The 115,343-nt window shown below is 43.7% G+C and carries 95 protein-coding genes, 3 tRNA genes, 1 other RNA gene and 2 pseudogenes (1 of these 101 cut by a window edge); 46 read left to right on the forward strand and 55 right to left on the reverse strand.

The features are described from left to right. From L5M29_RS02015 to L5M29_RS02030, 4 genes are all read left to right on the forward strand, one after another. Positions 1-1,659, forward strand: the 3' portion of a protein-coding gene (locus L5M29_RS02015; RefSeq protein WP_263165911.1) for a phospho-sugar mutase. 63 nt of this gene lie to the left of the window's left edge; 1,659 of the gene's 1,722 nt are visible here — the last part of the coding sequence; its start codon lies off the left edge, out of view; it ends in the stop codon at positions 1,657-1,659. Between the two features lie 169 nt (positions 1,660-1,828). After that, positions 1,829-2,212, forward strand: a complete 384-nt coding sequence (locus L5M29_RS02020; protein ID WP_006081088.1) for a VOC family protein — start codon at positions 1,829-1,831, stop codon at positions 2,210-2,212. Positions 2,213-2,313: 101 nt separating this feature from the next. Then, on the forward strand, positions 2,314-2,763 hold the full coding sequence (locus tag L5M29_RS02025) for a GyrI-like domain-containing protein (protein ID WP_263166102.1): 450 nt from the start codon (positions 2,314-2,316) through the stop codon (positions 2,761-2,763). A 109-nt stretch (positions 2,764-2,872) separates the two neighbouring features. After that, entirely contained in the window at positions 2,873-3,586 is a 714-nt protein-coding gene (locus L5M29_RS02030) for a helix-turn-helix transcriptional regulator (protein ID WP_028760503.1), read from the forward strand. 105 nt (positions 3,587-3,691) lie between these two features. Here L5M29_RS02030 and L5M29_RS02035 read toward each other — a convergent pair whose 3' ends face one another. From L5M29_RS02035 to L5M29_RS02075, 9 genes are all read right to left on the reverse strand, one after another. Beyond that, on the reverse strand, positions 3,692-4,984 hold the full coding sequence (locus L5M29_RS02035; RefSeq protein ID WP_263165912.1) for an aerolysin family beta-barrel pore-forming toxin: 1,293 nt from the start codon (positions 4,982-4,984) through the stop codon (positions 3,692-3,694). 715 nt (positions 4,985-5,699) lie between these two features. Then, positions 5,700-6,002 carry an AzlD domain-containing protein gene (locus L5M29_RS02040; protein ID WP_263165913.1) on the reverse strand — a complete coding sequence of 101 codons (303 nt, stop codon included), beginning with the start codon at positions 6,000-6,002 and terminating at the stop codon, positions 5,700-5,702. Continuing rightward, positions 5,999-6,838 (reverse strand): AzlC family ABC transporter permease, encoded by an 840-nt coding sequence (locus L5M29_RS02045; RefSeq protein WP_263165914.1) that lies wholly within the window; start codon positions 6,836-6,838, stop codon positions 5,999-6,001. The genes L5M29_RS02040 and L5M29_RS02045 overlap by 4 nt, the downstream gene beginning before the upstream one ends. A 125-nt stretch (positions 6,839-6,963) precedes the next feature. After that, positions 6,964-7,800 (reverse strand): AraC family transcriptional regulator, encoded by an 837-nt coding sequence (locus tag L5M29_RS02050; protein WP_263165915.1) that lies wholly within the window; start codon positions 7,798-7,800, stop codon positions 6,964-6,966. 189 nt (positions 7,801-7,989) lie between these two features. After that, positions 7,990-8,646, reverse strand: coding sequence for a Vat family streptogramin A O-acetyltransferase (locus tag L5M29_RS02055; protein ID WP_263165916.1), 657 nt, complete (start codon positions 8,644-8,646; stop codon positions 7,990-7,992). 30 nt (positions 8,647-8,676) lie between these two features. Beyond that, positions 8,677-9,192, reverse strand: a complete 516-nt coding sequence (locus L5M29_RS02060; protein ID WP_263165917.1) for a ClbS/DfsB family four-helix bundle protein — start codon at positions 9,190-9,192, stop codon at positions 8,677-8,679. Positions 9,193-9,249: 57 nt separating this feature from the next. Further along, complete coding sequence (locus L5M29_RS02065) at positions 9,250-9,558, reverse strand: hypothetical protein (RefSeq protein ID WP_263165918.1); 309 nt, start codon at positions 9,556-9,558, stop codon at positions 9,250-9,252. Positions 9,559-9,912: 354 nt separating this feature from the next. After that, complete coding sequence (locus tag L5M29_RS02070; RefSeq protein ID WP_263165920.1) at positions 9,913-10,365, reverse strand: hypothetical protein; 453 nt, start codon at positions 10,363-10,365, stop codon at positions 9,913-9,915. A gap of 164 nt (positions 10,366-10,529) precedes the next feature. Beyond that, positions 10,530-10,826, reverse strand: a complete 297-nt coding sequence (locus tag L5M29_RS02075) for a DUF2938 domain-containing protein (protein ID WP_263165922.1) — start codon at positions 10,824-10,826, stop codon at positions 10,530-10,532. Between the two features lie 257 nt (positions 10,827-11,083). Between L5M29_RS02075 and L5M29_RS02080 the strand changes: the two genes are divergently transcribed. Further along, entirely contained in the window at positions 11,084-11,221 is a 138-nt protein-coding gene (locus L5M29_RS02080) for a MerR family DNA-binding transcriptional regulator (RefSeq protein ID WP_263165924.1), read from the forward strand. Further along, entirely contained in the window at positions 11,218-11,472 is a 255-nt protein-coding gene (locus L5M29_RS02085) for a MerR family DNA-binding protein (protein WP_411569025.1), read from the forward strand. Before L5M29_RS02080 ends, L5M29_RS02085 begins: the two co-directional genes overlap by 4 nt. Positions 11,473-11,843: 371 nt before the next feature. Here the strand turns inward: L5M29_RS02085 and L5M29_RS02090 are convergent, their stop codons facing one another. Next, the gene (locus L5M29_RS02090) at positions 11,844-12,047 is read right to left on the reverse strand and encodes a hypothetical protein (protein ID WP_263165926.1); all 204 of its coding nucleotides are present in this window, start codon (positions 12,045-12,047) and stop codon (positions 11,844-11,846) included. A 349-nt stretch (positions 12,048-12,396) separates the two neighbouring features. Here L5M29_RS02090 and L5M29_RS02095 point away from each other — a divergent pair, with 349 nt between their 5' ends. After that, positions 12,397-12,567: a hypothetical protein gene (locus L5M29_RS02095; protein ID WP_263165927.1), complete on the forward strand. Its 171-nt coding sequence runs from the start codon at positions 12,397-12,399 to the stop codon at positions 12,565-12,567. Between the two features lie 116 nt (positions 12,568-12,683). Here the strand turns inward: L5M29_RS02095 and panP are convergent, their stop codons facing one another. From panP to L5M29_RS02145, 10 genes are all read right to left on the reverse strand, one after another. Next, entirely contained in the window at positions 12,684-14,333 is a 1,650-nt protein-coding gene (gene panP, locus L5M29_RS02100; RefSeq protein WP_263165930.1) for a pyridoxal-dependent aspartate 1-decarboxylase PanP, read from the reverse strand. A 546-nt stretch (positions 14,334-14,879) separates the two neighbouring features. Continuing rightward, entirely contained in the window at positions 14,880-16,094 is a 1,215-nt protein-coding gene (locus L5M29_RS02105) for a glycerate kinase (RefSeq protein ID WP_263165933.1), read from the reverse strand. A 232-nt stretch (positions 16,095-16,326) separates the two neighbouring features. Next, positions 16,327-17,685, reverse strand: coding sequence for a GntP family permease (locus L5M29_RS02110; RefSeq protein ID WP_263165936.1), 1,359 nt, complete (start codon positions 17,683-17,685; stop codon positions 16,327-16,329). A 326-nt stretch (positions 17,686-18,011) separates the two neighbouring features. Further along, a complete protein-coding gene (locus L5M29_RS02115; RefSeq protein WP_263165938.1) occupies positions 18,012-19,019 on the reverse strand; it encodes a catalase family peroxidase in 1,008 nt (335 codons plus the stop codon). Between the two features lie 209 nt (positions 19,020-19,228). Further along, entirely contained in the window at positions 19,229-20,467 is a 1,239-nt protein-coding gene (locus L5M29_RS02120; RefSeq protein ID WP_263165941.1) for a sugar diacid recognition domain-containing protein, read from the reverse strand. A gap of 8 nt (positions 20,468-20,475) precedes the next feature. Beyond that, positions 20,476-21,174: a uracil-DNA glycosylase family protein gene (locus L5M29_RS02125; RefSeq protein WP_263166107.1), complete on the reverse strand. Its 699-nt coding sequence runs from the start codon at positions 21,172-21,174 to the stop codon at positions 20,476-20,478. A 110-nt stretch (positions 21,175-21,284) separates the two neighbouring features. After that, entirely contained in the window at positions 21,285-21,890 is a 606-nt protein-coding gene (locus L5M29_RS02130) for a hypothetical protein (RefSeq protein ID WP_263165943.1), read from the reverse strand. A 215-nt stretch (positions 21,891-22,105) separates the two neighbouring features. Beyond that, a complete protein-coding gene (locus L5M29_RS02135; RefSeq protein WP_263165945.1) occupies positions 22,106-24,193 on the reverse strand; it encodes an MtrB/PioB family decaheme-associated outer membrane protein in 2,088 nt (695 codons plus the stop codon). Positions 24,194-24,205: 12 nt separating this feature from the next. Beyond that, complete coding sequence (gene mtrA / locus L5M29_RS02140; protein ID WP_028760483.1) at positions 24,206-25,207, reverse strand: decaheme c-type cytochrome MtrA; 1,002 nt, start codon at positions 25,205-25,207, stop codon at positions 24,206-24,208. A 68-nt stretch (positions 25,208-25,275) separates the two neighbouring features. Continuing rightward, positions 25,276-27,228: an OmcA/MtrC family decaheme c-type cytochrome gene (locus L5M29_RS02145; RefSeq protein ID WP_263165948.1), complete on the reverse strand. Its 1,953-nt coding sequence runs from the start codon at positions 27,226-27,228 to the stop codon at positions 25,276-25,278. 138 nt (positions 27,229-27,366) lie between these two features. Between L5M29_RS02145 and L5M29_RS02150 the strand changes: the two genes are divergently transcribed. Further along, positions 27,367-27,528 (forward strand): hypothetical protein, encoded by a 162-nt coding sequence (locus L5M29_RS02150; RefSeq protein WP_263165949.1) that lies wholly within the window; start codon positions 27,367-27,369, stop codon positions 27,526-27,528. A 42-nt stretch (positions 27,529-27,570) separates the two neighbouring features. Here L5M29_RS02150 and L5M29_RS02155 read toward each other — a convergent pair whose 3' ends face one another. From L5M29_RS02155 to L5M29_RS02170, 4 genes are all read right to left on the reverse strand, one after another. Further along, on the reverse strand, positions 27,571-29,757 hold the full coding sequence (locus L5M29_RS02155; protein ID WP_263165951.1) for an OmcA/MtrC family decaheme c-type cytochrome: 2,187 nt from the start codon (positions 29,755-29,757) through the stop codon (positions 27,571-27,573). Between the two features lie 248 nt (positions 29,758-30,005). After that, on the reverse strand, positions 30,006-31,925 hold the full coding sequence (locus L5M29_RS02160) for an OmcA/MtrC family decaheme c-type cytochrome (RefSeq protein WP_263165953.1): 1,920 nt from the start codon (positions 31,923-31,925) through the stop codon (positions 30,006-30,008). 35 nt (positions 31,926-31,960) lie between these two features. After that, the gene (locus tag L5M29_RS02165) at positions 31,961-34,111 is read right to left on the reverse strand and encodes an MtrB/PioB family decaheme-associated outer membrane protein (protein WP_263165954.1); all 2,151 of its coding nucleotides are present in this window, start codon (positions 34,109-34,111) and stop codon (positions 31,961-31,963) included. Between the two features lie 13 nt (positions 34,112-34,124). After that, complete coding sequence (locus L5M29_RS02170; protein ID WP_263165956.1) at positions 34,125-35,084, reverse strand: DmsE family decaheme c-type cytochrome; 960 nt, start codon at positions 35,082-35,084, stop codon at positions 34,125-34,127. Positions 35,085-35,524: 440 nt separating this feature from the next. Here L5M29_RS02170 and L5M29_RS02175 point away from each other — a divergent pair, with 440 nt between their 5' ends. From L5M29_RS02175 to glnS, 3 genes are all read left to right on the forward strand, one after another. Next, positions 35,525-35,764 (forward strand): ferrous iron transport protein A, encoded by a 240-nt coding sequence (locus L5M29_RS02175; protein ID WP_028760477.1) that lies wholly within the window; start codon positions 35,525-35,527, stop codon positions 35,762-35,764. Beyond that, on the forward strand, positions 35,757-38,051 hold the full coding sequence (gene feoB / locus L5M29_RS02180; protein WP_105252942.1) for a Fe(2+) transporter permease subunit FeoB: 2,295 nt from the start codon (positions 35,757-35,759) through the stop codon (positions 38,049-38,051). Before L5M29_RS02175 ends, feoB begins: the two co-directional genes overlap by 8 nt. A gap of 216 nt (positions 38,052-38,267) precedes the next feature. Then, on the forward strand, positions 38,268-39,938 hold the full coding sequence (gene glnS / locus L5M29_RS02185) for a glutamine--tRNA ligase (protein WP_263165957.1): 1,671 nt from the start codon (positions 38,268-38,270) through the stop codon (positions 39,936-39,938). Between the two features lie 180 nt (positions 39,939-40,118). Here the strand turns inward: glnS and L5M29_RS02190 are convergent, their stop codons facing one another. Beyond that, positions 40,119-40,715 carry a Yip1 family protein gene (locus L5M29_RS02190; protein ID WP_105252940.1) on the reverse strand — a complete coding sequence of 199 codons (597 nt, stop codon included), beginning with the start codon at positions 40,713-40,715 and terminating at the stop codon, positions 40,119-40,121. Between the two features lie 283 nt (positions 40,716-40,998). Here L5M29_RS02190 and miaE (L5M29_RS02195) point away from each other — a divergent pair. From miaE (L5M29_RS02195) to L5M29_RS02240, 10 genes and pseudogenes are all read left to right on the forward strand, one after another. Next, positions 40,999-41,121 (forward strand): annotated as a pseudogene (miaE, locus tag L5M29_RS02195) (tRNA isopentenyl-2-thiomethyl-A-37 hydroxylase MiaE); the annotation flags it as partial. 46 nt (positions 41,122-41,167) lie between these two features. Further along, entirely contained in the window at positions 41,168-42,808 is a 1,641-nt protein-coding gene (locus tag L5M29_RS02200; protein ID WP_263165959.1) for a recombinase family protein, read from the forward strand. 207 nt (positions 42,809-43,015) lie between these two features. Continuing rightward, a complete protein-coding gene (locus tag L5M29_RS02205) occupies positions 43,016-45,067 on the forward strand; it encodes a class I SAM-dependent DNA methyltransferase (RefSeq protein WP_263165960.1) in 2,052 nt (683 codons plus the stop codon). Further along, the gene (locus L5M29_RS02210) at positions 45,067-46,383 is read left to right on the forward strand and encodes a restriction endonuclease subunit S (RefSeq protein WP_263165961.1); all 1,317 of its coding nucleotides are present in this window, start codon (positions 45,067-45,069) and stop codon (positions 46,381-46,383) included. The genes L5M29_RS02205 and L5M29_RS02210 overlap by 1 nt, the downstream gene beginning before the upstream one ends. Next, positions 46,383-47,225 (forward strand): FRG domain-containing protein, encoded by an 843-nt coding sequence (locus L5M29_RS02215; protein WP_263165963.1) that lies wholly within the window; start codon positions 46,383-46,385, stop codon positions 47,223-47,225. The genes L5M29_RS02210 and L5M29_RS02215 overlap by 1 nt, the downstream gene beginning before the upstream one ends. Positions 47,226-47,229: 4 nt before the next feature. Further along, entirely contained in the window at positions 47,230-49,086 is a 1,857-nt protein-coding gene (locus L5M29_RS02220) for a DUF262 domain-containing protein (protein WP_263165965.1), read from the forward strand. A 28-nt stretch (positions 49,087-49,114) separates the two neighbouring features. After that, entirely contained in the window at positions 49,115-49,684 is a 570-nt protein-coding gene (locus tag L5M29_RS02225; protein WP_263165966.1) for a DUF2971 domain-containing protein, read from the forward strand. A 5-nt stretch (positions 49,685-49,689) separates the two neighbouring features. Continuing rightward, a complete protein-coding gene (locus tag L5M29_RS02230) occupies positions 49,690-50,394 on the forward strand; it encodes a hypothetical protein (RefSeq protein ID WP_263165968.1) in 705 nt (234 codons plus the stop codon). Positions 50,395-50,414: 20 nt separating this feature from the next. Beyond that, positions 50,415-53,666 (forward strand): type I restriction endonuclease subunit R, encoded by a 3,252-nt coding sequence (locus tag L5M29_RS02235; protein ID WP_263165970.1) that lies wholly within the window; start codon positions 50,415-50,417, stop codon positions 53,664-53,666. Between the two features lie 40 nt (positions 53,667-53,706). Then, positions 53,707-54,294, forward strand: coding sequence for a hypothetical protein (locus tag L5M29_RS02240; RefSeq protein ID WP_263165972.1), 588 nt, complete (start codon positions 53,707-53,709; stop codon positions 54,292-54,294). A 284-nt stretch (positions 54,295-54,578) separates the two neighbouring features. Here the strand turns inward: L5M29_RS02240 and L5M29_RS02245 are convergent, their stop codons facing one another. Next, positions 54,579-54,977, reverse strand: a complete 399-nt coding sequence (locus tag L5M29_RS02245; RefSeq protein ID WP_107402176.1) for a hypothetical protein — start codon at positions 54,975-54,977, stop codon at positions 54,579-54,581. A 441-nt stretch (positions 54,978-55,418) separates the two neighbouring features. Beyond that, complete coding sequence (locus L5M29_RS02250) at positions 55,419-56,348, reverse strand: hypothetical protein (protein ID WP_263165975.1); 930 nt, start codon at positions 56,346-56,348, stop codon at positions 55,419-55,421. A gap of 656 nt (positions 56,349-57,004) precedes the next feature. On the opposite strand from L5M29_RS02250, the gene L5M29_RS02255 reads away from it, so the two are divergent. Further along, entirely contained in the window at positions 57,005-58,870 is a 1,866-nt protein-coding gene (locus L5M29_RS02255) for a zincin-like metallopeptidase domain-containing protein (RefSeq protein ID WP_263165977.1), read from the forward strand. 126 nt (positions 58,871-58,996) lie between these two features. Further along, on the forward strand, positions 58,997-60,631 hold the full coding sequence (locus L5M29_RS02260; RefSeq protein WP_263165979.1) for a tetratricopeptide repeat protein: 1,635 nt from the start codon (positions 58,997-58,999) through the stop codon (positions 60,629-60,631). 385 nt (positions 60,632-61,016) lie between these two features. Here L5M29_RS02260 and L5M29_RS02265 read toward each other — a convergent pair whose 3' ends face one another. From L5M29_RS02265 to L5M29_RS02275, 3 genes are all read right to left on the reverse strand, one after another. Continuing rightward, positions 61,017-61,307: a hypothetical protein gene (locus tag L5M29_RS02265; RefSeq protein WP_263165982.1), complete on the reverse strand. Its 291-nt coding sequence runs from the start codon at positions 61,305-61,307 to the stop codon at positions 61,017-61,019. Continuing rightward, positions 61,297-61,464, reverse strand: a complete 168-nt coding sequence (locus L5M29_RS02270; protein ID WP_263165983.1) for a hypothetical protein — start codon at positions 61,462-61,464, stop codon at positions 61,297-61,299. The genes L5M29_RS02265 and L5M29_RS02270 overlap by 11 nt, the downstream gene beginning before the upstream one ends. Before the next feature lie 65 nt (positions 61,465-61,529). Further along, positions 61,530-63,242, reverse strand: a complete 1,713-nt coding sequence (locus tag L5M29_RS02275; RefSeq protein WP_263165985.1) for a hypothetical protein — start codon at positions 63,240-63,242, stop codon at positions 61,530-61,532. A 1,004-nt stretch (positions 63,243-64,246) separates the two neighbouring features. On the opposite strand from L5M29_RS02275, the gene L5M29_RS02280 reads away from it, so the two are divergent. The 3 genes and pseudogenes from L5M29_RS02280 to miaE (L5M29_RS02290) all read left to right on the forward strand — a co-directional run. Next, on the forward strand, positions 64,247-65,230 hold the full coding sequence (locus tag L5M29_RS02280) for a hypothetical protein (RefSeq protein ID WP_263165988.1): 984 nt from the start codon (positions 64,247-64,249) through the stop codon (positions 65,228-65,230). Between the two features lie 110 nt (positions 65,231-65,340). After that, complete coding sequence (gene miaE / locus L5M29_RS02285) at positions 65,341-66,102, forward strand: tRNA isopentenyl-2-thiomethyl-A-37 hydroxylase MiaE (RefSeq protein ID WP_107402168.1); 762 nt, start codon at positions 65,341-65,343, stop codon at positions 66,100-66,102. Between the two features lie 63 nt (positions 66,103-66,165). After that, positions 66,166-66,816 (forward strand): annotated as a pseudogene (gene miaE, locus L5M29_RS02290) (tRNA isopentenyl-2-thiomethyl-A-37 hydroxylase MiaE); the annotation flags it as partial. A 167-nt stretch (positions 66,817-66,983) separates the two neighbouring features. Here miaE (L5M29_RS02290) and L5M29_RS02295 read toward each other — a convergent pair. Next, entirely contained in the window at positions 66,984-67,709 is a 726-nt protein-coding gene (locus tag L5M29_RS02295; protein ID WP_198572191.1) for a UDP-2,3-diacylglucosamine diphosphatase, read from the reverse strand. 8 nt (positions 67,710-67,717) lie between these two features. Next, positions 67,718-68,212, reverse strand: coding sequence for a peptidylprolyl isomerase (locus L5M29_RS02300; RefSeq protein ID WP_263165993.1), 495 nt, complete (start codon positions 68,210-68,212; stop codon positions 67,718-67,720). 140 nt (positions 68,213-68,352) lie between these two features. Between L5M29_RS02300 and cysS the strand changes: the two genes are divergently transcribed. Beyond that, positions 68,353-69,732: a cysteine--tRNA ligase gene (gene cysS / locus L5M29_RS02305; RefSeq protein WP_263138180.1), complete on the forward strand. Its 1,380-nt coding sequence runs from the start codon at positions 68,353-68,355 to the stop codon at positions 69,730-69,732. 148 nt (positions 69,733-69,880) lie between these two features. Here the strand turns inward: cysS and folD are convergent, their stop codons facing one another. Continuing rightward, entirely contained in the window at positions 69,881-70,735 is an 855-nt protein-coding gene (gene folD / locus L5M29_RS02310; RefSeq protein ID WP_198572194.1) for a bifunctional methylenetetrahydrofolate dehydrogenase/methenyltetrahydrofolate cyclohydrolase FolD, read from the reverse strand. Positions 70,736-71,195: 460 nt separating this feature from the next. Between folD and L5M29_RS02315 the strand changes: the two genes are divergently transcribed. From L5M29_RS02315 to L5M29_RS02355, 9 genes are all read left to right on the forward strand, one after another. Beyond that, a tRNA-Pro gene (locus L5M29_RS02315) sits at positions 71,196-71,272 on the forward strand. A gap of 116 nt (positions 71,273-71,388) precedes the next feature. After that, positions 71,389-71,465, forward strand: a tRNA-Arg gene (locus L5M29_RS02320). 9 nt (positions 71,466-71,474) lie between these two features. Next, positions 71,475-71,550: transfer RNA gene (locus L5M29_RS02325), tRNA-His, on the forward strand. A gap of 261 nt (positions 71,551-71,811) precedes the next feature. Further along, positions 71,812-73,116: a trigger factor gene (gene tig, locus L5M29_RS02330; RefSeq protein ID WP_263165995.1), complete on the forward strand. Its 1,305-nt coding sequence runs from the start codon at positions 71,812-71,814 to the stop codon at positions 73,114-73,116. 89 nt (positions 73,117-73,205) lie between these two features. Continuing rightward, a complete protein-coding gene (clpP, locus tag L5M29_RS02335; RefSeq protein WP_063883148.1) occupies positions 73,206-73,814 on the forward strand; it encodes an ATP-dependent Clp endopeptidase proteolytic subunit ClpP in 609 nt (202 codons plus the stop codon). Between the two features lie 84 nt (positions 73,815-73,898). Then, positions 73,899-75,179, forward strand: coding sequence for an ATP-dependent protease ATP-binding subunit ClpX (gene clpX / locus L5M29_RS02340; protein ID WP_028760467.1), 1,281 nt, complete (start codon positions 73,899-73,901; stop codon positions 75,177-75,179). Positions 75,180-75,311: 132 nt separating this feature from the next. Next, positions 75,312-77,669 (forward strand): endopeptidase La, encoded by a 2,358-nt coding sequence (gene lon / locus L5M29_RS02345; protein WP_105252934.1) that lies wholly within the window; start codon positions 75,312-75,314, stop codon positions 77,667-77,669. A 259-nt stretch (positions 77,670-77,928) separates the two neighbouring features. Next, entirely contained in the window at positions 77,929-78,201 is a 273-nt protein-coding gene (gene hupB, locus L5M29_RS02350; RefSeq protein ID WP_006081127.1) for a nucleoid-associated protein HU-beta, read from the forward strand. A 225-nt stretch (positions 78,202-78,426) separates the two neighbouring features. Beyond that, on the forward strand, positions 78,427-80,292 hold the full coding sequence (locus tag L5M29_RS02355; protein WP_263165997.1) for a SurA N-terminal domain-containing protein: 1,866 nt from the start codon (positions 78,427-78,429) through the stop codon (positions 80,290-80,292). Positions 80,293-80,485: 193 nt separating this feature from the next. Here L5M29_RS02355 and L5M29_RS02360 read toward each other — a convergent pair whose 3' ends face one another. From L5M29_RS02360 to pspF, 8 genes are all read right to left on the reverse strand, one after another. After that, positions 80,486-80,698, reverse strand: coding sequence for a molybdopterin-binding protein (locus tag L5M29_RS02360; RefSeq protein ID WP_006085368.1), 213 nt, complete (start codon positions 80,696-80,698; stop codon positions 80,486-80,488). 138 nt (positions 80,699-80,836) lie between these two features. Then, entirely contained in the window at positions 80,837-82,039 is a 1,203-nt protein-coding gene (gene fabV / locus L5M29_RS02365) for an enoyl-ACP reductase FabV (protein ID WP_263166000.1), read from the reverse strand. Between the two features lie 105 nt (positions 82,040-82,144). Then, entirely contained in the window at positions 82,145-82,930 is a 786-nt protein-coding gene (locus L5M29_RS02370; RefSeq protein WP_105252932.1) for an ATP-binding cassette domain-containing protein, read from the reverse strand. After that, positions 82,911-83,918 (reverse strand): oligopeptide/dipeptide ABC transporter ATP-binding protein, encoded by a 1,008-nt coding sequence (locus tag L5M29_RS02375; protein WP_028760462.1) that lies wholly within the window; start codon positions 83,916-83,918, stop codon positions 82,911-82,913. The genes L5M29_RS02370 and L5M29_RS02375 overlap by 20 nt, the downstream gene beginning before the upstream one ends. A gap of 3 nt (positions 83,919-83,921) precedes the next feature. After that, on the reverse strand, positions 83,922-84,812 hold the full coding sequence (locus L5M29_RS02380) for an ABC transporter permease subunit (protein ID WP_263166002.1): 891 nt from the start codon (positions 84,810-84,812) through the stop codon (positions 83,922-83,924). Then, the gene (locus L5M29_RS02385; RefSeq protein ID WP_028760461.1) at positions 84,799-85,830 is read right to left on the reverse strand and encodes an ABC transporter permease; all 1,032 of its coding nucleotides are present in this window, start codon (positions 85,828-85,830) and stop codon (positions 84,799-84,801) included. The genes L5M29_RS02380 and L5M29_RS02385 overlap by 14 nt, the downstream gene beginning before the upstream one ends. Then, entirely contained in the window at positions 85,830-87,455 is a 1,626-nt protein-coding gene (locus L5M29_RS02390; RefSeq protein ID WP_028760460.1) for an ABC transporter substrate-binding protein, read from the reverse strand. The genes L5M29_RS02385 and L5M29_RS02390 overlap by 1 nt, the downstream gene beginning before the upstream one ends. A gap of 69 nt (positions 87,456-87,524) precedes the next feature. After that, positions 87,525-88,616 carry a phage shock protein operon transcriptional activator gene (gene pspF / locus L5M29_RS02395; RefSeq protein ID WP_173245615.1) on the reverse strand — a complete coding sequence of 364 codons (1,092 nt, stop codon included), beginning with the start codon at positions 88,614-88,616 and terminating at the stop codon, positions 87,525-87,527. Positions 88,617-88,793: 177 nt separating this feature from the next. On the opposite strand from pspF, the gene pspA reads away from it, so the two are divergent. The 8 genes from pspA (at position 88,794) to ffs (ending at position 95,421) form a co-directional block, all read left to right on the forward strand. Next, positions 88,794-89,477, forward strand: a complete 684-nt coding sequence (gene pspA, locus L5M29_RS02400; RefSeq protein WP_006081137.1) for a phage shock protein PspA — start codon at positions 88,794-88,796, stop codon at positions 89,475-89,477. 17 nt (positions 89,478-89,494) lie between these two features. Next, positions 89,495-89,734, forward strand: coding sequence for an envelope stress response membrane protein PspB (pspB, locus tag L5M29_RS02405; RefSeq protein ID WP_006081138.1), 240 nt, complete (start codon positions 89,495-89,497; stop codon positions 89,732-89,734). Continuing rightward, on the forward strand, positions 89,721-90,107 hold the full coding sequence (gene pspC / locus L5M29_RS02410) for an envelope stress response membrane protein PspC (RefSeq protein ID WP_028760457.1): 387 nt from the start codon (positions 89,721-89,723) through the stop codon (positions 90,105-90,107). The genes pspB and pspC overlap by 14 nt, the downstream gene beginning before the upstream one ends. Before the next feature lie 113 nt (positions 90,108-90,220). Then, positions 90,221-91,681 carry a YcjX family protein gene (locus tag L5M29_RS02415; protein WP_263166005.1) on the forward strand — a complete coding sequence of 487 codons (1,461 nt, stop codon included), beginning with the start codon at positions 90,221-90,223 and terminating at the stop codon, positions 91,679-91,681. Beyond that, positions 91,678-92,937 carry a YcjF family protein gene (locus L5M29_RS02420; RefSeq protein WP_263166006.1) on the forward strand — a complete coding sequence of 420 codons (1,260 nt, stop codon included), beginning with the start codon at positions 91,678-91,680 and terminating at the stop codon, positions 92,935-92,937. Before L5M29_RS02415 ends, L5M29_RS02420 begins: the two co-directional genes overlap by 4 nt. A gap of 344 nt (positions 92,938-93,281) precedes the next feature. Next, complete coding sequence (gene megL, locus L5M29_RS02425; RefSeq protein ID WP_263163245.1) at positions 93,282-94,475, forward strand: methionine gamma-lyase; 1,194 nt, start codon at positions 93,282-93,284, stop codon at positions 94,473-94,475. 226 nt (positions 94,476-94,701) lie between these two features. Then, a complete protein-coding gene (locus L5M29_RS02430) occupies positions 94,702-95,064 on the forward strand; it encodes a ComEA family DNA-binding protein (protein WP_028760453.1) in 363 nt (120 codons plus the stop codon). A gap of 259 nt (positions 95,065-95,323) precedes the next feature. Continuing rightward, positions 95,324-95,421: signal recognition particle sRNA small type (gene ffs / locus L5M29_RS02435), an RNA gene on the forward strand. Positions 95,422-95,639: 218 nt separating this feature from the next. On the opposite strand, the gene L5M29_RS02440 is transcribed toward ffs, so the two are convergent. Genes L5M29_RS02440 through dinG form a run of 6 tightly spaced genes read right to left on the reverse strand, consistent with a single transcriptional unit; the run spans position 95,640 to position 101,115 of the window. After that, positions 95,640-95,930: a late competence development ComFB family protein gene (locus tag L5M29_RS02440; RefSeq protein WP_028760452.1), complete on the reverse strand. Its 291-nt coding sequence runs from the start codon at positions 95,928-95,930 to the stop codon at positions 95,640-95,642. 33 nt (positions 95,931-95,963) lie between these two features. Then, positions 95,964-96,872: a histone deacetylase gene (locus tag L5M29_RS02445; RefSeq protein ID WP_173245603.1), complete on the reverse strand. Its 909-nt coding sequence runs from the start codon at positions 96,870-96,872 to the stop codon at positions 95,964-95,966. Between the two features lie 29 nt (positions 96,873-96,901). After that, positions 96,902-97,591, reverse strand: a complete 690-nt coding sequence (locus L5M29_RS02450; RefSeq protein ID WP_028760450.1) for a DUF2057 domain-containing protein — start codon at positions 97,589-97,591, stop codon at positions 96,902-96,904. A gap of 9 nt (positions 97,592-97,600) precedes the next feature. Further along, positions 97,601-98,269 carry a primosomal replication protein gene (locus L5M29_RS02455; protein ID WP_206765984.1) on the reverse strand — a complete coding sequence of 223 codons (669 nt, stop codon included), beginning with the start codon at positions 98,267-98,269 and terminating at the stop codon, positions 97,601-97,603. Next, on the reverse strand, positions 98,260-99,033 hold the full coding sequence (locus tag L5M29_RS02460; RefSeq protein ID WP_028760448.1) for a sulfite exporter TauE/SafE family protein: 774 nt from the start codon (positions 99,031-99,033) through the stop codon (positions 98,260-98,262). Before L5M29_RS02460 ends, L5M29_RS02455 begins: the two co-directional genes overlap by 10 nt. Positions 99,034-99,042: 9 nt before the next feature. Further along, complete coding sequence (gene dinG, locus L5M29_RS02465; RefSeq protein WP_263166010.1) at positions 99,043-101,115, reverse strand: ATP-dependent DNA helicase DinG; 2,073 nt, start codon at positions 101,113-101,115, stop codon at positions 99,043-99,045. A gap of 137 nt (positions 101,116-101,252) precedes the next feature. Between dinG and L5M29_RS02470 the strand changes: the two genes are divergently transcribed. Together L5M29_RS02470 and L5M29_RS02475 are read left to right on the forward strand one after the other, a co-directional pair. Beyond that, a complete protein-coding gene (locus tag L5M29_RS02470) occupies positions 101,253-103,700 on the forward strand; it encodes a DNA polymerase II (protein ID WP_263166011.1) in 2,448 nt (815 codons plus the stop codon). Between the two features lie 222 nt (positions 103,701-103,922). Continuing rightward, entirely contained in the window at positions 103,923-105,134 is a 1,212-nt protein-coding gene (locus L5M29_RS02475; RefSeq protein WP_263166013.1) for a porin, read from the forward strand. A 227-nt stretch (positions 105,135-105,361) separates the two neighbouring features. Here the strand turns inward: L5M29_RS02475 and xthA are convergent, their stop codons facing one another. The 8 genes from xthA to L5M29_RS02515 all read right to left on the reverse strand — a co-directional run bounded on the left by xthA (position 105,362) and on the right by L5M29_RS02515 (position 114,855). Continuing rightward, positions 105,362-106,174, reverse strand: coding sequence for an exodeoxyribonuclease III (gene xthA, locus L5M29_RS02480; RefSeq protein ID WP_263166015.1), 813 nt, complete (start codon positions 106,172-106,174; stop codon positions 105,362-105,364). After that, the gene (locus L5M29_RS02485; protein WP_028761008.1) at positions 106,174-106,473 is read right to left on the reverse strand and encodes a YciI family protein; all 300 of its coding nucleotides are present in this window, start codon (positions 106,471-106,473) and stop codon (positions 106,174-106,176) included. The genes xthA and L5M29_RS02485 overlap by 1 nt, the downstream gene beginning before the upstream one ends. After that, entirely contained in the window at positions 106,473-107,018 is a 546-nt protein-coding gene (locus tag L5M29_RS02490) for a septation protein A (protein ID WP_263166017.1), read from the reverse strand. Before L5M29_RS02490 ends, L5M29_RS02485 begins: the two co-directional genes overlap by 1 nt. A 113-nt stretch (positions 107,019-107,131) precedes the next feature. Continuing rightward, the gene (gene fhuF / locus L5M29_RS02495; protein ID WP_263166018.1) at positions 107,132-108,220 is read right to left on the reverse strand and encodes a siderophore-iron reductase FhuF; all 1,089 of its coding nucleotides are present in this window, start codon (positions 108,218-108,220) and stop codon (positions 107,132-107,134) included. A gap of 123 nt (positions 108,221-108,343) precedes the next feature. Further along, positions 108,344-110,548 (reverse strand): TonB-dependent siderophore receptor, encoded by a 2,205-nt coding sequence (locus L5M29_RS02500; RefSeq protein WP_263166020.1) that lies wholly within the window; start codon positions 110,546-110,548, stop codon positions 108,344-108,346. A 96-nt stretch (positions 110,549-110,644) separates the two neighbouring features. Beyond that, on the reverse strand, positions 110,645-112,573 hold the full coding sequence (locus L5M29_RS02505) for an IucA/IucC family protein (RefSeq protein WP_263166022.1): 1,929 nt from the start codon (positions 112,571-112,573) through the stop codon (positions 110,645-110,647). Then, positions 112,574-113,338, reverse strand: coding sequence for a GNAT family N-acetyltransferase (locus L5M29_RS02510; RefSeq protein ID WP_263166024.1), 765 nt, complete (start codon positions 113,336-113,338; stop codon positions 112,574-112,576). It abuts the gene before it with no gap. A 2-nt stretch (positions 113,339-113,340) separates the two neighbouring features. Further along, positions 113,341-114,855: a lysine N(6)-hydroxylase/L-ornithine N(5)-oxygenase family protein gene (locus tag L5M29_RS02515; protein WP_263166026.1), complete on the reverse strand. Its 1,515-nt coding sequence runs from the start codon at positions 114,853-114,855 to the stop codon at positions 113,341-113,343. Between the last annotated feature and the right edge of the window lie 488 nt (positions 114,856-115,343).

The following is a 115,343-nucleotide window of genomic DNA, read 5'->3' on the forward strand; positions in this document are numbered from 1 at the left end:
CAAGCCCAGTTACAAACCCTAATTGATAGTGGCAATGATGCCGAACTCGCAGCGCGCTTTGCGGGTCGCTTGGAGTTTGGCACAGCAGGATTACGCGGTGTCGTCGGTGCTGGGCCTATGGGGATGAACCGTTTGGTGATCCGCCAAACCTCTGCTGGTCTTGGTGCATATCTACTTGATCAGATTAAAGATGCCGCCGAGCGTGGCGTGGTGATTGGTTATGATGGCCGCCACGACTCATTCAATTTTGCCCATGATGCGGCGAGTGTGCTCACCGCTATGGGCATTAAGGTGCGCTTAACGTCCAAAGTAGCGCCAACGCCGTTGGTGGCCTTTGGGGTAAAACATTTTAATGCGGCAGCGGGCATTGTGGTGACCGCGAGTCATAACCCGCCGCAATACAATGGCTATAAAGTCTATTGGGAGAATGGCGCGCAGATTATTCCGCCCCACGACTCTGACATTGCCGCGCAAATTGAGCGCGCCGCAAATCAAGCGATTCCGTTTTTAGAGCATGATGACGCGGTAAAACAAGGTAAGTTGACACTCCTGCAGGACGATTTTTACCAAAGCTATCGCCATGGCGTGCAGCAAGCTGAGGTGCTGCAAAACCATACCGCTCCTGAAAAGGTCAGTTTAGCCTATACCGCCATGCACGGTGTGGGTGCCGAAATGGCTGAAACGGTATTGAAAGATGCAGGTTTCACCCAAGTGTATTCGGTTGCCTCCCAGCGTGAACCCGATGGCGATTTCCCGACGGTGAACTTCCCAAACCCTGAAGAAAAGGGGGCGATGGATTTAGTGATTGCCGAGGCGAAAAAACACGGCGCTATGCTCGCCTGTGCTAACGATCCCGATGCCGACCGTTTTGCGGTTGCAGTGCGTAAAGAGGATGGCGAGTATCAGATGCTGACGGGCGATCAAGTCGGTGTGCTCTTTGGACATTACTTGCTATCTCACGCTAAAGATAATCAACGACTTACGGGCACAACGATAGTGTCATCGAGCCTGTTATCTAAAATTGCTCAAGGGTTTGGCACGCAAAGCTTTACCACGCTCACCGGCTTTAAGTGGCTGATGAATGTGGGGATTGCAAAAACTTCGCCTGAGGATCAATTCCTGTTTGCCTATGAAGAAGCCCTTGGCTACACAGTTGGCAGTATGGTGTGGGATAAAGATGGCTTGTCGGCGCTGGTGGCATTTGCCCAATTAACTGCCGAGCTGGTGGCGAAGGGGCAAACGATTTGGGACAGACTCGAGCAAATTTACCGTGAGCATGGCTTCCATCTCAATGCGCAGGTGAGCATTGCGCTAAAACCTGACACGCCCAATATTGGCGCCTATTTGCGCGAGCATCCACCGGTTAAGATTGGTGAGTTAGATGTGCTCTCAACCGATGATTTAAAGGCACTTGAGCGTCGTTTTGCCGATGGAAATGTTGAGAAAATCGACTTACCACCGAGCGATGTATTGACTTACTGCTTAGCGGGCGGGGCTCGGGTGATCGTCAGACCATCTGGCACAGAACCTAAAATTAAGTGCTACTACGAAGTGGTAGAAACTATGGTTGATACAGATACCTTAGCCAGTGCCCAAGCGAGGGCGAGCAAAGCCATGGATGATTTTATTCAGGCACATCAAGCCAGTTTGCCAAAGTAACGTTTTAACTAGGCCAAAACCCTCAACATTCACTTTTATTAAAAGGCTACTGACATCATGCTGTCAGTAGCCTTGTTTTATTCTTGTTGTCGCCCGTTAATGATTCAGTTCTGAATTTTATAAATAAGATTTTGAATCATTGATATTTTTCAACAAGGAGAAAGTGAAAATGTTATCTATTGCACCGTTAGTTTGGGGTGAAATTCCTGTCAGTGATATGAACCGTGCCGTTGCCTTTTATCAGCAGCATTTTGGGGTTGAGTTTAAACGTGACGATATGGAAGACATGGAATATGCGACCATAGTCACCGAAGATGCGAGTGCGGCGAGCATAGGGCTAGTCAAATGCAGCATGAGCCAACCATCGATGCAAGGCAGCACTGTGTATCTGCATTTCAGCGCACAATTGCAACCTTTAGTGGATAAACTGATCGCAGCAGAAGTGACGATTATCCTGCCAGTCACACCGATAAAAGACGGTGAGTGTGGTTATATCGCCTTATTTGCCGATAGCGAAGGTAACAAAGTCGGTCTGTGGTCTAAGGATAAGTAGTCGTAAGTGATTAATGTATTAGCGTCGTGGCCTTAAGGCACGACGCTAAAATCACGCAATTAACTAAAGCATGGGTTTAGATTTCTATGGAAGAAACAAAGATGGATGTGGTTTATATTGATGCTCTACCGTTACTTGGACTAAGCACCCGCACGAATAATCGGGCAGAAATGTCTGTCGATAGCGCGAGAATAGGTAGTCTGTGGCAAGCCTTTTTTGAATCATCCCAGCTCACCGCTATGCTCAATTCGCCCATGTATGGCGTGTATTATGACTATGAGTCAGACATGAATGGCGATTTTTCTGTGCTAGTGGGCAAGGCAATTGATGCCCCTGTTGAGGCAAACCACTTCACATCGCTGGAGCTTGAAGCCGGTAAGTACCTTAAATTTACCGGTCAAGGTGACATGCCCCAATGTGTTATCGATCTTTGGGGACAAGTGTGGGGCTATTTTAGTGCTAACGATTGTCCGCATCAGCGACGTTATCAAACTGATTTTGAAGTCTATCTCAGCGCCACTGAGGTTGAGATTTATATCGGGATTTTATGATTTAAATCGTAAACTATCACTCAAGTGAGTATCGGGATATGTCAGTGATTTATGTAAACTCACAATGCTTAATCAACTGATAGGCAGATAAAGGATTAAATCAGAGCCAATGCGCCGCGCCGACCGCCTATTTCAAATAGTGCAAATTCTTAAACATAAACGCCTGACCACAGCCCAAGAGTTGGCTGAACGGTTAGAGGTGTCCACGCGCACGATTTACCGTGACGTGCAGGACTTGTGTTTAAGTGGCATTCCCATTGAAGGGGAGGCGGGTGTCGGCTATTTGTTGCGCCACGAGGTTAATGTTCCTCCCTTGATGTTTAACGAAGCCGAACTCGAAGCGATTCAAGTTGGCATGCGAATGGTACAAACTTGGGGTGGTAAGGAGCTTGGTAGCGCCGCGAGGCAGGCGATGATTAAAGTCGAAGCTGTGTTGCCTAAACGATTACAAGCCTATCAATCCCTAATGTTTTCACCGGATTTTTACCTCGATTCCAATGAGTTTCAATTCCTCGATCCCTTGCGTAATGCGGCTCAGCGCCGCGAATACGTCAAACTCTTCTACCAAGATGTCAAACTGGATGTCACCGAGCGGGAAGTTAGGCCGCTCGCCATCTATTTTTGGCGTGGTACTTGGACCTTACTGACATGGTGTGAGCTACGTGCTGATTTTCGTAATTTCAGGGTCGATCGCATCACAGGTCTTGTGCGGTTAAACCGTCATTTTGATCTCACTCTTGGGCAAGAGCTTGAAGATTATATTTGCCTGATGGATGAGCAATCGAAGGCGCGAGCAGAAGCGAAAGAAAAGCCACTCGAATGAGTGGCTTTATATTACATTTTTAATTTGCTAGTAACGGGCTAGTTGTATCGAGAGATCTCTGAGACGATTGTCATAGCTGTTATTGAGAGTCTAATCTCACCGTTTTTAATTGTTTAACATGACTTCGCTTGATTGCGAAATTTTCAGTTTTTTGATTAAACCATCTTCATCATTGTTTTGGAGTTCGCCGACGGCAACTTGAATATTACGACTCAGTCCTAATTTTTGAGCGCTTTTAGGACGATTAGCAATATCTTCATCCGTTAGCGGATAGGATTCACTGGCATCGATATTAAATTGACTCGAATCTATTGCGGTAAATTTACCGCTGATAGGTGCGCCATGTTGTCTAACAATATTCGCCAATTGCCACTCAAAGCCACTTTTTGACTGTGCCGAATTAATCGCTGCTGGCCAATCCCATACACCATAACCGTTTATATCTTGATGAAGATATTGATCGGCTAAGGCTTCTGGTCCATTCAGATTATTCGCATTCGCTCCGCCAAAGGTGTAAGGGAAGTTAGGTCTATTTGTCGGATGATTAATATGCGCATTACCCCCCCATTTTAAGAAGTTCTCATATTTTATATCGTACATCATATATAAACTTGAGGTGTATGGAACATCCGCCTTTTGTTTAAACAGAGTGATTGAGATATAACGTTTGCTGCGAGGCGGCATAATTGCTCGGTACTGTGCTTGACTCGAAATCGTTGTACTTTTGCCGTCGGTTTCACTCCAACCTTGGCTGGCGGAAAATTCGGCACTGATTTCAGAACTCGCTCCACCTATTCCTGGAATACCCACTTCATATTTATTGGTTACGCCAATTTTCTCGGAGAAAGAGAAATTATCGGTTTTGGCCCAGCTAGTGGTGTAATCATAGTTTAGGGTGGCTACACCGGTATCTTCGGTATCGCCCCAGTTATAGATAACCACAGGAGCAGTATAAATAGCCTCACGATCATAAACTTGAGGTGAACCTAACTTTAGACTTTGAGGATTAGTGACGAAATGAATATTTTGTAAATTTACCTTCAAACGTTCATTCGCTCTGTAGCCGCTTGCATAAGGATCATTGCCGTTATAGCGGGCTTTAAGACTATATTCGTTGCTCGATTCTCTTCTGACTTCGATGTCTTCACCAACATACTGGGATGCTGTACCGCCAGCCCATGCATATCCAAGATGGTGCCCTAAGGAGAATAACGAGCTGATAAACGAGGGGTCGTTAATTGCATCATTTTTAAGCGAATCAAGATCAGGGGCTGCGTGTTCTACCATTGACAGTTTTGGAATAGTATTCGGAATAGCAGCTTCGGCCAACAAAGAAACAGTTCCAAGTGCGGTTAAACAGGATAACGTTAATATACCCAGGCTAGATTTTTTTCTCATGATTGTTCCTTTATTTTAATAAAATACGTCCTTTCATTGAGAGCGCCGATGGCAATTATATGTAGTTCTAAATCATATAAATAATCATTACTGCTAGGCACATCTAAAAACTAGCACTTTTATTTTTATTAAACAAAATAAAAATGAATTAATTTAAGGTGTGTTTTAATTTGGTTAAAAATGTTAATTACTTTATTTTTAAACGGTATTTATAACTTTATAATATAGTGTATTTACTTTAATTTTTAGTGGGTTGGTTTTTGAATGTGGATTAATATTTATGCGGCATTTTATTATGTAAAAATTTTAAATGGACTCTTCATTCCGAGAACTATACCTAGAAAAATACTGAGATTAGTGCCGTAATAGATGCAGTAAATAACATTTCTGAATGGACGTTTTTAGAGACTAAATAGTTTGAATATGGTTAGGTTAAGTATTTTGTTTTTATTGTTTGAGCCTTTGTTATTGCTGATAAATATCATCACCCTTCCATTATCGTCGATGTGTGAAATACCGTTAAAGCCGATACTGTTAGTTGCACAGACATAAGAATCTAAGTACATGAAGATTGTGGAAAATCAAGATAACGTGTCAGTAATTTTCTAGGGGGGATGTCTCAGAGAGGATTAGGCTGTGTAAAAGAGTGGTAGGGGCGGTGTAAATGATTGATGCAAGAGTCAGTGCCGTTGCTGAGCACTGACTCTTTGTTGACTTAGTGGATAAAGAAAAACAGTCCCATACTCAGTACTGTGGTCAGCAAGGTATTACGGGTGACGAGCGCCAACACTGTAGCGACTACGGCGCAGATGAGATAGCTGTTGTCTAGGCTCAGACCGAGCTGACCTTCCTGCACAAATACTATGGGCGCAAAGATCGCAGTGAGTACCGCAGGGGCCGAGTAACTTAAAAAGGTTTGGGTGCCCTTACTTAATCGCAGCGGTAGTTTAGGCTCAAGTAGTAAATGACGACTGATAAACACAACCGCCGCCATTGAAAAGATCATTAACCAAATCATGCTTTCTCTCCTGACAATGTTTTTGTCTTAATGTCAGTCCCTGTTCCTGTATCCACTTCTGTTTTGGTCTGTGCGCTTGCTAACTGATTTGCGGATTGTTCTGCGCGTTCCGCTTCCTTGGTCACTTTGGCGTAAAGTACACCTGCCGTCATTCCCGCAATGGCGGCAATGAGCAGTCCCGCTTGAATTTTAAAAACGGCGCATATCACTGCTAGGGTAAGCGAGACTAATACACAGACGAGAATCGATGGTTTTTTTATGGTAGGAACGACCAGAGCGATAAAGGTGGCTGCGATTGCAAAATCTAATCCCATCTCATCTAAATTCTCGATCGCATTGCCCGCCACTATGCCAAGTAGTGTGGCTATATTCCAACCGATATAGAAACTCAAACCGCCGCCAAGGGCGTACCAAGGGTCGAACTTATATAACTTGCCTTGATTGGCGATGGCAAACAGTTCATCTGTGAGCAAAAAGCCCAATGTTAGGCGCCACTTTAATGGCAACGGACTGATTTGACTGCGCATCGCCATTGCATATAACAGATGGCGTGAGGTGATGAGTAACGTCGTAATTAAGATACTCCACAGACCAATACCGGCTTTCACCATGCCGAGCGCCACTAATTGAGCCGCGCCCGCAAAGATAATCGCCGACATGGCTTGGCTCTCAATGGGCGTTAGCCCAACCTCAATGGCGAAGGAGCCCGCTAAAACTCCCCAAGGTACAACAGCTATCGTCAACGGCATCATGGCTAATGTACCTTTTAAAAATGCCTTGGATTTCGATGGATGCACAGGATAAACATCAGGTTCTATAAGCTTGTCAGTGGTCACTTTGGCTCCTAAAAATAGCGGCGACGGGGTTGCTGTTAAACAATGAATGCTTGGATAAGCTTGCTTGCTTAGTCAATCGAGGAGAAAGCAAGAATGAGCATGGCAGATTAACTTAAAGTGATTGTTTAGGCTTGGATAATATTGCGGCCTATTTCTTTGGCAAATTGCCCCGGCGTAACACCGACTGTCTTCTTAAAATGTCGATTCAAGTGACTTTGATCGTGAAAACCACAATCGAGGGCGACATCAAGCAGCCGTGTGCCTTGTTTGATTTTTCCTTTGGCGAGTCTCACTCTTGCTTGAATTTGGTAAGCGTGGGGCGGTAAGCCGTAATAACGCTGAAATTGCTTCAGCAAATAATAGGGGCTTAATCCCGCGAGTGTTGCCAGCTCTTCAAGGGAGATGTCGGCAGCAGGATGATCGTCGATAAAGGATTTCACCAGTGCTAACGCAGGCTTAGCGATTACAGTGAGGTCATCGCTCGGGCGATTCTTGCTATGGCGTGTCATCAACTGTGTCAAGCTTGAATAGACCAAGCTTTCGCGCAGTAAGCGATTGTCCGATGTATCTAAAGTCGTAAAGGTGAAGCGCAGTAATTCGGCTAATTCAGGATCGTACACGACGGGCTCAGGGAAATAGGGCGCACCGCGGTTTGATGCTAGCTCACTGTTAATATTGGCAAACTGCGCGGGTACTGGATACATAGCACGATAGGACCAACCGCCCTCGGTGGCGCTACAGCCATTATGGACTTCATCGGCGTTGACGAGAATGATGCTGTGCTTTGGCGCCACATGGTTGCCACCCGTGCGATAAAAACGCTGCGCCCCCGTTTCAATGACGCCGACTGTGTAACCTTCGTGGGTGTGCCGACTAAAGTTTTGTTTATGGTAGTGGGCATTGAGTAACTCGAGGCCACCTAATTCATCGGCAATCTGGTAGGCCGCATGTTCTGTGTTCACACTAGGCCTCCGTGTTTAGTGTATGAATGGGCGGGTTGTGCCTGATAGTAACCCAGAAACCCTCAGTGCTTTTGTACAAAATTGCGCATATAGGATTTTGTTTGCGTTTAATGGCATTTTTTTAATGTTTGTTGCTTAATGCTTGTCGCTTGAGATTTTTCGTTCAGTCTTGCTCGCGACAGGCGTTATTTAGGTTGCCTGCTGTAATGTTGTGAGTTCTGCCCCCGCGATAGCCTCAAGGTGTTGAGTTATTTTCTCTATCGGCCAATCCCACCAAGCGATGGTCACAAGCTCATCTATCACAGTTTGCTCGAATCTCAGCTTGATCACTGTGGCAGGATTACCACCAACCACAGCGTAGGGTGGCACATCTTTTGTTACTACGGATTGACTGGCAACAATGGCGCCGTGGCCAATTTTCACCCCAGGCATGATAGTGGCGTTATAACCAATCCATACGTCGTTACCGATACAGGTGTCGCCCTTAAAAGGTAAATCTTCGGGCTTGGGCGCCGCTTTCTCCCAGCCATTGCCGAAGATATAAAAAGGATAAGTCGAGAAGCCAGATACTTGATGATTGGCGCCATTCATAATGAATTTCACGTCTTTCGCAATGGCACAGAATTTACCGATATTCAGTTTATCGCCAATAAAGTCAAAGTGATAAAGTACATTCGACTCGAACCTCTCAGGACCTGCTGGATCGTCATAATAAGTGTAATCACCGACAATAATGTTCTCGCGGGAAATAAAATTTTTAAGAAAGCCAACCTGAGGAAAGCCTTTCATCGGCGCTTTATCGTTGGGATTTGGACCTAACTGCGGGTGAGTGTGGGTACTTGGCATGAATACCTCCGTGCTTAAAAGAGTTGTTTACTAGGGTAATGCATTGTCTTTTTTGAATCGTCGTACTTTGGTACGCATATTCTTCATCGGGGAGTAAGTATTGAACTGGATCATACGGCCCAGAGTCCATTTATCGTACCAAGTTATGCCGTATAGTTGCTGATCACTGAGACTCGCAATCAGCGTTGACAATTTTTCCATTGTCATTTCATATTCATCAAGTAAATCAGTATATTGCCATTGGCTATATTCATGATGAAATCGCTCTGCTAATAATCCCAGTTGATTCCATTTATAGCCCGTATCGGGAAAATCAACGGGGAGTGCTTGCGATGTTAACTCGTACCATTTGAGCACTAATTTACCCCAGCCAATAAGGTAAGCGACTGTATCACTTACACTAATTTGTGTACCTTTGATGTTTCCTTCTATGCTGCACACACGGGACACTTGGGCTGGGATTGAACGATAGTCAGCCATCAATTTGGGGAAAACTGAGTAAATAGCCAATTCAAGTTCTTGTTTTGATTGGGGTACAGATGACATCACTACCTCGTTTACATTAGATGCTTAGGCTGAGTTTAACATCATCTATTGGGCTATTTAGTATTCACCTGTCACAATAAGCTCTTGTTCAATAGATTCAACAACTAAGGCAAGCGTACTATTGTCTCGCTTAAAGCCGACAGAGCAAATTGCCATCGCGCCGTTACCACAGGTTATTTCGGGGTAATCTGCTGTTATTGGCGTTTCATCTTCTGCTACAGGCGCTAATACCCAGCCAGCAGCTAATAAACTTGATTTCACCTCAGCGTATTTTTTACCCCATAACGCGCTGCTGTCCTGTGCTGGAGCATATAGAGGCAATGCGCCAAGACTTAGCATGATCAGTGGGAGAATTATCTTTTGCATATAAAGCTTTCTAGTTCCTATGTGGTTTCTGTTGGTCGCTTAGCGCTTGTGAGCGTGTTAACAGCATATATTATTCATGGTCCCTCTGCGCATTATCCCTATGTGCATTAGTTGGGGGAATTATGTCTGTTCTTGTTTATTCGTTTTTCCCAATATTTTTCATACAGTATCTGTGTTGATATAAAAATAACAACGAACACCCCCGTATCAATAATAAATTTCAATGGATCAAAAGGGTCGCTAAAAATTTCGTAGTGAAAATCGAAGTATTTGAATAATAATTTTGAGCCAATAAAAGCAAAGATAAAAGAGATAAAGAACTTCAATGGTTTTTCCTTAAAATATGTTGATAAATTAACCATTCTTTTTGGCACGTTTGTACTCTTGTTGGGATTGATAAATTCCCAGAATGATCAGGCCAAATACGAAATAGAACATTTTTTGCGCTGAAAACTCGATTGTCAACGTAGGATGTTCTAGGTGGCGGTATAGAATACTGTGAGAAATTGCCTCTGTTATCGTCAGAATAAATGGATAGCTAATTAATGCGATAGACGATATTTTCGCGAATTTGTACGTTTGAGGTTGTTTAATGAATTTTGCAATAAATAGTAACGCAAATGATAGCGTCAGATTGCTTATCCATAAAATAGCCGCCGTAATTCGTACTTGAGTATGACTGGCTTGTTCCGCATCGGGATAAACCTCTAATATCTCCTGCAAGTAGCTTGCTGGGCTCACTAATCCCCAAACAGGGTAAAGGCATAGCAGCACGGCAGTGAGCATTAAAATATATCTGATAAACATCCTTTTTCTCCGACAGATTCTGCTTAGAAAGCTATACTTGTTATACTAATCATTACCTTAACATTGTTTTTTACAAGTTGCGATTGCTTTAGCTAAACTAAATTATTGTGACAAAAGTTTTTTAATGGACAGCTAAATTTAAACATGAACTAAATATTTCAGGCTTAAAGCAGTAAAAATAGCCCTAGGCCATAGACGCTATGTGTCAGTAAACTTAGCCTCCGAGCTTTCCATGGTGAAGGTGTTTTATTTGCTGCAATCCTAAATCCAAGACAAGGTTGAATTACATAGAAAGGAAACACTACGGTAACAACACCAGTCATTAGTGCAGGTATCAACGTTGGCTCAAATAACCACATTTCCCCAAAGATTAATACATGAATTAAAGCAATAATAATACCGATAAAATAATGCAGAAACCAACCCAGAAAGGTTTCTCCTTTAACAGATGGGGTTGCCATAATAGGCTGATGAACCAGCTGACCTCTGTAAATAAACTAACGTCCCACAAATGTATAGTCAAGAGTTGGATTATGAAGTACGTTTTTTGCCACCATGACCATGAATCCATTATTAATGTGGCACCAATACCCACTAATATTGACTGTAGCCAAATAGAAATTTCCATTCAGTTTTCCCTCTTGGTATTCTTTCCTGATATTGATATAGTTCAGGCATGGTACAACTTGAAGTCGACTTTAAGTCAAGAGTGAATATTATGGATATTGCAGAGGTATCACGCGAATCAGGATTAGTTCCTTCAACATTGAGATATTATGAAAAAATTGGACTTATCCAATCCATTGGCAGAAAAGGACTTAGACGCCAATATCCCCTAAAATCATTAATAAATTGAATATTATCTCACTTGGACGTATTGCAGGTTTATCATTAAACGAAATCACTACGATGTTTAATGAATCGAATCAATTGACCATTGATCGTAATTTACTGGCGCAAAAAGCATCTAATATTGATCTCAACATTAAGCGGCTAAAAGCAATACGAGATAGTCTTAACCATGTAGCAAGTTGCCCACAATCAGATCACTTAGAATGTCCATCATTCCAAAAAATAATGAAATCGGTAAAGTCTTTTGAATCTTAATCAGTGATAGAAATCAATCACTCGCTATGCGTATAAGGAATATTGTGGTCACTTAAATTTAGCAATTGAATTTGACACACAAAGGAGTGAATGATAAGTACTTAATCTTGGCAATAACGTTTAACTTATTTCGTGCTAATCAAACTTATTTAAAATAGATAGAGCTGTAAAACAATGGGTGCTACAAGATCTGATGTGCTTATCGTTGAACACCCACCATGTCAACCTTGTGTGATGGAAAACAAATTTATTCTGAAAAGTATTTAACCCAAATCCAACCAGATACTGCCCAATAAATGGATAAGTTTCATATTAAGTCTAAGCTAATTAATTTTAGCCTTAGTCCATCATATATAGATAGTATTAGATTGTTAATTCTTTCTCGAAGAAAAATAAGCCATCACAGCTATCATACTCCCAATTACAATACCTGTAATTCCAAAAAATAAGCCAGCTTCTTGTCCATATATAGCACCTGATTGTAGCAGTGAATAGACAGGTGAAAGACCGAAGTATCCCCCAATCACACAACCAGTTACAGAAAGTAAAAGACCAACCTTAGTTCCAATGTTCATTTTATAAAATCCTTTTTTGGTAAAAATTTACTTGTACATAGACATTACTATTCTCGGTGCAAATGTCTGCCTCCGTGTTTTTCGTGGATTAGTTAAACTAAAGTCTGAACTTCCCGTCAAGCCGCAAACAAGCACTGGAGCAACGTAACATATATAAAAATAAAATAAAACTAACAAACTTTGGTTTGATTTGTTCAAAGGGAAAGACCATAGACACTTAACCTTAGTGGCGCGTAAGCTAATCTCACTAAAGAGTGAGACACCTACACCCTTGGTGTTTTTCAAGCTAGTTTTCACTCTTATGTGTGGAGCATGACTGCCTATGTGATAGTGGTATGTATTTTTCCATATGCAGCAGATTACGCAGAAATTAGCCAAGGCGAATTCAGCTGTTGACGTGACCTTCGATGACATGGATGTCATCGCAGAGCCGCCATGGATGGCTTCATGGCGTGTCACGGAAGCAGTTGAATTCGGCGTACAAATGACAATGAATAAGCGCTTAATTTTGTCTCTTTAACGTTCAGCTAATTTAGTACCATAAATAAAAACAGCCGCAAAGATCTTTGCGGCTGTTTTGCTATTAGAAAATTTATATCTGAAAACCGCTATTTGAAACTCATCATCCCAAACTTGCTATTCAGCAACCATCGCCATGAGTGCGGGTAAAAACTCGTTATCTAGTGCGGCGATTTCGCTTTGTTCGATTAGTACTTGATTGAGAATGTCATGGCTGGTGAGAGGGTTGGCGAGTACTACGCGAAACACTACGGTCGCTTGTCTAAAATAGCGGGCTGGCTGAATGCGGGTGCGAGAGACGAAGGATTTACCCTGTTCGCGTTGGTGCTTTTGAATAAACTGGGTGAGGCCATCGAGCAGCTCATTAAAGCGGGCGACTCTTACCGTGTCTGCTTGCTCACAGGCAAGCTGTATGGCGGCTTGGACGCAGGCGGGGACATAACGATAAGTCAGCAGACACAGTTCTGGCTCAGTGACCAGCTCAAAATCCTCATGGGCTTTGATTTGTTCGGCAAAATAGCGCGCTTTTTCAAGGCTGTTATTGATTAAGATTTCATAACCATCGCGGCCGATGATCTGCAAGCAAGCGTGCACTAACATCGCCATGCCGGGGCGTGAACCTTCCAGCGTTTGGCTGCCTAAGTCCTTTGAACCACGGCGCAGAATGTATTCGGCGTGATGGGCAATGGCGTGGGCGAACTCTGGGTCTTTAAATAACACCATGCCTGCGCCCATAGGCACGTACATTTGTTTGTGGGCATCGATGGTAACTGAGTCTGCAAGTTCGATACCTGCGAGTAAGTGGCGGTATTTATTGGATAATAAACTTGCGCCTCCCCACGCCGCATCCACATGGAAATGGCAATTTAACTCTTTTGCCAGCGCCGCTAATTCTGTCAATGGGTCAACATTACCGGTTTCTGTGGTGCCAGCTACGCCAACAATCGCCAACACTTTGATATTTTTACGGGCAAGTTCAAGGGCGGCTTGGCGCATTTTCGCGACATCGACCTTGTTATCGCTGCCCGTGGGTATGCTGATGATGTTGTCGCGGCCGATACCAAGCAGATCGACGGCTTTGCCAAGCGAATAGTGACCGCGCTCCGAGACTAAAATCGCTAAATCATCATAGCCGTAGTGACGCAGTGCCTTGAGTAAGCCTTCGCGGCTGACGCCTTTAAACTCGCCATCGGCTTTCAATAATTGGTTGCGGGCAATCCACAGTGCGGTGATGTTGGCCACTGTGCCGCCGGAGCAAAATGCGCCGAGGGAATGATTGGCACTGTGCATCCAGCTTTGATAAAAATCCGTATCTTGGTCGTAAATCAAATGGTGCATCATGCCGAGCACTTGGCGCTCAAGCGGCGTAAATGCCTTTGAGGTTTCGATTTTGACCAGATTTTGATTGAGTCCCACCATCATTTTCGACAGCGGCAACACAAAGTAGGGCAGTGCCGACGTCATGTGGCCGATAAAACTCGGTGCCGCTGTGTGTACCGAATGCGCCACCAAATTTTGCATAATCTCGTCGGTGTAATCGGAGACGAAACGCGGCTGAGTTGGGATCTCAAAGGCTTGAAAATCGGTTTCGATTTCAGACAAGGGTTTTTCGAGCGCGGCGATACTGTCACCCAAAAAGCCTGCTAAGTCCTCGGAGAGCTTTTGCTCAATAATACTCAGCGTTGAGCTTGCATCTTCCGGTGCAGTAAAAATGCGGAGCAAACTTGCTTCGGATGCGGTGGCTTGGCGAGGGAGTTTCTGGGTCATGGGGCTTGCCGTCTATTAATTTTTATAGTGAAACCGCAAATTGGCTCGAAGAGTATAACGGACCAGTGATGCTCGATCAGTGACGCTCAAATGTTCAATCAGCGGAATACCAAAAAGGGAGCTCACTTTACTGCAAGGCCTTTTAGGCATCAAGCACTAAAATTTCATGTATACCAATCACGTTAAATATCTAATCAGTTCAGAGCCTCACAGGCATCTCAATCCAAGGCGCATTGACGCAGAAATGGTTATTCCCTTTTAAGGCAATGCAACACGGGAGTGGGATGGCTGTGAGGCTCCCGAAGGGCGGCTGATGTTCACTACATGGCAACGCGCTTTATACTGCGTTCAAGGCTTTCGACAGAACACCACTATGCCTTCAAGCCTTCGCCTTGTCTAAAGCGCGTTGAACTCCCGCTGAATGAACAGATATTTAATACGATTGGTATTGCCAAAGCGTTGCGGCCTAAATAAGCAAAGGCGCCGTTATGGCGCCTTTCTTCAAATCATTAAACAGAGGGAATTACTTAAGCATTAGTTCCAGTACTAGCGCTGGCCTAACATGAGTACCGCGCCGATATTTCGGGCGGTATTGCAAAGGTTTAGTTTGGCATTGGCCAGCACATCATCAAGCGGACTTAAGTGCGGGATGATAGGGAAGATAGCCGCCATACCGTGATCCAATATGGCATTAGCGTTTTCACCGAGGCAGCCCGCGATACCGATAGTGGGAATGCCCTGCAGTTTGGCTTGCTTTAACACGCCCATTGGGGTTTTACCAAACACGGTTTGACCATCGATGCGGCCTTCACCTGTGATCACTAAATCGGCGCCACGGATTTTATCCGCAAGGCCAACGGTTTGCATTACAATCTCAACCCCAGGTTTAAGCTCGGCATTTAAAAAAGCCATCACGCCAAGACCCATACCGCCAGCCGCGCCAGCCCCGGCATGATCGCGGTGATCGCTAATGCCATTGCGGGCAATCACATCGGCATAATGGGCAAGAGCGGCATCTAGCTGCTTAACCATCTCGGGCGTCGCACCTTTTTGCGGACCAAAAATTGCCGATGCACCGCGTTCACCGCACAGTGGATTATCAACATCGCAGGCAACTTCGAAGCTGCACTCACGTAAAAGTGGATGAGCGTTTGATACATCGATTTGGGCAAGGTTCGCCAGCGCTGCGCCGCCAGAAGGTAAGGTTTTACCTTGGCTATCGAGCAATAAAATGTCCAGCGCTTGGGCCATACCCGCGCCGCCATCGTTGGTGGCACTGCCGCCCAGCCCCAAAATGATGTGCTTTATCCCCCGATTAAGCGCATCACAAATCAGCTCGCCTGTTCCATAACTTGTGGTAAGCAGCGGATTACGTTGCTCCCTCGGCACATGGTGCAGACCTGAGGCTGAGGCCATTTCAATCACGGCAATCGCGCCTCGATGTGGCGATTTGTTCGTTGGATCTGCACGTGAAACTGAAGCAGAACTTGTATTGATCGCAGCGCCGAGAATGCCTTCACCAAGGATGCCATAGTGTGCTTGCACTCTATGCCCCAGTGGCCCCATGACCTCTAAGCTGACAATACTGCCGCCCGTGGCGTCCACCATAGATTGCACTGTGCCTTCGCCACCATCGGCAACGGGTATTTTGATTATGTCGCAGTCGGGTATCACTTGTTTTAAGCCTTGTTCGATGGCGTTGGCCACTTCGAGCGCGCTTAAGCTTTCTTTAAATGAGTCGGGGGCGATAACTATTTTCATTAAAAATCCTACAGCTAAATGGGATAAAACAGGGCTCAATATTGAACACTAAACCCAATGCCACTTACGTTGGGCGCAACAACATCCCTGTGCTAAAACTGAGGTGATATAAAGGCATTTATATCCATCACTGGCACATTAATCTGTTGCAATTATTAGGGCGTATAACAGAGATATATCTTGGGCACGGTATGTGCCCAAGGGACAATATTGAATCAAGAACTCATTAATATTAGAGCAACACTAGGCTTAGCACATACACAGTTACCATGGACGTTACACCTTGGATTAGGGTCGCCATAGTTTGGGCTTTATAGGCTTGTTTGACACTCATGCGGCTAAATTGGGTGACGACCCAAAAGAAGCTGTCATTGGCGTGGGAAACGGTCATCGCACCTGCGCCAATCGCCATTACTGTTAACACTCGGCCCATATCGCTACCAAGACCAATATCGCCAAGCATAGGCGCAACCAGTGCAGAGGTTGCGACTAACGCTACCGTCGATGAACCCTGCGCCGATTTAAGCGCGGCAGCAACGATAAATGGCATGAAGATACCGATACCCAGTGCCGACAGTGATGTACCCAAAAAGTCACCTATAGGCGTGGCTTTTAATACCGCACCAAAAGCACCACCTGCACCTGTGATTAAAATAATCGGCGCGGCAGTGACGAGCCCTTGGCTGATGCGTTCGCTAAATTCGCTGATCTTATTCTCACCCTTTAACAGCAGCAGGGATAAAAACAGGCCAATCATCAGGGCATTAACGGGCTGACCGAGGAACACGAGCGCATCAAACACAGCTTCTTTACCCAAAGGCGCTGAAGGGAAGTTAGCGATAGAACCTAAACAAATTAATACGATAGGCACAAAAATCGGTGCGAAAGCTTTTACTGGGCTTGGTAGTGTGCCATAGCTTTTTTTCAGCGTTTCATAGTCACTGGCCTGCGCTTTAAGTTCTTCTGCGCCTTCACCATCGGGCTCAACATCGGCAAAGCGGTTTGCCCATAACATACCTGCGAGTGCCGCAACAGCTGCCACAAAGAGACCCACACCGATCACTAAGCCTAAGTTGGACTCTAAGCCTAAGTTGCCTGCGGCGGCGATAGGGCCTGGCGTTGGCGGTACAAAGGTGTGAGTGGCGTACAGACCTGTGGCTAAGGCAACGCTCATGGAGACACTAGAGACCTTCATGCGGTTCGCCATCGATTGTTTCAGTGAGTTTAAGATCACAAAACCCGAGTCACAAAAGACCGGAATAGACACGAGATAACCGATAATTGACATAGTGAGTGTCGGGAAGCGTTTACCTAATATCTTGATCACCACATCGGCCATGGTGATGGCGGCGCCACTTTTTTCCAGAATAATCCCTATGATAGTGCCTAAGGCGATCACTAAGCCGATATAGCCTAAAATATTGCCAAACCCTGTGGTAATGGTTTTAGCGATTTCCCCGCTCGGCAAGCCATAGGCGAAGGCCGCGATAAAGGCGGCCAGAATTAAGGTTAAAAAGGGGTGGAGTTTAAATTTTGAGGTCGCGATAACAATAAATGCAATCACGCCGATGAGAATAAGCACTAAGTTCATAGTTTGTCCCGTTCAGTTCTTGGCTGAAGTTTTTGAGTAAGTTATTTGACTTATAGTGTAGGGCGCAGTGCTTATTTGGGCCTGAGTCCAAATGAGGGCTGCTTTAAGGTCATCCTATTATTGTGCAGGTATGTTTGAATAGCTTTGGCTAAATCCACGGAATTACCGCGTTATGTTTCGCCATTTTTGTGCTCATGCACAAAAATGCTTAGGTGAATTCGAATGCAGGAGGAGGCGTTTTGTCGGTAAGGGAGGCGCTTGTCGATAAGGATTGGCAAATAGGGCTATTTGCCAATCCTAAACAGGAGGGACTTAACTCGACATCTTTATTGACGACGAATAAAGGATTCTACATAGGCTGCGGTGCGGGCATTGAGTATCGGATCGGCAGATGCAGTAATGCCCTTAGGCAATAACAGTGGGTTAAATATGCCTTTATCACACTGCTGTATTTGGGGATCGCTATCTCGCTCGCCGTTAATCATCACTTGGCCTACCAGTAAACGCTGGCGAGTTTCAGGCCAGATCACGGTTGGGTCATTAATCTCATCACCCATTTCGGCGAGTTGAATATAGAGGTTCCATTGTGCTGGCTGGATTTTAATGCGCTCGAGTAATTCCGCCTTTAAAAAATCATCACTGAGATTGGCAAGTTCACTGGCTGACAGCGCGGCAGTACCTGCGACAGGTTCAAAAATCCATTTACCCGCGACCGTTTCACCTTGTTGAACACTGTTTTTTTGCGTGCTGAACAGGAAACTATTTACACCGAAGTAGCGGCTGTTGGCAAAACTTGGGCTGGGAGGCAACTGTCTAACATGGTCGAAAAAAGCTTTGGCGCTGGGTTGATTATCAATAAGCCACTGTTTACCTTCAGGGCCTTGTTTCACTTTGGTCTGAAAGTTAAAAAATTCTTCGAGATTTTTGGCAAAGAAAACGGGAACGTTAGTGGTGACAAAGTTAAGGTTTTCTTTATCGCCGTCAATTTTGAGTGACATAAAGCGCCCAGCGGTTTTATCTGAGATCTGCGGATTTGTACCACCAAGGGAAAAACGGGCCGTGACTTTAATGGCATCTTGATTAAAAAACGGAATCGCCAGTGTTTGTTGTAATTGCGGATCCGGTTTAAAACTACCTGAGGTGCAAAATCCTTTTGTATGGTTACGCAGTTTGACTTTTTTACCCGCCTCGCGACTTGCCGCATCGGGAGTGCCGTTCACGGCATCGACCAGTTCGGGAATGGTTTTCTCGGCCGCGATTAACGAAGGTGAAGTCAGCGCTAAGCCGCTAATGAGACAAGCTTTGGCGAGTAAAGTCAGTTTGATTGAGGTCATTATCATTCCTTTCAATGGACTAAGTCGAGAGCGCTAGCATATCGACGCGATACTATATGAAAGGATAGGAAAGGGGATACGGTATAAATCTTTCAATTAATTTTTTAGTGCAGGCCAAGTTTTACTCAATTGATCTGGCCATCAGGTCGGCGCCGTCATCTGCGGGCTTTTTTCTGGCTAATCTGTTGAGTTGCTAAGTCATTTGAGCGTTAAGTTAAGCGAGTCGAAGTATCAATTAATTGCCCAAGATACAGGCTTAATAATCCATGTAGGGATTGAATGTCGGCTTGGGTGATTTGCTGAATTTTATCAAGGCGATATCTCAGTGTATTGCGATGAATAAACAGGGCATTCGCGCATTGCTGTGCATCGCCAAAGTGGGTGATATAAGCCGCTAAGGTTTTGCGTAATTGGCCGTTTTTGTCCGCCTTGGCGAGTTGCTGGTAGGGCGTTGCCAGCGCCTGACCGCGCCAGTCATGTTTTAGCCCTGCAAGTAACACTTGTAGGGAATAATCTTCAAACAGGTATTTATTCCCTTCTGCATTGAGCTGCTTACCGAGTGCTAAGGTTTCTTGAGCCGTGTGATAGGAGCGCGCTATCCCACCTTTTTCCGGGAAGAAATGGCCTAGGGCAATTTTAAAGTTTAAATCCATTTGGGCGGGTAAGCGCTGCAACAGCTTATCGATACGCTGATTTTCAAGCTCAGGATCCCATTGTTTTCCATCTAAAAAAGCAGGCTTTAGGATCACCAACTGCGACATTGAGGTCATGGCAATCAAGTTACCACGGTCAGGATATTGCAATAGATGCAGCACTTGCTTGAGGGTTTCACTGACTCTGGGGCTACGTTCATCGGCGGGCTGAGTGGATACCTCAGCTAAGTACAAGGCCGATGGGGTGGTGTCGGTCTTTAAGTGGTGTTTCTGGATGTTTTTCTCGCTGATCTCAATAATGGCCGCGACTCTTGGCTGGCTGATATCAATGTCGAGCTGTTTTGCCCAGCGGTGCAACTGTGCATCATCGGTTTCAGCTTTGATCAGTTGCAGAATAAACTCTTCACGCTGGCGATTCTCCCATTGCAATTTATCCTGCAGGTTGGCTTGTTCAACAATCATTTCGGCGGTCATTTTGAGTAACTCACCATAATGGGTGAGCTCACGTGGATCACCGGTAATGCCGACAACGCCGATAATTTGTCCTTGATAATGTAAGGGTAAATTGATGCCTGGCTTAACGCCATGCAGCCCTGAGGCGACTTCTTGACTGATCTCAACATTGCGATTTTGGGCAATCGCCAGCAGCGCGCCTTCGTGGGTTGACCCTATACGCTTAGGGTCGCCTGAGCCTAAAATCACCCCTTGGCCGTTCATCACATTGATATTGTGGCCAATGATTTTCATTGTGCGACTCACAATTTGCTTAGCAATGGCAGAATCAAGCAGATACATACAGGCGCCTAGTGGGGTTGAAGGTTTAACAGGGATGCAATACGCATTCTTAATCTGGGTAGCATATCGCGTTCAAACTCAGGATGCTGCTTAAGCCAAAGATTATTACGCGGGCTTGGGTGCGGCAAGACAAGATACTTAGGCCAATATTGCTGCCATTGCGCGCATGCTTGGGTCACTGTTATTGGTTTCAGTTTGGGGATGGCTGTTACTTTAGCGCTGGTCGAAATTTTACTGCTGGTTGTTTGAGGCTCAGTGATCGGCGAAGTGAGGTTTACGGCCTCGGACGATTCGCGCGGTAGATGATAGTCGATGGCATATTGGCCGAGGATCACAATTAGCTCTATTTGCGGCATTAGGGCGAGCAAGGCCTGATGCCAAGTGGCAGCACATTCGGGGCGCGGTGGTTTATCACCCTGCTTTTTACCGTTTTTTTCGATACTGCCCGGAAAACAAAATCCCATAGGGATAATGGCAAAAAGATTGGGGTCGTAGAATTGCTCCCGCGTGACATTCAACCAAGTGCGCAGCCGTTCACCGCTGGCATCGTCAAAAGGTATGCCTTTATGGTGGGTTTTTACGCCCGGAGCTTGGCCTGCAATCAAAATCCGCGCTTGGGTACTGGCCTGCAATATCGGCTTGGGCGCTAAGGGTAAATGGGCCTTACATAAAGTACAGGCGCTGATTTTTGCCAGCAGTTTAGCCATTGATGCCGAGCATGATGGCGATACAGTTACGCAAAGTGGCGATGGCGCTTTAGTGAGATTCGTCTTTGTCAATTTAATCGCTAATTTTATCGTTGTTCATTCATTTTCAATCAGGATTGGAGCATCATCACTGTTTGATATACCCAGTAGCCAAAAAGAGAATAGCCAAGGATTAAACTGATATAACTTAATATCTTAGGAATTTGATTTGTGCTTGAAGCCAAACAAATGTGGGCCAGCACAATCGTAAAGAGGGCTAAGGGCGCAATCACATAGCTCAGAGCTAAGATGAATAATGCCCCTAGGCTGATGATCCAATCTGCATTGCGATTGGTGGGTTTATCGATTTGGCAAAGCTGTAGTGGCAATAAAATCAGTCCAATACTGACACAGATAATGCCTAAGTTAAGGGCGAAATCACTCCAACCTCTATGATCATAAATGGCTAACGCAATGGCAATTAATGGCACTATTAGTGCGCTTAATACATGGCGTTTGGCAAAAGTGGCGCTACGATACTGACCCGCAAAAAAGAATAAGCCCTGTAGAAACAGATTGATTAAGGTAAAACCACCTAGGCCTAAAATGATAAATAGGCTCGCTGTGCCACCCGAAGGGTCGAACGCCATAGCGGGTAAGGGTAATAGGCTTAGCCCCAATAGTACGGGAATTGATAACAGCCACTGAGATTGGGAGATTGAAGAATAAATACGCATGGGCTCAGAGGATTAACTAAAAGATTGAATTAAGATCCGCTAAAGTGAGCCAAAACTCAAGGATTAAGGTTTTTATGGGCGGACTTTCGCGCCAGAGTCTGATCTTATTCAAGATTTTTACTGTTATCTGCCATGATGTTATCGCTTTAAAAGATCCTGCTTCGCTTAAACAAAAGCCCGCATTTGCGGGCTTTTCGTGTTATGAACAGTATCGATTAGAGTTTGTAACTCATGCTCAGCATGATCATTTGCGCTGTGTAGTCATGGCTATTGCTGCCAAAGCCTACGACGTTCCAGATCCCATCGACGGCGATATCATTGGCGGTATCATTGTCTTTATAATTCTCAATTTTATAATCCAAGCGCAGCGCCATTTTCTCGGTGGCTTGATATTGAGCATATAAGTTAATGTTGTGCACTTTGGCAAAATAATCGCCATAGTCGCCTGTGATACCTTGTCTGACTTGAGTGTTACTGTCGGAGTTTGAATAAGTGTAATCCAATCCCATGCGTAACTTGTTCTCAAGCAAGTTGTTGTAGCTAAGGCCTGCCCCGACCACATCTACATTGTCTTCAATGAATCCTGTCCATGTTGGGGTGCTGTAATTACTGCTTCCCGCTTGTTCAGACTCAATGATTTGATAGTTGTAGAAGGCTGTCGCCAGTAAATCATCGGTGATCATGTAGCTGATGTTGGCATCATAACTGGTGTCTTTTGACTCAGTTAAGCCAATAACTGTGTCAGAGTAGTCATCTAATGCGTAACGGGCACCGAAATCTATGGTCAAGCTGTCGATTGGCGAGTGGGTGACTCGAGCTTCAATCTGGGTTCTGTCGCGGTTAGCCAGATTGTACTTACGTAACAGGCTGTTGGTTTCAGAAGATGTCCATTCAGAAGCTTGATATTGCGAGCCATCACGCTGACCGTAACTGCCCTTAACCCACATATCCCAAGTTTCAAAGCTGTTAACGCGCAAACGTGCCCAAACGGTATTTTCATCCGTGGTTTCACGGTCTTGATAATTACGGTCGTCACGTTTGAAGTCATAGCCGCCATCAAGCTTCAGTCCATGGGTAATACGATAATCCGCCGCCACTTTGAAGCGTTGGGTAGTGTTATCGTAAGGGGTGTTATAGGCCACCTTACCATTGACATTGTTGATGCTGACTTGGGTCCACTCTTCAATTTGAGTATTGTTATCACGGTCGCTATAGTCGTAGCTACCACTTAAGCGCAGTGAGTTAGTTACTTTACTGACGATTTTTAAGTTCAACCCTGTGAGGTCAACTTTGGCATCAACGGCCTCTGTTGGCACTTGATAGCCATAGCCTGAAGTGACTAATGCTTGGTCTTGACTCATTTGTCCCGCAAGCACACGACCTGTTAACACATTGGTATTGTCGTTGTATTGACCCATGAGCGACACTGTGTGTGACTGGTTGTCAGGGTCAAGGGCGAGTGTGCCAGAGGTTTGAGCACCAAAGGTCGGATTGAAGGCACTGTCAAAGTTTAACTGGTTGTACTCGTTCTTAAAAATTGAGCCATTGTAGTTAAGTGCAGTGAACCAACGATCGCCTTTTAGTTTAATGCCGGCTTCAATGGAGTCAGTGGTGTAATCAACTGGCTCAGCTAACATCATGGATTGGTTAAAGAATCCACCTGATGTTTTTTTCAAGCCAGTTTTTTCTTCACGCATGTAGCTCACATGCGTACTCCACAGCGATTCACCTTGATAGTCAAAACCTAACCCTGTGCGTTCACGTTTGAGCGACAGTTCTAAGGCATTTAGGTTGTCCATCAGTAACGGCATCTGGCTGCTTGAACCCGCAGTTACCCAGTTGTCTGGCAAGGTTAAATTATCGCTGCCGACACCAGAGTAGGGCGTTAAGGCGCTATTACTGTTGTAAGTGGCGATTTGGCGATAGTTTACATTGACATTATACTGGCCCTGTTTGCCCGCATTGACATCTAAACGGCCACCATCCATGCCCAGTTGATAAGCTTCAACGCTGGCTTGATAGCCTTTCTCACCACGGAAGGTGACATCGGCATCAAATTTACCCGCAACTTCGTTTGAAGTCCCAAAGGCATTCGCCGAGCGAATATCCTCTTCGCTGTTGTAACCCACGCCCACACCCACAGTGCCAGACGTACCCGTTTCAACAACGCAGCCTTTACAGCTCCAAGCGGACATTTTGACTTTTTCTGTATTGGCATTGGCTAAGCCATACCCGTCGGCCGCTATTGCAAAACCTGTGTTTGCTAGTAACGCCAGAGTGATCAAATTGAGTTTAAATTTCATTTTCTCGTCTCCTTAGCGCTGTAATAGCTTGCCAGATGGATGGTTTGAACCATGGACCTGACTGTGGCAATTTAAACAGCTTCTTCCACCCGTAAAGGCATTGTCGCCGACGTTTGAACCTAAACCAGTGTTACCTAAGTAAGCATTGCTGGCGTGGCCATCGCTGGCGTGACATTGCTGACACAGCTGCGGTGCGCGGGTTTTCAACATGGCATCATTCACACTGCCGTGAGGATTGTGGCAAGTCACACAGTTCTCAGTGACGGGTGCATGTTCCCACAGTTTTGGGCCGCGTTTCTCGGCGTGGCAGGAGTAACAGGTTTCGTTAATGCTAGGCTTGTTTAGATCGGAATCTGTCATGCTCCCATGGGGATTATGACAATCGCTACAGGTCATTTGAGCCCATTTTAGTGGGTGACTCGAGCGTTTATTCATGTCTGCTTTTTGCTTAGTGTGGCAGCTAGTACAGACTTCCATTTCGGTGTTTTTTGATAACACAGGATCTTTTGCGACATGCACTTGGTGGCATGAGGCACAAGCGACATCGGCATTGTCATGGTGACTACCGTTCCAAGATACGCGTTTATCATCTTGGTGACAGCTCATACAGACACTGTTTTGTTTTTCTGCACTTAAGGTCGATTGCTTACCAAAAGTGATCATCGGCTCGTTGCCGCCTTTATTGTGTTGACCCATAGGACCATGACAGGCTTCACATTGCAGGCCAGCCATTGGGCTCTTTGATGAATCAATGGCGCCATGGACACCCTTGAAGAGGTCCATCACTTTTTCAGATTTTTTGTGGCACATCAAACAAGAATCGGCACCTTTAGGGGAGTAGCTGCCTTCGGCAAACTTCTTATCTAAGGTGGCTTCGACTTGTTCTGGCGTCATTTTGTCATCCCACTTTGAGGCGTGTGCACTCGGTGTGATGCATAAAGACATCACTGCAGACATTGCCATGGAGATGACAAGTGCCGGCAGTAGGTTTTTCATTTTTAGGCTGTTCTTCATAATAGGCTTCCCAATTTGTCCCAACAAAATTCAAGAAAGGGGGAGCGAACTCCCCCTGCTTGGGCAAATTACATCTTCACCTGAGTGTGATCTGTTGGTGTGGGTTTGTGACAGTAGAAACAGGTTTCTGACTGCGCCGCTTGATTGGCTTGAACATAATCACCGTTCACAATCGCGCCCATATTTTCTAAGCCGTGGCCAATAGATTCTGGCGCGTGGCATGAAGTACAAGTGGCAGTGATTGGCGTGGTGTATTTACCCGCAGTTGTTGCCAGAGCGCCTTTGACCTTGAATGCATCTAGGTTGAAGTCGTTATGACATTGGGTACATTCTTTGATGACACCTTGTTTACCATGAACAACGTGTAACTTCATCTCCAACGCACCTTTGTTAGCACCATTTGCATAGGTACCATCTGGGGTATGACAAGCGACACACGCATCCACACCTACGATTGGCTTACCGCTGGCATCTTTTGCATGTGATAGCTGTTCTGTCATCACAAAACCCGCATGGTGGCCTTTGTGAATTTCGAAGCTATCACCGTGACAACCTTGACAGGTACCAAACTCAACTGAGTTAACATGACGCATGCTCGGTGCTTTACCAGACTTAGTGCCAAAAGCTAGCTCGGCTTTCATGCTCGTTGTTGCGCTGTCTGCGGTACATGCGGTTAAGCTTGTACCAGTGCTACACACTTCTAAACCGATAATGGTAAAGGCGGTATCAGTATCGCCTGCACCGAAAGGTAGAGCGGGTGTTGTAAAGACCAATTTACCGTCAACTAAGGTTACACCTTCTTGCAGTGCGCCATCTTTGACTAAGTCTTTCGCTATTTTCGCTTTACCGCTACCTGGACTTGGGTTGTAGCCCATGATCGGGAAGTTAGGGCCAACGTTGGTAACGGACTCTAAACGTTTAATTTTATCTTGAACGGTTGCCGCATCAATTGCGTTACCATCTTTGTCTAAGATAGACACGGTTAATACTGCAGTATCATCAGCTTGACCAGCAAGTGCTGCTGACATACCTAACTGAGCGATAACGGCTTTTTTGTCTGCAGTCTTACCTGTGTGCAGTTCTGCAGTCCAATCGCTGTTATGACAGGCGATACAGTTAGAGTTATCTAGCTGTTGTGAGTGACCTTTACCGGCAGCAAAGTCCACTGCGCTATGGCAGCTTCCACATGAGGCAGCAGTTGGGATACGTGACCAATTACTCCAATCAGGCGTAGCCTCATTTGCAGCGTGACAGCTTTGACAGCTTTCTAATGAGCCTAAGGTGAGGTCTTTGTGTTTAGCGTGAACGAGAACATTGAACTCTTTACCTACACCGACTTTTCCGGCTGTGTGGCAAGTTGCACAGTAATTAACGTCAGAATACGCGCCGCCATGTTTAACATTGGCTAAATCTTGGTGACAAGTATTACAGCTTTCTGTGGCGACAATTTTGCGACTGTATGTTGGCAGTGCGCCAGTATCGGCAGTGAAGTCGACAAAGGCGTTACTGTTTGGTACTTGAGTACCATCGGGAAGCGGAGTGTTATAAGCGCGGATTAATACTCGTTGAGCTAACTGTTCGTTATAGGTGACTTTAGTGTTAGCGGTCAGGTTCATACTAAAAGTATAACTGTAGTGACCGTTTTTCTTGTCAACGAAAGTCCCTGGGCATGTTGCAGCGACATCACAGGTTTCATCACCAAAGTATTGCCATTGTGACGCATTACCTGCACTAGTTGCACCTTGTGGGATTAATTGTGCTGCGGCAAAACGCATTTTTTGTAGGCCAACAACGGGTAAATCATTTTCGTTAGTGACGGTAAACTCAACACTCGGAATACCGTTAGTGACGACAGATTTGTCAAAGGCGAAATTAAGGGTTTGAATCGCTGGAGCAGGTTCGCCACCAGGTTCACCGGGATTACCATCATTACCATCGCTGCCACCACAGCCCGCTAAGGCCATAGTGACTGCACTTGCTGCTAACAGCAGTGCGATTTTAGTTGTTTGTGCGTTCATCATTTTTTTCCCTGCATAGGTTTGGCATTGCTTAAACGCTATGTTCTAGAGCCAACAGATTCTATGTCTGTGTTTTTGGTCACTAGAAGCGACTTAAGTGGATGCTGGAAATAGAATTCCCCAAGGAAAGGCTAACCTAACATGACCTTAAAATCTCCAAGGCCTTTGCTAATGTGTGACTTGGATCTTTCTATTTCTAAAGAGGTATTTAAAGCGAGAGGTAAAAATGATTTTAGAACAAAAAAACAGCGGATTTTTGAAAGGGAAGAATATAAAGAGAGAGGTAACAACCTCTCTCTTTAATAACAATAAAAACATTGCTCTGAATGAGAGCGTTACATCTGTTTAGTTACCGTGGACTTCACTCAATTGAGCTGGTGTATGGCAAGTCGCACAACTTTCAGATGCACGGGTTTGCACATCGGCTGCACTAGTACCGTTTAAGATACCACCGTTAGCTTCAATATGAGATTTAGCGGCATCAGAGAGATATTTCTGGTGACAGCTTAAACATGCGCCAGCATCAGAAGAGACCCAAATATCGGTACCGTTATTGTTGATGTCACCAAAACGCCATGCACGTTCAGGTGCACGGCCTAAGGTAATACCTGTAATGACGTTTGATTTATCTACAGTATGACATGAAGCACAATCGGTTTTAAGTACAGTGCCTGATTGTACGCCTGCATATTTTAGATAATGGCCTTCACGTTCGTGAGCTTTCCAAGCAAAGCTAGTTGGGATTTTGCCACCTGGATAGCTTGAATCGGTTTTAAGGGTTTTGTCAGATGTATGACAGGCTTGGCAGTTTACACCATTGTCATAATGATGGATTTGTTGATTGTGACAGCCTTGGCATTTAGCTGTGTCAATAATTCCACGACGCACACCTGGTTTGGTACTTTGATCTGCAGCTGTGCCGTTCCAAACAAAATTGAATGGCGCTTCTTTTATCATAATTTTGCGCACATTTTCTGTCGTACAATCTGTCATTACAACATCAGCAACGCCGTAACCACCATTGTTGAAACAAGCTTCAAGAGTTGACCATAGTTCGAAAGTTTTTCCTACTGCGTCTGCAGGAAATACCATTTTACTAGCAGTTAACGAATAAATTTTGCTAGCAGGATCAAATGTACCTTCCGACAATGCAACTCGACGAGAAGAGGCTGAAGCATATTCGGGGTAGTTCTTATCACTATCCCATGCAATAAGCACTCTACTGGACTGATTTATTAAGGTTTTATCTACAGCACTACCAGAGCCATCTAATATTTGAACTTTGAATGTTAGTTTGCCATTGATATCAGCAGTAATGTCAGTGAATTTCACGCTCATTGCTTCTGCGTCTTTATATGCTTTCAACACATCGCCATGACGTTTAGCCGCACTGCCTGTTCCACCGTAGGGTTGAGTTGCATTATGACAGGCAACACAGTCATTGCTGCTGTGGTGAGCAGATGGTTTTTCAGTGTGACAACCAATACAGGCTTGATTACTTAAATCAGCCTTAAATAGATCGGCATTAGCTGGCGCGTTCGTTCCTTCTACGTGACAGGCTGCACAATCCGCGGCAGGTTTTAATGGGAAACCAACCTTGCCATAGTCAATGACTTTACCGCCATACCCCACAATTTTATATGGTGCAGGAACTTCCGCTCCAGTTTCATCATAGGTATGACGTTCGCCACCTTTATGGATAGCATGAATCATGTAAGTAAATTCAATGCTATTGCCTGATTCAGGGTCACCAGATGTTGCCGTATGGCAAGATGCACAGTTCTCAATATCAACTCTGCGGCCGCCGTGTAACTCTAAACTTTCTGGTTGGTGACAGGTGTAACAGGCTGTTATTGAAACAACGTTACGTGTTTGGATTCCTTCTGTTTTACCTGTTGAAGGCTGCCAGTCAAAATGTGCGTTTGCTGAAAGTTGTGGTAACTCAAGCTCTAAGGTTGCACGTTGAGTCGCTTCAGCGCTGTAAGTGATGGCTAAGGGCTCAGTGACATTGACGATATTGGCTTGATAGGTATAACTGTAGTTGCCATCACCATGATCGACTAAACATGTATCACACTTGGCTGCAGCTTCAACGTTGGCTTGATATTGAGCGGATGGATTGAGGTTATCCACGCCAGAAGGCACTGTGCCAGGTTCTTTTTTCGTATTGATATAGGCTTGCCATTGGTAACCGCGGTCAGCGGGTTTTGCTGGATCTTCTGTTGCTACTGTTACGTGGCTAAGTTGCGCAATACCAAAGCGAATGTCGTGATCTTTATTCAAGCCAAGTACAGCCACACCATTCGCATTTTCTAATGTGAAATTAACAGTCACTTTACCTGCATCGACTGTGGCGTTAGTGAAACTTGCTTTCAGTGTAGGAGTTGAATCGATATTAACACCGACAACGCCAGGTTTTCCGTCTTCACCATCTTTACCGTCACTACCACCGCAACCGGCGAGTAGTAGAGAGAGTAAACCGGCACCCAACATCGCTTTTGTTGCGGTATTGAAATTGAACCGTTTCATCATGATATTTCCCTGCAATAGTTGTAATCATCATCAAACGCTTAGCAAATAAGAATAAATCTCATTACCCGCATAAGATGTGTGGAATTAGTTTTCCATCTGTAAGGCTAACTAAGTCACTGGTATTTATCAGTCACTTTAGGCGGGTAATGTGACTGAGATCTGACTATTTCTTTAGGAGTAGATGGCTGCATCGTATGAGTTCCTTTTATATCTGCAGTTGCTGGCCTTTTTAGGCCAGCATCATAGGGTTAGTCTATTGGATGCACTTTCAACACGTCCGCGACTCCGCCCTGCCCATGACAGAAAGCACAGGTTTCAGTTCCAGCGGTTGCATCGGATTTTGTACCTGCAAAAACAGCACCTTGCTGCGCCATGTGGTTATGAGTGCTGGTATCTGAATGGCAGTTGCTACACACAGCGGCAATTGGGCTGGTAAAAGTGCCGTTATTGAGGGCAAGGGGTTGCACCGCTGAATTTAAGGGGAGGGCGACGGTAGAAATTCCCGCAGTATCGTTAACATGGCATTGGGCACAGTTACCGATTTTTCCTGGGTAGTTTAGGCTTTCAAACCCTGTGAATTGACTGGTGTGAATACCGTGGATCAGCTGCTTAAAGTCAAATGACGTGATTGAAGGATTGGCTGCCGTCGCATCGGCCAGCATATTGGCGTTATGGCATAGCTGGCATTGACCATCGAGATCGTTACGTGAGCCGTGAATATTCAGTTTTTGATCACCATGGCAATTACCGCAGCTTGTATTACTGACAACAGTGCGGCGACCCGTACTGCTTAATGCTGCCATATCAAAATAACTGTGGCTGGATTTAATCACTAACACTTCCGCCAGTTCAGTCGTGCAATCAACCAGTACTTTATCTTTGGCACAGACTCTGCCTTGAATCGCAAGTCCACCATGATCCGTTTCAGTGCCTGCTGGCACGGTAAGGCCCGCTATCGTATAGGTATAAATGCCATTAGAGCCTGATATGGGTGTGGATTCCGGCAGTTTAATCGAGCGAGCTGAACGGGTCGCATAATCAAAACTGGTTCCCCAGTTGGCATATATCCTTAAATCATTGATAAATTTTAGCTTATTGGCACTTTCGCTATACACAGTTCCTGTGGCTGGATTCATTAGTTTAACCGCAACAGTGACCGTGCCATTGGCATCCATACTGGCGCTGGTGATACTTGGGCTAAATTGCATCAATGCCGCGTTTTTAGCTTCATCACTGTGTACGCTTGCGGTCCAGTCGGCATTATGACACGCCACGCAGTTACTGTTATCTGTTTGCACTGGGTGTCCTTCGCCTGCGGGGAAATTGATCTGTGTATGACAGGCACCACAGGCTTGTATGGTCGGGATTCTGCGCCAGTTTTGCTGTTCGGTTAACTCAGCCTTATCGACGTGACAGGTTTGGCAGTCACTAATGGGTTGCGGGAAGCCGGTTAAATGTTTGCTGTGGATCATTTGTGGGAAAATATCCGCAGGGTTACTGACTTTTTTGCTGTTATGGCAGGTGACGCAGGTTTCGATTTGATTATATCTACTGCCATGGAAAGCTAGATTACTGTGGCAACTATTACAGGTCTCTATTGTGACTAAGTTGCGGGTGTAAGCGACATTACTACCTGAAGATTGCCAGTCATAATGCTGATTGGTTATAGGTAAGGGCGTGTTATCGGCAAGTTTATCGCCGCCAATTTTGACCACCATTCTTTGGGTCGCTTCGGGCATAAACGTCACTCCATTCATGCCATTAAATGCGGCGCTGAAGGTATAACTGTAGTGACCGTTTTTATGATCTGTGAGACTGCCTGGGCAAGTTGCCGCGCAGGTTTCAGCGGTAAAGTGCTGCCATTCACTGCTATTCCCCGCGCCTGTATAACCTTGGGGGAGAAGCTGCGCAGCAATAAATGTCGCCGATGGGATACCAATCACGGCTTCATCATCTTGATTGCTCACTTGAAAATCCACTTGAGCAATGCCATCTGTCATCGCGACTTTATCGACCATGATGTTAAGGTTAGTTATCGTTAATGCAGGCGGTTTCGCAGGCTCACCGGGATTACCATCTTGGCCGTTATCACCGCCACAGGCGCTTAATAGGGAGACTAAGGCCAGCATAAGACTGAATTGAGTGCGAATTTTTGCAAACTTGTTCATATTTCTATCCTTGGAATGCGCTGTCAGTGCCTAAGTTACATTTGGTAGCTTAAGGTCAAGCCTAAGTAGTGAGCGTTGTAGTCGTGGCCCATATCACCAAAACTGAGTACGTTGGGAATCGTGTCCCAGCTTGTGCCTTGGTTTTGCCAGTTAGCATCTTGATATTTTTCGAATAACCAATCGACGCGCAGCGACATACTGTCGGCAAACTTATATTTGGCATAGGCATTAATATTGTGTTTGCGGGCGTAAAAATCGCCATAGGGACTGGTGATGCCGTAGGTCACTTCTGTATCACTCTGTCCATCGGAATAGCTGTAATCCAAACCAATATCGAGGTGATGATCGAACAGGTTTTGATAACTAAGCCCTGCACCAATCAAGGTCGATTTTTCCTCGGCAGTGCTGTACCAATCGGGTGTCGAGAAGGAATTACTGCCCGCTTGGTCTGAATCGCGCCAATCTTGGTTAACAAAGGCGGTTAAATTGAGGTCACTGCTCAGCATATATTGGGCTGACAAGTCGTAACCGAGATAGGACACCTTTGTTAGACCTACTAGGGTATGATGATAGTCGTCATTAATACTGTGTAAGCTGGCACCAAGAGATAGACCAATGTCGCTCTGATAATCCGTGTGTAAGGTGACTTTCTGTCTTTTTCTATCGGCAAGGTAGGATTTACGTAGCCAAGGATTACTTGAACTTTGAGTGGTTGCGACGGGATGATATTCACTGCCATCTCGCTCTAGTGCTTCTCCTTTCAACCAAGCTGACCATGCGGGCGAATAGCGATAACTCAGTTTAGCAAACACGCCAGATTCATCGATGGATTGGCGGTCGAGTTCGGCATAATCGTTTTCATTATGGCTGTAACCCGCTTCGGCATAAGCCGCTGAGGTAAAACGGTATTTGCTTTTAAGTTCGAGTTTTTTGGTGCGCTTATCATAAAGGCTATTTTGGGCTGTGCCTTGATTAATACTGTCGGTGATGATCTGCGGAAAGGCTAATTTGGCCGTTTTGTTATCTCTGTCTTGGTAGTTATAACTTGCCTGTACACTTAAGTCTTGGGTGATCCGGCCTGAATATTTAAGGATCATCTCAATAATATCCACTTGGCCATCTAAGGTATCGGCAGGCAGGACGGGCGATGGGCCATTGATGGTGGCTGGAATAAAGGCGTCATCTTGGGTCATGCGACTAAAGCCTGCGTGCATCAATACATTTTGACCATTTGCCCCCCCTGAGGCTTCTGCGGCAACTCGGTAGGCTTTATTGTCGGGGTCGACCGCATTCTGGCCTAAGTATGCTGCGCCAAAGGTGGGTGTGTAGGCAGACTGCCACAGCATGGCTTGGTGATCATTTTTATATTGGCTGATTTGGCTATTGATGCCAGCTTGCCAGCCTGAACCGTTAAAATAAATTCTCGCATCGACTTCATCAGTACTGTCATCAATCGGTTGGGCTAGCATAACGCTATTGGTGAGTATATTGGCACTGGTCTTTTTTGCGCCACTGCGGTCTTCATGCTGATAGTTTAGCGAGGCTTTGTAGTGACTGTTATTGTCACCTTCAGGTGATATTTTGCCAGCGTAGTAACCACCGATACTAAAGCGATCACGTTGAATACTTAAATCTTGGCTAACAAGGCTGCTCTGTAACATAGGCATAGATTGCGTTGTGCCGCCTGTTATCCAGTTATCGGGCAATAATATTTTATCTTGCACTGAGGTATAGGGGCTTTTGAGTTGATTATGGTTATAGTTTGCTAAGCCTCTATAACCCAAGTTGATTTGATAGTTTCCCGGCCTTCCGGTTGTGAGCATGGCAGATCCAGCGTCAAAGCCTAACTTGTCCGCGACCAGCTCGGTTTGATAACCCGTCTGCGTTTTGTACATCATATCCGCACCGACGGCGCCAACGAGACCATCATTATCTGTCCCTGTGCGGTTACCGAAACGGCTGTCCTCACTATCGTTGTAAGCGAGGCTGGCACTGACATTGCCAATATGACCTGTCTTAAGTTGGCATTGCTTACAGCTCCATGCCTCGGTCTTTATGTTACTTCGATTCGCTTCTTGCAGCTCATAACCTTCGGCGTGTGCTTGAGTCAAAACACCGCTTATCGCCCAAGCCAGCAAAGTGAGGGAGAAATAAGCGCTAGGGTGGGACATTTTAGCTGTTCGCATGATCATTCCCTTGTTATCTCTGTAGTAATTTGCCAGAAGGATGGTTAGAGCCATGCACTTGTCCGTGACAATTCATACAGGAATTACCAGAAGTGAAGGCATTGGTTTGATTGCCAAAATAGGCATTACTGCTATGGCCATCCGAAGCGTGACACTGCTGACACAGTTGTGGCGGTTTGCTGATCAGCATGGCTTCGTTCACGCTGCCATGGGGATTGTGGCAATTAGCGCAGTTGTCGGTGACGGGGGCATGTTCCCACAGTTTAGGGCCGCGTTTTTCGGCATGACAGCTATAGCAATTTTCATTAACACTCATTTGCTTCAAGCTTGAATCGTTTAAACTGCCGTGGGGATTATGGCAGTCACTGCACACCATTTGTTGCCACTGTAATGGATGCGCCGAGCGCTTGTGCATATCGGCTTTTTGTTGGGTATGGCATTGGGTACAAATGGCGACTTCATTGGCTTTATCGCTGATAGGATCTTTTGCGGTATGCACTTGATGGCAGCTGCTACAGGCGACATCGGCGTTATCGTGGTGATTGCCTTTCCATGCGGTACGTTGACTGTCATTGTGGCAACTCATGCAGACACTGTTTTGCTTTTGCGCGGGAACAGGGGAGTTAGCGCCAAAGGTGATCATCGGCTCTTTGCCACCTTTGTTATGATTCCCTAAAGGGCCGTGGCAGGCTTCGCACTGCAAATCGGCCATGGGTGAATCTTTCACATTGGGGTTGCCATGAACCCCCTCAAATATTGCCATCACCACGGCACTTTTTTTGTGGCACATCAGGCAAGTATCAGCGCCTTTAGCGGAATACTTACCTTCGGCGAATTTTTTGTCTAATGTCGCAACAACTTCTTCTGGTTTTTTGTCATCCCAAGGGGTCGCTGAGGCCGAAACGCTTGCGATTGATAACAAAATACATAGCATAGCCTTAGCTATGCTTCTGAACTTTAGCCCTATTTCCATGGTTATGTTTTCCCGAGTGCATTTATATTTGTTATTTTTACGCTTTCGATATTGCTAATTTAGCTTATTGAGCTCGGTTAATATTAGAACAAGTGTGTGACACGTGCTTAACATTGCGTGGTCTTTTCACTGTAAAGAAGGATGATTTTACAGGCGATATAGATTAAGTGTGATTTTGATCACACTTGCTTCGGGTGGGATTTGTTTACAGCGTTTTGACTTCTGTGCATCGCTTGATAGTCACTAATGCTAAGGTGCGGATTTTTATTTTCGGTTGGTCGTTTATTCATTGGAATTTTTATCACATAATACCCAACACAATTGAAAACTATTATCGTTACCAATCAAAAATCTTGATCTAGGTAAAGTTATTAGTGTCATCGCTCGGTTACAATGGGCGCAGTTTTTCGAGCTGAACCTGTTGCAAGGTGGAATACGTAATGAAGTTAAGCGAACTCAGTCCCGGCGATCGCGGTCTTATTTCTGAAGTGGGGCGTTTGGCGCTGCCACAAACCGTGAAGCGCAAGTTGTTGTCCATGGGGATCACGCCAAATACGCGTTTTTTATTGATCCGATACGCACCTATGGGTTCTGGTCTCGAACTGGATATTCGTGGTAGTAAACTTTGTATGCGCAGAGATTTGGCAGACATCATTGAGGTGGAAAAGACGAATGGCTAAGCAGTTTCATTGCGTCACAGTAGGAAACCCTAACGCGGGTAAATCTACACTCTTTAACGCGCTAACAGGCGCAAATCAGCAAGTGGGTAACTGGTCTGGTGTTACGGTCGAAAAAAAGACTGGTCATTTCACCTTAAACGGTGCTGACGTCTATCTGACAGACTTACCGGGTATTTACGATCTTCTTCCGGCGGGTAATAGTTGCGATTGTTCACTTGATGAGCAAATTGCGCAGCAATACCTTGCCGAGCAACGTGTCGATGGCATTATCAATTTAGTTGATGCCACTAATATCGAACGTCACTTATATCTCACAGCCCAATTACGTGAACTCGCTATCCCTATGGTGGTGGTGCTGAATAAAATTGATTCGGCTGTCAAACGTGGGATTAAAGTCGATCTAAAGAAAATGAGCCAAGAGCTTGGTTGCCCTGTGATTGGCGTGTGTTCGCGAGATCCTGCCGATGTCGCTAAAGTGCAGGCACAGGTACTCGATTTACTTCAAGGCCGAGTCTCAGAAGCCCCATTAGTGCTTCATTATGATGAACAAATTGAAGCGGGCGTGCAGTTACTCTGCAGCAAAGATGCCCAATTAAGTCGCGGCCGCGCTTTGGCTATGCTAGGTAATGGTTCAGGTTGTGGTAGCTGTAAAAATGCTGAACTGCAGGATGAAGTGAATTCCTGTACTCAGATTATTGCTCAGCAAGGCCATGATATTGAAGTGATGGTGGCGACCACGCGCTTTAATTTCGTTGAACAAGTCTTTCAAGGTTCAGTGAAAGAGTCAGGGTTCCTCACCCTCAGTGACAAATTAGATAAACTCGTTTTACATCCTGTGCTTGGCATTCCTGTGTTCTTGTTTGTGATGTATTTGATGTTTATGTTCAGCATTAATATTGGCAGTGCTTTTATTGATTTCTTTGATGTTTTTGCTGGCGCATTGTTTGTCGATCACTTCGGTTCATTCTTGACGAGCATGGGCTCTCCGGCTTGGCTGGTCACTATCTTAGCGGGCGGTGTCGGCCAAGGCATTCAAACCGTATCAACCTTTATTCCTGTTATTGCGGCGCTTTTCCTCGGTTTGTCGATCCTCGAAAGTTCTGGCTACATGGCACGCGCTGCATTTGTGGTTGACGGTTTAATGCGTCGTATTGGCCTGCCTGGTAAAGCATTCGTTCCTATGATTGTCGGGTTTGGTTGTTCAGTGCCTGCAATTATGGCTACGCGAACCTTAGGCAGTGAGCGTGAGCGTATTGTGACAGGGATGATGGCACCATTTATGTCCTGTGGTGCACGTCTTCCGGTTTATGCACTATTTGCGGCGGCTTTCTTCCCTGATTCAGGTCAGAATTTAGTCTTCTTGCTGTATATTATTGGTATCTTTGCCGCTATCGGTACGGGTTTATTACTCAGAAGCACTTTATTACCCGGCAGCAGTAGCGCTGTGGTGATGGAGCTGCCAAGTTATGAACTACCTAAGCTGAAAGCTGTTATGGTTCGTACAGGTAAACGCACTAAGAGTTTTATATTAGGCGCAGGTAAAACGATTGTTCTAGTTGTGACCTTATTGAACTTCATTAATGCTATTGGTGTTGATGGTACATTTGGCCATGAAGATAGCCAAGCATCACTCCTAAGTGTCGCGAGTCAAAAAATTACGCCTATCTTCTCGCCTATGGGCATAGAGCAGGATAACTGGCCTGCAACCGTCGGTATTATCACGGGTATTTTCGCTAAAGAAGCGGTTGTTGGTACCTTAAACAGTCTATACAGCAGCGCGGCGCCGACAGATGAAGAGCTTGCACCATTGAGCGAAAGCTTTAATGCGGCTCTGGCAACGATTCCAGCTAACTTGTTTGGTTTAGATCTTGAAGATCCGCTTAAACTGTCGGTCGGTGATTTAACCAATAAAGAAACCGTGGCTGAAGAACAAGGTGTTGCGACATCGACTTTTGGTGCTTTACAAGCAGGTTTTAGTGGTAAAGTTGCGGCTTTCTCCTACTTGCTGTTTATCTTACTTTATACTCCTTGTGTTGCGGCAATGGGCGCCTTAGTGCATGAGTTTGGTTCTCGGTGGGCGACGTTTGCGGCAACGTGGACTTTCTCACTGGCTTATGGTTCTGCAACGGTAGTTTATCAAGCCGCTACCTTTACGCAGCACCCAGTTCAATCAAGTCTGTGGATTGGTTTCTTCTTGTTTGCATTAGCCGCTTTTTATCTGTGGTTGAAACGTAAGGGTAAAAGAAGCCAGCAGATTATTCCTGGGATCCGCATTATCACCGAGTAAGATTTACTGAGTCGGCGTGACTGAATAATAAATGTCAGCTTAGTTAGGTCAAAGATAAAAGCAGCTTTCATGGCTGCTTTTATTGTTTTACTATCGCGGTTATAACCCCAAACAGTCAAAAACCAGAGTTTTTAACCCTAGGCATTGTAACTAGTGGTGATCTGTAGGATCATGCTGGTTTTCTTAAAATTGCCATTGTTCGCAAAGAGGAATTCCATGAGTCATGTGGACACTGAAGTACGTCCGAGTAACTTTATTCGTAATATCATAGATGAAGATTTACAAAGCGGTAAGCACACGAGTGTACAGACTCGTTTCCCGCCGGAACCGAATGGCTATCTTCATATTGGTCATGCTAAATCTATCTGCTTAAATTTTGGGATAGCGCGAGACTATAACGGTCTGTGTAATTTACGTTTTGACGATACTAATCCTGAAAAAGAAGACATTGATTATGTGAATTCTATTCAGGCGGATGTGCGTTGGCTTGGATTCCAGTGGGATGGTGATGTTCGCTATTCATCAAACTATTTTGATCAGTTACATCAATATGCGGTTGAACTGATTAATAAAGGTTTGGCTTATGTGTGTTTTTTGAATGCGGATGAAACCCGCGAATACCGTGGCACGTTAAAAGAGCCAGGTAAAAACAGTCCTTTCCGCGACACATCAGTCGAAGAGAACCTCGCCTTATTCGCTAAGATGCGCGACGGTGGTTTTAAAGAAGGTGAGTGTGCGCTGCGTGCCAAAATTGATATGGCGTCGCCATTCATGTGTATGCGTGATCCTATCATCTACCGTATTCGTTTTGCCCATCATCATCAAACAGGTGACAAGTGGTGCATTTACCCAATGTACGACTTCACGCACTGTATTTCTGATGCGTTAGAACATATTACCCACTCTTTATGTACATTAGAGTTCCAAGACAACCGTCGTTTATACGATTGGGTGTTGGATAATTTGAACGACTTTCAAGCGCCGAATCGTACTCGTCAATACGAGTTTTCTCGCTTAAATCTCGAATATACCTTGATGTCTAAACGTAAGCTGAACGACCTTGTGACCCGTAAACTCGTGTCAGGTTGGGATGACCCACGTATGCCAACGATTGCAGGCTTACGTCGCCGTGGTTATACACCGGCGTCAATTCGCGAGTTTTGTCAACGTATCGGCGTGACTAAGCAAGAGAATATGATTGAAGTCGGCATGTTAGATGCGTGTATTCGTGAAGAATTGAACGAACATGCACCGCGTGCGATGGCCGTATTACGTCCATTGAAAGTCATCATCGAAAACTATGCTGAAGGTGAGCTTGAATACATTCAAGCGGCCGCTCATCCAAATGATGAGAGCATGGGGACGCGTGAATTAGCCTTTGGCCGTGAAATATTGATTGATGTGGCTGACTTTAGAGAAGAAGCCAACAAACAATACAAACGTTTGGTAGCAGGTAAAGAAGTGCGTTTACGTAATGCTTATGTGATTAAAGCTGAACGTTGTGACAAAGACAGCGAAGGTAATATCACGACGGTTTACTGTACTTATGATCCTGAAACTTTAGGTAAAAACCCTGCTGATGGCCGTAAAGTTAAAGGCGTGATCCATTGGGTTGAGGCATCTACAGCTAAGCCTGCTGAATTCCGTCTCTATCAGCGTTTATTTACCGATCCTAATCCTGCTGCGGCAGAGACTGTGGATGAAGTGTTAAACCCTGAATCATTGATCGTTGTACAAGGTTTTGCAGAAGCAAGCCTAGTGAATGCACCTGCGGAACAAGCCTATCAGTTTGAGCGTGAAGGCTATTTCTGCGCTGACAGCAAAGATTCATCGCCGGATAATTTAGTGTTTAACTTAACCGTAGCGCTGCGTGATTCTTTCGAGTGATTTTGCTTAAGTGGAGCTGTTTGACTGAATGAGTAAAACAGATCTGCTAACTCGCTCAGAGCGTTAATTAAACCCAAAAAAGAAGGCCTTTACGGCCTTCTTTTTTATTTTCTGCTACAAATTCAATTGCGACGCAGAGCTTGAGTTGCTGTTGATTAAATTTGTGATGAATTAAAATGGTTATTGGTACATAGGACCAAAGCCTAAGCTCCATAAAATGACACTAGTTGCCATTAGCCCCACCAAGAGTACTAAGCCTGCAGTCACCATAGAGCTGGCGTAGATAAAACCTTTCTCTTCAGGGATATTCATAATGATAGGCACCCCAGCGTACAGTAAATACACTGAGTAGGCTAAACCAATCAACCCTACTATCATGATAAACCATAGCACTGGATATAATGCGGCTAAACCGACCATAAACAACGGGGTTGCAGTGTAGGACGCGAGCTCTAATGCTTGGGTGTAAGTTGGGTTAGCATCGAAGGTTTTTGCCATCCAATAGGCTAAATAGGCAAGGGCGAATACGCCTGCAATCAGGCCTAAATACATGCCTGCGGACATAAACAGGGCGCTTTGTGGCGTAAGGTAAATAGGATCGCCAGCGCCAGGATTCCAGCCAATGTAAGCCGTAGCTATATAGCTGCACACCGCCGGAATTAAGGCGATAAGTACTACATGGCTTAAGCTACTTTTTAGTGCCTCATGGTTTTTTTCAATTGTTTGCCACTCTTGTTTTGGATGAGTGTATAGCCCCATTAAGTGATTCAGTATCATTATAATTATCCTTGTTCAGCATTGATGAATGGCTCGCCAAACGTCAGACGAGCTGATAACAGCTCTACAATCGAGGTTAAAATGGTGTCCTGTCTTTTTATCCATCGATTGGTTACACATAGAGAAGTGAGAGGCTGTGTGATCAGGATCTCAGTTCTTTAGAGTGTAGATTATTTATTGAACAAAAAGTTCAGCGCGTCAAGTTTACTTAAGCCTAATGCTATAGCTTATGAGTAAATATGCGTAAAATAGCGCGATATTCAGAATGATATTGAGTGAGTCCATGCTGCAACTTCTTGCCCCCATCCACGCATTTCTTCACTGTGAAACACCGCAAACTTGGATTGATGTCGCGATAAAATCAGATTCCTTGGATGAGTTGCTGATCGACCATTGTAACTGTGAGTACTGTGGTAAGGTGTGCATACGAACTTTTTGAATGGTCGATTAATATGAAAAATCTTACTAAAGTGTATTTATATCAGCGTTTCAGTAGTCCTAAGCAGGAGTTGGGTAGCTCATTGTACCGACAAGGAGACGAGCAGCGAGCGTGGCTTGAGAGAAATAAAGATTGGGCTGTTGAAGCTGGATTGTATGAAGATAAAGGATTGTCTGGGCATACAGGAGCACATTTAGATAAAGGTTCCTTAGGTCGTCTTGTTAATGATATTGAAATAGGGCGAGTAAGGCATGGTTCTATTATTCTAGTAGAACGTTTTTCACGCCTTTCTCGAATGAAGGTATCTGAAACTCAAGAGTTATTGCGGAAGATCTGGAAAGCTGGAGTAACCATTGTAACTGCGAAGGATGATGCAAGATATGGCCCCGAAGGAGAAGATGATCTTGGGATACAAGTTAAGCTTCTGGTTGAAATTCACGGTGCTTTTTCTGAGTCTCAAAATCGTAAAGAACGAGTATTAGGTAGTTACAATAAACGAAGAGATGAAGCTCGAAAAGGTATTACTCCAAATATCAGAAAACCATTTTGGTTGAATAGTGATGGTACTGTTAACGATAAGCATGTCGTTATTAAAGATATGTTTGAGCTATATCTTTCTGGAAATGGGCAACGAAATATCCTAAATCAGCTGAAGGACAAGTATCCTGATTTGCTAGAAGTTCAAAGGATGAACCCGTCAACAGTTATCAAGTGGATCACATCTGATGTTGTTCTGGGTTACTGGCGAATCAACGAAGTTGAGCGTTATAAAGTTTATAAAGCTGCTGTGGATGAGTCGATTTATTACAAGGCTCAAACTGTACATGAAAAGCGTCTACATAAAAATGTAAACCCTAACCGAGAGTGGCATCTCAGCGGTTTAGTGCAATGTGGCCACTGTGGAAATGGATGTTCGATTCAAAAGTCGAAACATTCTTGGCCAGTATTGCGCTGCAGTTACAAGCAACGTCTGGCTAGAAATGCATGTAGTTCTAAAGGAATATTCCCTTACCTGTTGCCTTTATATTTTTTTAGGTCAAACCTTGAACACTTCTTTTTAGCTAGGTTAATGGAGTTAAGTCAAAATGAAAAAGCTAACTTAACTGTTTCAAAGTTAGATATCGAAATAATCAAGTGCAATGAGAAACTACAAGTTCTTGAAAATAAGCTGCTGAGTTCTGAAAACGAGATGATAAACTCGTTACTTAAAGTTATGGAAAAGATCACCGCGCAACTAAATGAATTAAAAGGACAAAGAGAAGAGGCATATAGTATAGCTACAGGTAATAGCATACTTAACTGGGTAGACTTGAAAGATATAACCAGTGATTCAAAACGACTTAATCTATTATTCCAACGACTAGACTCAAAGATGGTGATTAAAGATGATGAAGTTTCATTTGACCATGGGGACTTAAGAAAAACGATTAAATATCTTGGTTACTCCAGAAAAGATGAAGCTTACCGTATTGAGAAGAACTACGCTGACATGGGCGATCTAGAAGATGAACATGCTGTTATCTTCATTGATGACCAGATTGTGGCTTATGATGAATTAGCAAATATGTTGGAAAAAATGGGGGAAGTGACGCAACTAGAAGCAAATATCAAAGTATTGACTAATTTGCACCCTAAGCAAGTGATTATCGATTAGAGCCATAGCCTTTAGTCCTTTTGCCTTTCATCTGTGAACGCCTGCTTATCAAGTAGGCATTTTTTGTCGTATTTTATTGTATTCGATACCTAATTTGTGATTAAAAGCATCAGTTTTTTGATGAGAAATAGGCAAATTGTGATATCGTCTGTGGATTAAGTTGCCGTGTACAGGCATTGCAGCACTTTTCATTACTGGACGATATTTATGGCTGATAACTTCTCTTCTACCGCAGCGTTTCTCTGGTCGGTGGCCGACCTTCTTCGTGGAGACTTCAAGCAATCACAATATGGACGGATCATTTTACCGTTCACGCTGCTAAGACGTTTAGAGTGTGTGCTTGAGTCAAGTAAATCCGACGTGTTAGCCAAATATGAAGCCGTAAAAGCCATGCCCTTTGAGGCGCAAGATAAACTACTCACTCACGCCGCCAAACACAGTTTTTACAATACTTCTAAGATGGATTTAAACCGCCTTGGTGAAACAGGCGTTGCCAGTAACTTAGAAAGTTATATTCAATCATTCAGCCCAAATGCGCGCGAGATTTTTGAGCATTTTGACTTTTTTAATACCATCGATAAATTAGCAGAAGCAGATTTACTGTATAAAGTAGCCAAACGCTTTGCCACAACAGACTTACACCCTGACAATATTAGTAACTATGGCATGGGTTTAGTGTTTGAAGAGTTAATTAGACGTTTTGCTGAAAGCTCCAATGAAACCGCGGGTGAGCACTTTACCCCAAGGGATATTGTGCGTTTAACCACTTCATTAGTATTCAGTAACGATGATGATGTGCTGACTCAAGCGGGGTTAGTGCGCTCTATCTATGACCCAACAGCAGGAACAGGTGGTTTCTTATCGTCAGGTATGGAATATGTTCATGAGCTAAATGAAAAGGCTTCATTGTCAGCCTTTGGTCAAGAGCTTAACCCAGAATCATACGCCATCTGTAAAGCCGATATGCTGATTAAAGGGCAAAAGGTCGATAACATTAAATTAGGTAATACCCTATCTAATGATCAACTACGTGCTGATAAATTTGACTATATGCTATCAAACCCTCCATTTGGTGTAGATTGGAAGAAAATCGAAAAGTTCATCAATGATGAGCGGAACGAAAAAGGCTTTGAAGGTCGTTTTGGTGCAGGTTTACCACGAGTATCTGACGGTTCGCTATTATTCTTAATGCACCTCGTCAGTAAAATGCGTCCGCAGCATGAAGGTGGTTCACGTATCGGTATTATCTTGAATGGCTCACCACTGTTTACAGGTGGCGCAGGAAGTGGTGAAAGTGAAATTAGACGCTACATTCTTGAAAATGACCTACTTGAAGCCATTGTTGCACTCCCTACCGATATGTTCTACAACACGGGCATTGCTACTTATGTTTGGGTGTTATCCAGCCATAAGCCAGCTAATCGTAAAGGTAAAGTGCAGCTTATTAACGCATCAAAAGAACGTGCTAAAACAGGCGGTCGTGGGCGCAGTGGTGGCGGTGAATCTGATGAAGAAGTTGAAAATGTATTTTATCAAGCGATGCGTAAATCGTTAGGCAGTAAACGCAAAGAACTGACCGAAGAAAGTATTGATATTATCGTTAAAACCTATGGTCAATTTGTTGAAAATGATTTTAGTAAGATTTTTGATTACAAAGCATTTGGCTATCGCAGAATTACCGTTGAGCGTCCACTTCAATTGACTATTTACCCAAAAGACGCACTACGTCTTGAAGCCTTGCAAGCCGATAACGCTTGGTTAAAAATGGATGAAACTACCCAACAAGTCATTCTTGATGCCCTCACTTCCTTTGAACAAGATAAATACTTGTCTCGTGATAAGTTCCTCAAGCAATTAAAAACCAAACTAGAAAGCGCAGCCAAAGCAGTCAAACTCAGCGCTGTTCAGTTAAAACTAATCGTCAAACATCTTGGCGAGCACGATGACGAAGCTGAAGTATGTAAAACAAAAGGTCAGATTGAAGCCAACCCAGAGCTACGCGATAACGAGAACGTGCCACTGACCGAAACCGTTGCAGATTACTTTGCCCGTGAAGTGCTACCGCACGTACCTGATGCGTGGATTGATGAGAGTAAGACTGATGAAAAAGACGGTGAAGTCGGTATTGTCGGTTATGAAATCCCCTTCAACCGCCATTTCTATATTTATGAACCACCAAGAGCATTAGAAGCAATTGATGCTGATTTGGATGCAGTGTCGGCTGAAATTATGCGTTTGCTAAACGAGGTGCATTCATAATGGGGTATTCATTTCAAAAATACACAGAATACAGAAATATAAATGATTTAGCTTTTGATGAAATACCTGTTGCTTGGAAATTACAAAAAGTTAAACATCTCTTTAAAATTGGAAGAGGTCGAGTCATATCACAAGAAGAGTTAGATGATAATGGGGTATTTCCAGTTTATTCTTCTCAAACTCAAAATAATGGTTGCCTAGGTTATATCCATACTTATGATTTTGATTGTAAACAAATCACATGGACAACCGATGGCGCAAATGCAGGAACAGTATTTTTACGTGAAGGTAAGCATAACTGTACTAATGTTTGTGGAACGTTGAAACCAATCAAAAGTAACTTGAATTACCATTTTTATCTCTATTTATTACAATACGTTACTCAGTTTCATAAGCGTCCTGATACAAATGGTGCAAAGATAATGAATGGTGAAATGGCATCTATTTCATTATGTATTCCATCTGATACAGAACAACAAAAAATCGCCAACTTCCTCGATCACGAAACCACCAAGATCGACACCTTAATCGCCAAGCAAGAAAAGCTGATTGAGCTGTTAAAAGAAAAGCGCCAAGCGGTTATCTCTCACGCAGTGACCAAAGGCATCTCTTATAAAGGGCAGCCAAACGCACCAATGAAAGACTCTGGTGTGGAATGGTTGGGCGAAGTACCTGAGCATTGGAAAATATCAAGCTTAAAGTATTTTGCTTCAATCCAAGGTGGATATGCCTTTAATAGTAATGAATTTGTTGATAATGGAGTTCAGATATTAAGAATAGGAAACGTTTACCAAAATAGACTGGCTCTAGGCCGACAACCCACTTTTGTAAACGATACTCTCTACAACCAACTACCAGAGTTCAGGGTCACAAAAGGTGATATTTTGATGTCTTTGACTGGTACTTTAGGTAAAAGAGATTATGGTTTCGCAGTCAAAGTAGATCTAGATGGCCACTACTTACTCAACCAGCGTGTTGCAAAACTAACTCCAGTTAGTCAAAAAATCACTCGAAGCTTCTTGCTGAATGTGCTTTGGTCTGAATCTTATCTCACTCAACTATATGCGTTACCGTCAGGAACTAAGCAAGCAAACTTATCTAATAGTGATGTACTTCGAATTGTAGTTGCAGTTCCGCCATCAAAAGAGGAACAACAAGAAGTTGCTCTTTATGTGGAAGAAAAATTAGCGAAACTTGACGATTTAACGAAACTAGCAACAGAAGCTATATTGTTGATGAAAGAACGCAAAACAGCCCTTATCTCAGCAGCGGTAACAGGCAAAATTGACGTTCGCAATTGGAAAGGTGACTGCTAATGGCTGGCGCTGTATCCGTACAAAAACTATCTACATTTATTGGGCATATCTCTGATATTAAAAAGAAGCCAGATCACACTCTGTTTTTCCGAGGTCACGCAGATACTGAATATCTAGCTCAACCATCCATTTTCCGTTCTATTCCTGATAGTGAAACCGCAGCTAAATATATCGACAAAGAAGAACAACTATTTCACGATATGATTATGCGTTGCCCTGAAGACTTTGCTAATTGTTCATCAGCATTTGATTTTCTGGTAAAAATGCAGCATTACGGGTTACCGACACGACTACTAGATATCACAAGTAATCCTCTTGTTGCTTTGTATTTTGCGTGTTGCTCGTTGTCTGGAACAGGCAAAAACAGTAAGACTGGTGAAGTGCTCATTTACCAAGTCCCTGATAAAGACATCAAGTTTTATGATAGTGATACGGTTTCTGTCATTAGTAACTTTGCTAAACTACAAAGTAACTTCGACAAAAATAACAGAATTGACCGAAAGCGCTATATCCACACAATAAAAGCAGAAAAGCCTTACTTTGAGGACGATATTGTAGAGGATGATCTACATAGAGTTATCTGCGTGAAACCGAAGTTAGATAACAAACGTATTATCAAACAAAGTGGCGCATTTCTATTATTTGGTATGGGAAGAAGCACAGGGCATCAAAAGGTAACAGCAGCTAAAATACCTGATGAGTTTAATTCAGCCTCAATTAATCGGATAAATATCTCCGCATCATTTAAATCAAAAATCATTGATGAGTTGAAAAGTGTCGCTATCTCTGAAGCAACTCTTTTCCCTGAAATTGACAGTGTTGCGCGATTTTTAAAGGGATAAGTAATTGAGTAGATTAGAAAACAAAATCGAAGCCAATAACCGTTCTATCTTAGAGGTACTGGACAACAAAAAATACACGGTTGATTACTATCAACGAGAGTATAGCTGGGAGCAAACTCATATTGAGCAACTTGTGACTGATTTATCAAGTGCATTTTTAGATAACTATGACTCTGCTCATCAACGACAAGATGTTGCTGACTATAACAGTTATTATTTAGGCCCATTTGTATTAAGTGAGAAGTCAGGTAAGCGCAGTATTATTGATGGTCAGCAACGCTTGACATCACTCACGCTATTTCTTATCTATTTAAACAATAAACAGAAAGAGATTGGTTTGAATGAAGCGATTTCAGGAATGATTTTTTCTGAGAAATTTGGTCAAAAATCTTTCAATATTGATGTCCCAGAACGTACTGCTTGTTTAGATGCATTGTTTAACAAAGGTGAATATACCCCCCCCGAAGATGCTGATGCCTCAACACTAAATATGGCTGCGCGTTATCAAAATATTTGCGATGCATTCCCTGTTGATAGAATTGATAAACACGTTTTACCGCTTTTTTTAGATTGGTTAAGAGAACTTGTGGTTCTGGTTGAAATTGTGGCTTATAGCGATGAAAACGCCTACACCATTTTTGAAACAATGAACGACAGAGGGATGAACCTCACGCCAACAGAAATGTTAAAAGGCTTCTTGCTATCAAAGTATCGTAATGATGCAAAGCGACATCAGTCTAATGATTTCTGGAAACAAACCATTATTGACCTAAAAGCTTTCGATAAGGAAGAAGATCAACGTTTTATTCAGGCGTGGCTAAGAGCAAAGTATGCCGAATCAATCCGCCAGAGTAAGGCTGGCTCACTCAACGAAGACTTTGAAAAAATTGGTACTCGTTTCCACAACTGGGTGAGAGATAACTTATCTCGTATGAACCTTGCTAAAGCGGGTGAAAATGAGTTTGATGCCTTCATCAATACAGAGTTCAAATACTATGTGAATGCGTATAAACGCCTTCGCAAAGCAGAAGAAACTATTACGCCTGAACTCGATTCAATTCATTACATCTACCAGTGGGGTATCGCAACCTCTCTGAGCTACCCTTTGATGCTTGCGCCACTAAAAACAACAGATTCCATTGATTTAGCAAATAAAAAAATGAACTTAGTGGCAAAGTACATTGATATCTTCTGTGTTCGTAGAACCATTAACTTCCGAAATTTTTCAGCCAGCTCGATTCGCTACACTATGTACAATTTGGTTAAAGAAATACGTAACAAAGATTACAGCGAGTTACTCACCATTTTTGATAAAAAGCTGGATGAAATAGATGAGCAATGGGGTGGCTTTGACTGGTTCCGTCTACACGGACAAAATGGTCGTTTTGTTAAATACTTACTTTCACGCTTATCAGGTTATGTAGATGGTTTAGCTGGTGCAAACACCGACTTTGCTACGTACTATCACGCTGCCAATGGCAAGCCTTTTGAGATTGAGCATTTATGGGCAAACAACTTTGAAAACCATACAGACGAGTTTGAGCAAAAAAATGATTTTGACGATGCTCGCAATAGTATTGGCGCACTGGTTCTACTACCACGAGGAACAAATCAATCATACAGTGATAAACCTTATGTAGAGAAGCTTCCTCACTACATTAAAGAAAATTTGCTGGTGAAGTCTTTGCATCCGCTGACATATGAGAACAACCCGAACTTCAATAAGCTTTCATCTTGCAATGGATTGGCATTTAAAGCTCACCCAGAAATGAAAACGGCTGATATCAAAGAGCGGTGTGATTTGTATCGTCAGATAGCAGAGCAAATATGGTGCTTGGAGGACTCTCTTGATTCTGTATAAGTTTCGTTCGTTGGAGAACTTTCAATTTGTGTTAGACATATTGATTAACCAACGAATGTATGCAGCGGCATTCGATACGATGAATGACCCAATGGAAGGCTTCTATACTTCAGACGAAGATATTCCTCAAACATCAATTGAAGCACTTGAACAACATCAAAAGTCGCTAAAGTTCTGTTCTTTATCGAAATACTACAATAACCCTCTTATGTGGGCGCATTATGGTAATGGTTGTCGTGGTGTAGCCATTGGGGTTGAGTTCAAAGAATCTGACGATATGCGTGAAGTGATCTATGGTTCCCATTCACACCTTATTGCGTCAAAGCCAACAACTATTGAAAGGGCAAAGGATGTATTGAGCTTTAAAGCTGATTTTTGGCAGTATGAAGATGAAATAAGAGTTTTTGCGGAGAAAGGAATCTTTATTCCCGTTAAAGTGAAAGAACTAATTTTTGGAGAACGCGCGGATAGAACGCAAAGATCTTTACTGAAAAAAATTGTACAAGCTGCTAATCCATCAGTTGAGATTATCGAATGGGATGACTCAATGTCATACGTTCACTCACAACCAGTTTATAAGACTAAAATAGATGAGTAGATATAATGAACAATAGCACTGAGCTAACAGCTGCTATAGATAATGATGAAGGACTAAAATCAAAGAGGAAACTATTAACCGTTACCTCTTTAATTCTACTAGGCCTTTCTTTTTCTGGTGCAACAATTGATGAAGCAAACACATTCATCTTCAAGATTAAGTTCGCCAATCAAAATGGGTTAGGAATTTTGCTAGTATTATCAATTGTTTTTTTGATGGTTAGATATTACAACTATGCAAAACTATACCATGACAAGCTCTACAAACTTTGGTCTGACCGATTAGTGAATAGATCTTTTTTCTACTCTCGAAGCCCTTATGATGATCAAGATGGTGGAATAGTAGCTGATAGTCGATGCTCAGAGTTAAATGCAGGCTTAAGCTTAGATGGCAGTGTTAGACGATGGGAACACAACTATGTATGTGGTCTGCCATTTACCCGCTTTATAGTTCATTACTGGGGATATAATGATTGCAACGATGAAGACCGAATGGACAGTGTTAATATTTTTACTAAATTTGGTCTTCAAGTCTATCTACGTTGTTTATGGTTAGAAGCCAAAGAGCAAATAAGATCTTTTTTCACCCATCGAGAAAACCTTGATATTTTAGCGCCATATGTGCTTGGATGTTTAGCTATTGGCAGCTATTACTTCAATACCGAATTGATGAGTTTATTAAATTTTATTTCGCCACAGACCAGTAAATAGATGTCAGGGAAGAATTAGTAATGTCAGATGTAGCACAAGAAAAAATATTTCAAAACGACATCCTTGACCAGATGCAATCTCACGGTTGGCTGCTAGGTGAGTCGAAAAAATACAACAGACAATTAGCACTTTATCCTGAAGATGTGATTGCTTTTGCCAAGGCAACACAACCTGAGCAATGGGATAAACTATCAAAGCACTATCCAGACACTGACCGTAATCCGACAGCTACCGCTGATGCGTTACTTAAATCATTAGAACGTGATTTAAAAGCGAAAGGTACGTTATGGGTATTGCGTAACCAGATAAAAGATCGGGGCGCTAAGTTTACTCTTTGTAGTTTCAAGCCAGATCATGATTTAAACCCTGATGCGTTGATTCGTTATCAGCAAAACATTCTGCGGGTTGTGCCTGAGCTAGTTTACTCACCTAATGGCTATGACGGTCGGTTAGATTTAACCTTGTTTGTGAACGGAATTCCCGTTGCGACTTGTGAGCTTAAATCAGAGTTTAAGCAGTCGATTAACAACGCCAAAGTCCAGTACATGAAGGATAGGCAACCTAAAGATCCTATAACTAAAAAACCAGAGCCACTATTAACCTTTAAACGGGGTGCATTGGTTCACTTTGCGATAAGCCAATATAACGTGGCTATGACTACACGCTTGGCGGGTAAAAAGACCTACTTTTTACCGTTTGACCAAGGCACCGCTGATGGTGGTCAAGGTAACGATATCCCTGCAAATGAAAGTGAATATGCAACCGCTTATCTTTGGAATGAAATCTTCCAGAAAGATAATTTGTTGTTGATTTTAAGCCGTTATATTCATCTTGAAGTGAAAGATGAAGAGCAATTAGACGGGTCGATCCAAACTAAAGAAACCCTGATTTTTCCTCGTTACCACCAATGGGCGGTAGTATCTAAACTTCTGAACACCCTTGATATTGAAGGTACTGGACAAAAATACCTTATTCAGCACAGTGCAGGTAGCGGCAAATCTAATTCGATTGCGTGGCTCGCACATCAACTTGCGTCAAAACACTATAGTTCGCCTGCGATAGAAAGCGATCACCCTGAACTGGGTAAAAAAGTCGGTGATAAGGTGTTTGACTCTGTAATTGTGATTACTGACAGAACGGTACTTGATAGCCAGTTACAAGATACGATTTATCAGTTTGACCATAATGAAGGCATGATTGCACGTGTTAATCGTGAAGAATCACAAGGCAGTAAATCAAGCCAATTAGCTGGAGAATTAAAAGCCAGCACATCAATCATTATTGTAACAATTCAAACTTTCCCACATGTTTTAGAAGCCATTCGTCAAGACTCTACGCTGGCTGGTCGAAGCTTTGCGGTTATTGCTGATGAAGCGCACTCAAGCCAAACGGGAACTACAGCTCGAAAACTCCGTGAAGTGTTAATGTCAGAGCAACTTGAAGGGGATGAAGAGCTAGACAGTGAAGATATGCTGCGTTTATCGCTTGAAGCGCGTAAAGGCTCAAACAACATCAGCTATTTTGCATTTACGGCTACGCCTAAGGCTAAGACGTTAGAGCTATTTGGCCGCAGACCTGATCTGGACTCCCCTGTAAGTGATACCAATAAACCGTTGGCATTCCATGTTTATTCAATGCGCCAAGCCATTGAAGAAGGCTTTATTCTGGATGTGTTACAGAATTACACCAGTTATCGAGTGGCTTATCAGTTAGCACATGAACACCCTGAAACCGACCATGAAGTAGATAGTAAAAAAGCCGCTTCCAAAATGGCTAAATGGATAAGGTTACATCCATACAATATCAGCCAGAAAGTGGAAACCATCATTGAGCACTTCAATAGTAAAATTAAACACTTACTAGGTGGTGAAGCAAAGGCTATGGTGGTAACCAGTAGCCGTTTAGAAGCGGTGCGTTATAAATTAGCGTTTGAAAAGTATGTACAAACTAAAGGCTACAAGAATATCAATGCAATGGTGGCGTTTTCGGGGGAGGTGAATGATCCTGATTTGCCTGATCAACCATTTACTGAAAATAACATGAACCCAAACTTGCGTGGTAGGGATATGCGCAAAGCATTTGATACTACGGATTATCAGGTTATGTTAGTAGCCAATAAATTTCAAACTGGCTTTGATCAACCCAAATTAGTCGCTATGTACGTTGATAAGCCCTTAAAAGGTGTTGAGTGTATTCAAACGTTATCAAGGTTAAACCGCACATTTAAAGGCAAGGATATGACCTTTGTGCTCGATTTTGTGAACAATCCCGAGGATGTATTAAAAGAGTTTAAAGTTTATTTTGAAACGGCTGAACTTTCAGGCGTGTCAGATCCTAATATTGTTTATGAAATCATGGATAAACTTGCAAAGGTCGGCATTTACCAGTGGTTTGAAGTGGAAGCATTTGTCACTGCCTATAACAGTAAACATGCCAGCCAAGCAAAACTGGCTAACCTCTGTAAAGCACCTGTTGAACGCTTTGCTGTACGCTACAAAGAGGCGACGATTGTGTTGCAGACTGCACAGGCCGAGCTTTCAAAAGCGAAAATGGTACAGAATGATAAAGCGATTAAGTTTGCTGAAAACAGCGTGAAACATGCAAAAGAAGCCCGAGATATTTTAGAGGTGTTTAAGAAAGATTTAATTTCATTCTATCGCTATTACGAGTTTAGCTCTCAGATAGTTGATTTTAATGACTACGACCTAGAAAAACTGAGCATCTTTGCTAAGCATCTACATCCATTGTTACGCTTTGATATGCTGGAGGATGATGTCGATCTTTCTGATGTTGTGATGACACATTACCGTTTGCATGAACAGCGTGAAGCGAACTTGCAGTTAGGAACAAAAATAGGTGAAGAGCCTAAGTCTTATTTAGCGCCGAGTAAGGAAGGCGCTGGCGCGGCACCTAAAGATCCGAAAACTGAGCTATTGAATGAAATTATCGCTCGAATGAACGATTTGTTTGTTGAAGATGGTTTATCTGAAACCGATATGATCAACTATGCAAATACCATAGCGGGTAAAGTATCTGAAAATGAAATCGTCATGGATCAGTTGCGCAATAATACTAAAGAACAAGCCATGTTAGGCCAGTTTCCAGAGTCAATTAATACCGCAGTGATTGAAAGTATGGGCATTCATGAGCAAATGGCAATGAAGGTATTGTCCAATGAAGCCGTTGCGAGAGGCTTTGCAGGCTTGATGTTTGACATGCTGATGAAGGGCTTGGGGAAGAGTGAAACAGCCTTTGACTCTTTAAAATCATAAGACTAAATATTGCTATTTATTTACAATTATAGAGGTGATGATGTTTAATGGTATAAGAGTTTTTGACACTATATTAAACTCAAGAAATACAAAGGATACTGTTTCTAGAAATTCAGCCGACTTTTGGAAAGTATATTGTCAGGCATCAGGCTGGCAATTTAGCCATGAGAGGCTTCACTCTTTAGCCGATTTTAAGTATTTCATGTCCAGAAAAATCAAAGAAGATGTCATTATTTTTTCTGGTCATGGTTCTGATGGGAAAGAAGCAGAAGAAGGTTTTCATTTTTCAAATGGTGACGTATTTTTTGGACAGGAAGATGTAAAGATCCATGCTAAAAATTATGGCAAAATAGTCATATTTTCATCGTGTTTAATCGGTAAAAACAAAGTTTTGTCAGAAGCGTTAAAGGATTCATTTAATGCAAAGGCATTGTTTGCCTATAAACACTTGATGTTGGATAAATATTGTTTTCTGAACGAATCAATATTGCTTTCAGCGATTGAACATCAATTTGAGCGTGGGAAGTCGTTCACTAAAAACACATTTAATGGTTTTTTAAGTAATACTGAGTTTTTAAAAAACATGAATGAGAAAGGAGTGAGATCTCACCCGATGGCGATGTATTAAACATTCTGGCTAATTCAATTGGGTATATAATTCCAGAAAATCCTATTGATATGGACACAACACCAGACAGTAAATGGTGTATCTATGCTTGAAACGCTAAAGTGATCTTACTGAGTTCCAAAGTTAAACTCGGTAAAACTGCGTTAGCAGTATTAAAATAAATGTTGCTGAGAGTTGCCATAACCAAGCCAATTAATTAAGAGCATGGGGCATGTTTGTGTATAGATAGATGCTAAAAACACAACCAGAAACTAACCGTTTTTGGTTGTGCTTAATTCTTTCTGTTAATCCATCAATCTGATATCGAAACGATCCGCTAGAAAACTGATGATTTTCACAGCTTCTAACTCAATATTAGTTTGATGACGGTTTGCATCGATGAGGTATTGTTCCAAGCTGAGATAGCTTGAAGATGCAAAGTAATTAGTCGTTGTCTCAAGATTGCTATCTTCAATGTTTTTTAGCGCAAGCAGTAGTAGGTTACTACAGGAATTTAAGTTTATTTTTCGTTGTTTAATGATGTCTCGCAACATATTTGCATATGTTATCGCGACGTCCTTTGAACTTCCTGATGTGATACTTTGAAGTGAAACCCAATCGGCATGCCATTCTTTTAAAATGTTGATGATTCGACTTGGTACGATAACTGCTGAAGATTGTTTAGTGGTGATTGATAAGCCCATTTTTGTCTCCTTTATATTTTTTAGGCAAAAGGAGGCTTAACGGCACAAAATCAGGTTTTGTGACACCTCCCACTCAGTAATAAATTCACTAAGATTTGGTCAAACATTTGGTATCCTATTTGGATGTTTTTACGTGTTTAGATTGGTTTTTTACCTGCTATTACAAGCCGATAGAAGTACTCACTTGGGTAGTAAAACTGCACTATTTCGATTGCAATACTGAAGTTAATACTATCCATAGACTTTAACTTATTAAGTCTGTAGTTCTTCCCTTCATACAAGCACCTGACGAACTCATATAGTCGGGGCTGTTGTTCTATTATTTTTGCAAGTTCTTCATATGATAGATCCATAGATATTCTCCTTTGATTTGTTTGTTGGCTCGATTACGTATCGTGACTTAAAATGCTGCCTTTTACACGGCAGGTACTTTCTGTGCTGTTACTGAAGCATGGTATTCATGCTGTTTGTTGCATCCACCTCCTTAACAAGAACCCAGCGTGTCCCTGGTTTAAGATCCTTGTACTTACCTTGATAGTATCTTTTTGCTCTAAGATTCCTGTAAAACGGGATTCGATACTTAATTTTTCGAGCTTCATCCGCAGATTTATTTTGTACTGGAGCGCGAAGTATTAACCCTTTGAAAGCTGATCTATTCTTTCCTATTGGTAGTGATACTGCTGACTTTGGATAGCCGTCAACAAGCTTCTTACCATCAGTCGCTGAGTGATAAACGCATAAAGACAACGCTATTCTAGTTAAAGTATCTAAAACATCTGTTCTTCGATTCGGTAAAGGTTTTTTAGCATTCTTTGTTAGTGTTTCTGTAAGTATTGGGATAGGACTGAAACATGAATCCGTTCTAAATTCCTCGCTTCTGTAATGGACATGGACACATAACTGGTTAGGATATGTGGTTGCGAACTCTCCCCAAATTGGTTGACATTTGTCTTTGTATAAATCAACGAACTCTTGTTCTGTCATAATGGTCACAAGGCAACTAGTTAGTTTTACACCGTTAACTAGCGTTCCTTTCGGAAATGATAAGGCAAAAGATTTAAAAGGAGGCTGAACAGTAAAGTTGTTTTTAAAATCGAACTCAGCAGTAAAAAGGTTGTTAGCCAATGCTTCGTTTTCGATAAAGATGACAGGAGAGCCGCATTCACTCCATAACATTTCTTCACTAAGTATTTTTCCCATACCAAGGTTAAATTCACTTTCACCTTCAGTTTCAATGAGTCTCTGCCTGACGATAGATAATAAATCTTGAAGATTGACGGGCTTTTTTCCAAATATTTTTCTCAAAGCTGCTTTACCTTGACTGTTACTTTTAAAGCTATCTAATTGAGTTTTGTATATAGAGTGGTTCATTATTTTCCCTTAATTATTAGTGTGTTAAATTTTGATTTTGCTGGTTAAATAAACTTTCGAAGCCATCAGTGATCCGCCTCATCGATGTTTTTTGTTCATTGTTACCTCCATTTTTCTAGTCTCACCAAATTCGAAGCGCAAGAATCCTGTCTGGTGAGTCCAGCATTAAATTTTTATCTTAAATTTTGGGTGCAAGAAGCCGTAATCATTTAGAAAATGACTTTCGATAACTCACGTGCGAGGTTTGTTCGAATTTAGCTTGAGTTGGCGTGTTTCATCATTTTCTCTCCTGTTTTTTATTCTGGCTGAAGAGTAGGCGACCAGAATCTGATTCTAGCTCCACACCTCCAATAATGATTTATCTATTTGTATTAGCTTATTCATAATTTACTTGTGTTTTTTTAAATACACGTTTGACAACGTTGCACATGTTATCAACTGAAACCGAATAGTCAAGTGTATATAAAAGTCAAGTTAAAAATATATTTTTTGATTTTTTAAATTCTTCAACAAGTATATTAAAAACAATGCGTTATAAAAATCAATATTTTTTGCTTTTTTAAAATAATTGTGATTCATTTTTTGACTTTTAATTTTTTTATGGTTTATTGAAATTAACTAGTGTGCTTTTTCACTAGTGTCATCGGAATCAATTTATGGAGAACAACGAAAATACCAGTGTGTTGACACTCATCAAACAGAAGTTTTTAGCATCACAATCTGCAATTAAGTCAGTAAAGCAACTTGATTTTTATATATCACGAGGGCGAACAGCTAACGATAAACTGACTGCAAAAAAATTTACGCAATTTCTAAAACAGCATCAACTCACTCAAATTTTGAAACAAGCTGGATCTGATGCTACAGAAGATGAAAATTCTAAAAGCTTGACTGAAGTTAAAGCACTGCTTGAGTCTATTGAAATCGAACAGCCGAAAAAGAAGAAAAATGATCAGGTGGTGTTGGAGCAGGTACTAAAGATTTACCGAAGTTTTATCGAAAGTGGTGAGGAGTTTAAGTTCAAAAAACCTTGGGTAGATCATCTGGTGTTGGGTTTACCCAAAAATGCCAAATCAGGAGAAGTTTATTTAGGTGGTAATGATCTACTTTTAAGTCTCTTGCAAGGCGAATTAGGCTTAGATTTACCCTTTTTCCTAAATCGATCAAATATTGAACAGCTTAATCTTGATGTACCTAGTGAGTGTATAGCAGTGTGTCAGAAAGTAGTTGAACTTTACGTTCATGAAACTTTAGATAGTAATGATCCAGAGAAATGGATATCGACAAAGAAGTATAAGTTGTTAACACCACAAGTGCAGGAAAGTTATCGCCAACAAAAAATTATCAAGCAGTTTGACATTTATCATCATTCGCAATTTACTAATGGATTACGCGACAATGAGATTTATCAAAGCTGGATTGAAAATTATAAAGAAACAAAACTGCTTAAGAAGCTCGAACAGTGCCGAACAGATGAAGAACGTCAAAGATTGTTTGATCCAAAAATTTATGCGGCCAAATGCGTGATTGACGCAAGTCGAAAGGCTATGGGGATTGATTTAATCGAACATCCAACAAGTTGCCATTACAGCCCAGCTAAAGATCAAATAGCGATGGTTTCTGAGCAGAACTTTATAACTGATAATCCTGAGTTAGTATACACAGGGGCTTATTGTCATGAGTTATCGCATTCAACTGGTCATGAAAAACGACTAAAACGTAATCTTACAGGAAACTTCGGTTCGTCAAATTATGGTATGGAAGAGCTTTGTGCTGAAAGTTCATCATTACAACTTTTAAAGCGCTTTAACTTGCCAAGTGTCACAGATAAACAAAGTGCCGCATACATCGCTAATTGGCTAAAAACTCAGCAAGATAGTGGTTCTAAAGATTTTCTTAGCATTGCCTGTCATCAGGGCAGTAATGCTGCTGATTTTATATTAACTAAAGCCAAAGAGTATCAAGCGAAGCTTGTAGAAAACTTGGATATTGAGCAATTCAGAATAAGCTGTTTGAGCAAAGGCTATAGCAATGTTGATACTGATACGCTATTTATTGCTGATTATCTTAATAAGACTGCTATGAAAGCGATTAATAAATTCTTAAATCAGCGATTTGATGCGTTAAATGAGGTTGAGCGACTTCTGGCTACAGGTAAGCTACTTTCAAGCTCAAAAGAGCAGTTTCTGTTGGATTATGACTTTAGAGACTTTTTGAAAAAAGAGCATAGTGTTTTAATTTTTGATGCTACTCAAGCAGGAAGGATTGTTTCAGAGTATTCGTTAAATGATATTTTCAATACTGATGTGGATGCTAGGTTTGATGATTATGCATTAATCAAGCAGTTTCATGCATCCTATGGCAAAGATAAGATCACTGAGTATCTCAATCAGCTAGAAATTGATGGTGTTCAACTGAAGGGGGATGCTGAAGCTGTCGACACGATAAGGGAACTGACGGACAAGCAATATCTATTCGATGTGAGTGATAAGCCAAGCTGTAGAAGAAAAATTACGAGATAAATACTTCCCATTCAAATGGATGTGGGGGTCGGTTGATGTTATATTTGTCATAGCTTTTTATGTTTATAGCGTCATAGTTTATGCATGACTCTACTTATTGCAAGGATGTTTTTTTAAGGGAATTGTGTGAATAAAGAAAGTATAAACGATATCGCTTTTGTGAAGAATCACTGTGAGCTGATTGGTGAGCAATATGAAGAAGCCAAAAATTTGTATTTGGATGCACCAATCCAGACTTTAGTTATTCTCAGATCCTTGATTGTTAATCTATGCGATACGATCAGCGATAGGCTTTGTTTAGAGGATAGCGAGAAAGATCTTTTTGATTCAATAAAAAATATTGCTGCTACAAAAAGAGTAGACCGAGAAATCATTAAGAAACTTCATGATATTCGCATAGCTGGCAACAAGGCCGCACATAAAGAAAAGTTTAATATTGAGAAAGGGGACTATACTACTCTTGCTCTAAAAAGTCTTCAAGGTTTCTGTGAAGTCGTAAATCTTATCAGGTCTTCCTTTCAAAATGTTATGAGTCCTACCTATAGCTTTGAGACTCAAGTCCAGTCCTCGTTGAAAGATTGGTCATACAAAGCTCTTTTTGAGAATGAACCTAACGCAAAGTATGTGGTTGGCTGCGCTTTAGCACAAGTGCATTATAAAAGGCTTGATGATTTCACTAATCCTGAAACAAATAATGGAAGATATTTTTTAGAAAATGAAGGTCAGCTCAAACGGGGTGTAGACCTGATTGAATCAGCAGCGATTGATGATGGTCATTTAGACAGTTTGTATGAATATGCAACTATTCTAATAAATGGTATTGAACGTGAAAAAGATTTGAACAAGGGTATTGACTGCTTTAGAAGGGCTGGTTCCAAGGGGCATATTGGTGCTAGAGCATACTATGGTTACTATGTCATCAATAGACCATCATCCTTAGATTTCGAGATAGAAGAAGCTATAGAAAACTTAGAAATAGCTGCCGCTCATAATAACCCTATAGCGTTAGACACTTTGAGTGTTTTGTATCAAGAGGGGAGACACTTCAAGAAAGATATTGAAAAATCTGTTGAGTACCTCGAAAAAGCAGCTAATCTAGGCTACCCAGAGTCACAATATAAACTGGCAAATTATTATCATACTATATGTAAAGATCATGAAGCATATGTTTTTTATATGACTGAAGCCGCAAAAAATGGTTACTCCGCTGCATATTTAAGCCTAGCTAGAACACTCGCTCTTAAAGTAAATTCAGATGAAACTTACGAACAAGCAGTAAAAACCTACCAAAAATATATTGAATTGAAAGAAGATCCTGTTGCTCAATTTGAGCTAGGAAGTTTGATTTTTAAACTCAGAAAAAATGATGTTGATAGTATTAGAACAGCATTGACTCACTTCATGAACAGCTATCGTAGTAATTACTGCCCCAATCATATCGCCAAACAGATTGAGGTAAGTTCAAAAAAGGCGCTAAACAACCTTGCAAATGAAATGAGAAGTCAACATTTTTCTGTTGAAAAACAGAAAGATATTTCTGCTCTGTTTTTATATTTCGATTCTAATGGTAGGCCATTTAAAACAACAAACGAGATGATGGAAAACTTCAATTCTATTTGTGAAAACCCCAAAATTGCAAATGAAAAAATTTTTATGCCTAGTAAAAATAATGTTAAACCTTTAGAGCGAAGAATTGGGCGCAATGAAATATGTCCGCTTTGTTCTACTGGAAAAAAGTACAAAAATTGTTGTGGAAAGTGAGTCATATTTAATGATTTAAAAATATTCGTCATTGCTATTTTGCTCTCTAGCTTGGGAGTATCATAGACCGCATCTATGATGCGGCTATGGTTTATGGCCTATAGATTTAGGAGGATAAAGTCTCGCATCTAGGGCTTTATTTGCTAAAAGCATGATCACTTTATCTAACAGGTTGATGATCTCAGATTGGAATTTTCCTGTCTGAGTTAGTGAGGAAAACTCGTCAACATCCATATCAAAAATTAGCCTAATCTCTTCTATCAGTAATATCTTATAAAAATGAATGAAATACTCAAGACTAAAGGTTTGCTCTTTGCCTCGTTCATTTATCCTCTTTGAATGGCACTTATAGTGTCTTTCAATTAAATTAATGCTTCGCTGAAAGCTAATGTTTAGGTTTACCACTGTAACTACCTCCTGAGCTAGAGCTTTTGCTACGTTTTTCTAACTTTAATAAAGCTAGATTTCGTTCAACATCTTCTGAATGAGGATATTCAAGTAAACTACTTATTTCAGATGAATCAGAGTTATCATCAGTGCTTATGAGCTTTTCTAATCGCTGAATCATCATGATCACCGAAGGCTTTTCTATTAGGCTTTCTATCTGAGCAAGATGGAAGATCCCGTTTTCAATAAAATGGATATCAGTGGTTGGATTTTCATGTTTAATTCTCATTATTTATTCTCTTAAATAAATCTTTCTTGATGACGTTTGATAGCATGTTTAATTCAAGCTCTAAGCCTAAAATAATCTTCTGATTAGTACTAAGCTCATAAGCATTAGATAAGCAAGTTAGAGCCTTTTTTATATTATTTATATCATTATTATTCATTTTATTCTGTCCTCTTTTATATCATCGTTACACAAAAAATCATTTATGCAATAGCGTAATGAAAATTATGGTTTGCCGATTCTATTCGATATTTTTGCATTTGAATCGATGTTATTTTTCTGCTCAAATGACTTTATTTCATCTAATAGAGCCGTTTTTACGCCTTCAGGGAGTTCATTTATCATCTCAAGCTGAAATAGAGTCAGAGAGGCTGTTTCTTGACTTGGATGGAGTTGCCAAATATCTATCGCTTCGAGCATCTTCTTCTGTTTTTCTTCTGTAGCATTATTGATTGCATCAAGCTGTTCAGATAGAAGGGCTATGCTTTGCGATAGTTCATTTGATTTGTCTTGTAACATGTTAAATCGAGATTGGGTACGCATGTGTATGGGCAAGTTCTCTTCGATCATACCAACAATATTTTTGAACTCTTTTCGCTCACTTCCCTCAAGAAACCTGATGCCTATGCCATGTAAGTCAAAGACTTGTGTTTGTAAATGTTGTATGAACATGAGCTGGAGGATCTGGCCGCAAGCTACTAATATTTGTGGCGGTAATTTTTTAGACGGTTCTATGGACAACAACTCTGGAAATTGATCAGAGTAATGGGCTTTAGCCTGTTGTTGAGCAAAAGAGATGTACTGTTGCGACCAAGGAGTATTAGCGTTTGGCGATATAAATACATGGGCGTTTAGACCAGTTTCCAGATCATCACTCATCCCTTCATCAGCGTGCAACGCTGCTAGCTCAATCTTCGCACCATCAAAGTTGTTTTCAAAAAAGCTAACACAAGCTTCGAGCATCTCTTTCTTACCAATTTCCTTAAACTCTCCGTGTCGATGAGGGATCTTGAATACTTGTTCTGAGATAGAAGTGGAATTGATATTCTTTACTGTTCGGCATTCTCTTGATTCAAGCAACGCTTGGTGCTTTTGTCGATGAGATAGGTAATTGTCAAGTACTCTTAGCTTGTTTTCTTGATGTTTTTGGCTGAATCCTAGTAGTTCGTATTGCTTCAAAAGGTAAGCTTTCAATTTAGCAACAGAAGCACTATGTACTTTTTCACCGAGATCTAAAGATTTATTCTGATGTAATTCAAGCTTGGATATCTGCTCAACAAACTTAGCATGATTATGATGGCTTGCTGGTAATAGCTTTTTCAATTTACAAAAATAACTGCTTCGATAGCGTGAATACTTAGCTAATTCCTTTTTGTGTTTATCATCAGACTTGTTGTTAGCTATCAGTTTAACTTCGTCAAAAAATGATAAATATTGCTCTCTGTTTTTTACAAAATCCTGATGAGTTAAGTAAATACCATCTGCATAGTAGATGTTTTTATGTGATTGATTATCTAGCCATTCTTCACAACGATTTTTTTCTTTGCGAGCACTGTGTGTCAATGAAGTATTAAGGGCATTTAAGCTCAGTTCCCCGTTGTTTCTATGGTTATAATTCATACTTGAGTAGCGCACGGTGATATTTCGTTTGTAATGTATCCCATTTGTCTGGTTGTTATGTCTAAAAATCTTAGCGAGATCTTTGCGAAAAGCGAAGTTGTTGAGAACTCTATTCTTTGATTTGGATGATGATGCAGACTTACTTGCTGCATGTTTGATAAGTTTATCAAACTCTAATTGCTCTTTTTCTGCTAGAAGTTTTACTTGTTGGTCTTCTGCCGCTTTTATTGAGGCTCGTGATTTAAGTTTGGCGATTTCACGTATACCACGTTCATAATCTACCTCATTCTTAGTTTTTTTCTCACTGTCGTTTTTCATGATTACTCCTACTTAATTGGCAAATATCAATCAGAGCAACCTTTGTTACTTTTGTGAAAGTAAACCGAAACTACTTATACAAACTTGTGCGTATAATCGAAAACTTGTTTTGAGAGAAGTAGTTATATCGGGTTTCCTTTGTTAATCTCTAATCATTGCTTACTTAAGTTGTAACATAAGTCCGATAGATTAAAAGAGTGAAAAACGAATTTGTGAAAAAAGTTATTAGATATTGGTTTGTTTATTGTTTGTAAAATTTTTTAGCTTGGTTGAAGAATGTGTTTAAAATAAATATGTGCTCGCTTGGTATAACAAAGGCGTATAAAGTAAAGAATTGCATAAGGGATATATTTTTTTGTTAAACGAATAATGTAATGCAGGATTGATGAAGCTATTTTGGTGAAATGGTGAAATGGTGAAATGGTGAAATGGTGAAATGGTGAAATGGTGAAATGGTGAAATGGTGAAATGGTGAAATGGTGAAATGGTGAAATGGTGAAATGGTGAAATGGTGAAATTATGTTTGACTGTGTACCATCACTTCTAATAAATATAAATCAGAGATGTTTAAATGTTGAGCTTTTAAAGTGCTTTTGCTTTTACCACAGATAAGGCTTTTGCTCTTATTGTATTAGAGATGGTTAATGTTTATTGTTTCTCGTTACTATTAATTAAGTAAATTGATCTAACATTTTAAAAATTTCAGGGCGATGATTTTATATTTTATTATTTTTATAACTTATATGTGATTTTTCATAACTTATCAGGCATAGTTTTCAACTGTTTTTCAATTTTAAATCAATTGCTTGCGTTTTGGTGTGTGTTCTGCTAAACGCCTTTTGTGTTTTCTTAAACGCCCAAAATATTCTCTTAAACGCCTATTTCGTTCTCTTAAACGCCTTTTGTATTCTCTTAAACGCCTTCCTGAAAAAAAGTTCAAGGGGCTATTGAAACATTATTTTTTTATGCGACAGTATAAATATGAGCACGTTAGCGAGGAAAATATGCAAAAAATTAGAACTAGAAATGGCAAAGAATACTATGTGAATATTGACGCTGGTGAGTTTGAGATCCCGCAGCTATTTTTGGAGACACCGCTTTTCTTACCCGAAAGTAGAAAGAAAAAGGATCAAATTGGGATTGGCTATAGTGATGATCAAAGGAGATATCAAGATGTTGAGCATGATGTTTCCCTTTCTAACGGCTTAGAAACGATGACAATTAGTGGTCCACAGTTGAATCTGTTACGAGATTACCCTGTTTTTCATTACATATTTTCTCAAATTGACAGTTTTAGTGAGCATAGCGGTAAGTTAAGTTTTTCTGCATCTAAACTCATCAAAGCCTGCTGGCCAAGGCATAAAGTTAACGACACACCTGTCAAGATGCGCCAGTCATTCAGGAATGAGCTTAGAGATGTACTTCTAAAGCTCAATAAATGCCAAATTAGTTATAGACTAAATGACGATAGTTGGGGAGCAATGACTCTCATTTCTGATTTTCACTATGACTCTCAGAGTGATAATTGCACCATACATGTATCGCCAAAATTACAAGTTCTTGCGCAACTTGCTAAAAAGCAAAAGTCTAGTTTGACAACTTTTTTATCTATTAACTCACAAGCAGGACGGTTCGCTTACTTAACTTACGTTTCTAACAATTGGAAAACGAACAATAAAAAAGCATCAGTGAATGAGTTTACCCTCAGCGTTGCTACGATTTTGAAATCTTTTGGTAAAGAATTGTTGCTTACTGATAAAGAGTTGAAAGACCTTGATGAGAAGCTAAGTAAGAAAGGCTCAAAAGTAGTCAATTGCAGTAATGAAAAGGCAGAGTTAACTTACAACCGTAATAATATAAAGTTGTTTAAGCGAGGACTGAAAGAGCTTCAGGAACTAGGTATGATCCACAGTTTTGAACATATTGATCATAGCTGTGAAATTGATGGGAAAATTAAAATAATTCGTTCAATAACAAAGGCTTGTTAGCATTGTGGTTGAATGTGTCTAAATAGAACAAAAGAGATGGTTGTCGAATAGCGATGCTAGTTCTTATACAATACAGTACATGCAAATTTTTGATTTAATGGATGTCCGCGATGTATGAACAAGCCCTATTAGAACCAATCCTTTCTTTTTTGAAATGTAAAACACCCGATGAGTGGGTTACAGAGGCAATTAAACCTGAAAATTTATCTACGATTTTACGTGATCATCTAGTTTGCGAGTTAAAAGCAGCTCAGAGTGCAGTAACTCTCATGAGAAAATATGCCGTTGATAAAGAAAGTGCTATTCGCTTATCTGACTGGGTTAGACCATATGCTGACTATGCTTATAAAAAAATTGGAGGGATTGAGTCACTTAGGGTAAAAAATAATGTAATCAAGCAGGTAACTGTTCGTGAGGATTCAGATTATGGGCAAGAATTAGTTGATAGAATGATGTTACTTATAAAGGAAGAGTTACATCACTTTTATCAAGTGATTGAGCAAATGGAGCAAAAAGATATTCAATACGAATTGATTGATGCAGGTCGATACGCTAAAGGCTTGCTTAAGCATGTTAAGCCATTCGAACCTGATGCATTAGTTGATAAATTGATTATAGGGGCATTTATTGAAGCTCGATCATGTGAACGTTTTGCTAAGCTTGCTCCACATTTAGATGCAGAACTAGGGAAGTTTTATGTTTCTCTATTACGTTCAGAAGCCCGTCATTATCAGGATTATCTTGACCTCGCTGAAATGATTTCAGACAAAGATATTTGCGCAAGGGTATCATTTTTTGCAGATATTGAAGCGGAGCTTATTCTGTCACCAGACCAAGACTTCAAATTTCATAGCGGGAAGCCAATAAATTAAATTTAATTACTATTTACTTGTTAATCAGTCACTTGTTAATGTATGCACACCTATGCTTAAAGTGAGTTAAAAGCCGCTCAGACAGCGATTTTTTTGCTACGAAAATATGCGTTAGATAAAGACAGTGGTCGAACCCTGTTGGCGTGGGCTAAACCCTATGAAGAGTTTATTTATTCGCAAGAACATGATGTGGAAAGTTTTTTAGCCCGTGATGTGAAAAAGAATGAGTTGGTAACTGACCTTATACCTAAGCCCAACTTTAAGTTTGCTGCGAATTTAGTTTCACCTTTAATCCGCTTGATTAAAGAAGAGTTTCATCATTTTGAACAAGTATTGGATTTAATGCACAAGCGCAGTATTGATTACCGCAATATTCGCGCGGGGCGTTATGCCAAGGGCATGATGAGTCATGTGACAACCCATGAGAAAGATATTTTGCGGGATAAGTTGATTGTAGGGGCATATATTGAGGCTCGCTCGTGCGAGCGCTTCGCTAAACTCGCGCCTTATTTAGACGGTGAGCTGAGTAAGTTTTATGTGTCACTGCTGCGCTCTGAAGCGCGACATTATCAAGATTATCTTGCGTTAGCTCAGTTGGTTTCACCTGAGGATATTAGCGAGCGAGTGAAGTACTTTGGAGAGTTAGAAGCTGAGTTGATTTTAGCGCAGGATGATGAGTTTCGTTTCCACAGTGGGTCGCCTCTATTAAATTAATTTGAACGGCTTTGCTTCCCCAAACGAGTAGAGTTAAGTCCATACAGCTGAAAAGATTAACGGTTCTAACAAACCGTTAATCACAGTATTTTCAAGCTATTAAAACTAAAAATTTAAGCCATTTAAGCTTAAGTAACGCTAAATGAGGCTTACTTAAGCCAATGCCTTTAGGTCATCGTCGGGTCGAAGGGTAAGGACTGTAAATTGATCCCTTCGGCGCTCACACTGAGCACACTGCCTTGTTCATACCAATCGCCAACCACTATACGCTTACAGCCATTGGCAAGTTGATGAATGGCCGGTCTGTGGGTATGTCCGTGGATCATATGCTTAGTGTGTGTCTTGGCAAATAACACATCGACCGCATTGGGCTCTACATCCATGATAGTGTAGCTCTTTTGCTTATTGCTGTTCTTGCTCTTGCTGCGAATTTTATCAGCAATGCCCTGACGGGTTTTCTTGGATAAACAACCGTACAGCCAACGAGACAGCGATAAACTGCGCAGTTTTCGAAAGCGTTGGTAGGCCTTATCTAAAGTACATAAGCTGTCGCCGTGTAAAATTACAGTGTCGACACCGTATAAATTGAGGCGAGTGACTTCGGGTAAAATTTGCATGCCTGCGGCGCGCGCAAATTGTTTGCCTAGCATGAAGTCACGGTTGCCATGGATAAAATACACGGGCAACTTTTGTGATACTTGCTTGAGTTTTTCGGCGATGTCGAGGGCAAAAGGCAAGGCAATATCATCACCAACCCAGACTTCAAACAAATCGCCTAGGATATAAAGGGCGTCGGCATCATCGAGTTCAGTGTCGAGAAAGCGAGTGAACGCTTGGGTGATATCAAGGCGATCTGCACTCAGGTGCAGATCGCCTATAAATAGAGTTCGCATTCGCCGTATTATGCCGCGACGCTGACTTTTTCAATCACAATGGCTTCTAATGGCACATCTTGATGCATACCACGGTTACCAGTGCTAACAGCTTTAATTTTTTCGATAATGTCCATGCCTTCAACGATTTCGCCGAATACGCAGTAGCCCCAGCCCTGTGAGGTTTCTGATTTAAAATCGAGGAAAGTGTTGTCGTTCACGTTAATGAAGAATTGCGCAGTAGCTGAATGTGGATCTGAGGTACGCGCCATAGCGACAGTACCAGTACGGTTTGATAAACCGTTATTGGCTTCGTTCTTCACTGGCTCGTTACAACGCTTTTGGCTCATGTCTTCGTTGAAGCCACCACCTTGGATCATGAAACCGTCAATCACACGGTGGAAGATAGTGCCTTCGAAGAAACCTTCGTCAACATATTTCATGAAGTTTGCTACTGTTAACGGTGCTTTTTCAGCGTTCAGTTGCAGTTTAATGTCGCCCAAATTAGTGTGTAATGTGATCATGTTTTCATACTCTGTGTAAATAGTGGCGCGATTCTAACTTATCTCGGATTGCGCGCAAAGTGCAGTATTCAAAACCTGTCAGGCCGTGATAGACTGACTCCTTGATTTTACACCTGAATGTATCATTGAAGAGAATATCGATGTTGAAGATTTACAACAGTATTACCCGCCAAAAACAGGAATTTAAGCCAATTAATCCCGGGAAAATTGGGATGTACGTGTGTGGTGTGACCATATACGATCTCTGTCATATTGGTCATGGCCGTACTTTTGTTTCTTTCGACATGATAGTGCGCTACCTGCGTTACGCGGGTTATGAAGTGAATTTTCAGCGCAATATTACTGATGTTGATGACAAAATAATCAAGCGCGCTAACGAGAATAACGAAAGCTGTGAAGCCTTAACCGAGCGTCTTATTGGTGAAATGCACCAAGACTTCGATGCCTTAAATATGTTGCGCCCCGATTTTGAACCGCGCGCGACCCTTCACATTGCTGAAATCATCGACATGGTTGAGTTATTACTCGCCCGTGGTCATGCCTATGTGGCGAGCGATGGTGATGTGCTTTTCAGCGTGGCCTCATATCCTGATTATGGCCGTTTATCGGGCCAGAATTTAGATCAACTGCAAGCCGGTGCTCGGGTTGAAGTGGACGAAACCAAGCAAAATCCAATGGATTTTGTGTTGTGGAAAATGTCTAAACCTGGCGAACCAACGTGGGAATCTCCATGGGGACCGGGTCGTCCTGGCTGGCATATCGAATGTTCGGCCATGAACAGCAAACATTTAGGTTTGCATTTTGATATCCATGGCGGCGGCTCTGACTTACAGTTCCCACATCATGAGAATGAAATCGCTCAGTCTTGTTGTGCCCATGACACGCCATACGTCAACTATTGGATGCACACTGGCATGGTGATGGTTGACCGTGAAAAGATGTCTAAGTCCTTAGGCAACTTCTTCACTATTCGCGATGTACTTGGTCACTATGATGCTGAAACTGTGCGTTATTTCTTATTATCTGGCCATTATCGTAGCCAACTGAACTATTCAGAAGATAACTTGAAACAAGCTCGCTCAGCTTTAGAGCGTTTGTATACGGCGATTAAAGATGTCGACTTAACTGTCGTTGCGGCGCCTGCAGAAGAGTTTGTCGCGAAATTTAAAGCGGCGATGGATGATGACTTTAATACACCTGAAGCCTATTCAGTCCTTTTTGACATGGTGCGTGAGATCAATCGTTTAAAACTGACCGATATGGCACAGGCATCGGCATTAGCGGTCACCTTGAAGCAATTAGCGGATGTGTTAGGTCTATTAAGCCAAGAGCCAGAGGCCTTCTTTCAAGGCGGCGGTAGTGACGATGAAGTGGCCGAAATCGAAGCCTTAATCGTTGAGCGTAACCGTGCTCGTACCGAAAAGGATTGGGCTGCTGCGGATGTGGCGCGTAATCGTTTAGATATTTTGGGCGTTGTGCTTGAAGATGGTCCAAGTGGCACCACTTGGCGTAAGAAATAAGCTTATTCGCTATATTTTTAATTCAAGAAAATCTTCAGTAAATAAAAAACCTGCATCATGCAGGTTTTTTTATGCTTGCTAGAACCTAGAACCTAGAACCTAGAACCTAGAACCTAGAACCTAGAACCTAGAACCTAGAACCTAGAACCTAGTCATGATACTGCTCGGCGGCATATAAGGTGTTTTCTAATAGGCTTGCAATCGTCATCGGGCCAACACCGCCGGGGACTGGAGTGATAAAGCTGGCATTTTGCGCAGCAATGTCATATTGCACATCGCCGACTAAGGTGCCGTTATCTAAACGGTTAATTCCTACGTCAATGACGATAGCGCCGGGCTTGATCCACTCGCCAGGAATAAAGCCAGGTTTACCCACAGCAACGACCACGAGATCTGCCTGACGGATTTTTTGCTCGAGATTCTTAGTGAAGCGGTGGCAAGTAGTGGTGGTACAGCCAGCCAGCAGCAACTCTAAGGTCATTGGGCGGCCGACAATATTCGATGCGCCAACCACAACAGCATCTAAACCATAGGTATCAACGCCGGTGGATTTGATGAGTGTCATTATTCCCATTGGGGTACAAGAGCGCAGCACCGGAATACGCTGGGCTAAACGGCCGACGTTGTACGGGTGAAATCCATCGACGTCTTTATCTGGGCGGATACGCTCGATGACTTTTGAGTCTTCGATATGTGCGGGTAATGGCAGTTGCACTAAGATGCCATCGATGGTCGGATCATCATTCAGACTATCAATCAGGTTGAGTAATTCATCTTCAGTGCAGTTTGTTTCTAAATCGTATGAACGAGAAAGAAATCCAACTTCTTCACAAGCCTTACGTTTACTCCCAACATAAACTTGTGATGCCGGATCGGCTCCCACTAATATTACGGCTAAACCCGGTACGCGTTGTCCAGCCTCTTTGCGGGCGGTGACTTTTTCGCTGAGCTTAGTGCGGATGGATTGAGCAATCGCCTTGCCGTCGATTATTTGGGCTGTCATAGGTGTAGGATATCCTTTATATGGGCGATGGTGAAAACAGTAGTTAACACAGAGATTGGCAATCGTGGCTATTTTAACAGGGCACAGCTACTGTGTCATGGTTAAAGCCGTTGCCAAGTGGATAAAAAAAACCAGATTAGCCTGATAATTCAGCACCTAGAGTCGAACGATAAAAAAATCGTTGACGGGTGTAAAGTGAGGGGATAAGATGCGCTCCGTTCTCAGGCAGATGTGTTCATCTTGCGCTGAAACTGTCATGTAAGACCTTAGGTAATTAGCGCAGTCCGATAGTGCATCCAGATTTTGGATGAGAGCGGACCAGAGGGAACCCTCTGAGTTGATACCAAGTAAAATGTAAGACTTTCGGTGATTAGCGCAGTCCGATAGTGCATCCAGATTTTGGATGAGAGCGGACCAGAGGGAACCCTCTGAGTTTATACCAAGTAAAATGTAAGACCTTCGGTGATTAGCGCAGTCCGGTAGCGCATCTGGTTTGGGACCAGAGGGTCAGAGGTTCGAATCCTCTATCACCGACCACTTCATTGTCGTTTGCTTCGATGAATTCAAAATAATTTGAACTAAAATAGGCAAATGATAGGGTTAGCATAAATGCTTTCCAAATCGGTTAGGATACAGAAAATTCTGTAAACCATGCGCCCGTAGCTCAGTTGGATAGAGCACCCGCCTTCTAAGCGGGTGGTCGCAGGTTCGAATCCTGCCGGGCGTACCAGTTTCAGTGGTGATTGTAGCTCAGTTGGTAGAGTCCCGGATTGTGATTCCGGTTGTCGTGGGTTCGAGCCCCATCAGTCACCCCATTTTTAGTACTTTGAGTACAAATTAAAAAAAGCGACCTTGTGTCGCTTTTTTTATACCCCAGATTCGGCTGTTGAGGCTCGACTCTGCAGAAAACGGTGGCTATAATGTCGCGTCTTGATAGATATCAACTATGAGCGACCTGTGCCTAAAGCCAGTTGTGGTGGGCATTGTAGTCAAATTTAATGATCAAGAAACGAATACCTGAATAGTTGATGAATCGGCTATTACAAAGGACGTTAGACAAATTTCGAGGTAAAACAATGCAAGTTTCTGTTGAAGCAACCCAAGGCCTAGAGCGTCGCCTGACCATTTCTGTTCCTGCTGAACAAATTGAAAAGCTGGTTAAAGACAGTTTACAACGTGAAGCTAAGCGTGCTCGTATCCCAGGTTTCCGTCCTGGTAAAGTGCCTGTTACTGTTATAAACAAACGTTACGGCGCAGCGATTCGTCAAGACATCATGGGTGAAGTGATGCAACGTAACTTCATCGAAGCAATTGTTGCTGAGAAGTTAAACCCAGCGGGTGCACCGACTTTTGTTCCTGGTTCTACTGATGGCGAAAAATTCGAATTTATCGCTACCTTTGAAATCTATCCAGAAGTTGAGCTGAAAGGCTTAGATGCAATCGAAGTAGAACAGCCAAAAGCTGAAGTGACTGACGCTGACGTTGACACTATGATTGAAACCTTACGTAAACAACACGCGACTTTCGCAGCTGTTGAGCGTGAAGCTGCTGATGGCGACAAAGTGAAAATGAACTTTGTTGGCTCAGTTGACGGTGAAGAGTTTGAAGGCGGCAAAGCTGATGATTTCGAACTGCAACTAGGTAGCGGCCGTATGATCCCTGGTTTTGAAGCGGGTATCTTAGGTCACAAAGCGGGTGAAGAATTTGTTATCGACGTGAACTTCCCTGAAGAATATCACGCTGAAAACCTGAAAGGTAAAGCGGCTAAGTTCGCGATTACGCTGACTGAAGTGCAAGCGGCTAACCTGCCAGAAGTAAACGATGAGTTTGCAGCTCTGTTTGGTATCAGCGAAGGTGGCTTAGAAGCCCTTAAAACTGAAATCCGTAAAAACATGAACCGTGAACTTGAGCAAGCGTTAAAAGCTAACGTGAAAGAGCAAGTGATCAATGGTCTGTTAGCGAACAACGATATCACTTTGCCAAAAGCATTGATCGATGGCGAAGTTAACGTTCTGCGTCAACAAGCCATGCAACGTTTTGGCGGCCAATCGGCTAACATGCCAGAACTGCCAGCTGAATTGTTCACTGAACAAGCTGCACGTCGTGTTAAAATCGGTCTGCTATTAGGCGAAGTCATCAAGACTAACGAACTGAAAGCGGAAGATGAACGCGTACAAGGCTTGATCGCTTCTATGGCTTCTGCCTACGAAGATCCAAGTGAAGTTGTTGCTTATTACAACAGCAACAAAGAGCTGATGCAAAACATGCGCAACGTTGCTTTAGAAGAGCAAGCGGTTGAAGCACTGTTGAAATCTGCCAAAGTGACCGAAAAACAAGTCGCTTTTGAAGAATTTATGAACAAGGCTACCGGTCGCGCATAAGCTAAGCTTGACTTGATTAGCTGTTCGCCATTTATAATGGCTCGTATGAGGCTCCTCATGCGAGCCATTTTTATTTAGGGAAGTGAATAATGCATAATGCGTCAGACATACAAAGTGCTTTAGTGCCTATGGTGATCGAACAGACTGCTAAGGGTGAACGCTCATACGATATTTATTCTCGTTTGTTGAAAGAGCGGATTATCTTTTTGGTAGGTCAAGTTGAAGAACACATGGCAAACCTTATCGTGGCGCAATTATTATTCTTAGAATCAGAAAGCCCAGATAAAGATATCTTTTTATACATTAACTCTCCTGGTGGCTCTGTCACCGCAGGCATGGCGATTTATGATACCATGCAGTTTATTAAACCGAATGTTAGCACTGTCTGTATCGGCCAAGCCGCCAGTATGGGCGCTTTCTTGTTAGCCGGTGGTGAGAAGGGTAAGCGTCACTGTTTACCAAACTCTCGCGTGATGATCCATCAACCGCTGGGTGGTTTTCAAGGTCAAGCATCAGATATTGCTATTCATGCCAAAGAAATCTTAGGCATTAAAAATAAGCTTAACCTAATGCTCGCTGAACACACAGGTCAACCGCTCGAAGTGATTGAACGCGATACCGATCGTGACAATTTCATGAGTGCAACTCAAGCCGTCGAATATGGTTTAGTTGACTCTGTGATGACGAAACGCGGCTGATTTTTGCTTTTGACTGAGCTATGCTTTGTAAAAGTTAAGCAAATTTAAGACAGGCAGTAGAGCAGACTGCAAATGAGGTAATTAATGGGCGACAACAAAAATAATGGTGACAGCGGTAAATTGCTGTACTGCTCTTTTTGCGGAAAGAGCCAGCATGAAGTCAGAAAACTCATTGCTGGCCCATCAGTGTATGTATGCGACGAATGTGTTGAGTTATGTAACGACATCATTCGTGAAGAGATTAAAGAAATCTCTCCAAAGCGTGATAGCGATAAATTACCGACACCACATGAGTTGCGTGCACATTTAGACGATTATGTTATTGGCCAAGACAGAGCGAAAAAAGTGCTTTCTGTGGCAGTGTATAACCACTATAAGCGTTTAAAAAATGCATCGCCTAAAGATGGTATCGAGCTGGGCAAGAGTAATATTTTGCTTATCGGTCCAACGGGTAGCGGTAAAACCCTACTGGCTGAAACCCTTGCGCGCTCACTCAATGTGCCTTTCACTATGGCAGATGCTACTACGCTGACTGAAGCGGGTTATGTGGGTGAAGACGTTGAAAACATCATTCAAAAGTTGCTGCAAAAGTGCGACTATGATGTTGAGAAAGCGCAGCGTGGTATCGTTTATATCGATGAAATTGATAAAATTAGCCGTAAGTCAGACAATCCATCAATCACCCGTGACGTATCGGGTGAGGGTGTACAGCAAGCGCTGCTTAAGCTGATTGAAGGTACTGTTGCCGCGGTTCCACCACAAGGTGGCCGTAAGCATCCACAGCAAGAATTCTTACAAGTCGATACTTCTAAGATCCTGTTTATCTGTGGTGGTGCGTTTGCAGGGCTTGAGAAAGTGATTGAGCAACGTGCGCACGTTGGCTCGGGTATCGGTTTTGGTGCTCAGGTAAAAGGCGAGAAAGAGAAGGCGACGATCTCTGAAACGTTATCGCAAGTAGAACCTGGCGATTTAGTCAAATACGGTTTAATCCCTGAGTTTATTGGTCGTCTGCCAGTGGTTGCGACTCTGACTGAGCTGGATGAAGAAGCTTTAGTACAAATTCTATCTCAACCTAAAAATGCCCTAACTAAGCAATACAGTGCGTTATTTGAGATGGAAGGGGTTGAGCTTGAGTTCCGCGAAGATGCGCTTAAAGCGATTGCTCACAAAGCCATGTCTCGCAAGACAGGTGCCCGTGGTCTACGCTCCATCGTTGAAAGTATTCTGCTGGATACCATGTACGATATCCCATCCGTTGACGGTGTGGTGAAGGCCGTTGTGGATGAATCAGTCGTGAAAGGGGAATCAGCCCCAATCTTGATTTACGAGCACAATGAGGCCCAAGTGGCATCAGGCGAACAATAATTGTACTGATCGCTAATAAACTGAAAAACAAGGAGTCCAATGGACTCCTTTTTTCGTATTAGCCATTGAAACTCCATAAAGCGTCCCAATATACTCCAGTATTAATCCATTTCACCAAAACGGAATCGAACTATGACCCAAGAGCGTGAAGCGCATATCGAACTCCCCGTGCTGCCACTGCGAGATGTGGTGGTCTATCCCCATATGGTAATTCCGTTATTTGTCGGACGAGAAAAATCTATTCGATGTCTCGAAACCGCAATGGCGCAGGATAAGCAAATTATTTTAGTGGCGCAGCGTGATGCCGAACTTGATGAACCATCAAAAGATGACATCTTCGAAGTGGGTACGGTTGCCTCTATTTTACAGTTACTTAAGCTGCCAGACGGCACAGTCAAAGTGTTGGTAGAAGGCGGTCGTCGCGCCCGTATTACCCGTTATACCCAAGAAACAGAATTTTTTGTGGCTAAGGCTGAGTATCTGGAATCAGAACCGCTGGAAGACAAAGAAGAAGAAGTGTTAGTGCGCAGTGCTATTGGTCAGTTTGAAGGTTATATCAAGCTGAACAAAAAGATCCCGCCAGAAGTCTTGACCTCTTTATCTGGTATCGATGAAGCGGCGCGTCTGGCCGATACTATGGCCGCACACATGCCACTTAAGCTTGAAGATAAGCAATCTGTGCTTGAGATGGTCAACGTCGGCGAACGTCTGGAATATCTAATGGCGATGATGGAATCGGAGATCGACCTATTACAGGTTGAGAAACGTATCCGGACTCGCGTTAAAAAACAGATGGAAAAGAGTCAGCGTGAGTACTATCTGAACGAACAGATGAAAGCCATCCAGAAAGAACTGGGTGACTTAGATGAAGGCCATGACGAATTTGAAGCCTTAAATCGTAAGATTGAAGAGGCTAACATGCCCGCTGAGGCGAAAGAGAAAGCCCTCGCCGAGCTTAACAAGTTACGCATGATGTCACCAATGTCGGCTGAAGCGACGGTGGTTCGCAGTTATGTCGATTGGATGACAGCGGTGCCTTGGAGCCAGCGCTCTAAAATCAAACGTGATTTAGCCAAAGCCCAAGAAGTACTCGACACCGATCATTTTGGCCTTGAAAAAGTCAAAGAACGTATCTTGGAATATTTGGCGGTCCAAAGCCGAGTGCGTCAGCTTAAAGGGCCAATCCTGTGTTTAGTGGGGCCACCAGGTGTGGGTAAAACCTCGCTAGGTCAATCGATCGCTAAGGCCACCGGTCGTAAGTATGTGCGTGTTGCTCTCGGTGGCGTGCGTGATGAAGCGGAAATCCGTGGTCATCGCCGTACTTACATTGGGTCTATGCCGGGTAAAGTCATTCAAAAGATGGCTAAAGTCGGCGTGAAAAACCCGTTATTCTTGCTCGATGAAATCGACAAGATGAGTTCTGATATGCGCGGCGATCCGGCTTCTGCTTTATTAGAAGTGTTAGATCCTGAGCAAAATGCGACCTTTAACGATCATTACCTCGAAGTCGATTACGACCTATCCGATGTGATGTTTGTTGCAACGTCAAACTCCATGGATATTCCTGGGCCACTACTTGACCGTATGGAAGTCATTCGTTTATCGGGTTACACCGAAGACGAGAAACTGAATATTGCTAAGCAACATTTGCTGAATAAGCAAATCGAGCGCAATGGTTTAAAAGCCACTGAAATTAAAGTCGATGATAGTGCTATCGTTGGCATTATCCGTTATTACACCCGTGAAGCGGGTGTGCGTTCACTCGAGCGTGAATTGTCTAAGATTTGCCGTAAAGTCGTGAAAATGATTTTGCTCGATAAGTCTGTCAAGTCTGTGACTGTCAACCAAGAGAATCTTAAGTCTTTCCTTGGCGTGCAGCGCTTTGATTACGGCAAAGCCGAGTCTAAGAACCAAATCGGTCAAGTGACTGGCTTAGCTTGGACTCAAGTGGGCGGTGACTTACTGACGATTGAAGCAACTTCAGTGCCTGGTAAAGGGAAGTTAACCTATACCGGTTCCCTTGGCGACGTGATGCAAGAGTCGATTCAAGCAGCGATGACAGTTGTTCGCGCCCGTGCGGAACAATTAGGTATCAATGCGGATTTCTACGAGAAGCGTGATATCCACGTGCATGTGCCAGAAGGTGCGACACCCAAAGATGGTCCATCTGCAGGTGCGGCAATGTGTACCGCGTTAGTATCAAGCTTAACGGGTAACCCCGTGCGTGCTGATGTGGCCATGACAGGTGAAATAACCTTACGTGGTGAAGTGTTACCTATCGGTGGTTTGAAAGAAAAACTGCTGGCAGCACACCGCGGCGGCATAAAATTGGTGCTTATTCCAAAAGAAAATGAGCGCGATTTGGAAGAAATTCCTGCCAATGTGATTGCCGATTTAGAAATTCGTCCCGTGCGTTGGGTCGATGAAGTGTTAAAACTGGCCCTAGAAAGACCAGTGGAAGGCTTCGAAGTGGTTAAAAACTTGGCATAACGCAAGAAATTGCGCTATCACGTTAAAAAAAATGAAAAAAGGGGCTTAACAAAGCGCAGACCTGTGGTAGCCTAGGTCTGTGGAGAGCCAGCTGCTCCAAGCCCTTGGCGCAACTGGCTTTGAGCTGTATCCAGTTTTAATTCTTTGGTTTTCGAACTCAGCTTGAACTTTGAATTCAAGCTTGTTATAAAAGCCTCCGCAGACCGCTCTAGAGACGGATTTGGTTGCGGCGCAAAAAAATTACATTCAAGGGGATGACATGAACAAATCTGAACTAATCGAGAAAATCGCATCTGGTGCTGACATTTCTAAAGCCGCTGCTGGCCGAGCACTGGATTCTTTTATCGCTGCTGTGACCGAAGGTCTGAAAGAAGGTGATAAAATTTCTCTTGTTGGTTTTGGTACTTTTGAAGTGCGTGAACGCGCTGAGCGTACTGGTCGCAACCCACAAACGGGTGAAGAAATCAAAATCGCAGCAGCTAAAATTCCTGCATTCAAAGCTGGTAAAGCACTGAAAGACGCTGTTAATTAATCATTAATATCGTAGCCTTTGTAAGGCGTTCGTAATGACAAGCACTGTTTATCAGTGCTTTTTACGAATTGAAAGTAATGGAATATGAAGCTTAATTTCTGCCATTACTCGGGGTTTTAGAATTTACCAGTGGTAGCGTCTGAATATTCCCCATAAATTACAGAAAGGCGCATCTCAACCTGATGCGCCTTTTTATTTTGTTAATCGCAACAAGCGAGAAATCTGATGTTAGAAAAGATCCGCGATGGTTCGCAAGGCGTGATTGCTAAAGGCATTCTCGTACTTGTGATTTTATCTTTTGCATTTGCAGGAGTCAGTAGTTACTTAGGTTCAACAACTGATGTGCCTGCGGCAGAAGTGAACGGTGACAAGATCACTAAAGCCGAGCTAGAGCAGGCGTACCAGAGCGAGCGCTCTCGCATGGAGCAACAGCTAGGTGAAATGTTTGCTGCGTTATCTGCTGACGAAAAATACTTACAAAGCATTAAGCAGAGCGTATTAGAACGCTTAGTGGCTGACAAGTTGATAGATCAAGCTGCTAAGGCTATGGGTCTACGTGTATCTGACGAGCAAATTGTTGCTGCAATGAGAGCTGAACCGGCATTTCAAACTGATGGCAAATTTGATAACGATCGTTATCAGGCGATTCTGCGTCAGTTAGGTTATCAGCCACAGACTTTCAGAGACATGATGCGTGTCGATATGACCCGTCGTCAGTTAACTGCAGCCCTTGTGGGTACTGAATTCGTGTTACCTGGCGAAGCTAAGCAATTGGCTGAGTTACAAGGCCAAACCCGTGATGTGCGCTATTTTATTGTCGATTCTGCACCATTCTTAGCGACAGCGGTTGTGACTGACGAGCAAGTGAAAAACTATTACGACGCAAACCAAGGGCAGTTTATGAGCCCAGAGATGGTGAGCTTAGAATATGTTGAACTGAATGCTGCTGATTTTGCTAAAAATAATCCAGTTTCTGATGAAGAAGCACAAACGTATTACGAAGAGCATAAAGCACAATATGTTTCTAACGAGAAGCGTCTTGCCGCGCATATTTTGGTTATGCCAGGTAACGATGAAGCTGCAGCAAAAGCCAAGGCTGAAGATCTCGCTAAGCAATTAGATAGCGGTGCCGATTTTGCTGATCTGGCTAAAGCTAACTCTGATGATACTTTGAGTGCAGAGCAGGGCGGTAAACTGGATTGGTTTGAACCTGGTGTAATGGACCCCGCATTTGATGCCGCTTTATTTGCATTAAATAAAGGCCAACATTCTGCGGTGGTTAAAACAGACTTTGGTTTCCACATTATCAAGCTATTAGATGTGCAATCTGGCGCGACTGTACCGTTTGCTGATGTGAAAGCTAAGATAGTGGCTCAATTGCAAGATAAGAAAGCGGTTGACCAGTTCTATAGCTTACAAAGTAAATTAGCGGATACCAGCTATGAAGTGCCAGATACACTATCTGAAACCGCAAAAGCTGTTGACGTTGATGTTAAGACTACAGCACTGTTTTCTCGCGATAACGCACCTGCTGAGCTAAACAAGCCTGACTTAGTTAAAGCAGCCTTCTCTGAAACTGTAATGCTGAAAGGTTTAAACAGTGAAGTGATTGAGCTTGAACCTAACCATGTGGTTGTTATCCGAGTGAAAGAACATCACGATGCGGGTACTTTGGCCTTAGCTGAAGTGAAAGCCAACATCACTGAGCGCTTGAAGCAAGATCAAGCAAACGAAGCCGCCCGTGCAAAAGCACAGGAACTGATGGCACAAGTTAAAGCGGGTGCAACTGATCTTGGTTTAGTGTCTAAAGCGAAACTAGGCCGTGGCGCGCAAGACGTTGATGCTGCGATTGTAGGCAAAGCGTTCCAAATGCCAACACCAAGTACAACTCCTGTTGTTGATACCGTTGGTTTAGCAAACGGTTATGCTGTGGTTGCACTGGATAAAGTCAACGCTGCAGAAGGTGTGAGTGATGAGCTAGTTAATGCACTTAAACAACGTCTGAACGCACAATACAGTGAAGCAGACTACCGTGGCTTGATCGATTCGCTTAAAGCCAATGCCAAGGTGCTTTACCCTGTAGAAGATTAATTTCAGTGAGGATAGTGAGTTATTAAATTTACTATCCGACTGATTAAATAGAAAAGGCCAAGTGAGTTCACTTGGCCTTTTTGTTTTTTAATTCGATAAAGTTTACCAATGAAGTTCGAAGGATATCCACTATCGCAACACTGTCAGACTCCATATTCCATTACTTCAATCGCCACGTTACTGAATTGAATGGTTAATCATCAACGCCAATCATTACGCTGCTGGCTTTGATGAGGGCATAAGCCGAATCACCCACTTTGAGCCCTAGGCGCTCACAGGAAGCTTTAGTCACCACAGAGGTCAGTACGACACCGGGTGCAAGTTCTATTGTCACTTCATTGTTTACAGCGCCCATTTCTATGGATTTGATTGTACCGCTGAGGGTGTTTCTTGCGCTAATTTTCATTGATTTTCCTTATTGAGGGATTATTAGGGGTCAACTGCAGCTAGTGTAGCGCATCTTAATCTGGGAGTTATAAATAAAAACGCCACTAAAAAGTGGCGTTTAACGTTTGTGATAAGCAGTGATTCGCTATCGAGTTGATTAGAGTTCGATAACGTCAAATTCAACGTATGGGTTAACGTCGGCATCGTAATCAATGCCTTCGATACCAAAACCAAATAACTTAATAAATTCAGCTTTGTATTCACGGTAATCAGTCAATTCTGATAAGTTTTCTGTGGTCACTTGTGGCCACAAATTACGGCAGTGTTGCTGAATATCTTCACGCAGTTCCCAGTCATCTAAACGTAAGCGATTATCACTGTCGGTCTCAGGTTTTGAACCATCGGCACGGAATAGGCGCTCACTGAATAAGCGATAGATTTGCTCCATACAACCTTCATGGAGACCTTCCTGACGCATTTTCTTGAATACCATAGCGATATATAAAGGCATGACAGGAATGGCCGAACTCGCTTGAGTCACAACGCTCTTTAGCACTGCAACATTTGCGCTGCCGCCAGTGGCTGACAGTTGTTCATTTAAGGCTTTTGCTGCGCGGTCCAGATCCATCTTGGCCTTGCCAAGGGCGCCGTGCCAGTAAATTGGCCACGTCAGTTCTGTACCTATATAGCTATAGGCTACGGTTTTGCAGTTATCGGCTAATACACCGGCTTCAGATAAGGCTTTAATCCACAGTTCCCAATCTTCGCCGCCCATAACGGTGACAGTATCAGCAATTTCTTGCTCAGTTGCTGGCTCAACGGTGGCTTCAATGATGCAGTCTTTATTGGTATCAACGGCAGTCGCTGTGTAAGTTTCGCCAATGGGTTTTAAAGCTGATCGGATAAGCTCACCTGAATCTGGGAGTTTGCGCACTGGTGATGCCAGTGAGTAAACAACCATGTCAATTTCACCGAGATCTTGCTTGATAAGCTCGATGACTTTTTGTTTAGCTTCATGGCTAAAGGCATCGCCGTTAATACTTTTAGAATATAAACCTTCCGCTTTAGCAAATTTGTCGAAAGCGGCAGAGTTGTACCAACCTGCAGTACCTGGTTTCGCTTCAGTACCTGGCTTTTCGAAGAACACGCCAATCGTTGCGGCATCGCTACCAAAAGCGGCTGCGATACGTGAAGACAGACCATAACCACTTGATGAACCGACTACTAATACCTTTTTCGGGCCGTTAGTGATCTTGCCTTTTGCTTTAGTTAAGGTGATTTGTTCTTGAACGTTTACTTCACAACCGACAGGGTGTGTAGTGGTACAAATGAATCCACGAATTTTTGGTTTGATAATCATGTTTAAGCTTCTTCTATCAAAATGACCAATAGGATAAATATTTCGGCGGGTAAATGGCACCTATTTTTAGCCAATTCACCTGATTATTTAAGTGGTTGGAGCAGTTTAACGTTTGTGAACAAACAGACTCTGCTCTTGGACCAACCTCTGGGTGTATTCATGTTTTGGTGAGTTAAATATTTGTTCTGTATCAGCTTTTTCAACCATTACACCTTTGTGCAGTACCATAATTTTATCGCTGACATGGCGAATAATATTGAGATTATGGGACACGAAGATATAAGACAAGCCGAGATCTTTTTGCAGTTTTAACAGCAAATTAAGAATTTGCGAACGCACCGAAAGGTCCAGAGCGGTTAAGGCTTCATCGGCAATGATAATTTTAGGATTGAGCATTAAGGCTCGTGCTACTGCGACTCGTTGTTTTTGCCCTTCGGAAATCATGTGCGGATAAAACTCCGCGTGTTCGGGTAATAAACCTACTTTTCGTAAGGTATCGACCACTTGGGTGTGCCGCGATTGCGCAGACATTTGGGTGTTGAAACGCAGCGGTTCATCGAGCAATTGACCAATCGTTAGGCGCGGGTTCAGTGAAGTATTCGGATCTTGGAAAATCATCCGAATTAAGCGGCATCTTTGCTTCACATTGCGGCTATCTAAGGCTTCACCTTCGAAAAAAATCTCACCACCGCTGCGGGGCTCTGCACCGACTAAAATGCGGGCGAGGGTACTTTTACCTGAACCCGCCTCACCCACTATCGCTAAGGTTTCACCGCGTTCGAGTTCAAAGGATACGGGCGCTAATGCATCGTTATATTGGCGGGAAAAGCCCTTATAACCAGTATCATATCTTTTATAAAGGTCATTAACTTTAAGCAGTGGGGTCGTCATTATGGGTTTCGCCGTGATAAGGGAAATGACAGGCAAAATAGCGGTCTTTGATATGACTCAAATTTGGCTGATTAACGCATTTTTTTTGTGCTTCAGGGCAGCGTGGCCCTAAACGACAACCAATAGGCAAATGCTGTAAGGCGGGCGCAGAACCCGGTAGGGTAGGCATAATCGCCTTGTGACCACCTGAGCCTGAATAGTCGGGCATATTTTCGAGTAACGCCTTAGTGTAAGGATGATAAGGCTGCTTAATCACTTCGTCCGTCGGCCCAGATTCCATGACTTGACCGCAATAGAGCACGGATAAGTGATCACACCATTGGGCTAAGGTTTCCAGCTCGTGGCTGATCAATAGAATCGATACGTTTTGTAATTGATTTAATTGGGATAATAATCTGAAAATTTGCGCCTGAGTGCTGAGCTCCATCGAGCTTGTGGGTTCGTCTGCAATCAATAGGCGAGGCTGGTTAGCAACCGCCATCGCAATCATCACCTTTTGGCATTCGCCTTCGGATAATTCCCATGCGTAGCTAGACATCACCTGCCGCGGATTCTTGATCCCGACTTTATGCAGCCATTTCTGTGCTGTAAGTCTTGCATGCCTGCGCCGTTGCCAAAAATAGGCGCTAGGATTTTTAGGCATAGCTTGCATTAACTGACTGCCGACGGTTTGTGCTGGATCTAAGCTGCCAGACGGATCTTGGAAGATCATCGCCATGTCTGAACCCATCAGATTACGGCGCTCTTTTGAGCTCATGGCCATCAAGTTATTGCCATCCCACATCATGCGGTCTGCTGTGATAGTCCAGTTAGGGCCGGGGATGCCTAAAATTGCTCTGGCTAACAAACTTCGTCCTGAGCCAGATTCACCGACTAGCCCATGAATTTCGCCCGCATTGAGCGTTAAGCTGACTTTTTCTAGCGCCCGCACTCTACCGTGGGGCGTATCGAGTTCAATCGTTAGATTTCGTACGTCGAGTAAGGGCATAAGTTAGTTTCTGATGGGCGCAAGCGCCGACCGTAGGCCATCGCCAACCAAATTAATGGCCAGCACACTAAAAAGAATCGCTAATCCCGGAATCGTTACCGTCCAAGGTGCGGTCAATAAATTATCCATTCCTTGGGCGACCATAGCGCCCCATTCTGGACTCGGCGCCTGTGCGCCCAAGCTTAAAAAACCCAGGGCAGCGATATCTAAAATAGCAGCTGAAATGGCAAGTGTGGTTTGAATAATCACCACTTCCCACACGTTTGGCATAATGACATACCAAAAAATTTGCATCGAGTTAGCGCCGTCTAAACGCGCGGCTGTGACATATTCTTTTTGTAATTCTTCATGCACTGACTGGTGTATGGAGCGCACAAATTGTGGGGTTAAGGCTATCCCGACGGCCCAGAACACATTTTCAAGCCCTGGTCCCATTACAGCAACTACTAAAATGGCCATTAATAATGAAGGAATTGATAACAGCGCATCGAGCAAATGACCAAGAATACTGGATTTTAAGCCCCGCATCATGCCCGACAACGACCCTATGATAAAGCCTGTGAATAATGCAGTAACTACGATCAGCAGCGCCATGCCAAAGGTCAAGTGCGCGCCGTGTAATAATCGGCTGAAAATATCGCGGCCGAGATCGTCAGTCCCTAAAAAGTGTGCCACTGTCCCTGAAGGGTCCCAAGAGGGTGGCAATAGCAAGGCTCTTGGATCTTGTGCTTCTGGCGGAAAGGGCGCAATCATAGGGCCAAACAGGGTTAGCAAGAGCAGAAATGCAATCGTCCATAGACCCGCTAAGGCGAAAGGATTAGCCGAAAAGTTAATCCAAACCCGCATAGTCGGAGAGGCAATTTGATCTTCTTGATAAATTTTAACTGGTGGCATAAAGGTCTTTTCTGCTCAGTGGATTAAAGGCTGTGTGCAGCACTTCAATCAAGATACTTAGGAAGATAATCAATAGGGCCACGGCCAAAATCCCACCTTGGATAACAGTATAGTCCCGTTGGTAAATCCCTGAAACCAGCCAAGATCCTACACCAGGCCAAGAGAAAATCATTTCAACCACTATGGCATAACTGGCAAATGAGCCAAGCATTAGCCCTAAATGTTTAAGTACGGGGATTAACGCATTGGGCAGGGCGTGGCGCAGTATAATCGTGCCAGTATGCATGCCTCTGGCTTCGGCGGCGCGGATAAAGGTTTGATTCATCACATTCACCATTGCCGAACGGGTGCTACGAACCACTACAGTAAAAGGTAACACGGCCAGTGTTGTGGCAGGCAAAATGATATGCAGCAGGGCATCTTTAAATGCCGACATGCCGTATTCAGACTCTGACAACAAGGTATCCACTAGCATAAAGCCAGTGACGGGCTTGATTTCATAGAGCAAATTGATTTGTCCCGAAATTGGTAACCAACCAAGATCGACGCCAAACCAAAGCGAAAGATAAAGGCCTAACCAGAATACGGGTACAGAGTAGCCCGTTAGGGTAATCGCCATAATGGTATTTTGGGTGAGCTTATGTTGACTCTGGGAGGCGAGCACGCCTAAGGGCACGCCCAAGCAAATTGCGATAATGCCCGCCATCACAGCAAGTTCGAAGGAGGCGGGCAGGACGGCACTGAGTTCTTCGGCGACTTCTTGATGTGACGTGACTGAAATCCCTAAATTACCGCTAAGCCTTTGTTGTAGGTAAGCGATAAATTGCCACGCTTGGTTTTTATCTAATTTGTAGTCTTGTTCTATTTGAACCAGTTGGGTCGCCGTCGGTGTATGTATGCCAGTGAGTGCATAGGTGCGCTCAACTGGAAACAAGCCTGTAGCGTAAAATAAGACACCCACCATGACTAACGAAGTAGCAAGAAATAAATTGAGGCGACGCAGTAGGTATGTAAACATTAATTCGCCTCCTGTGGTGCTTGGCTAGTATGGGTGAAGGAAATCCCACCAAAAGGCGTAAGCTGCATATCCTTGATATCACTGCGAGTTAACGCTACACGTTTGGCATGGGCCAGGCTCAGCATAGGTACTTGTTCAGCTAAAAAGGCTTCTGCTTGTTGATAAATCACTTTACGTTCCGCTTGATCTGATACTTCCCTTGCGCTGTTTAAGATGGCATCAAACTCAGGGTTACACCAGCGAGAACGATTGTTGTTTGATTGCATTGCTGCGCAGCTCAGCAGCGGATTAAAAAAGTTATCGGGATCGCTGTTATCAGCATTCCAGCCAATCAGCACAGAATCATAGTCGTCGCGGCTCAGTCTCTGATTAAATACGCTCCAATCGTAACTGACGATATTCACTTTTACGCCGATGTTTGCTAAATCGGATTGAATTAATTCGGCCGTTTTCAACGAATTGGGGTTATAAGCGCGGGCAACCGGTATGGCCCAAATATTGATGCTGAGATTTTTTATACCAGCTTCTTTTAATAGGTCGCGTGCTTTTTGCGGATTGTAATCGACAAGTCCTTTGTTATTTTCGTAGGCCCATGATGCTGGCGGCAGAACGCCGGTGGCTTCAATGGCAGTATTTTGATAAACCGCTCGCAGGATATTTTGTTTATCAACAGCATAGGCAAGTGCACGACGTACGCGAACATCATCTAACGGTGGCTTTTGTGTATTAAAGGCCCAAAATGCTACGTTAAGACCTGGTTGTGATTCGATGTTTAATTCTTGATGCTGTTTGATAACAGGCAGTTCACCTGCTTTGGGCAGCGCAGAAACGCTGCAATCCCCCGCGATAAGCTTAGCGAGCCTAACTGTACTTTTGGGCGTGATATCAAATACCAGCATATCGATTTTTGCTGGCTCTCCCCAAAAATCGGGATTACGGCGATAGCGGATATATTCGTTTTTAGCGTATTGCACTAAGGTGAACGGTCCTGTACCAATGGCAAAGTGGTCGACGTTTTCAGGATGACCTAAAGCTAACTGCTGCTGCGCGTATTCGTTGGATAAGATCACCGCAAAGTCGGTGGCTAAATTCGACAGAAAAGAAGCGTCTTTGCGGGTTAAGTAAAAGACCACTTCATGATCGTTTATCTTCTCTATCCCTTTAACTTGCTGAGAAAAGCCAATACTTTGGAAGAAGGGATAACCCGTGCGGGAGACAAAATGATAAGGATGTTGGGTATCGATAATACGATTAAAGGAGAACAACACATCGTCGGCATTAAAGGGGCGAGTTGGGTAAAAACGCTTTGAATGCTGGAACTGCACGTTTTCCCTGAGAGTGAAGCGATAGCTTAAGCCATCATCAGACATGGCCCAACTCGTCGCCAAGGCAGGGACAAGCTTGCCTGACTGGGTGTCATAATCCACTAGGCGACTATAAATTTGATGTGAGGTGGCATCGATTGTCGTGCCAGATGTCACCAATTGTGGATTAAAAGACTCAGGGTTCCCTTCGGAGCAATACACCAAACCAGAAGGGAGTCGTTGGGGGCCACACGCGACCAACAACCAACTCATGCAAGAAACTGCAGTTGTTAGGCACAGGCGTCTAATTAGCACACTCATTTATAAATCATTATTTTATCGACTATGAACGGCTATTTTAGCAGTGCATCTCCCCCGTGGGCAATCTGCTTATGCTTTATCAAGTAAATTGTACTTTTTAAGGATGCCACGCAGTTGGTGGTAGCTTAATCCGAGCATGTCGGCGGTTTTCTTTTGGTTATATTGGCTGTTTGAGAGTGCCTGCTGGATCAGATCCATTTCGTACTTCTCAGTTTGCTCTTTAAAATCCAGCGGAAAATTAAAGCAATTCGTTGAATACTCAGTATTGACTTGCACTTCAGCCTCAAATGTCGGCGCAGATTGTGACGTACTGGCAACAGTTGTTGGCGCGACTGAGGTGATTTGGCGTTCGCGAGTCTTGATCCGCGTTTGGGGCCGATACGGTGAAGCAAAGGGATCGAGGGTAATATGACCGATGGGTCTATTTTCACCACCATTACGGTAAACGCTGCGCTCGACTACGTTTTTAAGTTCACGGATATTACCCGGCCAGTCGTGGGTCATTAATTGCTCGACCGCATGGGCGCTGAAACCGCTGAACAGCTGCAGTTTTAATTGGCGCGCCATGCCAACGGCGAAATATTCCGCCAGCGTCATTATGTCTTCTGGGCGGCAACGCAGTGGTGGCAGAGTAATTACATCGAAGGCGAGTCTATCGAGCAAGTCGGCACGAAATTCGCCTGCGTCAGCAAGTGATGGTAAATCTTCGTTGGCGGCGCAGATTAAACGAACATCAGCCTGCACGGTTTTACTGCCGCCGACCCGCTCAAATTCGCCATATTCAATGACGCGCAGGAGCTTTTCTTGGATAAGTCCTGAGGTGTTGGCTAATTCGTCGAGAAATAAGGTGCCGCCGTCGGCGCGCTCAAAGCGGCCTTCGTGTTTGCCTTTGGCGCCAGTAAAGGCTCCTGACTCATGGCCAAATAATTCACTCTCGAGTAAATTTTCACTCAAAGATGAACAGTTTAGCTTAATAAAACTTTGATCCCAGCGCTTAGACAGATAATGTAAGCGTTCGGCAATAAGCTCTTTACCTGTACCACGTTCACCAATAATCAGTACGGGTTTAGACAGAGGCGCTATTTGCGACACATGTTCTAACACTTCGAGCAGGGCGTTGGATTGACCGATAAGGTTGTCTTGCTGAAATTTATTATCCACGATATTTTTTAGTCTTTCGCGCTAAAATTTGGTGAAAATGATAATAAGTGGCTTGAAGCGTAAAAGGAAGTAAAAGTTAATATTTTGTTTAAGATGCTGTATTTAAATAAAAAATAAAAGTTGGCACGGTTAGTGTATTACCTTGTACGAGACCAACATCAATTTGAGGATAGGATTATGGGAATTTTCTCTCGTTTCGCCGATATCATTAACTCTAATATCAGCGCATTGCTGGATAAAGCCGAAGACCCAGAAAAAATGGTTCGACTGATTATCCAAGAAATGGAAGACACACTCGTTGAAGTGCGTTCTACCTCAGCTAAAGTGTTAGCTGAAAAGAAAGAGCTGCAACGTCGTATCAACCGCGTGTTAGAGCAAGTGCAAGATTGGCAAGATAAGGCTGAACTGGCACTGTCGAAAGACCGTGAAGACTTAGCGAAAGCCGCTTTAGTTGAAAAACAAAAAGCGACCGGTTTAGCAGATACGCTGAATCAAGAGTTAGCCGTCATCGATGAACATATCGCACGCTTGAAAGATGAAGTGGGCATGTTGCAAGAAAAGCTGCTCGATGCAAAAGCGCGTCAAAAGACCATTATTTTGCGCACTCAAACAGCGTCATCACGCTTAGAAGTGAAAAAGCAGCTAGATTCAAGCAAGATCGACAACGCTATGCTTAAGTTTGAGCAATATGAGCGCCGTGTCGAAGGCTTAGAAGCCCAAGTTGAATCTTACGATCTTGGCAGCAAGAAGACCTTAGCCGATGAGTTTGCGGCGCTAGAAGCGGAAGATTCTGTGAATGCAGAACTGGCAGCGCTCAAAGCCAAGGTAAAAGGTAAAGCGCCAACTAAGTCAAAAGAATAACAATTCAGAGGTGAGTTATGGATATGGACGTGCTAATGGCGCCGATTATTATTTTCATGGTGATAGTCGCGCCAATATGGTTAGTTCTTCATTATCGCAGTAAGCGACAAGTGAGCCAGGGACTCACTGAGGAAGAGTTTTCACAACTCAATGATTTGATATCCAAGGCCGATAAAATGGCGGCGCGTATCGAGACCTTAGAGGCCATTCTGGATACAGAATCGCCCGAATGGAGGGGGAAACATGAGAGGATCTAATGGCCGTACTTTGTACCGCATTCCCCAGTCAGGCAAAATAGCGGGTGTATGTGCAGGGATTGCCGAGTACTTTGCGATTGAAACTTGGTTAGTGCGAGTGCTGACTGTGTCTATCTTCTTACTCGGCGGCTCAGGTGTGGTATTTATCATCTATGTCGCTTTGTGGGTGATTTTAGACATCAAGCCGCAAAAGCATTACGATAGAGACGATATCGAGGTGAAGAAGAAGCCGTGGCAGTCGGGAGAACCCGCAAAGCAAGCGCTAAGCGACGTGAGTCGTCAATTTCGAAGTCTAGAAGTTAGGCTACAAAATTTAGAACGCCATGTCACCTCTGACAACTTTGATTTAAAAAGACAAATCAATAGTTTGTAACCCTTCTAAAGGGCGGCCATGTCCGCCCTTGTTGCTTAATCTCTGCTCCATTCCAGTGTATAGTCAACATCACTTGACATAAGTTAACATCATTCGACATAAGGGAAGTCTCTATGGGAATGCTTGATGCCTCGCTCCATAAATTAACCCAAAAGGGCCAATCCCTGTTACATCGCACCGCGGACCGGCATTTACGTTTGGCCGTGACTGGGCTTTCTGGTGCAGGAAAAACAGCGTTTATTACGGGGTTAGTCAATCAGTTACTCAATTCTGGACCTGTCTCAACCTTACCCCACGCCCGCAACAACAGCGCTTTGCCACTGTGGCAGGTGAGCCGCGATCAGCGTTTGCTCGGTGTTAAGCGTGCCATGCAGCCGGATCTTGAGATCGCTAGTTTTGATTATCAAGGCGCCATGTTAGCGCTCACTTCCGAACCCGCGACCTGGCCTGCCTCCACTCGTACTATTTCTGAGTTACGACTGGCGATTAAATACCAACCTAAGAAGGGCTTACTGGCCAAGTTTTCTGATACCGCCACCTTGTATTTAGACATAGTCGATTATCCTGGCGAATGGTTACTCGATTTACCTATGTTGCGCCAAGACTTTGTAACCTGGTGTCGCGCTCAACAAGTTCGCATCGAGAATCTTAAAAGCTCGCCTTTGTATGCCGAGTTTGAGCAATCTTTGACATCATTGGATTTAGCCGCCAGCGCCGATGAGCAGCAATTAAAGCAGATTGCCGATCAATATCAGCTATTGCTCAATGATTTAGTGCACGTGCAAGGTTATTACCAAGCGCAACCTGGGCGCATGTTATTGCCGGGTGAATGGCTGGGGGCTCCCTTATTGGCTTTTTTCCCCCTGTTATTGGTTAATGATGAAAAGTTTGCTGCGCTTTCGCAAAGCGATAAACACAGTGGATTCCATGTACTTGAAAAACGTTATCAAGAATATGTAGCTAAGGTGGTTAAGCCTTTCTATAAAAACCACTTTGCCGGTTTTGATCGGCAGTTAGTACTCGTTGACTGTTTTAGTGCGTTGAATCGCGGTAAAAAGCAATTTGAGGATATGGGCGCGGCGCTCAATGCCATTATGGAAAGCTTTCAGTTTGGCCAATCGAGTTATTTACGGCGGTTATTTGCACCCCGCATAGACCGTTTGTTGTTTGCCGCGAGCAAGGTTGACCATGTGACTCGCGATCAGCAGAGCCATGTTTTGTCCCTGCTGACCGATATGTTGAAACACAGCCAGCATTTTGCCAGTTTCGATGGTTGTAAAGTGGAGACGATGGCGATTAGCGCCATCAAGGCGACTCGCCATGGCATGGTGACAACTCAGGACGGTGAGGTCGAAGTCGTGCAGGGGATGGGACTCAACGGTAAAGCCCTGACCTTATTTCCTGGCGAAGTGCCCACTCGCTTACCTGAAGCGCATTTTTGGCGTGACCAAGGGTTTAACTTTGTCGGCTTTGCACCGCCGAGCAATGCCAATGTTGACCTCTCTCAAGTGCATTTTGACCATATTCGTCTCGATCATTTGCTGCAGTACTTACTGGGAGATAAGTTGGAATGACGTTAAAGCTATCGGATAACGCTAATGAGCAGGCTTCTAATTCTTCTGCGAACTCATTTGAACGCTCGGCTGAACAATCAGTTGAGCAATCCATTGAACAACAGGCCATTAAACAAAAGCCGCTGAAAAAGCAGCAGCTGTTTGACCCAGAAGTCGTGGATCTCAAACCCAGCAAAGAGGAGCTCAAAGGGGCGAAAGCCTTTGATCCCCATACGCCAGTGCAAGAAGTGGCTGCCGATATTGAGGAATTGATGGATGAAACGCTGTCTGCCCATCCAAAAATGATTGATGCTAAATCGGTATCGCCTCAACTTGTTAAATCACGCCGTTGGTCTTGGCTCGCCCGTCTAGCTGCTGTGAGTTTATTGCTGCTTGTAGTCGTTCAAACAGGATTAGGACTGAGGGATGCTTGGCTTGAGAGCCCTTGGTTGTTCAGTTTTTATGGTGTGGTGCTTGGGGTTGTCAGTGCGTGGGCATTGGCGGGCGCAGTCAGTGAATACCGTAAGCTCAAGCGACTCAAACAGGTCGCCGATACTCAAGAAACAGGTGCAAGGCTAGCGCAGAGCATGCAAATGGGTGAAGCAGACAGCTTTATCGATAATATCGTTTGCCACTATGAAGACAGCCAAGGTTTGCAGCAACTTCGCCGTTCATTAAAAGATGAACATAATGATGCCGAGAAAGTCTTGTTATTCGAGGACTTAGTGCTGACTGAGCGGGATGAACTGGCAAAGAAAGTGGTGCGAAGATATGCAGCCGAGTCGGCAGTTTTACTGGCGGCCAGCCCTTTAGCTGTGCTCGATATGGCGATTATCCTATGGCGTAATCAACGTATGCTGCGCGATGTGGCCCGTTGTTATGGCATTGATCTAGGTTATTGGAGCCGGATTAAACTTATCCGCAGTATTATCATTAATATTATTTATGCGGGTACCAGTGAGTTAGTTACCGATTTAGGAACACAGCTGTTATCGGTTGAAATGACCGGTAAATTGTCTGCTCGCTTGGCCCAAGGTTTAGGCGGCGGTATGCTAACGGCGCGTCTTGGATATCAAGCCATGGCGCTGTGTCGGCCGATTGTGTTTAGAGAAGATCAAAGGCCTAAATTGTCTAAAGTGCATCAGGAATTGTTGATCGAACTTAAGCAGTTTTCAGGCAAGCTGTTTACCAAAGAAGGTCGCGACGCATTAAAAGGCCAATTCGCCGATGTTGATGACAAAGTCTCTCGGCCAGCTAAAGATAAGTCTAAAGAGTAGATGCTATTTAATATCAAATAATTAACCGATTGAAATGGCCGAAAGCAGATGCGCTAATGGACTTGTTCCTTGGCGCATTTTTTATGATTTTCTTTGCAGGTACCGAGTATGACTAAGTGCGACGTAAAAGTGCTATGTAACAAGTTAATTACACTTTTGAGCGCTGCTATTTTTGCCATGCTACTGGCTTAAGTGCTTGGCCGCGTTATGGTAGGGCTTATTCGATAGGGCTAATGTTTCATTAACTTATCTATTAGATTATCCATAATGCGGGCATTGAGCGCTCCACACCAACAATCAATCAAGAACGGGAACTGCTCAATTCCAATGACAAGGAGCTAGGTATGCAAGATGTGTCAGGCAAGATGTGGAAGGCGGCAACACAGGTTATTCATGGCGGCCATGAGCGAGAGGCCTTTGGTGCCTTAGTCACGCCGCTTTACCAAAGTGCGACTTTTGTGTTTGAGTCTGCACAGCAAGGTGGTGAGCGATTTGCGGGTAATGAGCCGGGGTATATTTACACGCGCTTAGGGAATCCGACAACCGCTGAGCTTGAACGTAAAATGGCGATTTTAGAAGGGGCTGAGGCCGCAGCAGCAACTGCTTCTGGTATGGGCGCAGTATCCGCCGCATTGCTGGCTAATTTGCAGATGGGCGATCACTTAGTGGCGTCGAATGCCGTATACGGTTGTACTTATGCGCTAATGACGACTCAGTTTGCTCGCTTTGGTATTGAAGTATCCCTAGTGGACTTTTCATCGGAAGCAGAAATAGAAGCGGCGATTCAATCCAATACTAAGGTCATTTTCTGTGAAACCCCAGTCAACCCCCATTTACAGGTGTTTGATTTAGCGGCAATTGCGACTATTGCTAAACGTCACCAGTTGGTCAGTATTGTCGATAATACCTTTATGACTCCATTACTGCAGCGGCCGCTGGATTTTGGTATTGATTTGGTGATCCACAGTGCGACTAAATATCTGAATGGTCATGGTGATGTGATTGCGGGGATAGTGTGTGGCAGTGAAGAGCAGCTCCATAAAGTGAAGTATGAAATTTTAAAGGATATTGGCGCTGTGATATCGCCACATGATGCTTGGCTGATCTTACGCGGTCTTAAAACCTTAGATGTGCGTTTGCAGCGCCATTGCGATAGTGCCCAGCGCGTGGCAGAGTTTTTGGCGGAACATCCAAGCATTACACGTGTGTATTACCCCGGGCTTAAATCTCATCAAGGGCATAAATTCATTGGCCAGCAGATGAAACGTGCTGGTGGTGTTATCGCGTTTGAACTGGCGGCAAATTTAGAAGAAGCCATGGCCTTTGTCGGATATCTAAAGTTGTTCTCAATTGCGGTGAGTCTAGGTGATGCTGAATCCCTGATTCAACATCCTGCATCGATGACGCATTCACCTTATACGCCAGAGGCAAGGGCTGCCGCTGGGATTGGTGATAATTTGCTGCGGATCTCTATTGGTTTAGAAGATTGTGACGACATCATCGCCGACTTGAACCAAGCGCTAGCTCGATTAGCTTAATGAATGTTGTTATTTTAAAGACCGTTAGCTATTTGAATGATAAAAGGATGCTTTTTGCATCTTTTTATCATAGTCAAGCACTAGCTCATTGAGCCGAAGACAGAAGTTTAGCGATAGTGAATATTTATGACGCCGATTTGGTATTTCGGGACAGCTTAGACTATTTTTGATTTGAGGCCACGGAAGTAGGACGAAAGGCCGCAAATCATGGAATAGAGGAATTGTTATGAAAACCACAAATCGTATACCTGCTTTTATGAGTGCCATAGCATTAACGGCTTTTTTGGCAAGCCCAGCAATTGCAACAGAAACCCCAACCAAGGTCGCCGTGAAAGTACAGGCTAAAACTGAAGCGGGTGAAATGGCATCTGATGCGAAAAAATCTATGCCAGATGCCGCTCAAGTTAACATCAATACCGCTTCAGCCGAGCAGTTACTCGTACTCAAAGGGATCGGTGCCGCAAAGGCTCAAGCGATTGTCGACTATCGCACTAAAAATGGTAAGTTCAATGCTATAGATGACTTAGCGAATGTCTCTGGTGTTGGGGCTAAGATAATTGAGCAAAATCGCCATTTGATCAAGTTGTAACCACCTTTGGCGATGATTGCGCTGTAGCCTGCTGATTTTTATGATAAGAGATTCAGTAAAACATATATAAAAGTCTGCATTTGCAGGCTTTTATCATTTCAATCACTCCATTTGCTTATAGATTGTGCAGTTAGGTGGGATATTAAGAGATCTTATCGATTAGCGCTTGATCCCATAGGGTCCATGGGGGATAATCCTTCGCGTTCAAGCAATGCTTTGGTTTATGTCATTCAAAGTAATGTTCGAAGTTATGGTGACCCTAGGGTCCCCCCGCAATGATAACTTGTGAACTCGGCCAGGCCCGGAAGGGAGCAACCGCAGCAAGCGACTCGTGTGCCGGGGTGTCGGCTCTAGGGGAACCTCCAATTCAGCAGTTCCTCTGCTTATTTCCGTTGTACTTCTCTATATCTACTCAATTTATGTTATTCAATATTTTAGCTTGCAGACTATTTCCGTTTTCTGCTGTTAATCATTTATAGCGTTAATATTTTTGCACAATGAGATAATCCATTGCCTGCCTCTTTTCTTGCCACGACAACGGCTAAAAATGCTCTCAACAGTAACCTTTAACGAAATTAACGATTGGCTTCGGCTTCTTCCTGTAATCTTTTTTGCAGATTTTGTTTAAGAAAAGCGCGGGACTTTTCTAGTGCGGTTTGGATCTCACGCTTTAATTCCTGCAGCTCGTTATAGTCTTCAAAGAAGTAAGTATCGACGAGGTGGCGTATGTAGCGCACTGGCAGTTGATTTAAGGTCACGCAACATAAGTCGGCGAGATAGTCCTCAGGAAGTTCGTCCATAAGTCCTTCATCTGACAATATTTCCATTAAAAGAACTTCGTAGTAATTACGGATTTCGAGTTGCATTGTTATGCTCCATGACGGTTTTCATTGAGTTTGCTACCACAAATGATTTGCCGCAATAAAAAGTTGGCTGTGTCTTTGGCTTAATTGTAGTGCGTCTCTGCTGTAGCCGCCGCCTATCACGGCTGCAATTGGAATATTTTCCGATTTTGCCATTGATAACACAGTTAAATCCCGTCTGAACAGTCCTTCTTGGCTGATATTGAGCAAGCCAAGATCGTCATTTTGATGAATATCGGCCCCAGCATCATAAAGAATCAGATCTGGTTGATGGATTCGGATAAGGAGGGCGAGTGTCTGCTCCACAGTTTCAAGATACGCACTATCGTCCGCTCCTTTAGTTAGTTCAATATCATGGTGGGAATGCTGCTTACGACTCGGGAAATTCTCTTTGCAGTGAATCGAGCAACTGATGATCCCTTGATGTTGGTGGCTGAGGGTTGCACTGCCGTCACCTTGATGCACATCGCAATCAAAAATCAGTACCTTGTGTACTTGCTGGCTCGCGATGGCATTTCTGGCCGCGAGGATAAGGTCGTTGAAAATACAATAGCCGCTGCCAAAATCGTAATGGGCGTGATGGTAGCCACCCGTGAGATGCAGGGCAATACCCTGATTTATGGCTAATGAAGCTGTGAGTGTGGTGCCAGCCACAGAATGCAAGGTACGCTCAACTAAGGCTTCACTCCATGGGAAACCAATCCGTCTAAGCGCCGCTGTTGGCAAGGTACCCGCGATAAATTGCTCTACATATTCGCGTTGATGCACTTGCATTACATCTTCTGCAGTCATGGCCGTTGGCGTGTGGAACTGTGCAGTCGTGGCAATGTGGTTATCGAGTAAGTACTGCCGTAAATGTGCGTATTTAGTGGTGGGAAATCTGTGATGGGGAGGAAGCGCCAGCTTGGAATAGCTGGCGTGATAAACCAGTGGGATCAGAGTCAATATTGACTAAACCTCGTTATCGCAAGTTGTTATAGCTGTGAAATTGCCCAGCTCATAAATTCTTTACGGGTTTTTTCATCCGCTTGTAGCCACCAGTATTGCAACATTTGTTGTGGGTTGGCTCCTGCTGCTTTAGAGGTGTCTACGGGGGCGGTGAGTGATGTTGCGTTAACGGTCGCCGATGTTGTCACGGGTGCTGGTGCAACGGCTACTACTGCTCCAGCGGCACCGGTTGCTGCTGCGGCAGTACCGGATACGTCAACGGCTTGATTACCACTGAAAAGGCGAGAGACGAAGCTTTCTTCTTCTAAATTGGTATTCACCACTTGGTAATTGACGCTGCCTTTGTCACTACGGGTTAATTTGACTTGTGGGTTTTGCGCGTAAACTTTAGGCTTTTTAACGACTTCACCTTCGGCCGCTTGCAGGTAATATTGATGGTCGCCATCAACATCTAAAGTAACGATGAAAGGTGCTGACTTAACAAAGGTTTGGCTGTCACTAAAATCATCCTCTACCATTTCATGATAACGAATGGCGATTTTGTGAGTGCCGGGGGCCAATTCTAAGCTGCTTTTATGGTTGAATACGCTCGACTCGACTTTTTTACCATCAAGAGCAAGGTACTCAAATGACATAGGAATGTTCAGATCTGCAGCGAAGGCTGAGGCAGATCCGAGTAATACTAGCAGGCTGCTAATTGGCAAAAGTGATTTCATTGTTACTCCTTAACGGTTATTACTCTGATACGGGCGTTCGAATATTTGAATGCGATCTTCTATATAACTAATAGCTTGCCTGCATTTTCCTAGACGACGATGCATCAAAAGGATGTCATTTTGCAATTTTATTTTGTCAGCACTATGACAGTTTTCAAGTTTTGATTCCATTTCTTCAATTTTTTGTTCAAATTTTTTCGCCCAATTCAGATGTTTGTTCAATTCTTCGTAGATCTCATGACTATTTTGCATCACGTTATTGGCGATCCAATCGAAACCACTGGCTTGGTGAGACTGATTCTGGCGTTGTGCAAAACGGGCACGGCTACTGGCACGCTGCTGAGTTTTAGACTTAATGTCGATAGAAGTGGTCAGCAAGGCTCGTTTGACTGCGGTAAATCTATCTTGGATCCGCTCACAGCTCAGGGCAATGGTCTGGGGGGCGAGTTTAAGCTTAATTTGTTTTTCGAGCTGCATAATACTGCTACGAATTTGTTCAATACAGGGGCCGAGTTGGGCGCCGTGTTGGACAAACAGCGAGTGATTAAAACGCTCCGTTTCTTGCAGAAGTTTACGCTGCGGCGGGGCGAGTCGATTATCGTGTTGCAGCACTTCTTGTTCTAAGGCTTTAAGCTGATTCTTCAGCATCACCATTAATTGTTGGGTGTTCACAACCATGCGCTCCATGCCAAATTCGCTGCAATCATTAGCACGATCAAAATAAACAGTGGACGGATAAAGGGCATGCCAAATTTAATCGCACAGCGGGCGCCGATAAATGAGCCTAACATCATGCACAATCCCATCCACAAACCTATTTGCCACTCTACCTGCCCAAGCCAGCCAAAGATAGTCAATGCGGTCAAGTTGCTGGTGAAGGTCATCGCACGGGCGAGGCCGCAACTGTGCAGTAAAGGCAGTTTATACAAAGAGCCGGATGTGACAGTCCAAAATGCGCCAATGCCTGGGCCAGCAAAACCGTCATAAGTGCCTAAAGCCAGTCCCTGTAGCCATTGTTGCTTGGCTGGCGGCTTGCTGGTTGGTGCTTGGCAGTTAACGTCTGACATCGCATTGGGGCTGACTAAACTGTAAATGGCGATGCCAATGATCAGCAGCGGCAGGACTTTTTCGAGCCATTGGGTATCGACTAAATAGACTAAAAAACTGCCCAATACCGCGCCGATAAAGGTGGCGATAAAAGCCATGTACCAAAACGAGGGTTTAAAGAGGTGCTTGCGATAATAGGTCCAAGCCGCCATAAAAGAGCCAAAGCTTGCGGCTAACTTATTGGTGCCTAATACGGTATGCGGCGCAATGCCTAAGGTTAACAGTGCGGGGATCGACAATAGGCCACCGCCACCCACGACGGCATCAATGAATCCAGCGATAAGACCTATGACTGCCAACAGGGCCCAATGACTGGGCTCGAGTAACAACTCCAAATTTTAATCCTACTCTATAACACGTCTAAAGGGCGGTAAGGCATCCAGTAAGGACTTGCCATAGCGTTTAGTGACTAACCGCCTATCTAAAATGGTCACTCGGCCATAATCTTGCTCTTTACGCAGTAATCTACCACAACTTTGAATAAGCTTACGTGAAGCATCTGGGATCGTCAGTTGTAAGAAGGGATTACCGCCTTTGACTTTGACATATTCTGCGTGCGCTTGCTCAACGGGCGAGGTTGGCACGGCAAAGGGCAGTTTAGTGACGATCAAGTTCGTCAGATAATCGCCGGGCAAGTCGAGACCTTCAGAGAAACTGCCGGTGCCAAACAAGATGCTTGGTTCGCCCTTATCGCATTTAGCTTTATGATTTTCTAACAATTGTTGCCGTGGCGCATTGCCTTGAATAAGCAGCTCTGTGGTGAGTTTACCTTCAAGTAATTCAACCACTTTTTCCATCTGCCAGTAGGAGGCGAATAACACTAAGGTGGCCATTTCTCCTTCAATCAGGGTGACGATTTGCTCGGCAAGTTCTGCCGTATAGGCATCATCCGTCGGCTCAGTGCGCATTTTGGGTAAATAAAGTGTCGCGTTATTAGGATAATCGAAGGGCGATTGTAAGGCTAAATAACGGCTGCCATCGTTGAGTGATAAACCGACTTGATGCACAAAATGGTCGAAGTTATTGAGTGCGCGCAGCGTAGCGCTACATAAAACTACGCCCGCTGCTTTTTGCCACAGCATGGATTCCAGCATAAAGCCAACTTCGATAGGCGAGGCGCTAAACAGATAATCCACTTGTTTACCTGTGATGAGCTCGACCCAGCGCGCCATAGGTGCGCCTTTGTGCTTATCTTCCTTGGCCATCATCCTCCACAATTTCTGCAGGTTTTCGAGCCTTTGCAGCATAAATCCGGTTTCGGCCAATAGCGCTTCGGATTGATGTTTAGGAATATCGCCATCTTTAATCGCTTCGGCCAGCAGTGACAGCATTTTATTAAACTGTTTGAGGGCTAGATTAGAGGTCACTGCAAGGTTTTCAGCCAGAATGAGTAATGACTCTGGTAGTTTGCCGTGCTCAAAACGCAGACGGTTTTCAGGATTGGCAAAGTGTTTGGTCTGAGTATCGCAATAGTGGGCCACTTGATTGAGCTGGGCGATAAGATCGCCTAAATGATCTTGCATCGCCTGCGCGGGGGCAATGATATTGTTGCTCTTTATTTGGTTTTGTAACTTGGCGCAGGTTTTACCAATTTTTTCGAGCCAGTCGCATGCGCCCCTCAGCGTGGCCTGTGCACTGGAGAAATCCCGCGCCACAATCGGTAAGTGATGTGCCTCATCGATAACATAAAATACGTCTTCTGGATCGGGCAAAATCACGCCGCCACCTAGCTCTAAATCGGCGAATAACAAGCTGTGGTTGGCGATGAGTACATCCCAGGTATCGACATCTTCGCGGGCTTTATGGAACGGGCAATTTCTGTGGCTGGCGACTTGGCGATGACAGCTGTGTTTGTCGCAGGCGATTTGTTGCCACAGGTGATCGGGCAGCGGCACGGCTAAGGTGTCGATTTCGCCGTTCCAGCGACCTTCGTTATAGTCTTTTAACAGGCCGTGCATCATAGTCACTTGGCTATTGTCTGGTTTAGTTTGCCACATGGCCATTTGTGTACTGTTGTCGTCACCGATGAGCATCGCCAGTTTCGATAGACACACATAACGTTGTCGACCTTTTACTAGGCCAAAGCGGAAATTTAAGCCGGATTGCTCAAGGAAGAAGGGCAAGTCTTTATGCAGTAATTGCTCCTGCAAAGCGACGGTTGCTGTAGCGATGCAGACCTTTTTCTTGCTCGCTAATGCCAGTGGAATGGTACCGAGGATGTAAGACAATGATTTACCGATCCCTGTGCCTGCTTCGACCACTATGATGCGCCTATCTTTATCATAGTCGCCGGCGAGAGTCTTAGAGATTTCCGCCACCATATAGTTTTGTTCGCGTCGCGGCCTAAAATTAGGCAAGGCGGTAGCGATATCCTTATAGATGGCGCGGATCTGGGTTTTTACATTGTCAGGTAACATGCGTCACTACTTTATCGAATTAATGCTGTACATAATAACAGTGATTGCATAGCCTAAGAAACTTTTCTGCCATTTGGCGGCATTTAAATTGAGGAACCATCTAAATTGACTAGCTATGCGATTTGGGAACCCATGCGATGAAGTCAGAGGCTACCGCGGCCGTTAGTGTACAAGGTCGAGTCTTAACACGCCATGCGATTCATCGTCATGGGAGTTTAGTGTTGCAGTATTATCTGGCTACCGCCCAAGGCCCTGTGCTGGTGGAAGTGCAAGGCACTGAACACATTTGTTTTTGTCATCAAACTGATGTCACGGCTTTGCAGTTGCAAACGCCGGGTCAAGCATTGCGGTTTGTACCGTTAGCACTCAAAAGCTTTAAAGGCGGTGCGGTTAGTGGTGTTTATGCTAAATCTAGCAATAGTTTACGTACCTTACAGCGCATCGCTAAAGATGCCGACATCCCTTTATTTGAAGCCGACATTCGCCCCGAACAGCGTTATTTAATCGAGCGGTTTGTGGCGCTGGATGTGGCATTTTTAGGGCATTTCTCTGCGACGAGTAACATACACGCGCCGACTAGCGACAGTCTTGAGGCTAACTCGCTGCCCGTGTTTATCGCCGAGCGGGCTAAGAGTATTGCCCCTTTAACGGCTGTACATTTGCGCTGTATTTCACTGGATTTTGAATGCAGCTTTGAAGGTTTACTCTATTCAGTTGCACTATATGGTCAATACAGTGGCCGAGACGAAGAGCAAGACAGTCTCAAGCAGACTTATGAAAAAGTGATTATGGTGGGTGAGGCTGAATCAAACTCTCCCGAATATATTGAATGGGTGGCCGATGAGGCTGCACTCATTCATCGATTAATCGCGTGGTTCCATGAGTTTGATCCTGACTTTGTCATAGGTTGGTCAGTGGTGAGTTTTGACCTCGCACTCTTGTCACGCCGGGCATTATTACACCGTATTCCGCTCACCATTGGCCGCGGAGGGGCAAAGCTTGAGTGGAAAGTCGATAATAAATTTCGGCCAGAAACCTTAGTTTTACCGGGCCGTGTGGTACTCGATGGTATCGATTGGCTTAAAGCCGCTTTCTATCATTTTGAGCGGTTTTCGTTGGAATTTGTTTCGCGGAAATTATTAGGTGAAGGCAAGGCCATTCATAACGTGGATAATCGCGTTGAAGAAATTGATCAGCTGTTTAAGGCCCACAAACAAGCATTAGCGCATTACAATCTTACTGACAGCCGTCTGGTGTGGGATATTTTTAGTCATACTCAATTATGGGAGTTCGCCCTCGCGCGAGCTGAACTAACAGGTTTAGAGTTGGGGCGGGTTGGGGCTTCGGTGGCGGCATTTAATCATTTGTATTTACCGCATCTACATCGAGCAGGTTACGTCGCTCCCGATGCTCCTGCGAGTGATGGGATCGAAAGCCCCGGTGGCTATGTGATGGATTCTGTACCGGGACTTTATAAGCATATTTTAGTGTTCGATTTTAAAAGTCTATATCCCTCCATTATTCGTACTTTTTTGATTGACCCTAAGGGATTAATTGAAGGTTTGCAATTGCCCGAGTCTGACTGTGTTGCGGGGTTTCTCGGTGGCCGTTTCAGTCGGCAACAGCCCATTTTACCTAAGCTTATCCAAACATTATCTGAGCAGCGCGAAAAGGCCAAAAGTGAGCACAATGCGCCGTTATCTCAAGCGATAAAAATTATCATGAACTCGTTGTATGGGGTTTTAGGTTCTCAAGGTTGTGTTTTCCACGATGCAAAGTTAGCAAGTTCGATCACTATGCGTGGCCATCAAATCATGAAACAAACCCGCGCATGGATAGAAGAGATGGGCTATCAAGTGATTTACGGCGATACGGATTCGACCTTTGTCTGGCTTGGCAGCGAGCCTGATCTCTCAGACCTTAACGCCTTAGGTAACACTCTGGCGCGGGAAATTAATGCTAAGTGGCAGGCTAAGATCGCTGAAGATCATCAAGTTGAGAGTTTTCTCGAGTTACAGTTTGAACGCCACTATGAGCAGTTTTTTATGCCGACCTTAAGGGGGTCGTTAGAAGGCAGTAAAAAACGTTATGTTGGCGCGTGGCGCAATGCGAGCGATGAACTTGAGCTTACTTTTAAAGGTATGGAGCAAGTGCGCAGTGATTGGAGCCCTTTAGCGCGCAAAGTTCAAGAGTCACTCTATGAACGGATGTTTAACCAAAGGGATATCAGTGTTTATTTGGCCAGTGTGTTTGAAAAGCTGCTTGATGGTGAGTTGGACGATGATTTGGTATTTCGCAAACGTATGCGACGCAATATTGAAGATTACACGGCTAAATCTTCTCCCCATGTTAAAGTCGCTCAACAATTATGCGACTTAACAGGAGATGCCTCTTTTGGCAAGCGTGGGGCGCAGATTGATTATCTGATTACTGTAAATGGACCGGAATCCTTACTGTACAGAACGTCACCAATTGATTACCAATACTACATTGATAAGCAAATTGGCCCTATTGCCGAGCCTGTTTTTTCGATAATGAAACTAAACTACATGGATATTGCGTCAAAGCAGTTGCTGTTAATATAGTGTTTTTAATGTTCTTTATGTGTTGCGCAGGGTGGCGAATGTAGCGTTTTAACCTGTTTTGTAGAGGTTAACTGGTTTGTTTTTGTGATGTTAATCGACATATTCTTTAGGTTTAGCTTTGAGGGAATATTGAAAGTTTGCTACCCTTTAAGAGGAAATTGTAAGGAAATATAACAACGGAATGACGTTGACAGAACATAAACAAAAAAGGTTAAGCACCAAATGAACAAGACGTTAGTAGCAACTGCGCTTGCAGCAATTTTTTTAGTTCCATCAGTCTCAGCTATCGAGATCTATAAAGATAATAAAAATGCCGTAGAAATCGGTGGTTTTATTGATGCACGCGTGATCAACACTCAAGGGGAAACAGAGGTTGTTAACGGCGCATCTCGCATTAATTTTGGTTTTAATCGTGAGTTGACTGACGGTTGGAAAGCATTTGCTAAATTGGAATGGGGTGTGAATCCTGTTGGTAGTAGCGACATCGTCTATAACAATCGCTTCGAATCTGTTCAAGAAGAGTTCTTTTATAACCGTTTAGGTTACGCTGGTCTGTCCCATGACACTTATGGAACGCTGACTATTGGTAAGCAGTGGGGCGCTTGGTACGATGTCGTTTACAACACTAACTATGGTTTTGTGTGGGACGGTAACACTGCAGGTGTTTACACTTATAATAAAGATGATGGCGCGGTAAACGGTGTTGGTCGTGGTGATAAAACAGTTCAATATCGCAATGCATTTGGCGATGTAAGCTTTGCAGTTCAAGCACAGTTGAAAAACAGCAGCTTCTATACCTGTGATACAACGGATGATATTTCACAAGCTCAGTGTCAAGCGAACTGGGAAAGCGGTGATAAAGCGGCTCAACAAGTAGAATACAATTATACTTATGGTAGCGCGCTGACCTATAAAGCCACTGATATGCTGACCTTAACTGCGGGTGTTAACCGCGGTGAGTTTGATGTGAGTTTTGGTAATGGCGAACAAACCACTGCGGTTGATCTTATCTACGGTGCGGGTATCACTTGGGGTAACTTCGATAGCAATGGCTTATACGCTGCTGCAAACGTTAACAGACAAGAAAATCATGACACAGACAATATTGGTCGTTTGATTAAAGACGCCTATGGTATTGAAAGTTTAGTTTCTTACAAGTTTGACAATGGATTACGCCCATTCATTTCTTACAACGTGCTTGATGCCGGTAAAGACTACGTCATTCAACCTAACTTTAATGCCGATCCTAACGATGAGTTCAAACGTCAGTTTGTCGTAGTTGGTTTGCATTTTGTATGGGACCCAAACACAGTGCTTTACGTAGAAGCACGTAAAGATTACAGCGATTTTACCAGTGCAGATAAAGAACAAGAAGCTAGAATGGCGCTTTCAGAATCTGACGGTGTTGCCATTGGTATCCGTTACACACTTTAAGTTTCCAGTTTCTATATAGTAGAAACCACTTTTTTAACAAAAAGCCAGTCAGCAATGCCGAACAGTTAAGACGAAATGCTTGACTAGTTCACTTAAAAGTTAAAAATCCGATGATCCCATATCATCGGATTTTTATGTAACTCCAAGATAAATTAGTCTGCACCTATATCACCCGCTTAACCTGTTTGGCAGATGTTTTTATGTCTGTAAGGTCGAACCCTAGCGGGTTAAGCCTCTTTGAACGTGCTCCAAATGGGGGCATGATCTGAGGGTTTATCTATGCCGCGCAGATCGTAATCGACATCGGATTCGACTAAACGTGCTGCCAGTGAAGGCGTTGCTAAAATCACATCAATACGCAGGCCACGGTTGTCATCGAAACCTTTGCTGCGGTAATCGAACCAAGAATAACGTTCGATGCGCTCTGGGTGTAATTGACGGAAAGTGTCGATTAAGCCCCAGTCTTGTAAGGTTTTTAACCACTCACGCTCTTCCGGTTGGAAGCTACATTTGCCGGTTTTTAGCCAACGCTTACGATTGACTTCACCTATGCCTATGTCTAAATCGGTCGGCGAAATATTGATGTCACCTATGATGACGATATCTTCATCGTTGCTGTGATTTGTCTGCAAGTAGTGCATTAAATCCTGATAAAACTTACGTTTAGCAGGATATTTTGTTGGGTGGTCTATGCTTTCGCCTTGGGGGAAATAGCCGTTGAACACAGTCAATGGACGACCATTCGCTTGGGTAAATGTGCCGATAATCATGCGGCGCTGGGCATCTTCATCATCGCTTGGAAAACCCTTTTGCAGTTTTTCTGGTGCGACTTTAGACAGCATGGCAACACCATAGTGAGCTTTACCGCCGTGGTAATGCACTTGATATCCCATGGCTTCGACTTCGGCTAATGGAAACGCCTCATCGTGCACTTTGGTTTCTTGCAGGCCGATAATGTCGGGCTGGTGGCTATCGATTAAGGCTTGCAATTGATGCAAGCGTGCCCGCAGACCATTGATGTTAAAGGACACTATTTTCATTAAGGCAGGACTCGTTTAAAGGGTTTAACCACAACACTTTGGTAAACGCCCGCTTCGATATAGGGATCGGCATCGGCCCAGTGTTTTGCTGCGACTAAGGATTCAAAATCTGCGACAACCAGTGAACCACTAAAGCCAGCATCACCAGGGTTTTCGCTGTCGATGGCTGGGTGTGGGCCAGCGATCAGTAAACGACCTTCATCGGCGAGGGCTTGCAGGCGAGCTAAATGGGCTGGGCGTGCGGCTAAACGTTTTTCTAAACTATTCTCAAAATCTTGAGCTGAAATCATATACCACATTATTTGAGTTCCTTGCGTTGATCTTCGGGAAGGTGTTTATAAAGATAAAATACGGTCAGGACAGTATTAATTAAGGTTAAAGCGGTTAAACCAAACACTTTAAAATTGACCCAAGTTTCTAATGGCAAACTAAAGGCGACATAAATATTGACTAGGCCACAAGCGGCGAAAAAGATCACCCAATACCAAGTTACGCGAGCCCAAATTTTGTCGTCTACTTGCATTTCTTTGCCTAACATCGACTTTAATATCGATTTATTGAGCAATTGACTGGCACCTAAGGCGATGGCAAACAAACTATAGATGATGGTCACTTTCCACTTGATAAAAGAATCATCGTGAAACACTAAAGTGAGTGTGCCAAACACTGTCACCATAGCAAAGGTGATTAAGTGCATCTTTTCAAGTTTCTTATATAGCGCATAGGTCACGATCAATTGAAGCGCGGTGGCTGCGATCAATGCGCCGCTGGCGATATAAATATCGAAAAATTTATAAACGGCAAAAAAGATGACGAGGGGCAGGAAATCAAGCAGTTGTTTCATAAATAATCATGTTAAAGAGACATGGGCTTGAGTGTAGCATGTGCAACATAAGGGCAAAAGCACCATGGGCCTAGGATTGCGATCTTGCCCATTAAATGGGTTTAATGGGCAAGTTAGACTTGTGCCTGTTTGGCGGCGTTTGTCTTAGCGTTAGGGCGACTTAGTAGTGGGCAATCGTGGCATTGGCCAGTGTTGGCGAGTTGATACCTTAGGCAGCAAGTACGGCGAATGCATTGGATGTTCGTGCTGCCTTCTTTGGGGTCAACAATCAAATTGATGCTGTTATACAGTGGATTTTGGGTGCCATCAAAAAAGGTCGCTCTGCGAAACAGAGCTTGCTTAAGTTGCTGACTTTGTTGCTGAGATAATCCCAACTCTCCTAGATACCAGTGGATCAGATAGCCTAAGTGACTCCAATATAATTTAACGGGCACGGGGCTTAAAGTGAGCAGGCGCTCAACACTCGGTTGCAGTAAGTTTAAGATAAGGCCTTGTAGGGCTAGTTCTTTATCAACTGGCGGCTTATATGAGGCTAATGGCGAGTGTACCTCAATGTCTGTCTTGAAACTTGACTTAGTGTTGGTTTGGCAAAGTGGCTCGATGCCGTGGTGTTTTTTAAAGGTCAAAGCGGTATTTGGCTGTTGCTTTGTTATTTTAAATTCAAATTTTGCCACTCGGCCACTGGCGTGTACCTGCATAAAAACGGACTGTGGCTGCCAGTGAATAGGCTCGAAATCGGCTTTTTTTGCGTTAAAAATCCACTCCATCACAGGCGGAACTAAAAGGCCAAAATACCATTGACCCCAAAGTGAATACAGCGCTTTGCGAGTGTCTTTTCTACTGGCCGTAGCGCGTTTACTGACTAAGGCGCTTTTACTGACGAAAGCGTGCGCTCGGCTGGTTGCAGCTGTTTTAGTAGCCTCGGTTTTATCTTTAGTTACAGCCTCAGTTTCACTCTGAGTTTCAGCGCTAGGATGTGCGATGGCAAAACGTGCAATGAGTTTTTGATAAGTATCGACGTTACTCCATTCATCAAAACTGAGCCCTGTAGGTGACTGGGTTGCGCGAAGGTGTTCGCCATAGAAGGGCGCCCGCTCATGTAACAGCTGATTGAGTGTCAAAATAGTTTGATTCAACGCGTTGTGGCTTGGCGAGGTATCGCACAATGTTTGCAGCCTGGTGTCTCTCCGTTGGCTTGCCATAGTGACTCCTTAATGGCTGTGATTGATTGCCGCGGTTATCGATAAGTCCATGTAAATGATTACCTTGCGAGCCCAAGATTTGGGCTCACAAGGTTTTTCGAACGATCTCAATATAAATCTGACTTAGAAGCGATAGTCTAAGGTTAAGCTGGCACTTCGCGGCGTACCGTATTGGAATTGGCTGTATTGACCGACTTGGCTGTAGTAGCTTTTATCTAAGGCGTTGTGCAGGTTTGCGCTGAGCTTAAGTTGCTCGGTGAAGGCGTAACTCGCCATTAGACTCGCTAGCGCGTAAGAGCCTTGCTCGACTTCGACTTTGCCAAGTGGCGAATTAACTGTTTGGTAGACGCGGCTCTGCCAGTTAACTCCCGCACCTATTTGCAATTTATGCCAATCACCGCCAAAGGTATAAGTGGTGAAGAGTTTTAATTGCTGGCGTGGTGACGTGGTACTGATACGTTTGCCTTCAGGATCTTCGCTAGTGAACTGGGTGTAACCTAAGTAAAGATTCCAGTCATCAGTGATTTTACCCGTCGATTCAAATTCGAATCCCTGTGTTTTTGTACCGTTTACGCCTTCATACACTTGCGTTGTTGTTCCTGGGATCACATCGCCAGTGCTGACTCCGACATTGTCTTGTCTGATCTCAAACACCGACAGCGACATATCTAAAGCCTCATCGAACAGGCTCGCCTTAATCCCGCCTTCGTAGTTTTTCCCTTTGACTGGATCTAGGTAGCTTTTATCGATTCTTTGCTTAGTTTGCGGTGCAAAAATATCCGTATAACTGGCGTAGAGCGAATATTGCTCGGTCAGGGCGTAGGTGAGGCCGAAGTAAGTCGTGAGTTCGTTGCTGATGCTGAAATCGTAGCGGCTGCCAAAATTATCTTGGTCGGTTTCCCACTCATTGAGGCGTAATCCGACGAGGACAGCTAAAGCGTCGCTGAGATTAAGCTGAGTCGCTACATAGGCTGCACTCTGTTTGGTTTCGCCAAATGAACCCGTGGTATAAGTTTCCTTCCATTGAGGTTTTGGATATTGGAAGTTCGGATCGCGAAAATCCCCCAAAGGCGGTACTGCCGCAGTGGGATAATAGTAGGGATTGGCGAACTCTTGGCGTTGGCCATTCCAGCCAAACATCAATTGATGTTCCTGACCAAAGAGTTGGTATTGTCCTTCGGCGCGCAAATCCACATTGTGTTGGGTGCGACTGCCGTCGACATAGGCGATAGAGCCTGCAGTGGCGCCGATATTGGTTACAGGATCAGGATATCCCGTGGCCCATAGTACATCGAACTCCAATGAGTTATCGCCGTAGGTGTAAGTCCCTTTTAGGTTCCAACCGTTATCTAATCTGTGTTCGAGACTCGCAAAGGTGTTGAGGCCTTGGGTATGCGCCGAGCCCCAATCGGGCGCCGTTGAAGTGGCACGATCATAATTAGTGCGACTGCCATCGCTGTAAAATAGCGGTAAACCACCCGACATAGTGCCGCTCGGTGTGGCATCTTGGTAATCGACACCAAGGGTGAATAAGGTGCTATCGCCAATATCGGTTTCGACTATGCCGTATAGCGTAGTGCGCTGCTGCTCGTACCTGTCTTGGAATGAATCCTTATCTTGATAGGCGGCCACCACGCGACCGCGCACAGAACCTGAATCATTTAAGCCGCTGGAAACATCGACCATACCGCGCACATTATTCCATGAGCCCACACTTAACGAGGTGTTGCCCATAAACTCTTGAGTCGGGCGTTTACGGATAAGGTTAATGGCCGCCGAGGGATTACCGGCTCCCGTCATGAGGCCAGTCGCGCCGCGTACCACTTCTACTCGCTCGTAGATGGCGGTGTCGATCAGATTATCGCCATAGTTGAAGCGGGTATCGTAGGTCGTTGGCACGCCATCGTACAAAATGCTGGTCACGGCAATGCCGCGGGCACTAATACTGTATCTGTCGTTATCCATTGGGCGGGCATTGATCCCCGCAACGCTGGTCATGGCATCAATCACGCTATTAAGCTGTTGATCATTCATCATTTGGCGGGTGATAGACGTGACCGACTGCGGCGTTTCTAGATAGGATAAATCGAGCCCAGTTGCCGTGTTCATCGCTTGGGTTTTATAACGGTTGTCGTGTAAGTCCTTAGCGCCAATGACATTGATGACTTCAATTTCTTTCTGGTGCTTTTTAGTCTTACTATCCGTATCGACAGTGTCAGCTGTGGCATGGGGAACTGTGGCTAACATGGCTGAGCACAGCAATAGCTTCGGGTTAACGAGGGCTTGCCGACAGACGAGTGCGATGTTGGAGAGAGGAAAAGTCTTCATAATGTTGATCTTTAATTCCGTTTAGGTTGGGGGTTAAACAAGCTGGGCCAACATTGGCCCATGCTAAAGTTTCGGGGTTATCCACTTTGTGGTGTGTTAACGTGTCCTTTGCTCAGCGCTGCTAAGCATAGGGCGCTTAAAGGTATGGCTCTGTCTAAAGGTCGCCAAGGGATTGTCGATGCCGCCGGCGAAACGCAGGTTTTTCTCCCTGTCGGCGAGGTCTATCATTTGTTGGTTATTATTCAATTGGATACGATTGAGGCACGTACGTACAAAGCTGTCCTTAAACAGATCGTATTGGGCAAACTTGTCGGCCAAATGTGGATGCTGGGCTTGGTAATCACGTACATTGTCCGCCACTAACTCCCAGAATTGGCTTTCACTGACACTGGTTTGCTCATCGAGCAGCGGTGCTAAATAGCGGAAAATACAGTCAAAAATATCCAGTAAGATGTAGTTAAGCTTCATCTCTTCTTCAAGGCTCACCGCAAGGCGTTTTACATCATCAGGTAGCGGCTTCGCGCCATTGAGTACCGCGACTTCTTCGCCTATGTCTTTCATCAAAATCTTGACTGGCACATATTCATCGAGCACTAAGATCAGGTTTTCCCCGTGCGGCATAAAGACCAGATCGTAGGCAAAAAAGGCATGTAACAGCGGCGATAAATACAGGTTTAAGTAGCGACTGACCCAATCCTTTGCTGGCAAGCCTGAGGCGGCTATCAAGGCTGCAATAAGGGCCTTATCTTCATGATCAGTATGCAGTAGCGCAGCCATGGTCATCAGATTTTGTTTAGGCTCAATGTGTGGCAGTGGACTTTCGCGCCACAGGGCAGAAAGCATTTTTTTATAGGCGCTATCTTGGGTGAGTGCCTGCTCGTAATAATGGTGGTGGTAACCTATGGCTGCAATTTCTTTAAGGATCACAAACCCTTGCTGAGTAAAGTAAGGGTCGCTTTCAACCAAGTTCGCCACCCACGCATTGATTTGCGGTGTGCAGCTCATGTAAAGGGGCGATAGACCACGCATAAAGCCCATATTTAGGATAGAAAGCGCGGTTTTGACATAGCACTTTTGCGGTGATGCAAGATTGAAGAAAGTGCGTATCGATTGCTGCACTTGGTATTGTTCGCTGCCTTCACCAAGGTAAACCAGATCGCCACGGGCTATGTCGCCGGCAAAGACGCGGGCGATTTTTTCACGCCACTGCCAAGGGTGCACTGGCATAAAGTAGAAGTCCTGTGGATCATGCTGCTGCGTTTTAAGACGTTGTTGGAAGTCAGTGAACTGCTGGCCAAGCTCTTCCTTTAGTACCGCATCGTGACTCAAGTTTTCGAGGGCGGCAAACGTGGTTTTGTTTTTGCGGACTCCAAGCCAGACTAACTGCATCGGCATCGCGCTTTCAGGGGCAAATTGACGGTAATCCTGCATATCAAAACCAATCCGGCCATTATTGGCAATAAACACCGGATGACCTTCTGTCATACCCGCTTCTATGCTTTGATAATCGGCTCGCGCCAGTGTGGCTGCGGGAATCGCCTGATGCGCTAACTTGTATGCCTTACTGTAAAGGGTGCTGGTGATTTCTTCTAAATAAGTTGGTAGTAAGGTTTCGCTGATCCCTAAGTCATTTTTAAGGGAAATAATCAGCGACATCGCATCGAGGGTTTGTTCTTTGCCTGCAAGTGAAACGCGGATGGTATCGGCATTAATCGCGAGATGATCGAGCTGATAGTGCCGCGCACTAAAATAGTAAGTGCTGTCTTTGAGCCTGAGTTCATAGTGGTTAAGCCCCGTTTTTTGCCCGTACAGGGTCGGCGTAATGAGTTTCTCGTGGGTGAATTCGCAGAGGATTTTCTTCACTAAATGACGATTAGCCGCTTGCCAATAGGCGGGAGTCAAATGCTCCGGCATAGAAGTCGATGTTGTCGATAGCGTCGGGCTTTGTTGAGCATGTACTGCTTGAACATGATGATCTTGCGTTGGCAATGGGTTAATTAATAAGGCTTTTGTGGGTAAGTTCATCTAATTCACCTGAAGAGTCGATAATGTCATGGGAGAGGTTGGAGATGCCGCGTGCGAGCTTGGCTTTGCTAGGGTTGGGCTTGCTAAGTATTGTTCTGCTAAGTTTGGCAGAGCAGGCGTTGACTGAGCTGAGCTTGGCAGGGCTAAGGTTGTTTGGGCTAGGCTCGTCAAAGAGGGCGTGCTCGATGGTTGAAGGCGCTGGACCGCAGTGCAAAATCCGAGGAAAGCAGCTTTAGTGTTTAACTGAATCGCTTTTTCATAGCGAATGCCTATCAGGCTATTTAAGCGATGAATTTTGCTATTGAGTTGATCGGGTTCAACCACGAGGCGATTAAAGGCTAGTTTTTCAAGCACGAGCTGCGCTATCGCATCCATCACTTTCAAGGATAAGCCGCTGACGGGTTTGCCATCTGGCGGCGCGATAATCAGATGCATACCACAATCACCCGGCGCAACACGATAGTGCTGACCAACTTCATCGTGGACGGGATCGTAGAGCTCCACCATAAATAGTGCTTTGGCCTGCCATTCACCTATCAAGGCAAACTTGTGTTCTGTTGTTGCTAACAGATTTTTTATGGCATCAAGGTTCAAGCCCTGCATACCCCAAAACTTGGCGTAATCTTGGTTAAACCAAGACTGTAGTGTTGGAATGTCTTGTGTAAGGTCTAACGCTCTGAACTGGAAACCATTAATGCTCGAAATAGCGGATAGTTGCATTAAACATAGTTGCGTTAAACAATGGTTGCTAAATTGGCTTGCCATTATTATGCCTCCTGGTTCGGCGCCATTAAGACCGGCATATTGGTTCCCGCGCCTGAACTCACGGTTGAACTTGCGCCAGAACTTGGAATCTTGGTTGGAGGGATAGTTTGTGGCGCATCAACTTGAGTTTTTCTGTGCGGCGCCTTAGGAAAATGTCTTGGATTAAGATCCAACGTGTTAATTGCATTGGCGCCGCAGGGCTGATGACTGGCAAGTTTGGCCGGATCGAAGGTTTGAAACGCGATATGTTCCTCAATGTGGTAGGGCGCATAACCGAGCACAGCTTTTAAGATGGTGCCGTTGCGATAACAGCCCATACCCAGATCTGGAGAGCTTATCCCATGGGTATGCAAACCGACATTCTGGACAAAAATATCCCCTCGAATATCTATGCTGTAATCACGCTGCACGCTAAGTTGTCCGGCGTCATCGAATTCGACTTGTTGCTTAATACCACTGATAAACTCGGGTAAACGATAGTGGTAACCTGTGCCTAAAATAACGGCGCCCGTTTCTTGCTCAAAGGTGTGATTTTTTTCATTGTGGTGGAAATGCAACTTGAGCATATTGGCTTGTGGCTCGATATGAGTCAGCGCCGCATTCGTCATCAGTCGGCATTGAAAATCGGCCAATAGGCGTTTTTGATATAACAAATCGTAAATGTCCTTTATCAGCTCAGAATTTATCCCTTTGTAGAGCTGTTTCTGGCTGGCGATCAGTGAGCATCTTTGATTAGGGGTCAACTCGTGGAAGTAATCGACATAATCTGGCGAGGTCATCTCTAAAGTAAGCTTGGTATATTCCAAGGGATAAAAACGCGCTGATCGTGTCATCCAATTGAGTTGATAACCATAGGTATCAATATCTTGCAGTAGATCGTAAAACACTTCCGCCGCACTCTGGCCACTACCAATTACTGTGATGGCACTCTGACTCTGCAGGTAGGTTTTTTGCTGCATATAACTGGCGGTATGCATGACCCGTGCATCTTGGATTGGGCAATCCTTTGGTAGATAAGGTTCAGTGCCAGTGCCTAGCACTAGCTTTCGGCATTGATAGGAATGGGTTTTACCACTGCGCCTATCAAAACCTGTAACTCGATAAATACTTTCACCTGCGTTGTAATCCACTTGAGTGACCTTAAAACCAAATTTAAGGTTGTTGAGTTGTTGGCTCACCCATTGGCAATACAAGTTGTATTCGTGGCGGGGTAAAAAGAAATTCTCACGAATATAAAAGGGATAAAGTCTGCCCGTTTGCTTGGCAAAATTAAGGTAGCTGTAGCGGCTGGTGGGATCGGCCATAGTCACCAGATCCGACATAAAGGGTGTTTGTAATCTTGAGGATTTGAGTAGCATGCCTGGATGCCAGTCAAAACTGGTTTTAGCATCTAAAAATAAGCAGTTAAAGCCGTCAATAGGTTCTGATAAGGCGGCGAGGCCAAGATTGAATGGGCCAATGCCTATGCCAAGTAGATCAAAGATTTCGCGATCCATTTCCCTTTGCTGTGTACTCACTTACGCCTCCTTGGCAACATGCTGCTGCGCGTTGCCGATCCAGTAATCAGTTACCTAAGGACGCAAACCAAAGTGAATGCGGTTATCAAAATAGACTGTTTGGCTATTTATCTTGCGTTGATTAACTCGCTATTTTTAGCTCAGTCCTTAGGCCATTTCCTGCTGTCTCTGTCCCGACAACGGTAGGTAAATTAGCATGTGAAAATATTCAAATGCAAATCATTCTCATTTGTGTGGGGCTGTGGGTTAATACTTTTAACTGATGAATAAGGGGGGCAGATACGGTTAATGGTACAAATAAGTAAATGACAAAGGAGTGATAATTAGGCAGCGTTTTGAGGATGTATCATTTAGGGTTTTACGAGCTCTATTTTTATAAAATATATAAATACAGTGGGTTACATTAATGCTTGAGTTGGTTCGAGAGCAGAGGAAAATTGATTTAGATGGGAGTCATGTCATCCTTATACAATAAACATAGGTGCCGC

The sequence above is a fragment of the Shewanella sp. SM95 genome, assembly GCF_025653595.1.
GTDB lineage: Bacteria > Pseudomonadota > Gammaproteobacteria > Enterobacterales > Shewanellaceae > Shewanella > Shewanella oncorhynchi.

Bases quoted from the DNA above. Each gene is read 5' to 3' on its own strand.
- L5M29_RS02020 (WP_006081088.1), top strand. From the start codon at position 1,829: ATGTTATCTATTGCACCGTTAGTTTGGGGTGAAATTCCTGTCAGTGAT.
- L5M29_RS02025 (WP_263166102.1), top strand. From the start codon at position 2,314: ATGGATGTGGTTTATATTGATGCTCTACCGTTACTTGGACTAAGCACC.
- L5M29_RS02030 (WP_028760503.1), top strand. From the start codon at position 2,873: ATGCGCCGCGCCGACCGCCTATTTCAAATAGTGCAAATTCTTAAACAT.
- L5M29_RS02035 (WP_263165912.1), bottom strand. From the start codon at position 4,984: ATGAGAAAAAAATCTAGCCTGGGTATATTAACGTTATCCTGTTTAACC.
- L5M29_RS02040 (WP_263165913.1), bottom strand. From the start codon at position 6,002: ATGATTTGGTTAATGATCTTTTCAATGGCGGCGGTTGTGTTTATCAGT.
- L5M29_RS02055 (WP_263165916.1), bottom strand. From the start codon at position 8,646: ATGCCAAGTACCCACACTCACCCGCAGTTAGGTCCAAATCCCAACGAT.
- L5M29_RS02060 (WP_263165917.1), bottom strand. From the start codon at position 9,192: ATGTCATCTGTACCCCAATCAAAACAAGAACTTGAATTGGCTATTTAC.
- L5M29_RS02065 (WP_263165918.1), bottom strand. From the start codon at position 9,558: ATGCAAAAGATAATTCTCCCACTGATCATGCTAAGTCTTGGCGCATTG.
- L5M29_RS02070 (WP_263165920.1), bottom strand. From the start codon at position 10,365: ATGTTTATCAGATATATTTTAATGCTCACTGCCGTGCTGCTATGCCTT.
- L5M29_RS02075 (WP_263165922.1), bottom strand. From the start codon at position 10,826: ATGGCAACCCCATCTGTTAAAGGAGAAACCTTTCTGGGTTGGTTTCTG.
- L5M29_RS02080 (WP_263165924.1), top strand. From the start codon at position 11,084: ATGGATATTGCAGAGGTATCACGCGAATCAGGATTAGTTCCTTCAACA.
- L5M29_RS02090 (WP_263165926.1), bottom strand. From the start codon at position 12,047: ATGAACATTGGAACTAAGGTTGGTCTTTTACTTTCTGTAACTGGTTGT.
- L5M29_RS02095 (WP_263165927.1), top strand. From the start codon at position 12,397: ATGCAGCAGATTACGCAGAAATTAGCCAAGGCGAATTCAGCTGTTGAC.
- panP (WP_263165930.1), bottom strand. From the start codon at position 14,333: ATGACCCAGAAACTCCCTCGCCAAGCCACCGCATCCGAAGCAAGTTTG.
- L5M29_RS02105 (WP_263165933.1), bottom strand. From the start codon at position 16,094: ATGAAAATAGTTATCGCCCCCGACTCATTTAAAGAAAGCTTAAGCGCG.
- L5M29_RS02110 (WP_263165936.1), bottom strand. From the start codon at position 17,685: ATGAACTTAGTGCTTATTCTCATCGGCGTGATTGCATTTATTGTTATC.
- L5M29_RS02115 (WP_263165938.1), bottom strand. From the start codon at position 19,019: ATGACCTCAATCAAACTGACTTTACTCGCCAAAGCTTGTCTCATTAGC.
- L5M29_RS02120 (WP_263165941.1), bottom strand. From the start codon at position 20,467: ATGTATCTGCTTGATTCTGCCATTGCTAAGCAAATTGTGAGTCGCACA.
- L5M29_RS02125 (WP_263166107.1), bottom strand. From the start codon at position 21,174: ATGGCTAAACTGCTGGCAAAAATCAGCGCCTGTACTTTATGTAAGGCC.
- L5M29_RS02130 (WP_263165943.1), bottom strand. From the start codon at position 21,890: ATGCGTATTTATTCTTCAATCTCCCAATCTCAGTGGCTGTTATCAATT.
- L5M29_RS02135 (WP_263165945.1), bottom strand. From the start codon at position 24,193: ATGAAATTTAAACTCAATTTGATCACTCTGGCGTTACTAGCAAACACA.
- mtrA (WP_028760483.1), bottom strand. From the start codon at position 25,207: ATGAAGAACAGCCTAAAAATGAAAAACCTACTGCCGGCACTTGTCATC.
- L5M29_RS02145 (WP_263165948.1), bottom strand. From the start codon at position 27,228: ATGATGAACGCACAAACAACTAAAATCGCACTGCTGTTAGCAGCAAGT.
- L5M29_RS02150 (WP_263165949.1), top strand. From the start codon at position 27,367: ATGACCTTAAAATCTCCAAGGCCTTTGCTAATGTGTGACTTGGATCTT.
- L5M29_RS02155 (WP_263165951.1), bottom strand. From the start codon at position 29,757: ATGATGAAACGGTTCAATTTCAATACCGCAACAAAAGCGATGTTGGGT.
- L5M29_RS02160 (WP_263165953.1), bottom strand. From the start codon at position 31,925: ATGAACAAGTTTGCAAAAATTCGCACTCAATTCAGTCTTATGCTGGCC.
- L5M29_RS02165 (WP_263165954.1), bottom strand. From the start codon at position 34,111: ATGCGAACAGCTAAAATGTCCCACCCTAGCGCTTATTTCTCCCTCACT.
- L5M29_RS02170 (WP_263165956.1), bottom strand. From the start codon at position 35,084: ATGGAAATAGGGCTAAAGTTCAGAAGCATAGCTAAGGCTATGCTATGT.
- L5M29_RS02175 (WP_028760477.1), top strand. From the start codon at position 35,525: ATGAAGTTAAGCGAACTCAGTCCCGGCGATCGCGGTCTTATTTCTGAA.
- feoB (WP_105252942.1), top strand. From the start codon at position 35,757: ATGGCTAAGCAGTTTCATTGCGTCACAGTAGGAAACCCTAACGCGGGT.
- glnS (WP_263165957.1), top strand. From the start codon at position 38,268: ATGAGTCATGTGGACACTGAAGTACGTCCGAGTAACTTTATTCGTAAT.
- L5M29_RS02190 (WP_105252940.1), bottom strand. From the start codon at position 40,715: ATGATACTGAATCACTTAATGGGGCTATACACTCATCCAAAACAAGAG.
- L5M29_RS02200 (WP_263165959.1), top strand. From the start codon at position 41,168: ATGAAAAATCTTACTAAAGTGTATTTATATCAGCGTTTCAGTAGTCCT.
- L5M29_RS02205 (WP_263165960.1), top strand. From the start codon at position 43,016: ATGGCTGATAACTTCTCTTCTACCGCAGCGTTTCTCTGGTCGGTGGCC.
- L5M29_RS02210 (WP_263165961.1), top strand. From the start codon at position 45,067: ATGGGGTATTCATTTCAAAAATACACAGAATACAGAAATATAAATGAT.
- L5M29_RS02215 (WP_263165963.1), top strand. From the start codon at position 46,383: ATGGCTGGCGCTGTATCCGTACAAAAACTATCTACATTTATTGGGCAT.
- L5M29_RS02230 (WP_263165968.1), top strand. From the start codon at position 49,690: ATGAACAATAGCACTGAGCTAACAGCTGCTATAGATAATGATGAAGGA.
- L5M29_RS02235 (WP_263165970.1), top strand. From the start codon at position 50,415: ATGTCAGATGTAGCACAAGAAAAAATATTTCAAAACGACATCCTTGAC.
- L5M29_RS02240 (WP_263165972.1), top strand. From the start codon at position 53,707: ATGTTTAATGGTATAAGAGTTTTTGACACTATATTAAACTCAAGAAAT.
- L5M29_RS02245 (WP_107402176.1), bottom strand. From the start codon at position 54,977: ATGGGCTTATCAATCACCACTAAACAATCTTCAGCAGTTATCGTACCA.
- L5M29_RS02250 (WP_263165975.1), bottom strand. From the start codon at position 56,348: ATGAACCACTCTATATACAAAACTCAATTAGATAGCTTTAAAAGTAAC.
- L5M29_RS02255 (WP_263165977.1), top strand. From the start codon at position 57,005: ATGGAGAACAACGAAAATACCAGTGTGTTGACACTCATCAAACAGAAG.
- L5M29_RS02265 (WP_263165982.1), bottom strand. From the start codon at position 61,307: ATGAGAATTAAACATGAAAATCCAACCACTGATATCCATTTTATTGAA.
- L5M29_RS02270 (WP_263165983.1), bottom strand. From the start codon at position 61,464: ATGAATAATAATGATATAAATAATATAAAAAAGGCTCTAACTTGCTTA.
- L5M29_RS02275 (WP_263165985.1), bottom strand. From the start codon at position 63,242: ATGAAAAACGACAGTGAGAAAAAAACTAAGAATGAGGTAGATTATGAA.
- L5M29_RS02280 (WP_263165988.1), top strand. From the start codon at position 64,247: ATGCAAAAAATTAGAACTAGAAATGGCAAAGAATACTATGTGAATATT.
- miaE (WP_107402168.1), top strand. From the start codon at position 65,341: ATGTATGAACAAGCCCTATTAGAACCAATCCTTTCTTTTTTGAAATGT.
- L5M29_RS02295 (WP_198572191.1), bottom strand. From the start codon at position 67,709: ATGCGAACTCTATTTATAGGCGATCTGCACCTGAGTGCAGATCGCCTT.
- L5M29_RS02300 (WP_263165993.1), bottom strand. From the start codon at position 68,212: ATGATCACATTACACACTAATTTGGGCGACATTAAACTGCAACTGAAC.
- cysS (WP_263138180.1), top strand. From the start codon at position 68,353: ATGTTGAAGATTTACAACAGTATTACCCGCCAAAAACAGGAATTTAAG.
- folD (WP_198572194.1), bottom strand. From the start codon at position 70,735: ATGACAGCCCAAATAATCGACGGCAAGGCGATTGCTCAATCCATCCGC.
- tig (WP_263165995.1), top strand. From the start codon at position 71,812: ATGCAAGTTTCTGTTGAAGCAACCCAAGGCCTAGAGCGTCGCCTGACC.
- clpP (WP_063883148.1), top strand. From the start codon at position 73,206: ATGCATAATGCGTCAGACATACAAAGTGCTTTAGTGCCTATGGTGATC.
- clpX (WP_028760467.1), top strand. From the start codon at position 73,899: ATGGGCGACAACAAAAATAATGGTGACAGCGGTAAATTGCTGTACTGC.
- lon (WP_105252934.1), top strand. From the start codon at position 75,312: ATGACCCAAGAGCGTGAAGCGCATATCGAACTCCCCGTGCTGCCACTG.
- hupB (WP_006081127.1), top strand. From the start codon at position 77,929: ATGAACAAATCTGAACTAATCGAGAAAATCGCATCTGGTGCTGACATT.
- L5M29_RS02355 (WP_263165997.1), top strand. From the start codon at position 78,427: ATGTTAGAAAAGATCCGCGATGGTTCGCAAGGCGTGATTGCTAAAGGC.
- L5M29_RS02360 (WP_006085368.1), bottom strand. From the start codon at position 80,698: ATGAAAATTAGCGCAAGAAACACCCTCAGCGGTACAATCAAATCCATA.
- fabV (WP_263166000.1), bottom strand. From the start codon at position 82,039: ATGATTATCAAACCAAAAATTCGTGGATTCATTTGTACCACTACACAC.
- L5M29_RS02370 (WP_105252932.1), bottom strand. From the start codon at position 82,930: ATGACGACCCCACTGCTTAAAGTTAATGACCTTTATAAAAGATATGAT.
- L5M29_RS02375 (WP_028760462.1), bottom strand. From the start codon at position 83,918: ATGCCCTTACTCGACGTACGAAATCTAACGATTGAACTCGATACGCCC.
- L5M29_RS02380 (WP_263166002.1), bottom strand. From the start codon at position 84,812: ATGCCACCAGTTAAAATTTATCAAGAAGATCAAATTGCCTCTCCGACT.
- L5M29_RS02385 (WP_028760461.1), bottom strand. From the start codon at position 85,830: ATGTTTACATACCTACTGCGTCGCCTCAATTTATTTCTTGCTACTTCG.
- L5M29_RS02390 (WP_028760460.1), bottom strand. From the start codon at position 87,455: ATGAGTGTGCTAATTAGACGCCTGTGCCTAACAACTGCAGTTTCTTGC.
- pspA (WP_006081137.1), top strand. From the start codon at position 88,794: ATGGGAATTTTCTCTCGTTTCGCCGATATCATTAACTCTAATATCAGC.
- pspB (WP_006081138.1), top strand. From the start codon at position 89,495: ATGGATATGGACGTGCTAATGGCGCCGATTATTATTTTCATGGTGATA.
- pspC (WP_028760457.1), top strand. From the start codon at position 89,721: ATGAGAGGATCTAATGGCCGTACTTTGTACCGCATTCCCCAGTCAGGC.
- L5M29_RS02415 (WP_263166005.1), top strand. From the start codon at position 90,221: ATGGGAATGCTTGATGCCTCGCTCCATAAATTAACCCAAAAGGGCCAA.
- L5M29_RS02420 (WP_263166006.1), top strand. From the start codon at position 91,678: ATGACGTTAAAGCTATCGGATAACGCTAATGAGCAGGCTTCTAATTCT.
- megL (WP_263163245.1), top strand. From the start codon at position 93,282: ATGCAAGATGTGTCAGGCAAGATGTGGAAGGCGGCAACACAGGTTATT.
- L5M29_RS02430 (WP_028760453.1), top strand. From the start codon at position 94,702: ATGAAAACCACAAATCGTATACCTGCTTTTATGAGTGCCATAGCATTA.
- L5M29_RS02440 (WP_028760452.1), bottom strand. From the start codon at position 95,930: ATGCAACTCGAAATCCGTAATTACTACGAAGTTCTTTTAATGGAAATA.
- L5M29_RS02450 (WP_028760450.1), bottom strand. From the start codon at position 97,591: ATGAAATCACTTTTGCCAATTAGCAGCCTGCTAGTATTACTCGGATCT.
- L5M29_RS02455 (WP_206765984.1), bottom strand. From the start codon at position 98,269: ATGGTTGTGAACACCCAACAATTAATGGTGATGCTGAAGAATCAGCTT.
- dinG (WP_263166010.1), bottom strand. From the start codon at position 101,115: ATGTTACCTGACAATGTAAAAACCCAGATCCGCGCCATCTATAAGGAT.
- L5M29_RS02470 (WP_263166011.1), top strand. From the start codon at position 101,253: ATGAAGTCAGAGGCTACCGCGGCCGTTAGTGTACAAGGTCGAGTCTTA.
- L5M29_RS02475 (WP_263166013.1), top strand. From the start codon at position 103,923: ATGAACAAGACGTTAGTAGCAACTGCGCTTGCAGCAATTTTTTTAGTT.
- xthA (WP_263166015.1), bottom strand. From the start codon at position 106,174: ATGAAAATAGTGTCCTTTAACATCAATGGTCTGCGGGCACGCTTGCAT.
- L5M29_RS02485 (WP_028761008.1), bottom strand. From the start codon at position 106,473: ATGTGGTATATGATTTCAGCTCAAGATTTTGAGAATAGTTTAGAAAAA.
- L5M29_RS02490 (WP_263166017.1), bottom strand. From the start codon at position 107,018: ATGAAACAACTGCTTGATTTCCTGCCCCTCGTCATCTTTTTTGCCGTT.
- fhuF (WP_263166018.1), bottom strand. From the start codon at position 108,220: ATGGCAAGCCAACGGAGAGACACCAGGCTGCAAACATTGTGCGATACC.
- L5M29_RS02500 (WP_263166020.1), bottom strand. From the start codon at position 110,548: ATGAAGACTTTTCCTCTCTCCAACATCGCACTCGTCTGTCGGCAAGCC.
- L5M29_RS02505 (WP_263166022.1), bottom strand. From the start codon at position 112,573: ATGAACTTACCCACAAAAGCCTTATTAATTAACCCATTGCCAACGCAA.
- L5M29_RS02510 (WP_263166024.1), bottom strand. From the start codon at position 113,338: ATGGCAAGCCAATTTAGCAACCATTGTTTAACGCAACTATGTTTAATG.